The organism is Blautia sp. SC05B48 (genome assembly GCF_005848555.1).
In the GTDB taxonomy this organism is placed as follows: domain Bacteria; phylum Bacillota; class Clostridia; order Lachnospirales; family Lachnospiraceae; genus Blautia_A.
Genome location: NZ_CP040518.1, coordinates 346,029 through 461,371, shown reverse-complemented (window position 1 = coordinate 461,371; position 115,343 = coordinate 346,029). Strand labels below are relative to the sequence as shown.

Annotated in this window: 106 protein-coding genes, 6 pseudogenes and 2 riboswitches (1 of these 114 only partly in view); of the genes and pseudogenes, 93 read left to right on the top strand and 19 right to left on the bottom strand. The window is 41.9% G+C overall.

Annotated features, from left to right (window positions below):
• Window positions 1-10: 10 nt before the first annotated feature.
• The 12 genes from EYS05_RS02050 to EYS05_RS01995 all read left to right on the top strand — a co-directional run bounded on the left by EYS05_RS02050 (window position 11) and on the right by EYS05_RS01995 (window position 11,943).
• The gene (locus tag EYS05_RS02050; protein ID WP_138276477.1) at window positions 11-1,273 is read left to right on the top strand and encodes an MFS transporter; all 1,263 of its coding nucleotides are present in this window, start codon (window positions 11-13) and stop codon (window positions 1,271-1,273) included.
• 118 nt (window positions 1,274-1,391) lie between these two features.
• The gene (locus EYS05_RS02045) at window positions 1,392-2,621 is read left to right on the top strand and encodes a PucR family transcriptional regulator (protein WP_243119185.1); all 1,230 of its coding nucleotides are present in this window, start codon (window positions 1,392-1,394) and stop codon (window positions 2,619-2,621) included.
• A gap of 228 nt (window positions 2,622-2,849) precedes the next feature.
• Window positions 2,850-3,722, top strand: a complete 873-nt coding sequence (locus EYS05_RS02040; RefSeq protein ID WP_138276476.1) for a transporter substrate-binding domain-containing protein — start codon at window positions 2,850-2,852, stop codon at window positions 3,720-3,722.
• Window positions 3,723-3,740: 18 nt separating this feature from the next.
• Window positions 3,741-4,505, top strand: a complete 765-nt coding sequence (locus EYS05_RS02035) for an amino acid ABC transporter permease (protein ID WP_243119184.1) — start codon at window positions 3,741-3,743, stop codon at window positions 4,503-4,505.
• Window positions 4,506-4,515: 10 nt separating this feature from the next.
• Window positions 4,516-5,259: an amino acid ABC transporter ATP-binding protein gene (locus tag EYS05_RS02030; protein ID WP_270484394.1), complete on the top strand. Its 744-nt coding sequence runs from the start codon at window positions 4,516-4,518 to the stop codon at window positions 5,257-5,259.
• A 12-nt stretch (window positions 5,260-5,271) separates the two neighbouring features.
• Window positions 5,272-5,952 carry a cytidylate kinase-like family protein gene (locus EYS05_RS02025; RefSeq protein WP_138276474.1) on the top strand — a complete coding sequence of 227 codons (681 nt, stop codon included), beginning with the start codon at window positions 5,272-5,274 and terminating at the stop codon, window positions 5,950-5,952.
• A complete protein-coding gene (locus tag EYS05_RS02020; RefSeq protein WP_138276473.1) occupies window positions 5,949-7,166 on the top strand; it encodes an aspartate aminotransferase family protein in 1,218 nt (405 codons plus the stop codon). The genes EYS05_RS02025 and EYS05_RS02020 overlap by 4 nt, the downstream gene beginning before the upstream one ends.
• A gap of 18 nt (window positions 7,167-7,184) precedes the next feature.
• A complete protein-coding gene (locus EYS05_RS02015) occupies window positions 7,185-8,333 on the top strand; it encodes an iron-containing alcohol dehydrogenase (protein WP_118624965.1) in 1,149 nt (382 codons plus the stop codon).
• Window positions 8,334-8,591: 258 nt separating this feature from the next.
• Entirely contained in the window at window positions 8,592-9,398 is an 807-nt protein-coding gene (locus tag EYS05_RS02010) for an ABC transporter ATP-binding protein (RefSeq protein ID WP_138276472.1), read from the top strand.
• A 33-nt stretch (window positions 9,399-9,431) separates the two neighbouring features.
• Window positions 9,432-10,220: an ABC transporter permease gene (locus EYS05_RS02005; RefSeq protein ID WP_138276471.1), complete on the top strand. Its 789-nt coding sequence runs from the start codon at window positions 9,432-9,434 to the stop codon at window positions 10,218-10,220.
• 50 nt (window positions 10,221-10,270) lie between these two features.
• Complete coding sequence (locus tag EYS05_RS02000) at window positions 10,271-11,023, top strand: ABC transporter permease (protein WP_158293294.1); 753 nt, start codon at window positions 10,271-10,273, stop codon at window positions 11,021-11,023.
• A 26-nt stretch (window positions 11,024-11,049) separates the two neighbouring features.
• Window positions 11,050-11,943: an AraC family transcriptional regulator gene (locus tag EYS05_RS01995; RefSeq protein WP_118512806.1), complete on the top strand. Its 894-nt coding sequence runs from the start codon at window positions 11,050-11,052 to the stop codon at window positions 11,941-11,943.
• A gap of 11 nt (window positions 11,944-11,954) precedes the next feature.
• Here the strand turns inward: EYS05_RS01995 and EYS05_RS01990 are convergent, their stop codons facing one another.
• Both EYS05_RS01990 and EYS05_RS01985 read right to left on the bottom strand, forming a co-directional pair.
• Entirely contained in the window at window positions 11,955-13,121 is a 1,167-nt protein-coding gene (locus EYS05_RS01990; RefSeq protein ID WP_138276469.1) for a sensor histidine kinase, read from the bottom strand.
• Window positions 13,118-13,795 (bottom strand): response regulator transcription factor, encoded by a 678-nt coding sequence (locus tag EYS05_RS01985; protein ID WP_118512804.1) that lies wholly within the window; start codon window positions 13,793-13,795, stop codon window positions 13,118-13,120. Before EYS05_RS01985 ends, EYS05_RS01990 begins: the two co-directional genes overlap by 4 nt.
• A 205-nt stretch (window positions 13,796-14,000) precedes the next feature.
• On the opposite strand from EYS05_RS01985, the gene EYS05_RS01980 reads away from it, so the two are divergent.
• Genes EYS05_RS01980 through EYS05_RS01970 form a run of 3 tightly spaced genes read left to right on the top strand, consistent with a single transcriptional unit; the run spans window position 14,001 to window position 16,185 of the window.
• Window positions 14,001-15,149, top strand: coding sequence for a TlpA family protein disulfide reductase (locus EYS05_RS01980; protein ID WP_138276468.1), 1,149 nt, complete (start codon window positions 14,001-14,003; stop codon window positions 15,147-15,149).
• Window positions 15,150-15,176: 27 nt separating this feature from the next.
• Window positions 15,177-15,329: a CD1871A family CXXC motif-containing protein gene (locus tag EYS05_RS01975; protein ID WP_118753020.1), complete on the top strand. Its 153-nt coding sequence runs from the start codon at window positions 15,177-15,179 to the stop codon at window positions 15,327-15,329.
• Window positions 15,330-15,336: 7 nt separating this feature from the next.
• Window positions 15,337-16,185, top strand: coding sequence for a 4Fe-4S binding protein (locus tag EYS05_RS01970; protein WP_138276467.1), 849 nt, complete (start codon window positions 15,337-15,339; stop codon window positions 16,183-16,185).
• 66 nt (window positions 16,186-16,251) lie between these two features.
• Here the strand turns inward: EYS05_RS01970 and EYS05_RS01965 are convergent, their stop codons facing one another.
• The gene (locus EYS05_RS01965) at window positions 16,252-16,980 is read right to left on the bottom strand and encodes a helix-turn-helix domain-containing protein (protein WP_138276466.1); all 729 of its coding nucleotides are present in this window, start codon (window positions 16,978-16,980) and stop codon (window positions 16,252-16,254) included.
• 221 nt (window positions 16,981-17,201) lie between these two features.
• Here EYS05_RS01965 and EYS05_RS01960 point away from each other — a divergent pair, with 221 nt between their 5' ends.
• The 10 genes and pseudogenes from EYS05_RS01960 to EYS05_RS01910 all read left to right on the top strand — a co-directional run bounded on the left by EYS05_RS01960 (window position 17,202) and on the right by EYS05_RS01910 (window position 26,041).
• Window positions 17,202-18,602 (top strand): sodium-dependent transporter, encoded by a 1,401-nt coding sequence (locus EYS05_RS01960; RefSeq protein WP_138276465.1) that lies wholly within the window; start codon window positions 17,202-17,204, stop codon window positions 18,600-18,602.
• A 241-nt stretch (window positions 18,603-18,843) separates the two neighbouring features.
• A riboswitch (ZMP/ZTP riboswitch) is annotated at window positions 18,844-18,925 on the top strand.
• Window positions 18,926-18,998: 73 nt separating this feature from the next.
• Window positions 18,999-20,684, top strand: coding sequence for a formate--tetrahydrofolate ligase (locus EYS05_RS01955; RefSeq protein WP_138276464.1), 1,686 nt, complete (start codon window positions 18,999-19,001; stop codon window positions 20,682-20,684).
• A 275-nt stretch (window positions 20,685-20,959) separates the two neighbouring features.
• Entirely contained in the window at window positions 20,960-21,133 is a 174-nt protein-coding gene (locus EYS05_RS18145) for a BrnT family toxin (protein WP_442858067.1), read from the top strand.
• Window positions 21,111-21,290, top strand: coding sequence for a hypothetical protein (locus tag EYS05_RS01945; protein WP_118512798.1), 180 nt, complete (start codon window positions 21,111-21,113; stop codon window positions 21,288-21,290). The genes EYS05_RS18145 and EYS05_RS01945 overlap by 23 nt, the downstream gene beginning before the upstream one ends.
• A gap of 433 nt (window positions 21,291-21,723) precedes the next feature.
• Window positions 21,724-22,257, top strand: coding sequence for a methylated-DNA--[protein]-cysteine S-methyltransferase (locus tag EYS05_RS01935; protein WP_138276463.1), 534 nt, complete (start codon window positions 21,724-21,726; stop codon window positions 22,255-22,257).
• Window positions 22,258-22,364: 107 nt separating this feature from the next.
• Complete coding sequence (locus EYS05_RS01930; RefSeq protein WP_015527257.1) at window positions 22,365-22,673, top strand: MGMT family protein; 309 nt, start codon at window positions 22,365-22,367, stop codon at window positions 22,671-22,673.
• A gap of 145 nt (window positions 22,674-22,818) precedes the next feature.
• Window positions 22,819-23,088: a hypothetical protein gene (locus EYS05_RS01925; protein ID WP_138276462.1), complete on the top strand. Its 270-nt coding sequence runs from the start codon at window positions 22,819-22,821 to the stop codon at window positions 23,086-23,088.
• Window positions 23,089-23,237: 149 nt separating this feature from the next.
• Window positions 23,238-23,690 carry a MarR family winged helix-turn-helix transcriptional regulator gene (locus EYS05_RS01920; RefSeq protein WP_138276461.1) on the top strand — a complete coding sequence of 151 codons (453 nt, stop codon included), beginning with the start codon at window positions 23,238-23,240 and terminating at the stop codon, window positions 23,688-23,690.
• Window positions 23,680-25,031, top strand: a pseudogene (locus EYS05_RS01915) (MATE family efflux transporter). Before EYS05_RS01920 ends, EYS05_RS01915 begins: the two are co-directional and overlap by 11 nt.
• 122 nt (window positions 25,032-25,153) lie before the next feature.
• A complete protein-coding gene (locus EYS05_RS01910; protein WP_138276460.1) occupies window positions 25,154-26,041 on the top strand; it encodes a putative ABC transporter permease in 888 nt (295 codons plus the stop codon).
• Window positions 26,042-26,117: 76 nt separating this feature from the next.
• Here the strand turns inward: EYS05_RS01910 and EYS05_RS01905 are convergent, their stop codons facing one another.
• Together EYS05_RS01905 and bioB are read right to left on the bottom strand one after the other, a co-directional pair.
• Complete coding sequence (locus EYS05_RS01905) at window positions 26,118-26,663, bottom strand: biotin transporter BioY (protein ID WP_118512793.1); 546 nt, start codon at window positions 26,661-26,663, stop codon at window positions 26,118-26,120.
• A gap of 100 nt (window positions 26,664-26,763) precedes the next feature.
• Window positions 26,764-27,735, bottom strand: a complete 972-nt coding sequence (gene bioB / locus EYS05_RS01900) for a biotin synthase BioB (RefSeq protein ID WP_138276459.1) — start codon at window positions 27,733-27,735, stop codon at window positions 26,764-26,766.
• 306 nt (window positions 27,736-28,041) lie between these two features.
• Here bioB and EYS05_RS01895 point away from each other — a divergent pair, with 306 nt between their 5' ends.
• The 5 genes and pseudogenes from EYS05_RS01895 to EYS05_RS17960 all read left to right on the top strand — a co-directional run.
• On the top strand, window positions 28,042-29,379 hold the full coding sequence (locus EYS05_RS01895; RefSeq protein ID WP_138276458.1) for a TrkH family potassium uptake protein: 1,338 nt from the start codon (window positions 28,042-28,044) through the stop codon (window positions 29,377-29,379).
• A gap of 19 nt (window positions 29,380-29,398) precedes the next feature.
• Window positions 29,399-30,046 carry a potassium channel family protein gene (locus EYS05_RS01890; protein ID WP_118063961.1) on the top strand — a complete coding sequence of 216 codons (648 nt, stop codon included), beginning with the start codon at window positions 29,399-29,401 and terminating at the stop codon, window positions 30,044-30,046.
• 85 nt (window positions 30,047-30,131) lie between these two features.
• Window positions 30,132-31,715: an ATP-binding protein gene (locus EYS05_RS01885; RefSeq protein WP_118512790.1), complete on the top strand. Its 1,584-nt coding sequence runs from the start codon at window positions 30,132-30,134 to the stop codon at window positions 31,713-31,715.
• A complete protein-coding gene (locus EYS05_RS01880; protein WP_118063965.1) occupies window positions 31,708-32,439 on the top strand; it encodes a response regulator in 732 nt (243 codons plus the stop codon). The genes EYS05_RS01885 and EYS05_RS01880 overlap by 8 nt, the downstream gene beginning before the upstream one ends.
• Window positions 32,440-32,455: 16 nt before the next feature.
• Window positions 32,456-32,836 (top strand): annotated as a pseudogene (locus EYS05_RS17960) (MATE family efflux transporter); the annotation flags it as partial.
• 149 nt (window positions 32,837-32,985) lie between these two features.
• Here EYS05_RS17960 and EYS05_RS01870 read toward each other — a convergent pair.
• Together EYS05_RS01870 and EYS05_RS01865 are read right to left on the bottom strand one after the other, a co-directional pair.
• Window positions 32,986-34,083: an RNA-guided endonuclease TnpB family protein gene (locus EYS05_RS01870; RefSeq protein WP_138276457.1), complete on the bottom strand. Its 1,098-nt coding sequence runs from the start codon at window positions 34,081-34,083 to the stop codon at window positions 32,986-32,988.
• A gap of 8 nt (window positions 34,084-34,091) precedes the next feature.
• Window positions 34,092-34,166 (bottom strand): annotated as a pseudogene (locus EYS05_RS01865) (IS200/IS605 family transposase); the annotation flags it as partial.
• A 208-nt stretch (window positions 34,167-34,374) separates the two neighbouring features.
• On the opposite strand from EYS05_RS01865, the gene EYS05_RS01860 reads away from it, so the two are divergent.
• The 27 genes and pseudogenes from EYS05_RS01860 (at window position 34,375) to EYS05_RS01725 (ending at window position 68,041) form a co-directional block, all read left to right on the top strand.
• Window positions 34,375-34,551: a hypothetical protein gene (locus EYS05_RS01860; RefSeq protein WP_174235816.1), complete on the top strand. Its 177-nt coding sequence runs from the start codon at window positions 34,375-34,377 to the stop codon at window positions 34,549-34,551.
• 132 nt (window positions 34,552-34,683) lie between these two features.
• A riboswitch (cyclic di-GMP riboswitch) is annotated at window positions 34,684-34,759 on the top strand.
• Between the two features lie 100 nt (window positions 34,760-34,859).
• Complete coding sequence (locus tag EYS05_RS01855) at window positions 34,860-36,704, top strand: ABC transporter substrate-binding protein (protein WP_138276455.1); 1,845 nt, start codon at window positions 34,860-34,862, stop codon at window positions 36,702-36,704.
• A gap of 146 nt (window positions 36,705-36,850) precedes the next feature.
• A complete protein-coding gene (locus EYS05_RS01850; protein ID WP_138276454.1) occupies window positions 36,851-39,001 on the top strand; it encodes an ATP-binding protein in 2,151 nt (716 codons plus the stop codon).
• 110 nt (window positions 39,002-39,111) lie between these two features.
• On the top strand, window positions 39,112-41,940 hold the full coding sequence (locus EYS05_RS01845; RefSeq protein WP_138276453.1) for a transporter substrate-binding domain-containing protein: 2,829 nt from the start codon (window positions 39,112-39,114) through the stop codon (window positions 41,938-41,940).
• Window positions 41,941-42,257: 317 nt separating this feature from the next.
• Window positions 42,258-42,530, top strand: coding sequence for a hypothetical protein (locus EYS05_RS01840; RefSeq protein WP_118624939.1), 273 nt, complete (start codon window positions 42,258-42,260; stop codon window positions 42,528-42,530).
• Window positions 42,531-42,550: 20 nt separating this feature from the next.
• A complete protein-coding gene (locus tag EYS05_RS01835; RefSeq protein WP_138276452.1) occupies window positions 42,551-45,136 on the top strand; it encodes a PAS domain-containing hybrid sensor histidine kinase/response regulator in 2,586 nt (861 codons plus the stop codon).
• Between the two features lie 103 nt (window positions 45,137-45,239).
• Window positions 45,240-48,071, top strand: coding sequence for an ATP-binding protein (locus tag EYS05_RS01830; RefSeq protein ID WP_138276451.1), 2,832 nt, complete (start codon window positions 45,240-45,242; stop codon window positions 48,069-48,071).
• A 318-nt stretch (window positions 48,072-48,389) separates the two neighbouring features.
• Window positions 48,390-51,443 (top strand): VaFE repeat-containing surface-anchored protein, encoded by a 3,054-nt coding sequence (locus tag EYS05_RS01825; protein ID WP_138276450.1) that lies wholly within the window; start codon window positions 48,390-48,392, stop codon window positions 51,441-51,443.
• Between the two features lie 177 nt (window positions 51,444-51,620).
• The gene (locus EYS05_RS01820; protein ID WP_008704175.1) at window positions 51,621-51,944 is read left to right on the top strand and encodes a YdcP family protein; all 324 of its coding nucleotides are present in this window, start codon (window positions 51,621-51,623) and stop codon (window positions 51,942-51,944) included.
• Between the two features lie 15 nt (window positions 51,945-51,959).
• The gene (locus EYS05_RS01815; protein WP_138276449.1) at window positions 51,960-52,343 is read left to right on the top strand and encodes a YdcP family protein; all 384 of its coding nucleotides are present in this window, start codon (window positions 51,960-51,962) and stop codon (window positions 52,341-52,343) included.
• Window positions 52,344-52,463: 120 nt separating this feature from the next.
• Window positions 52,464-52,844, top strand: coding sequence for a DUF4825 domain-containing protein (locus EYS05_RS01810; protein ID WP_138276448.1), 381 nt, complete (start codon window positions 52,464-52,466; stop codon window positions 52,842-52,844).
• 65 nt (window positions 52,845-52,909) lie between these two features.
• Window positions 52,910-53,227 carry a hypothetical protein gene (locus tag EYS05_RS01805; protein WP_138276447.1) on the top strand — a complete coding sequence of 106 codons (318 nt, stop codon included), beginning with the start codon at window positions 52,910-52,912 and terminating at the stop codon, window positions 53,225-53,227.
• A gap of 66 nt (window positions 53,228-53,293) precedes the next feature.
• Complete coding sequence (locus EYS05_RS17430; RefSeq protein WP_055200578.1) at window positions 53,294-53,689, top strand: DUF6483 family protein; 396 nt, start codon at window positions 53,294-53,296, stop codon at window positions 53,687-53,689.
• Between the two features lie 103 nt (window positions 53,690-53,792).
• Window positions 53,793-55,190 carry an FtsK/SpoIIIE domain-containing protein gene (locus EYS05_RS01795; protein WP_138276446.1) on the top strand — a complete coding sequence of 466 codons (1,398 nt, stop codon included), beginning with the start codon at window positions 53,793-53,795 and terminating at the stop codon, window positions 55,188-55,190.
• A gap of 158 nt (window positions 55,191-55,348) precedes the next feature.
• Complete coding sequence (gene mobT, locus EYS05_RS01790; protein WP_138276445.1) at window positions 55,349-56,581, top strand: MobT family relaxase; 1,233 nt, start codon at window positions 55,349-55,351, stop codon at window positions 56,579-56,581.
• A gap of 3 nt (window positions 56,582-56,584) precedes the next feature.
• Complete coding sequence (locus tag EYS05_RS01785) at window positions 56,585-56,719, top strand: DUF3789 domain-containing protein (protein ID WP_005611092.1); 135 nt, start codon at window positions 56,585-56,587, stop codon at window positions 56,717-56,719.
• Window positions 56,716-56,937, top strand: a complete 222-nt coding sequence (locus EYS05_RS01780) for a hypothetical protein (protein ID WP_004844214.1) — start codon at window positions 56,716-56,718, stop codon at window positions 56,935-56,937. The genes EYS05_RS01785 and EYS05_RS01780 overlap by 4 nt, the downstream gene beginning before the upstream one ends.
• A 5-nt stretch (window positions 56,938-56,942) precedes the next feature.
• Window positions 56,943-57,434 carry an antirestriction protein ArdA gene (locus EYS05_RS01775; RefSeq protein ID WP_138276444.1) on the top strand — a complete coding sequence of 164 codons (492 nt, stop codon included), beginning with the start codon at window positions 56,943-56,945 and terminating at the stop codon, window positions 57,432-57,434.
• A gap of 15 nt (window positions 57,435-57,449) precedes the next feature.
• On the top strand, window positions 57,450-57,845 hold the full coding sequence (locus tag EYS05_RS01770) for a hypothetical protein (RefSeq protein ID WP_055200585.1): 396 nt from the start codon (window positions 57,450-57,452) through the stop codon (window positions 57,843-57,845).
• A 16-nt stretch (window positions 57,846-57,861) separates the two neighbouring features.
• Window positions 57,862-58,365: an antirestriction protein ArdA gene (locus EYS05_RS01765; RefSeq protein WP_021414682.1), complete on the top strand. Its 504-nt coding sequence runs from the start codon at window positions 57,862-57,864 to the stop codon at window positions 58,363-58,365.
• Between the two features lie 113 nt (window positions 58,366-58,478).
• A complete protein-coding gene (locus EYS05_RS01755; RefSeq protein WP_005611098.1) occupies window positions 58,479-58,868 on the top strand; it encodes a conjugal transfer protein in 390 nt (129 codons plus the stop codon).
• Window positions 58,855-60,357, top strand: a pseudogene (locus EYS05_RS01750) (ATP-binding protein); the annotation flags it as partial. The gene EYS05_RS01755 and the pseudogene EYS05_RS01750, both read left to right, overlap by 14 nt.
• Window positions 60,358-61,101: 744 nt before the next feature.
• A complete protein-coding gene (gene ltrA, locus EYS05_RS01745) occupies window positions 61,102-62,928 on the top strand; it encodes a group II intron reverse transcriptase/maturase (protein ID WP_002298631.1) in 1,827 nt (608 codons plus the stop codon).
• Between the two features lie 112 nt (window positions 62,929-63,040).
• A pseudogene (locus tag EYS05_RS01740) lies at window positions 63,041-63,988 on the top strand (ATP-binding protein); the annotation flags it as partial.
• Window positions 63,985-66,120, top strand: a complete 2,136-nt coding sequence (locus EYS05_RS01735) for a CD3337/EF1877 family mobilome membrane protein (protein WP_138276443.1) — start codon at window positions 63,985-63,987, stop codon at window positions 66,118-66,120. The pseudogene EYS05_RS01740 and the gene EYS05_RS01735, both read left to right, overlap by 4 nt.
• The gene (locus EYS05_RS01730) at window positions 66,117-67,124 is read left to right on the top strand and encodes a bifunctional lytic transglycosylase/C40 family peptidase (RefSeq protein ID WP_138276442.1); all 1,008 of its coding nucleotides are present in this window, start codon (window positions 66,117-66,119) and stop codon (window positions 67,122-67,124) included. The genes EYS05_RS01735 and EYS05_RS01730 overlap by 4 nt, the downstream gene beginning before the upstream one ends.
• 14 nt (window positions 67,125-67,138) lie before the next feature.
• Window positions 67,139-68,041, top strand: coding sequence for a conjugal transfer protein (locus tag EYS05_RS01725; RefSeq protein ID WP_138276441.1), 903 nt, complete (start codon window positions 67,139-67,141; stop codon window positions 68,039-68,041).
• 75 nt (window positions 68,042-68,116) lie between these two features.
• Here the strand turns inward: EYS05_RS01725 and EYS05_RS01720 are convergent, their stop codons facing one another.
• A complete protein-coding gene (locus tag EYS05_RS01720; RefSeq protein WP_055158612.1) occupies window positions 68,117-68,647 on the bottom strand; it encodes a PadR family transcriptional regulator in 531 nt (176 codons plus the stop codon).
• Window positions 68,648-68,775: 128 nt separating this feature from the next.
• On the opposite strand from EYS05_RS01720, the gene EYS05_RS01715 reads away from it, so the two are divergent.
• The 7 genes from EYS05_RS01715 to EYS05_RS01685 all read left to right on the top strand — a co-directional run bounded on the left by EYS05_RS01715 (window position 68,776) and on the right by EYS05_RS01685 (window position 72,122).
• Window positions 68,776-69,243, top strand: a complete 468-nt coding sequence (locus tag EYS05_RS01715) for a hypothetical protein (RefSeq protein WP_055158613.1) — start codon at window positions 68,776-68,778, stop codon at window positions 69,241-69,243.
• A 105-nt stretch (window positions 69,244-69,348) separates the two neighbouring features.
• Complete coding sequence (locus tag EYS05_RS01710) at window positions 69,349-69,573, top strand: hypothetical protein (protein WP_055158614.1); 225 nt, start codon at window positions 69,349-69,351, stop codon at window positions 69,571-69,573.
• Window positions 69,574-69,690: 117 nt separating this feature from the next.
• A complete protein-coding gene (locus tag EYS05_RS01705; protein ID WP_158293293.1) occupies window positions 69,691-70,140 on the top strand; it encodes a LytTR family DNA-binding domain-containing protein in 450 nt (149 codons plus the stop codon).
• Window positions 70,133-70,546, top strand: a complete 414-nt coding sequence (locus EYS05_RS01700) for a hypothetical protein (protein WP_138276440.1) — start codon at window positions 70,133-70,135, stop codon at window positions 70,544-70,546. The genes EYS05_RS01705 and EYS05_RS01700 overlap by 8 nt, the downstream gene beginning before the upstream one ends.
• 5 nt (window positions 70,547-70,551) lie before the next feature.
• Window positions 70,552-71,163, top strand: coding sequence for a methyltransferase family protein (locus tag EYS05_RS01695; RefSeq protein WP_055158668.1), 612 nt, complete (start codon window positions 70,552-70,554; stop codon window positions 71,161-71,163).
• Between the two features lie 115 nt (window positions 71,164-71,278).
• Window positions 71,279-71,464 carry a cysteine-rich KTR domain-containing protein gene (locus EYS05_RS01690; protein WP_081021270.1) on the top strand — a complete coding sequence of 62 codons (186 nt, stop codon included), beginning with the start codon at window positions 71,279-71,281 and terminating at the stop codon, window positions 71,462-71,464.
• A gap of 178 nt (window positions 71,465-71,642) precedes the next feature.
• Window positions 71,643-72,122 (top strand): MGMT family protein, encoded by a 480-nt coding sequence (locus EYS05_RS01685; RefSeq protein ID WP_055158669.1) that lies wholly within the window; start codon window positions 71,643-71,645, stop codon window positions 72,120-72,122.
• A gap of 71 nt (window positions 72,123-72,193) precedes the next feature.
• On the opposite strand, the gene EYS05_RS01680 is transcribed toward EYS05_RS01685, so the two are convergent.
• On the bottom strand, window positions 72,194-72,553 hold the full coding sequence (locus EYS05_RS01680; RefSeq protein WP_055158670.1) for a helix-turn-helix transcriptional regulator: 360 nt from the start codon (window positions 72,551-72,553) through the stop codon (window positions 72,194-72,196).
• A gap of 498 nt (window positions 72,554-73,051) precedes the next feature.
• On the opposite strand from EYS05_RS01680, the gene EYS05_RS01675 reads away from it, so the two are divergent.
• The 12 genes from EYS05_RS01675 (at window position 73,052) to EYS05_RS01610 (ending at window position 82,826) form a co-directional block, all read left to right on the top strand.
• Complete coding sequence (locus EYS05_RS01675) at window positions 73,052-73,483, top strand: RNA polymerase sigma factor (RefSeq protein ID WP_044925118.1); 432 nt, start codon at window positions 73,052-73,054, stop codon at window positions 73,481-73,483.
• Window positions 73,473-73,712: a helix-turn-helix domain-containing protein gene (locus tag EYS05_RS01670; RefSeq protein ID WP_005423216.1), complete on the top strand. Its 240-nt coding sequence runs from the start codon at window positions 73,473-73,475 to the stop codon at window positions 73,710-73,712. Before EYS05_RS01675 ends, EYS05_RS01670 begins: the two co-directional genes overlap by 11 nt.
• Before the next feature lie 457 nt (window positions 73,713-74,169).
• The gene (locus EYS05_RS01660; protein ID WP_005423220.1) at window positions 74,170-74,364 is read left to right on the top strand and encodes a hypothetical protein; all 195 of its coding nucleotides are present in this window, start codon (window positions 74,170-74,172) and stop codon (window positions 74,362-74,364) included.
• 105 nt (window positions 74,365-74,469) lie between these two features.
• Entirely contained in the window at window positions 74,470-75,687 is a 1,218-nt protein-coding gene (locus tag EYS05_RS01655) for a tyrosine-type recombinase/integrase (RefSeq protein ID WP_138276439.1), read from the top strand.
• A 363-nt stretch (window positions 75,688-76,050) separates the two neighbouring features.
• On the top strand, window positions 76,051-76,404 hold the full coding sequence (locus EYS05_RS01650; protein WP_118624929.1) for a TnpV protein: 354 nt from the start codon (window positions 76,051-76,053) through the stop codon (window positions 76,402-76,404).
• 157 nt (window positions 76,405-76,561) lie between these two features.
• Entirely contained in the window at window positions 76,562-77,611 is a 1,050-nt protein-coding gene (locus EYS05_RS01645) for a PDDEXK nuclease domain-containing protein (protein ID WP_118041621.1), read from the top strand.
• A 93-nt stretch (window positions 77,612-77,704) separates the two neighbouring features.
• Complete coding sequence (locus EYS05_RS01640; protein ID WP_118624927.1) at window positions 77,705-78,019, top strand: helix-turn-helix domain-containing protein; 315 nt, start codon at window positions 77,705-77,707, stop codon at window positions 78,017-78,019.
• A 251-nt stretch (window positions 78,020-78,270) separates the two neighbouring features.
• On the top strand, window positions 78,271-79,260 hold the full coding sequence (locus EYS05_RS01635; protein WP_173754485.1) for a ParM/StbA family protein: 990 nt from the start codon (window positions 78,271-78,273) through the stop codon (window positions 79,258-79,260).
• Window positions 79,257-79,709 carry a hypothetical protein gene (locus EYS05_RS01630; protein WP_118041625.1) on the top strand — a complete coding sequence of 151 codons (453 nt, stop codon included), beginning with the start codon at window positions 79,257-79,259 and terminating at the stop codon, window positions 79,707-79,709. Before EYS05_RS01635 ends, EYS05_RS01630 begins: the two co-directional genes overlap by 4 nt.
• Before the next feature lie 873 nt (window positions 79,710-80,582).
• Window positions 80,583-80,963 (top strand): plasmid mobilization protein, encoded by a 381-nt coding sequence (locus tag EYS05_RS01620; protein ID WP_173703208.1) that lies wholly within the window; start codon window positions 80,583-80,585, stop codon window positions 80,961-80,963.
• Window positions 80,912-82,153, top strand: a complete 1,242-nt coding sequence (locus EYS05_RS01615) for a relaxase/mobilization nuclease domain-containing protein (protein ID WP_174235823.1) — start codon at window positions 80,912-80,914, stop codon at window positions 82,151-82,153. The genes EYS05_RS01620 and EYS05_RS01615 overlap by 52 nt, the downstream gene beginning before the upstream one ends.
• Window positions 82,086-82,826, top strand: coding sequence for a DUF6040 family protein (locus tag EYS05_RS01610; RefSeq protein ID WP_227752363.1), 741 nt, complete (start codon window positions 82,086-82,088; stop codon window positions 82,824-82,826). Before EYS05_RS01615 ends, EYS05_RS01610 begins: the two co-directional genes overlap by 68 nt.
• A gap of 42 nt (window positions 82,827-82,868) precedes the next feature.
• Here EYS05_RS01610 and EYS05_RS17550 read toward each other — a convergent pair.
• From EYS05_RS17550 to EYS05_RS01580, 5 genes and pseudogenes are all read right to left on the bottom strand, one after another.
• Window positions 82,869-83,042 (bottom strand): annotated as a pseudogene (locus EYS05_RS17550) (cysteine-rich KTR domain-containing protein).
• A 35-nt stretch (window positions 83,043-83,077) separates the two neighbouring features.
• Window positions 83,078-83,704 (bottom strand): ABC-2 transporter permease, encoded by a 627-nt coding sequence (locus EYS05_RS01595; RefSeq protein WP_118041629.1) that lies wholly within the window; start codon window positions 83,702-83,704, stop codon window positions 83,078-83,080.
• Window positions 83,701-84,558: an ABC transporter ATP-binding protein gene (locus EYS05_RS01590; protein WP_022381160.1), complete on the bottom strand. Its 858-nt coding sequence runs from the start codon at window positions 84,556-84,558 to the stop codon at window positions 83,701-83,703. Before EYS05_RS01590 ends, EYS05_RS01595 begins: the two co-directional genes overlap by 4 nt.
• Window positions 84,559-84,569: 11 nt before the next feature.
• Window positions 84,570-84,941 carry a GntR family transcriptional regulator gene (locus tag EYS05_RS01585; protein WP_008706402.1) on the bottom strand — a complete coding sequence of 124 codons (372 nt, stop codon included), beginning with the start codon at window positions 84,939-84,941 and terminating at the stop codon, window positions 84,570-84,572.
• A gap of 624 nt (window positions 84,942-85,565) precedes the next feature.
• Window positions 85,566-86,111: a helix-turn-helix domain-containing protein gene (locus EYS05_RS01580; protein ID WP_118041631.1), complete on the bottom strand. Its 546-nt coding sequence runs from the start codon at window positions 86,109-86,111 to the stop codon at window positions 85,566-85,568.
• Window positions 86,112-86,677: 566 nt separating this feature from the next.
• Between EYS05_RS01580 and EYS05_RS01575 the strand changes: the two genes are divergently transcribed.
• Together EYS05_RS01575 and EYS05_RS01570 are read left to right on the top strand one after the other, a co-directional pair.
• The gene (locus tag EYS05_RS01575; protein ID WP_118041633.1) at window positions 86,678-86,872 is read left to right on the top strand and encodes a hypothetical protein; all 195 of its coding nucleotides are present in this window, start codon (window positions 86,678-86,680) and stop codon (window positions 86,870-86,872) included.
• Window positions 86,873-87,103: 231 nt separating this feature from the next.
• A complete protein-coding gene (locus EYS05_RS01570; RefSeq protein ID WP_118041639.1) occupies window positions 87,104-88,327 on the top strand; it encodes a tyrosine-type recombinase/integrase in 1,224 nt (407 codons plus the stop codon).
• A 385-nt stretch (window positions 88,328-88,712) separates the two neighbouring features.
• Here the strand turns inward: EYS05_RS01570 and EYS05_RS01565 are convergent, their stop codons facing one another.
• Complete coding sequence (locus tag EYS05_RS01565) at window positions 88,713-90,035, bottom strand: IS30 family transposase (RefSeq protein ID WP_138276438.1); 1,323 nt, start codon at window positions 90,033-90,035, stop codon at window positions 88,713-88,715.
• A 318-nt stretch (window positions 90,036-90,353) separates the two neighbouring features.
• On the opposite strand from EYS05_RS01565, the gene clpB reads away from it, so the two are divergent.
• From clpB to EYS05_RS01505, 12 genes are all read left to right on the top strand, one after another.
• Window positions 90,354-92,936 carry an ATP-dependent chaperone ClpB gene (clpB, locus tag EYS05_RS01560; protein ID WP_138276437.1) on the top strand — a complete coding sequence of 861 codons (2,583 nt, stop codon included), beginning with the start codon at window positions 90,354-90,356 and terminating at the stop codon, window positions 92,934-92,936.
• A 284-nt stretch (window positions 92,937-93,220) separates the two neighbouring features.
• Window positions 93,221-93,394: a DUF4250 domain-containing protein gene (locus EYS05_RS01555; protein WP_118514365.1), complete on the top strand. Its 174-nt coding sequence runs from the start codon at window positions 93,221-93,223 to the stop codon at window positions 93,392-93,394.
• A 298-nt stretch (window positions 93,395-93,692) separates the two neighbouring features.
• Window positions 93,693-94,211, top strand: a complete 519-nt coding sequence (locus EYS05_RS01550) for a MarR family winged helix-turn-helix transcriptional regulator (protein ID WP_227588606.1) — start codon at window positions 93,693-93,695, stop codon at window positions 94,209-94,211.
• Window positions 94,204-96,366 carry an ABC transporter ATP-binding protein gene (locus EYS05_RS01545; protein WP_138276436.1) on the top strand — a complete coding sequence of 721 codons (2,163 nt, stop codon included), beginning with the start codon at window positions 94,204-94,206 and terminating at the stop codon, window positions 96,364-96,366. Before EYS05_RS01550 ends, EYS05_RS01545 begins: the two co-directional genes overlap by 8 nt.
• The gene (locus tag EYS05_RS01540) at window positions 96,363-98,201 is read left to right on the top strand and encodes an ABC transporter ATP-binding protein (protein ID WP_138276435.1); all 1,839 of its coding nucleotides are present in this window, start codon (window positions 96,363-96,365) and stop codon (window positions 98,199-98,201) included. The genes EYS05_RS01545 and EYS05_RS01540 overlap by 4 nt, the downstream gene beginning before the upstream one ends.
• 322 nt (window positions 98,202-98,523) lie before the next feature.
• Window positions 98,524-99,891, top strand: a complete 1,368-nt coding sequence (locus EYS05_RS01535; protein ID WP_138276434.1) for a hypothetical protein — start codon at window positions 98,524-98,526, stop codon at window positions 99,889-99,891.
• A 4-nt stretch (window positions 99,892-99,895) separates the two neighbouring features.
• Entirely contained in the window at window positions 99,896-101,047 is a 1,152-nt protein-coding gene (locus tag EYS05_RS01530; RefSeq protein WP_138276433.1) for an aminotransferase class V-fold PLP-dependent enzyme, read from the top strand.
• Window positions 101,048-101,171: 124 nt separating this feature from the next.
• Window positions 101,172-101,465: a hypothetical protein gene (locus EYS05_RS01525; RefSeq protein ID WP_110103239.1), complete on the top strand. Its 294-nt coding sequence runs from the start codon at window positions 101,172-101,174 to the stop codon at window positions 101,463-101,465.
• A 104-nt stretch (window positions 101,466-101,569) separates the two neighbouring features.
• The gene (locus tag EYS05_RS01520; protein WP_092068404.1) at window positions 101,570-102,439 is read left to right on the top strand and encodes an AraC family transcriptional regulator; all 870 of its coding nucleotides are present in this window, start codon (window positions 101,570-101,572) and stop codon (window positions 102,437-102,439) included.
• 172 nt (window positions 102,440-102,611) lie between these two features.
• On the top strand, window positions 102,612-104,981 hold the full coding sequence (locus EYS05_RS01515) for a glycoside hydrolase family 31 protein (RefSeq protein ID WP_138276432.1): 2,370 nt from the start codon (window positions 102,612-102,614) through the stop codon (window positions 104,979-104,981).
• Window positions 104,982-105,137: 156 nt separating this feature from the next.
• On the top strand, window positions 105,138-105,458 hold the full coding sequence (locus EYS05_RS01510) for a putative heavy metal-binding protein (protein WP_015527228.1): 321 nt from the start codon (window positions 105,138-105,140) through the stop codon (window positions 105,456-105,458).
• A gap of 5 nt (window positions 105,459-105,463) precedes the next feature.
• Window positions 105,464-107,566, top strand: coding sequence for a HelD family protein (locus EYS05_RS01505; RefSeq protein ID WP_118514259.1), 2,103 nt, complete (start codon window positions 105,464-105,466; stop codon window positions 107,564-107,566).
• 98 nt (window positions 107,567-107,664) lie between these two features.
• Here the strand turns inward: EYS05_RS01505 and EYS05_RS01500 are convergent, their stop codons facing one another.
• Together EYS05_RS01500 and EYS05_RS01495 are read right to left on the bottom strand one after the other, a co-directional pair.
• Entirely contained in the window at window positions 107,665-108,432 is a 768-nt protein-coding gene (locus tag EYS05_RS01500; RefSeq protein WP_118368961.1) for a response regulator transcription factor, read from the bottom strand.
• Window positions 108,433-108,436: 4 nt separating this feature from the next.
• Complete coding sequence (locus EYS05_RS01495) at window positions 108,437-110,239, bottom strand: sensor histidine kinase (RefSeq protein WP_138276431.1); 1,803 nt, start codon at window positions 110,237-110,239, stop codon at window positions 108,437-108,439.
• 284 nt (window positions 110,240-110,523) lie between these two features.
• Here EYS05_RS01495 and EYS05_RS01490 point away from each other — a divergent pair, with 284 nt between their 5' ends.
• The 3 genes from EYS05_RS01490 (at window position 110,524) to EYS05_RS01480 (ending at window position 113,636) form a co-directional block, all read left to right on the top strand.
• Window positions 110,524-111,849 carry an ABC transporter substrate-binding protein gene (locus EYS05_RS01490; RefSeq protein WP_138276430.1) on the top strand — a complete coding sequence of 442 codons (1,326 nt, stop codon included), beginning with the start codon at window positions 110,524-110,526 and terminating at the stop codon, window positions 111,847-111,849.
• Window positions 111,850-111,933: 84 nt separating this feature from the next.
• Entirely contained in the window at window positions 111,934-112,815 is an 882-nt protein-coding gene (locus EYS05_RS01485; RefSeq protein WP_226843038.1) for a carbohydrate ABC transporter permease, read from the top strand.
• The gene (locus tag EYS05_RS01480) at window positions 112,815-113,636 is read left to right on the top strand and encodes a carbohydrate ABC transporter permease (protein ID WP_138276429.1); all 822 of its coding nucleotides are present in this window, start codon (window positions 112,815-112,817) and stop codon (window positions 113,634-113,636) included. The genes EYS05_RS01485 and EYS05_RS01480 overlap by 1 nt, the downstream gene beginning before the upstream one ends.
• 90 nt (window positions 113,637-113,726) lie before the next feature.
• Here the strand turns inward: EYS05_RS01480 and EYS05_RS01475 are convergent, their stop codons facing one another.
• Both EYS05_RS01475 and EYS05_RS01470 read right to left on the bottom strand, forming a co-directional pair.
• On the bottom strand, window positions 113,727-114,857 hold the full coding sequence (locus EYS05_RS01475; RefSeq protein ID WP_138276428.1) for a pyridoxal-phosphate-dependent aminotransferase family protein: 1,131 nt from the start codon (window positions 114,855-114,857) through the stop codon (window positions 113,727-113,729).
• 36 nt (window positions 114,858-114,893) lie between these two features.
• A protein-coding gene (locus tag EYS05_RS01470) for an ECF transporter S component (RefSeq protein WP_138276427.1) crosses the window boundary here: on the bottom strand, window positions 114,894-115,343 show its 3' portion. 114 nt of this gene lie beyond the right edge of the window; only the last 450 of its 564 coding nucleotides appear in the window; its start codon lies beyond the right edge, outside the window; it ends in the stop codon at window positions 114,894-114,896.

The window sequence follows — 115,343 nt, the reverse complement described above, 5'->3', positions numbered from 1 at the left end:
GGAGGAAATTATGACAGGAATACAGAAAAAACAGCGTTTGCTGACTATGATATTCGGAGCTTTCGCGATCTTTTTTACCGGATATCCCCATGTATGGTCTATTTACCAGCCCTATGTGATGGAGCAGGCAGGCTGGAGTCAGGGACAGGCATCCATGTGCTTTTATCTGGCACTGAGCACCTTTGTATTCGGAAATATCGTAGGCGGAAGGATGCAGAACCGCTTTAAGGAAAAGACGATCGTATGGATCGGAGGCGGGATCTTTGCGGCAGGAATCCTGGCATCCGCATTTCTGATCGTTCCCACACCGCTTCCTATGTATCTCTCTTATGGAGTGATGCAGGGATTCGGACAGGGAATGATCTACACGGTGATCCTGGCAACCGTGCAGAGATGGTTCCCGGACCGTACCGGATTTGCTTCCGGCGTTGTGGTAACTGCCAACGGACTTTGTGGATTTTTCCTGGCGCCGCTGAGTCGAAAGCTGCTGGAGGCAGAGGGCGTGCAGAAAACCTTTTTGATCATTGGGGTAGCCATCGCAGTTTCCTGGATCCTGTGCGGCATCTTTTTTCAGGCACCCGTTAAGAGTCTGGTGAACGCAGGTGGCTCTGCGGCAAAGTCCGGGACACCGGAGATGAAGCAGTATACATCCGGAGAGATGATGCGGACAAGAAATTTTTATCTTCTTCTTGCAACCATGTTCTTTGGACTGATTTCTTATTTTATGGTTTCACCGGTATCCCAGACTTACCAGATCGACCTTGGAATCCCGTCTGCAGTGGCAGTCAGCGCCGTTATGCTTGGATCCATTGTCAATGCGGGAGCAAGACTGGTACTTCCAACACTGGCAGATAAAGCAGGCAGGATCGTCTGCATCAAAGGAGTGCTGATCGTGGCGGTGATCGCTATGGGAGTTCTCGCTGTATCAAGCTCCCTGGCAGTAACGGTTGCCATTGTTCTGATGTACGGCTGCTACGGAGGTATCATGGGAAGCTTCCCGTCTCTGACAAGCTCTGTTTTCGGAATGAAGCACACCGGAGAAAATTACGGATTCGTCATGTTCGGCATCGTATTTGCAACCTTTGGCGCACCGGCGATCTCCGGTCTGGTGAGCAGCAAATGCTATGAGATGAATGTGGTATTTGGAATCGGAGCTGTTTTTGCAGGGATTGCATTTGTATGCCTGACTCTGCTTGGACGGAATCTTGCGCAGGAAAGAAAAAAGACGGACATATCTGAGAAAGAAAAATGTGAGCCGTCTCTGGAAAACTGAATATTTTTAGTGCTGAAAGCTCCGGAATTGTGAGTTGCAGGGATCAGATATTTCTGCTAGGATAACTGAAGGATGAGAAAATCAGGTATTGTTTTTGCCTGTTTATGGAAGAGAGTGTGTGAAATACTGCAATAATAAGGAGTTGATGTATATGATCACCTGCCAGGATATATTGGAGCTGCAGCTGGACGGAGTGGAGCTGATTGCTGGGGAAAAAGGTCTCACAAGACCTGTCACATGGACCTATATGGTGCAGACCCGGCCTTTTGAGGAACATATGAACCAGGGGAATTTTGCCCTTTGTGTGGTAGACTATGTCCGGTTTGACCTGGAAGAAGCACAGAAAGCCATGGAAGAACTGTATGGGCTTGGAATTTCCGGCTTTGGGATTTCTATCACCGATGACAAAGAACCCGTTCCGAAGGAGATGATCGACAAAGCCAATGCGCTTCAGCTCCCGCTGTTTTACATCCGGTGGAAGGGAGCTTCTTTTGTGGATATTGCCCAGAGTGTGGGAAAGATCATCCTGGAATATGAAATGCAGAACAGGCGGATGGGAGATTATCTTTATAATCTTTTGTTTGGCTATGATGTTAATGACCGTTATATCGAAAAAATCTCCCAGCAGTTCGGGATCAACTTTACAACACCCTGCAGAGTAGGGATCATTGTGGCTGACCGGAAATACGGCATCAATCTGGAGCAGGATGAGCATATCTACGAGTATTATGCCAATTATCTGAACCAGGAAGTCATGGCAATGGAAGGAAAGCCCATGTTCCTTCGGTTTCTCAACAAATTTGTCCTTCTTTTTGAGGCAAAAAAAGACAAAAGCATTGAACATGAGCTGGAGAAGGTTCTGCAGAAGATCGATGCCAGTCCGCAGTTTCACGGAACAATCCGAAGCACCTGTATCCTGGGCGGTATCTACACCAATCCGGCAGACTTCGGCACCAGCTATCAGGAGGCAAAGCGTCTGATCCCCAAAAAAGACATACTTCCAAATCCCAAGCACAAGAAAGTTTTAAGTGCAACAGCCATGGGAATTTATCAGTATCTGTTCAACAACGACAACCATGATGAGATCCTGAATTATTGCAATGAACGGCTGGGAAAGCTGGAGGAATATGATCATGCCAACGGAACGTTTCTCCTGGATACCCTGCTTGCCTATTACATGAACGGGTTCAGCGTCGGAAAAACGGCGAAGGAACTTTTTATTCACAGAAATTCTCTGCAGTACCGGCTGAATAAGATCCAGGAGCTGATAGATTTTGAACTGGATGACTATATGGAATATCTGGATATGATAAACTGTATCCTGATCAAACAGCTGATGTTTTCCTAAAAAACAGGTTCATATAAATACAACACTGTGCAAAATGAACAGTTAATTTGTGCAAAATAAAAGTTGACGAAAAGATTCTCCTGAGTATAATGAAGTCTATCAAACAACAAAGGCGTTGAAGGAAATGAAAAATTTCTTTCAGCGCCCTTTTTGTTTACAGGCGAAAACGTTCAGGTCGACCAGCTAAATATGTTTTGTGCCAGCTATGTAGAAGAGGAGGAAACAAATATGAAAAAAAATCTTTTAGGCAAAATGGTGATCACAGGTATTATTTCCGCAGCAATGTTAGCATCTACAGCAGCTTCCACATGGGCAGCAGACAAATCAGATAAGGATGTGTTAAGGGTTGGCATGGAATGTGCCTATGCACCATTCAACTGGACCCAGGATACAGATACAACTCCGGACGGAAGCAAGGCAGAACCTATTTACGGCAGTGATTATTACGCATATGGCTACGATGTGGCAGTAGCTCAGAAGCTTGCAGATCAGCTTGGAATGAAGCTGGAGATCCATAAGGTTGAGTGGTCCTCCATTGGAATCTCCATGGATGCCGGCGATTATGACTGTATCATCGCTGGCATGGGAAAAACGGCAGAAAGAGAAAAATCATATGCATTTACAGAACCATATTATTACAGAGATAACTGTATCGTGGTAAAGGCAGGAGGCAAATATGACGATGTCAAAGGTCTTTCCGATCTTGCAGGAACAGGCTGCAAGGTTACCACACAGCTTGGAACCGGATGGGTACCGCTTCTGGATCAGATCGACGGTGCAGAGCAGTCCGGAAACTATGAGACAACATCAGAGTGCTTTATGGCAATCTCCAACGGAGTTGCAGATGTCTGCGTTGTAGATGTTCCTACAGCAGAATCAGCAGCACTGACAAACAAGGATCTGAAGATCATCAACCTGGATGAGAAGGACACCTTTAAAAATGATGATGAAATGGTCAATGTCTGCATCGCAACAAGAAAAGATGATACAGAGCTGAGAGATAAGCTGCAGGGTGCCATGGATGACATCGGCTGGAACGATAAAGAGAAAATGGATGAGCTGATGGATACTGTTCTGACACAGCAGCCGGCAGCGAACTAGTCCAAGTGAGGTGGAGATATGTTAGGCTTTTCAATTACAGATCCGTCTAATTCCCTGGAATGGATGATCTTTCTGGCAAAAAAATATTCCGGCATGTTTCTGGAAGGAACCTGGCTGACTCTCTATATAGCTGTAGCAGGAACCATTCTTGGTTTCCTGCTGGGCTATATCATCGGTATCATCCAGGATATCCGTATCAATGAAGGCGACAGCATTCTGAAAAAAGGAATTTTTAAAATTTTAAAGGCAATCTGCAGGATCTATGTGGAGGTTTTCAGAGATACGCCTATGATCGTTCAGGCGATGGTCCTGTATTATGGTATCCGTCAGGCAAATGTGAATATTACACCATTGTTTGCAGGTGTTATGGTAACGGTACTGAACACCGGAGCCTACATGGCAGAAACTGTCAGAGCCGGCATCGGTTCCATTGATATGGGGCAGAGGGAAGGCGCCTGGGCCATGGGAATGTCACCTATGAAGACCATGATCTACGTGGTACTTCCGCAGGCTTTCAAAAATATCATCCCGGAGATGGCAAATACATTTCTTACAAATCTGAAAATGACTTCCGTTCTGAATGTTATTGCAGTCCAGGAGCTGTTTATGGCAGCAAAGACAGTAGGCGGAAATTATTATAAATATTTTGAATCCTATCTTGTGATCGCAGTGATCTATTTTGTACTCTGTTTTGTATTCAACCGTCTGTTTACTTTCCTTGAGAAGAAAATGAAAAAAACAGAGAACTATGCACTTGCAGTGGAATATATGGACAATCCGTAAGGAGGGAGAAATTATGGGTGATGCAATCATATCCGTTGAAGAATTAAGTAAATCTTTTGGACAGCATGAGGTACTTCGGAAAATTGATTTCAATGTGGAGCCTGGAGAGATCATCTGTATCGTAGGTTCCTCCGGTTCCGGAAAATCCACGCTGCTCCGCTGCATCAACAAACTGGAAACCCAGACCAGCGGAAAGATCCGATACCACGGAAAAGAGATCGGGGCAGTACAGAAGGAGATCAATGATTACCGGTCAAAGGTGGGCATGGTTTTTCAGTCTTTTAATCTTTTTAATAACATGACAGTTCTTCAGAACTGTATGCTCTGTACAAGAAAGGTTCTCCATCTGTCAAAAGAGGAAGCTTTTGACCGGGCGATCACACATCTCAAACAGGTGGGAATGGCACCGTTTATCAATGCGAACCCCACACAGCTTTCCGGTGGACAGAAGCAGAGGGTTGCCATTGCAAGATCTCTCTGCATGAACCCGGAGGTCCTGCTTTTTGACGAACCGACCTCAGCCCTTGATCCGGAGATGGTAGGAGAAGTCTTAAATGTTATGAAAGAACTGGCAACCACAGGACTTACCATGATCATTGTAACCCATGAGATGGCGTTTGCCAGAGATGTTTCTACCAGAACGATTTTTATGGATCAGGGTTACATTGTGGAAGACGCACCTCCGGCAGAGCTGTTCAAAAATCCGAAAAACGCCCGTACCAGAGAGTTTTTAAGCAGATATCTGGCAGGATAGGAGGCAGGAAAAATGGAAAATTTTATTGTAACTTTTGCAAGAGGTTTCGGAACAGGCGGAAAAGAGATCGCTTCCATGCTGGCAAAAGATCTGGGGATCCACTGTTATGAAAACCGTATACTGACGCTGGCGAGCCAAATGAGCGGACTGGAGGAAAAGCTGTTTCTGGATATCAATGAGCGGATCCGAAACAATGGAGGTTTTACCGGATTTCTTAAGGGTCTGCCCAGATCCAGACAGTATATTGCGAGAAATGAGAAGTTTGTTTCGGATGACCGTCTGTTTGAGTATCAGTCACAGATTATCCGGAACCTGGCAGATCAGGAATCCTGTGTGATCGTTGGAAAATGTGCGGACTATGTTCTGAAGGGCAGAAAAAATGTGGTCAGCATCTATATCGAAGCTCCACGTGCCTTCTGTCTGGCCCGTACCATGCAGCGGATGAAAGTATCTGCGGATGTGGCAGCAGCCACCATTGAGAATACAGATAAGTACAGGGCGGACTATTATAAATATTATACAAAAGGAAATTACTGGACTAATCCCGTCAATTACGATATGACGTTGAACAGTGAAAAAGTCGGAATTGCAGGATGCGTAAAGATGATTGAAGAATATCTGGTGATGAAGGGTCTGATCACGCGGGAACAGATCTTATCAGAACAGATCACAAAAGGGGAGGAAAAGAAATGAAGCTGGAAGAAACAGGACTGACATTTGAGGATATCAAGGAAAAAGTAAACAAATACATGATCGAGACCTATGAGAGAATGGATTTTCTGGCAGAAAGTGCAAAAGACCAGTATATCTACAATGAGAAGGGCGAAAAATATCTGGATTTTTATGCAGGTATCGCAGTAAACTCCGCAGGAAGCTGTAATGAGAAGGTAGTAAAAGCGGTTGTAGACCAGGCACAGACATTGATGCATACCTTCAACTATCCGTATACCATTCCTCAGGCTCTTCTTGCTGAAAAGGTCTGCACAACCATCGGAATGGATAAGATCTTTTTCCAGAACTCCGGTACAGAGGCAAATGAGGCTATGATCAAAATGGCAAGAAAATACGGAATCGAAAAATATGGTCCGAACCGTTATCATATCGTAACTGCAAAAATGGGATTCCATGGAAGAACCTTTGGTGCCATGTCCGCCACCGGACAGCCGGGAAACGGATGCCAGGTTGGCTTCGGTCCTATGACCTACGGATTTTCCTATGCACCGTACAATGATCTTGAGGCTTTCAAGGATGCCTGCACGGAAAATACCATTGCCATTATGATAGAGCCTGTACAGGGCGAGGGTGGTGTCCATCCGGCAACCATGGAATTTATGAAGGGACTTCGGGAATTTTGTGATGAGAACGATATGCTCCTTCTTATTGATGAGGTTCAGACAGGCTGGTGCAGAACCGGTAAGGTGATGAGCTATATGCATTACGGGATCAAACCGGATATCGTGTCCATGGCAAAGGCCCTTGGAGGAGGTATGCCGATCGGCGCGATCTGCGCTACAGAGGAAGTGGCAAAAGCATTCACACCTGGTTCCCACGGAACAACCTTCGGCGGACATCCGGTTTCCTGTGCTGCGGCACTTGCAGAGGTTGGTGAACTTCTCGACAGAGATCTGGCTGGCAATGCGGAAAAAATGGGTACTTATTTTATGGAAAAACTTGCAAAGATCCCTCATGTAAAAGAAGTCCGCGGGCAGGGCCTTCTGGTAGGCGTGGAATTTGATGATGCTATTTACGGTGTGGATGTAAAGCATGGCTGTCTGGACAGCCATCTTCTGATCACTGCAATCGGAGTACATACCATCCGTATGGTACCGCCGCTGATCATTACAGAGGAGAACTGTGATCAGGCGGCTGCCATCATTGAAGAGACAGTAAAAGCACTTTCAGAATAAGCGGAGGAGATGGACAGCATGAAAAGATTTACATTTTCTGTACCGCAGAATATTCTTTTTGGTGAAGGTGTATTAAAGGAGCTTCCCGGGGCAGCCGGGAAGCTTGGAGGAAAACATGGCTTTATCATTTCCGGCCCCACACTGAACAGACTTGGCGTAGTGGGGCAGTGTGAAGAAATCCTTACACAGGCCGGCATTGCAGTCAGCACCTTCTGTGATACAGAAGGAAATCCATCCGTGGAGACTGTGGAACGTGCAGCAGAAGCGTTCCGGGCAAGCGGAGCGGATTTTATTGTCGCTCTTGGTGGGGGTTCCCCTATGGATGTGGCAAAAGCTGTCGGTGTTGTGGCAAAATACGGCGGCAGCATCACAGAATATGAAGGTGCAGACAAGGTTCCTGGGGAGATCGTCCCGCTGATCGCCATTCCTACAACAGCAGGAACCGGTTCAGAGGTTACGGCTTTTTCTGTTATTACCGATCACAGACGAAATTACAAGCTTACAGTATTTTCCTATAAGCTGATCCCGGCTTATGCACTTCTGGATCCGCTGCTTCTCACCTCCGCACCGGCTTCGGTGGCAGCTGCCTGCGGGATCGATGCACTGATCCATGCAGAGGAATCTTACGTTTCTCTGGACGCATCCCCATTTTCCGAGGCCATGAGCGAAAAAGCAATGGAGCTGATCGGGCGGAGCATCCGCACCTACGTGGCAGACCGTAGCAATCTGGAAGCAGCTTCCGATATGCTGGCAGGCTCTCTGTTTGCCGGGATTGCTTTTTCATGGGCAAGACTTGGAAATATCCATGCCATGAGCCATCCGGTCAGTGCTTTTTTCAATGTGCCGCACGGTGTTGCAAACGGAATCTTGTTTCCGTATATCGTGAAATATAACGAAGAGGCAGCCTTCGGAAAATATCGGAAGATCTATAATTATATTTCCGCGGAAAAGAAATGTGAGTCTGAGTTTTCAAAAGGAATGCTGGAACAGGCAGTCCGTGAACTGAATACACAGGTTGGAATCCCTGCAAAATTATCCCACGCAGGGGTTACGGATGAGTATTTTGCGCAGATGACAGAGGATGCCATGAAAAGCGGAAACATTGCGGTGAATCCTCAGAAAACCGTTCGGGAGGATATCCTGGCACTGTATAAAGAGGCATTGTAAAGATAGTATCAGGTAAGTATGTGACACCTCTGTATAAATAAAATCTGTCATCAGAGTACTTGCGTAAATAAAAAAGATATTGGCTTCCCGAAATCAGTAAAAAGCTGTTTTCCGGGGAGCTTTTTTTGCAGTGAAAATTATATTATAAACATAAAGATTTATACAATGAACATGTACGGATAAAATATACGATGCTATTGTATAGACAGTAACCAAGTTTACCGCAACAGAGCAAAATACAGAGAAAGAAGAATGTATATGGATAGCATAGAGGTTAAAAATCTGTACAAAAAATATAAGATTTCACAGCGGCAGGAAGGTTTTATCGGAATGGTGAAATACTTATTCCATCCCCAATATAAAGAGAAGGAAGCTGTAAAAGGAATTTCTTTTTCCATACAGCAGGGTGAATGTGTAGCTTTCCTTGGTGCAAACGGGGCAGGAAAATCAACGACCATTAAAATGCTTACAGGGATCATGAAACCGACAGACGGAAAGATTTCCGTTATGGGAAATGATCCATTCAGGGAACGGATCAGAAATGGCGGGAAGATAGGCGTTGTGTTTGGTCAGAAGACACAGTTGTGGTGGGATATTTCGGTAAAAGATTCTTTTGAACTGCTGCATAGTATTTATGAAATCCCGGACAATGTTTATGGAGAAAATCTGGATCTGTTTAAGAAAATCCTGGAACTGGAAGAATTTATGGACCAGCCGGCAAGAAAGCTGTCCCTGGGACAGCGAGTAAGGGCAGATATAGCAGCAGCTCTTTTACATGATCCGCCGGTTTTATTTCTGGATGAACCAACAATAGGGCTGGATGTGGCAGTCAAACAGAAAGTATATCAGTTTTTACAATACATAAATAAAGAAAAAAAGACCACGATTTTGCTGACAAGCCATGATCTGAAAGATATGGAATGGCTGTGCCGGAGACTTATCATTCTGGAAAAAGGAGAAATTTTATTTGATGATGAAATAACAAAAATATTTGATGATTATCCGGAAGCAGAAACACTGGAAGAAATTGTTATTGAACTGTTCAATGGAAATACGAAGAATTAACCGTCTGATTTTGTTTTTCTGAGGAGAGCAAATATGAGAAAATATCTGGCACTGATAAAAGGGGGATTTTTGGAAGGAATTGCTTATAAAGAAAATTTCCTGACCGGTTTGCTTGCAAATTTTATTCAGGTTGTAGTTTTTTACTATGTATGGAAAAGTATTTTTTTATATCATACGGAGATTAATGGATATACATGGAAAATTATGAAAAAATATGTGATCGTTTCTTTTTTGTGCAATAGTACATTTTCTTTTGGATTTGAAATGCAGACAGCCAACAGTATTATCAGTGGAAATATAATCACAGATTTGTTGAAACCGCTGAGTTACCGAAGTTTGACTTTTTTTAAAGCTGTTGGAACAGCAGGAATGGAATTTCTGATCACATTTTTATGGTGCGGTATTTTCCTGGTAATGTGTAACGGAATGCAGAATATAGAGATGTGGCGAGTTCTTCTGCTGCTTTTTTCCATACTTTTGGGAATGGGAATCAAATTTAACATCCAACATATATTTTCCATGCTCTGTTTTTATACAGATAATGCATATGGTGTTGTAAAAGGGAGAGAAGTTTTGACAAATTTCTGTTCTGGAGCTTTGGTTCCGCTGGCATTGTTTCCTGGATTTTTGCAGAAAATTGTTATGATTATGCCCTTTTCAGGGATTGTATATATTCCATGCTGCATATTTGACGGAATATTTTGCTGGCAGAAATGCTGGGAAGCACTTTTGTTCCAGAGCGTGTGGAATGTAATATTATTTGCATTTGGAAGCATCTTATGGAAAAAAGCCTCTTCCGTTATCGCATTATATGGAGGTTAAAGAGGGGCAGATACAGGAAATATTTCAAAATATACCGGAAGATGCAGGAAATGAATATAAAATCCCTGATGTATTATCGGGCAGATTTTCTGATGATGACATTTTTTACATTGCTGTCCCAGGTATCAAATCTGGCTGTTGTTGGAATTATCTATACAAATATTCCCACAGTTGGCGGCTGGTCTGTATGGGAAATTTTATTGCTAGATGGATATCTGTTATTTTCAGAAGGATGGGTGAACTTTTTCTTTCAGGGATCCTGGAAAATTGCACAGATGGTAAATAAATCAGAAATCGACCGGTTTCTCGTAAGACCGCTTCCGGCAGGAATGCAGATGGCAGCTTCCAGGATTGATTTTGACGGATTAAATAAAATGATCATAGCACTGGGAATATTGTCAGTTGGAATAAAAAACTGTAAAATAAACTGGACGATCATAAAAATCCTGTATTTTGTGGTATCTCTGCTTACAGTATCTATGATCCGTTTTTGCATGATCTGGCTGGCAAGCTGTATGTCCTTCTGGATGCAGGGACCGAAAAATTCGTTAAATTATCTGGTTCTTTCTGTAGGAGAGATGGCGAAATATCCACTTATCATATACCCGGGATTACTGAAAGGAATCTTTGGATATATCATACCTTACGCATATATCAGCTATTATCCGGCGGACTTTCTGTTAGGAAAAAAGGACATGCTGCCAGGATGTCTGTTACTGTTTCCTGTTTGCATAGGGATGCTGTGGTTATCGGCAGTGTGCCTGAAACGTGGACTGGGAAGATATGAAAGTGCCGGGAATTAAAGATCGTTTACGGGGGAGGTGAGTCCATGCTTGGAAGTAAAGATATTTTTCTGGATCGGGCAAAGCGGGAATTGTCGGTTATGCAGATGAACCACTGCGGTATCCAGGAATGTGAAAAAGGACATATGTGGCAGTTTCAGGCCAGACCTTATCATCTGCTGCATTTTGTACTGCAGGGAGAAGGAAGCTTGAAAATCTCAGGCAGAATGCTGAATGTACATGCCGGACAGGCATTTTTTATACCAGCAGGAATAGAAGGAAAATACATAGCTTCCCTGCAGAACCCCTGGAAATATGCCTGGATCGGATTTTATGCAGACAACGGAAATAAATTTATTGATCTTCTATTTGGAAAAAACGAGATCCTGGATCTGGCGCTTTCGGCTAAAGAACTGGAAAAAGAAATCTTGTCGATTTTGTCAGTTATGGATAAAAGACTTCAGGATGTGGCCATTTATCAGGAAGAAGATTTTCCGGGAGAGCAGTTTTTCTCCATACGGAATTTTTCCGCATCCCTGGAGGCAAACAGCAGAATGCTGCATCTTTTTGCCAGGCTCCTTGAAACACAGGGCGATATAAAAAAGCTGACAAAAGAAGAAAAAAATCTGGCCAAGGATGCCAAAAACTATATGGACCGCATGTACAGCCGGGATATCCGGATCCAGGATGTGGCAGGAATCCTCCATGTACATCCAAACTATCTCAGCACATTGTTCCGCAGGGAATACGACCAGTCACCACGGGAATATCTCCGTAAAGTAAGGATGAATCAGGCAAAAATCCTGCTGGCCACTACAGAATATTCCATATCGGATATTTCCTCAGATGTGGGATATACAAATCCGTTTCAGTTTTCGAAGGTATTCAAAAGCTGCTATGGGATTTCACCTACAGAGTATCGAAATATGAGACAAGTGTAATACAAACATGTTCAGACTGGCAGCATGATTGCGATCACGCTGCCTTTTTTGCTGCTTTCCAGTACTTTTACCTGTCCGTTATGCTGTCTGACAATTTCACTGACAAGTGCAAGTCCCAGGCCGGCACCTCCCATAGCACGGCTTCTTGATTTGTCCACACGGAAAAACGGGGTGAAGATTTTTTCCTGATATTCGGGAGGAATGCCGATTCCGGTATCAGAGACTTCAAGAAAGACGTAATTGACAGATGCGGATGTATCTGTTATTTCTTCGGAAAGATGGATATTTACGGTTACTTTTCCACCGGAGTGATTGTATTTGATCGCATTTTCCACAAGATTGTACACAGCGCGATACAGCAGCAGATAGCTTCCGGTAATGATGCAGTCTCCCTCCTGCTGGATCAGTTCAACATCCTTCTGTTCCGCTACGGAAGCCAGGTCGCAGAAAACCTCATCAGTCAGTGCTGCCAGAGAGATCCTTTCGGAACGTTCAACAGTCTGTACACCGGTCATATCTAGGAGGATTTCAGCCAGATGGGAAAGTCGCCCGGTCTGTTCCTGGAGCATGGCAAAAATCTCCTGATAATCTTTTAAAGCAGGTGTTTCCCTGCGGGCAAAGACCTCCAGATTTGTCTGGATAACAGCAAGAGGAGTCCTCAGCTCATGGGCTGCATTGGCAGAAAACTGCTTCTGGGCAGTAAAAGCTTCATCCAGGCGTGCGAGCATTTTGTTAAATGAAATTGTCAGGCGGGAAATCTCGTCATTGGTAGCAGGAACTTCAAGAGTCTTCGAAAGGTTCTGGGCCTCTATTTTGTTCACCTCCTGGCTGAGCCTGCGAAGAGGAAGTAATGCCTGACGGCTGATAAAATATGTGCAGATACTGCTGAGAAGGATGATGATTCCTGTTACCATGAGTCCTTTGGTGAGAAAAAGCTTTTTTGTTAGCTGCAGCTGATTGGAAAGCTCCGGAAATAAGACGGAGGGATTCATATTAAAGGTGATGGGAGCAGAATCAGTGTTATCGATCCGTATCATGTAATCTCCCAGATCCTCCATTCCGGCAACTGCGGACTGGCTGATAAAAAAATACATCAGAATGCAGGTGACTGTCATAAGCAGCGCAGTGATCAGTGTCAGACGCCATTGAAGAGAAAGCTTTCCGGTTATTTTTTTCATTGTATATCCTCCGTTAAAATGTAACCCTGGCCGATCTTATTCTGTATTGGATCAAAGCCGAGAGCAGTGCGCAGTTTTTTTCGAAGAGAAGAAATGTGGACACGAATGGAATTGCTGAGACTGTTGACGCTTCCGTCCCAGATATGCTCGATCATTTCTTCCGGGCTTATGATACGGTTCTGATGAAGAAGGAAATATTCCAGAAGAGAACTTTCCTTTCGGGTCAGAGAAAGGGGGAGTCCATCGATACTGGCCTTTCTTGTACGGGTATCAAAGCTGATACGTCCGCATTGCAGACACACATCCTGCTGGATGAATTTTCTTCGTGTCAGACTTCGGATCCGTGCCTCCAGTTCTTCAAAATGAAAAGGTTTTGTGAGATAGTCATTGGCACCGAGATCAAGCCCTTCAACCTTATCCTGGATCTGTCCTCTGGCAGAGAGGATCAAAACAGGAGTGGAAGTATCGGATTCCCGAAACTGGCGCAGGATTTCCAGACCATCAACGCCTGGAAGATTCAGATCAAGAAGGATGAGATCATAATTTTCCACAAGACATAATTCCAGTCCTTCATCCCCGTCAAAACATGTGTCCGCTTCATAGCCATCCATACGAAGTCCCTCCGCAATAGACTGGCAGAGCTGCTGTTCATCTTCGATTATCAATATATGCATAATAAATCCTCCAAAAAAACAGTTGATTTTGCTTTGTTATCTATAATATCATGTATAGCATAAAATTCCTGTAAATTTTTTTGTTTCTTAACAGAGATTTTATACAGGGGATGATATAGTAAGGCTACAGAGAACAAAATTTATATATAAAATATATGCTGGTTCCGGATATGGGCCGGTGATATCAGAAGGGAGAATAGAAACAATGAAATTAAGAACACAGAAAATAACAGCACTTATGGCAGCTGCGGTATTAGGAATATCTGCATTTGGAAGCGTGCCGGTAACAGCGGCGGAAAGCACGGAAACAGCAGATCCCGGAGCGGCAATGATGATGGATGGAGAGGCAGTTTCATCAGATCTGGTAGCAGGTACATTTAAGCCTTCCGACGTAACCTGCAAGGCACAGGATTCTTATGAATATCCGTTTCTGGGACTGAAGCTTTCACTTTCGAAGGAGCTGTTAAAGCAGATCAAGGACCAGAGCATTGCAATGCTTACCACGGAAGATTTTGAGAATCAGACCAATGCAGTGACATATGCCTACGTAAGCTGGAGCAAAATGACAGAGGAACAGAAAAATGCCGAAATACAGAAGATGGGAACAGGATATGACGACTGGGTGGCAGGTCTGGACAGAATCGGTACAATTGGCGTTTATGACGAAGCTTCACAGAAAAAGCTGGATGAGATCACCGGCTGTACAGAGCATAAAGAGCTTGGAAGCAGCAGTGACGGGAAATACAAATATTATCTGAGCACCAACAAAGATGCAGATGAAAAGCTGACAAAGGAGCTGGAAAAGATCAAAACCGATATTACGGAAATGACACCGTATCAGAATATTTCCGTGTTTGACCAGCCACAGGATACCAGCAGCAACCCGGAGGACGTAAAATCTGTAGGAAAATTTGAAACAACAGGAATAGATGGAAAAACATATACAGAAAAAGTGTTCAGTGACTATGACCTGACACTGGTAAATGTTTTTACAACCTGGTGCTCACCATGTGTAAAAGAGATTCCGGAACTTCAGGAGCTCTATAAAGAAATGAAAGATAAAGGCGTTGGAGTAGCAGGCGTAGTGCTTGATACTACAGATGAAAAGGGAAATCAGGACGAGGAAGCTGTAAAGAAAGCAGGCATTCTTCAGGAAAAAACAAAAGCAGAATATCCGTTCCTGACACCGGATGCAACTATGATGAACGGTCGTCTGCAGGGGATTTCTGCATTTCCTGAAACATTTTTTGTCGACAAAGATGGAAACATTGTAGGCGACACCTATACAGGAAGCCATACACTGGACGAATGGAAGGAAATCGTGGAAAAAGAGCTTAAAAACGTTTCAAAGTAAAACATGATCATTATGGAGAGTGGAAAAATGATTCGGAAAATAACAGAATCCAGGTGGATCGGACCAGCTCTGGCGTTTTTTGGAATTTTACTGATGATACTGGGAATCTGCAGGGGCGAGGTATCTGTAGTTTTTACAAAAGCGATCAACATCTGTATGGAGTGTATAGGCATTGGATAATAAGAAGATGAAAATAAATGAATGGCCGCGGCATGGGATCCAGGCATTGTGGGCGGCCCTTACAAACAGTCACATATCAGGGTTTATAACTGGCAAGATCTATACCGGAAAACTGAAAAATGTATGTGTTCCGGGGCTAAACTGCTATTCCTGCCCCGGGGCAAGAGGGGCCTGCCCCATTGGTTCTCTTCAGGCTGTGATCGGAAGCTGGAACTTCAAAATGGCATATTATGTAGCTGGATTTCTGATCTTTGTGGGAGCGTTGCTTGGAAGACTGGTGTGCGGATTTCTCTGCCCCTTTGGACTGATCCAGGATCTGTTGAACAAGATTCCTTTTCCAAAGAAGATTCGGACATTTCGGGGAGATAAGCTTCTGCGAAAACTGAAATATGTGATCTTTCTTGTATTTGTGATCATACTCCCTATGTTTGTAGTAGATATCATGGGGCAGGGAGCACCATATTTCTGCAAGCTGATCTGCCCGGCAGGAACGCTGGAGGGAGGTATCCCGCTGGTGCTGCTGAACAAATCCATGCGAAGTGCAGTAGGCTGGCTGTACATGTGGAAAAATACGATCCTGGTGATCACCATTATCTTATCAATTATGATATACCGGCCATTCTGTAAGTATATCTGTCCGCTGGGAGCTTTTTATTCGGTATTTAATAAAGTTTCCGTTTTTCGTTACAGAGTAGATAAAGAAAAATGTGTTCACTGCGGAAAATGCAGAAATATCTGCCAGATGGAAGTCGATCCGACAGAGAATCCCAACAGTACAGAGTGCATCCGATGTGGAAGATGTAAAAAGATATGTCCGACACAGGCGATCCGGTGTGGGTTTGCAGGAAAATCCTGATACAGAAAAATACGAAAACGGTACAGCTTATAAAATATAAGATGTACCGTTTTTTGAGACAGTAAACTACTTTTCCATATTATCTATCAGTAACATATTCAGCTGTTCCCAGCGCTTCAGATCTTTTTTTGTAAAAAGAAGCTGGTGGCGGAAAGCTTCGGTAAGCTCCTGCGGTTTTAAAGTGATCACACATTTGAATGCGCAGGGCATCAGATCCGCACTGGAAATCCCACACAAAAGTCCTGTTGTAAAATCTCGAAGCTCCAGAGGATTAAAAATGTACAGGAGATCTTCTTCCAGTGGGTTATACTGATTTACAAAGGAAAAACGGATCAGCATATCACTGTAAAGAACTTTTCCGGTGTAAAAAATCTCACTGCTTCTTCCGTTGGCAGAAACAGAACAGATCGTTAAGGTTGCTTCATATTTTCCGGATTCGCCCTTTTTTTCATAAATATCGATGATGCCATCCTTTGTACGCTGATATCGTCCATCGTAAAAGTAAAAATATAGCCTCTGGGCCTGAAAAAATGGGCTTTTTTGTCCTTTTCCCGGTGCATTGGACGGTTCACTGGCTGTTTCAGGAAGACCAGTGGTAAGCTGGGACATAGATACCTGGAGAATCTGGCTGATCTCATATAAAGTTTCGATATCAACGGAGATATCTCCGTTTTCATATTTGCATATGGTAGCTCGGCTTTTATGGATGGCATCTGCCAGATCCTGCAGAGTCATCTTTCCGGCTTTTCGGTATTTTCTTATTTGTTCACCTACATAACAGGTAAAATCACTCATTTTGTTTCCTCATACTATCTATTTTTCTTATTAATTTTCATTGCATACGATTATATCGGAAAAACAGGTGATTTGTAAAGTGGTAAGAAACTTTTTTGGAATAAAATTTCGTAAAAAGAAACTTCTGCCATTTGCACTTATCTTTATTTAGGGTAAGATATAGCTGTTAGGCTGAAGGTTTCAGCCTATATCAAATATATACTTGAAGAGGGGAAATTGAAATGAAAGAAAAAGGAAGCAGCTTTTCCGGCTCAATAGGTTTTGTCCTGGCGGCAGCCGGAAGTGCAGTAGGAGTTGGAAATATCTGGAGATTTCCATATCTCTGTGCCAAAGATGGAGGAGGACTTTTCCTGCTGGTTTATCTGATACTGGTACTGACTTTTGGATTTGTACTGTTGACAACGGATGTAGCACTTGGGAGAAAGACAAAGAAAAATGCATTGAGGGCTTTTGAAGCTCTTAATCCAAAGTGGAAATTTTTAGGACATTTAACGTTTCTGGTTCCGGCATTGATCATGACCTATTATTCTGTTATCGGTGGATGGATTGCAAAATATTTTTTTACTTATATTATTTCTGATGGGAAAGATGCGGCTTCAGATGGATACTTTACATCATTTATTACATCAGATATTGCACCCGTTGTATTTATGCTGATTTTTCTGGCCCTGACTGCCTGGATCGTATTTCGTGGTGTGGAAAAGGGAATCGAAAAGTTTTCCAGGATCATTATGCCGGGGCTGATTCTTCTGATCGTGATCATTGCCATTTTTTCACTGACACTGTCCCATACTGATACGGATGGAACTGTCCGCACTGGTGTGCAGGGGCTGGCTGTTTACCTCAAACCGGATTTTCATGGACTGACGGTAAAACGCTTCCTGGAGATCCTTCTGGATGCGATGAGCCAGTTATTCTTTTCCTTAAGTGTATCTATGGGAATCATGATCACTTATGGTTCTTATGTGAAAAATGAAGTTAATTTAAATAAAGCAACAAATCAGATTGAGATCTTTGATACCGGCGTTGCGTTTCTTGCAGGAATGATGATCATACCGGCTGTTTTTGTATTTCTCGGAAAGGATGGAATGGCTTCCGGCCCAAGCCTGATATTTATCTCACTGCCAAAGGTTTTTGATGCCATGGGAGTATTTGGCCGTCCGGTGGCAATTGCATTTTTCCTGATGATGGGATTTGCGGCACTGACTTCCTGCGTATCTGTCATGGAGACACTGGTTGCAAACTGCATGGAACTTTATCATAAACCACGTAAGAAAATGTGTGGTGCTGTCGGAATCTATTCGCTTGTTACAGCAGTACTGATCTGCCTTGGTTATAACAAACTGTATTTTGAACTTAAGCTGCCAAATGGTTCCGTTGGACAGCTTCTGGATGTGATGGATTATATCAGCAACAGTTTTCTGATGCCGTTTATCTCGCTCTTGACAAGTATTCTGATCGGATGGGTGATCGGCCCTGACTGGATCATAGGAGAAGTGGAACGAAATGGGGAACATTTCAAACGGGCAGGGTTATATCGCTTTATGATCCGTTATGTAGTGCCGGTTGTAATGCTGATATTATTCCTGGTATCTACAGGATTTGCAGATTTGATTTCATAAGTGTGGTAATATGTTTATAGCGTCTGGACAGTCGCATTAACGGATGACCAGTACAAGATACGATTAAACAACAGAGGATTTGATGAAAAAAGATATGTACGAATGTTGGAGAGAAAACTAATACATAGAACGGAAATGATTCAGAAAATTAGACTTAGCTCACTTTAAAAGTGAAAAAAATAATTTGATAATTTATTGACAACCATTAATAAATATGTTAGTATTCAATCATCAAATTAATAAAGTCTTCGGTGACTGACGGAATTGTGGGATAACCACGAGGGAGCCGGAGATTCGATGAGTCGACCGTCTGGGCAGTATTTGAAAAACTTCAGATACTGCTCTTTTTTATGGGATAAAAGATGCAGACGGTTGCAGCGGAGAAAGGAGAACATTATGGGATTCAAAAGTGACATCGAAATCGCACAGGAGTGCACAATGGAGCCAATTACCAAGATTGCGGAGAAAGCAGGTATTGATGACAAGTATCTGGAGCAGTATGGTAAATATAAAGCAAAGATCGACTATAATCTTCTGAAAGAAACAGACAAAAAAGACGGAAAGCTGATCCTTGTGACAGCCATCAACCCGACACCGGCAGGTGAGGGAAAAACTACGACAACCGTAGGTCTTGCAGATGGAATGCAGAGACTTGGAAAAAATGTTATGGTAGCTCTTCGTGAGCCATCTCTGGGACCGGTATTCGGTGTCAAGGGTGGTGCTGCAGGCGGCGGCTATGCACAGGTAGTTCCGATGGAGGATATCAACCTTCATTTTACCGGTGATTTCCATGCGATCGGTGCGGCAAACAACCTTCTTGCAGCAATGATCGACAACCATATCTTCCAGGGTAATGAGCTGAATATCGACCCGAGAAAGATCACCTGGAGACGCTGCGTGGATATGAACGACCGTCAGCTTCGTAATGTAGTAGACGGACTTGGCGGAAGAACAAACGGTATGCCACGTGAGGACGGATATGACATTACCGTAGCATCTGAGATCATGGCAGTTCTCTGTCTGGCAAGTGATATCAAAGATCTGAAGGAGAGACTTTCCAGAATCATCATCGGATACACTTATGGCAAGGTTGCTGAGCAGAAACCGGTAACAGCAGGAGACCTTCATGCAGAGGGGGCTATGACAGCACTTCTGAAGGATGCCCTGAAACCGAACCTTGTACAGACACTGGAGCATGTTCCGGCGATCGTTCATGGCGGACCATTCGCAAATATCGCTCACGGATGTAACTCCGTAACCGCTACAAAGATGGCTATGAAGCTTGCTGATTACGCGATCACAGAGGCTGGCTTCGGTGCTGACCTTGGAGCTGAGAAATTCCTGGATATCAAGTGCCGTATGGCAGGTCTTACACCAAGTGCAGTTGTTATCGTAGCAACCGTACGTGCCCTGAAATACAACGGTGGCGTTGCAAAGGCTGATCTGAACAATGAAAACCTTGAGGCTCTTGAAAAAGGTATCCCGAACCTTCTGAAGCATGTAAGCAATATCAAGAATGTATATAAACTCCCATGTGTGGTAGCTATTAACGCATTCCCGACCGATACCAAGGCAGAGCTTGATTTTGTGGAAGCAAAATGCAAGGAGCTTGGCGTAAACGTAGCACTTTCCGAGGTATGGGCAAAAGGTGGCGAAGGCGGAATCAAGCTTGCTGAGGAAGTAATCCGTCTTGTTGAAGAGCCGAATGATTTCACATATGCTTATGAACTGGAAGGCTCCATCGAGGACAAACTGAACCAGATCGTACAGAAGGTTTATGGTGGAAAGAAAGTGGTTCTTACAGCAAATGCTCAGAAGCAGGCGAAACAGCTGGAGGCACTTGGATTTGGCAACTGTCCGATCTGTGTAGCTAAGACCCAGTACAGCTTAACAGACGACCAGACAAAGCTTGGTGCTCCGACAGATTTCGAGGTAACAGTAAGAAATCTTAAGATTTCCGCAGGTGCAGGATTTGTTGTTGCACTGACAGGTGAGATCATGACCATGCCAGGTCTCCCGAAAGTACCGGCAGCAACTAAGATCGACGTAGACGAGAGCGGTAAGATCACAGGACTGTTCTGATATAACGTATAGAGAGTTTTTGAGGGGAATTCAGATAAAAAGCGGTAGAACCTGCAGAAATAGAGGTTCTGCCGCTTTTTCTTATACTATTATAATATTGTTTATATTTATTTTACTAGTCTGAAAATTCCATGTATGATATACTTAGAAAAAAGTAGGAGAGTGATTAATTGAAATTTGAGTGGGATCAGGAAAAGAATCTGATCAATCAGAAAAAACATAAGATATCATTCGAAACTGCAGCATATGTATTTTAAGATAAGAATTACATAGAAATGTATGATTTTGAGCACAGTACAGAAGAAGACAGATATATTGCTATAGGATGTGTTGGTGAAGTTTTATTTGTGGTGTTTACCGAAAGAAAAGAAAACATTCGGTTGATTTCAGCTAGGTTGGCAACGGAATCGGAGAGGAGGCTCTATTATGATCAAAACATTTACTATTAATAAAGGGCAGAAGCCGACAAAAGAGCAAATACAGGAAGTTATGAATGCAAAAAAATCACCAATTGTACCAGATGAAGATGCACCAGAATTGTCACCAGCAATGTATAAAGCTTTTAAAAGCAGTGTGATACAGCGAAATCGAAAGAAAAACGCATAAAATGGAAAAAACTCCTCCGGCAGTAAAACCGGAGGAGTTTTTTTGCATAAAAAGAGAAAAAAATCTATAATCGAACACATTTTCTGATATAATAAGAAAAGAAAAAATTTCCGGAGGTGTGTCCATGGATAAAAAAGAAGAACATATCTATATAGCTATTGATCTGAAATCATTCTATGCTTCCGTGGAATGTCAATAGCGGGGCTTAACGGCTATGAAGATGTAATCCGGGAAATGGCCAGACTTACTGATGTCTGGGTACAGTTATCCGAAGATAAAAAACGGGAATTGGATGAAAAACTGCAGGAGCTGATATTGGAAAAAGGCAGACAAGATAAGAAAATTCTATATGTATAAGCGAAAAGTGTTTTTTAAGATGATACAGAAAGTGAATTAGAAAAAAATGTAGAGATAAATGAATGTGGGGAAAAATATGGTATACACATGCAAATATAAAGCGCTAATCGGAGATATTTTACTTGCTGCAGATGAAATCGGACTTACCGGTCTGTGGTTTGAAGGACAGAAATATTTTGCAAATACACTTCCGGAAGATTATGTTCCACAGGAAACGAAAATTCTCACAAAAGCAAAAAAATGGCTGGATGTATATTTCTCCGGTGAAGAACCGAAATTTACTCCGCCACTTCATCCCACTGGTTCAGTATTCAGACAGGAAGTGTGGAAGATTTTATTACAGATCCCTTACGGACAGACGATCACATATGGAGAAATTGCGCGCAGAATGGCAGTGATGAAAAATACTTCTCATATGTCGGCCCAGGCAGTAGGCGGTGCGGTTGGTCATAATGAAATTTCCATTATCATTCCCTGCCATCGGGTCGTAGGAACAAATGGAAGTCTGACAGGATACGCCGGAGGAATTGACAAAAAAATTTTACTTCTTAAGCTGGAGCGTACAGATATGAGCCGTTTATTTGTTCCAAAGAAAGGAACTGCACTGTAAAACTCCGGCTGAGAGGACGGTCTGGTGCAGACATCCAAGAAAAGACAGATATTTTATTTATGAAAGCATGCTATGAAAATTGCCAGCAGGATTGCGGAGGAAAGATCATGGGAAAAATACTGGATGAGGATCTGATTTACGAGATACTGTCCGTAGTGGAAGAAATACCGGAAGGAAAAGTGGCCTCCTACGGACAGATCGCACGTCTGATTGGCCGGGATAAAAATTCACGTCTTGTAGGAAAAGTCTTAGGTATGGCAGAATTTTACGGGAAGTATCCCTGCCACAGAGTTGTGAACCATGCAGGGCGTACTGCACCAGGCTGGAGAGAGCAGAAGATGCTTCTGGAAGACGAGGGTGTGGAGTTTAAGGCAAATGGATGTGTAGATATGAAGCAGTATCAGTGGGAGGAGTAGTGTTTTATGAATTGTAGAAATATGATGCAGATCCCGGAGCTTACAGAAGTTCTGAAGCTGAAAGCAGGGGAAAACGGTCTGGAGTAGTCTGTACGATGGGGCTATTTTGCAGACTGCCTGCCGTGCATCAAAAGTGAATACAGGATTGAATAACTATATCCATGGAGGAGAATTCGTAGTTCTGACAAATCCCAGTGTCACCAACGACAGCCGGAAACTCGTGCTGGAGGAAAAGGACAGAAACGCCGCAGAGCAGCTGTCTTCCTCTATTCTGGATGCAGAACATTTAAGCCGAGAGCGTGTGATGGCACAGGCCAGATATCTGAACCTTGCACCGCTTACCATGACCGATGAGCAGATGGAGAAAGGACTTGAGATCTTTGAAGCTTCTCTGAAAGAGGCATTAGAAGCATAGATTAATAGAAAGTTACTCTGTAATAGAAAGCTACTCTGTAATAGAAAGCTACTTTGTAACAGAAAAATAAAACATGCTTGACAAACCATAAATTCCTCGTATAATTATCAATGGTAATTAACTAAGATAATTATATGAGGAGCTTTTTTATGACAAATGAAAAGATCAAGCGGATGTTTGATGCGTTTTATCAGGCAAAGCGGATCCGGGATATGCTTCCGCCACTGCCACAGGGAGTAATGCCATCCTACATACAGTATCTGGATGTGATCCATTCTCTGCAGAGAGAAAAAAAGGATATCCGGCTCTCTGATATCAGTGATGCCATGAACCTGCCGCGTCCGGGTGTTACCAGAACAGTGAAAGAAATGGAGGCAAAGGGATATCTTCAGAAGCTTACGTCTCCGGATGACGGGCGCGTTACTTACATCTCCATAACAGAAAAAGGAGAGAGGCTTTCCAGGAAGTATGATCAGGATTATTTCAGCAGTCTGGCGCCCTATCTTTCAGAGATTTCCGAAGAAGAAGCAGACAGTATGATCCGGACCGTCGGGAAATTTTATCAGATTATGTGTGACAGGAGAGAAGATTATGACAAATGATAAGGCAGATTTTACCCAGGGAAATATCCTGAAGAAGCTGGTCGCATTTATGATGCCGGTACTCGGCGCACTGATCCTGCAGGCAGCCTATGGTGCGGTCGACCTTCTTGTGGTGGGAAGATTTGGTTCCACATCCGGATTGTCAGCGGTTTCCACCGGAAGTCAGGTACTGAATCTGGTTACCTTTGTAGTGATTCAGTTTGCTATGGGTATCACAGTTCTGATCGCGCGTTATCTTGGAGAAAAAAGACCGGAGCAGATCGGCTCCGTCATCGGTGGGGCTGCGATCGTCTTTACCATGATATCGATCGTGCTGTTTATTGTTATGGTAGGTTTTGCACATCCGATCTCCGTGCTGATGCAGGCACCGGAAGAAGCGGTAGCGCTGACTGCATCTTATGTACGGATCTGTGGAAGCGGAATTTTCTTTATTGTTGCGTATAACCTGCTGTCTGCTATTTTCCGTGGCCTTGGTGACAGTAAATCTCCGCTGCTGTTTGTGCTGGTGGCATGTATTGTAAATGTGATCGGAGACCTGGTACTGGTAGCCGGCTTACATATGGATGCAGCAGGGGCAGCTATTGCTACGGTTTCTGCTCAGGCCTTAAGTGTTGTATTTGCAGTAGTTCTGCTGATAAAGAAGAAGCTTCCGTTTACCATTACAAAAAAAGATTTCCGGCTGAATCCTCAGTGCAGACGTTTTCTTAAGATCGGACTGCCGCTGGCACTTCAGGAATTCCTGACCCAGATTTCATTCCTTGCTTTGTGTGCATTTGTCAATCGCCTGGGTCTGGAAGCATCCTCCGGTTACGGAGTTGCATGTAAGATCGTAAACTTTGCCATGCTGGTTCCAAGCTCTCTGATGCAGTCCATGGCTTCCTTTGTTTCACAGAACGTAGGAGCCGGAAAGCCAAAACGTGCGAAAAAATCTATGCTTACGGGAATTGGAGTTGGTCTGTCTGTGGGATGCCTGGTATTTATCCTGATCCTTCTGAAGGGGATGTACTGGCAGGATTCTTTTCAACAGATGCCGGTGTTATCCAAAAAGGCTTTGATTATCTGAAGGGCTTTGCACCGGAGACACTGGTTACAGCTGTTCTGTTCAGTATGATAGGCTATTTCAACGGAAACAACCAGACCATCTGGGTTATGGTCCAGGGTCTGGTCCAGACGCTTCTGGTACGACTTCCAATGGCGTACTTCATGAGTATCCAGCCGGATGCCAGCCTGACAAAGATCGGACTTGCAGCACCGGTATCTACCACAGTGGGAATCATTCTGAACATCGGATTCTTTCTGTACTTCACTCGTGCGAAAAAAGAAATTGTTTCGGAAGAATGACCGGATAAAGGGATGTAAATGAGGGGGTGATATGATATAATCAAAATCACCCCGGCAGAGGTGATGGCACTGACCCTGAAATAGCTGCCGGAATCTTGACAGCTGTAAAGGAGGAGGACTGGATGATTTGCGGGATGACGTATTTTCAGATATGTCTGTATTTTTTGTTTTATTCTTTTGGAGGATGGGTCGTTGAAGTTATCTTCCATGCAGTAACATTAGGAAAGGTTATAAACCGGGGATTTCTCAACGGTCCGGTATGCCCGGTGTACGGATTTGGTGTACTTTCCGTGTTTGCGTTGCTTAATACGCTTCAGAGCGGCGGACATCAGATGAGTGAGGGAATGATCTTTCTGTTTGGAATCGTTCTTGCAACTGCGGTAGAGCTGGTTGCCGGATGGCTTCTGGATGTATGCTTCCATGCAAGATGGTGGGATTATTCCAATAAGCCACTGAATTTTCACGGCTATATCTGTCTTGAGTTTTCCCTGATATGGGGACTTGCCATTGTGATGGTTGTAAAGGTTTTTCAGAAGTATGTGGAGCGTCAGGCTTCTCATACACCTTCCACACTGGAATGGGTTGTTATGGCAATTCTGTATGCGGTGTATCTGGTAGATTTTATTGTAACAGTGGCGGTGATCCACGGACTGAATAAGAAGCTTACCCGACTGGATAAGGTACGTGCAGATCTGAGGATCGTGAGCGATAAGCTCAGTGATACTCTGGCAACAACTACCATTGACACAGCACAGAAGGTGGGAGAGGGAAAGGTTCAGGTTGCTCTTGCTAAGGCAGAGCTCAGAGATGCGACTGTGGCTCAGAGAGAAAAATCTGCTGAAATGCTTCGGATGAAGAAAGCGGAGCTTCAGGCACAGTTTGATGAGCTGTCAAACTCTATTACAAATCATACGGTATTCGGCCAGGGAAGAATCATTAAGGCTTTCCCGGAGATGAAGCACAGAGATTATTTTGAACTGATCCAGGAGCTGAAGAAAAAACTCAGATAAGAAAAAAGAAATGCGATAAAGAGGCAGCAGGAAATGTTGAAATTTCCTGCTGCCTCTTTTAGTACAGAGTTTCAGCCTATCGAATTCTTTTCTTTATCATTGGTCCGATGATCATGGCGATGATCATTTTTATGAGATCTGCCGGAATAAACGGAATTACACAGATTCCAAGAGCCGCTTTGAAAGTGGAATCTGCAACGATGCAGAACCATACAGTTCCGAAAAGATAGCATACAATTGTTCCTGCGATCATACCAACGAGCTGGATCAGAGGCTTATGGCAGTTGTCAATTACCAGTCCGGCAATAACAGCCATAACGATAAAGCCGATGATGTATCCTCCTGTAGGACCGGCCAGCTTTGCAGGACCGCCGGTAAATCCGGAAAATACCGGAAGACCTACAAGGCCAAGCAGCAGATAGATCAGATAGCTGATGGTTCCTTTTTTCCATCCGAGAAGATAAAGGGACAGGTAGATGGCAAGATTGGTAAATGAGATCGGAACCGGACCGATTGGAATGGACAGCGGTGCAAGAATACAGGTGACAGCTGCCATAAGAGCGGTCATGGTGATCTCGTAGGTTTTTGTATGTGGTGCAGAGACAGTATTTGTCTGGTTCATATTAAAAGAGCCTCCTTTGAAAAAGGTAATGTATTTACTGGTTTGGGTAAGCAATGAAATGCTGTAAGTGTGTATGAAAGATCATATGCCATAAGGATGCTTACGCAGATTCGATCTCATAGGTGAATCCTGCATCCGTGATGGTTTTGAGAGTGTCTTCGATTCCCTGACCACCTTCTGTAAGATAACCGGAAGCGAAAATAGAGTCTACAACACTGAGCAGTTTTTTTTCTTCGCCCTTGAAATAAACTTCTCTTCCGGCAGCACATCGGATATCTGCTTTAGGTACAAGAAGTCTTGCCAGGCAGAGGACTTTCATGCAGTATTCTGTTGTCAGCTGGGAAATATCTGCATTTCCGAGAGGAGTTCCCTTGATCGGAAGAAGAAAGTTGATCGGCAGTGCTTCCGGCTGGATCTCACGTAATTCCAGAAGCATGTCAACAACGTCCGCCTTGCTTTCACCCATGCCAATGATACCGCCGCTGCAGATCTCGAAACCAAGTCCCTGAAGCATATGGATATTCTGGACACGCTGGTCAAAGGTATGTGTACTGCAGATATTATGATAAAAGGAACGGCTGCTGTTCAGGTTATGGTTGATCCGGTCAAGACCAGCCTCTTTGAGCATTTTTGCCTGGTGCTCTGTGAGAAAGCCTATGGAGCAGCAGAGATGGGTTCCGTGTTCTTTCATTTTGCGGATCCTGCGGGCCAGCTCCTCGATCTCTTTATCTGTAAACTTCATACCACTCAGGCCGATACAGTGTCTGGATAAATGATACTCATTTACGAAATCATTGTCCTGATATAATTTGTCTTCATCTACCCATTTGTATTTATCAATATCGGCAGTGGAACGACATGACTGGGCACAGTATGCACAATCCTGGGAACAGTTTCCGCTGCGGGCATTGGTAAGGATGTGGATGCTTACCCGGTTTCCCTTATATTTGTAACGTAAACTGCTGGCACGGTCGATCAGTGCCTCGAGTTCTTCGTCCGGAGTATCTAAAATTGCAATGGCTTCATCTCTGGAAAGCGATGGAGCTTCTTTTTCGCATGATGCAGTGTTCATGTCAATACCTTCCTTTTGAGTTTTTTGTACGGGTATCACTTTATCACATAGAAATATTAATTGTCAACTGAAAATTCAAAATAGGTTTACAGTTAAAAACTGTAGTATTAAGGTATTGCTTAGCCTTATCGAAGCAGGGAATTTTCTTGATTCGGTTAAAATAATTCTCAAGTGAATATCATATCTTTATAAAATCTTAATACAGAAGCAGAGACTTTTATACTATCTTTGAAAGCAATTATATATAATAAAATGCGTTACGAAGATAGCACTGTTAAAAGTATTGATAAGGAGTTTTGATCATTTATGCCGGAAAAATCATATAAGAAAAAACATATGACATCTTTTCAGCTGATCATTCTGGGTTTTGCAGGAGTGATTTTGGTGGGAACCGTTCTGCTGATGCTTCCATTTTCTTCTGCGGAGAAAGTGATCACACCATTTCATGAGGCACTTTTTACAGCCACTTCGGCGGTATGTGTTACAGGTCTTGTGGTAAAGGACACTGGAAGCTACTGGTCCCTGGCAGGCCAGACGATCATTCTTGCACTCATACAAACAGGTGGGCTTGGAGTAGTGACTGTGGCTGCGTCTGTTTCCCTTCTTTCCGGAAAGAAAATATCACTCATGCAAAGAAGCACCATGCAGAATGCTATTTCAGCACCTAAAGTTGGAGGGATCGTCAGACTGACAAGGTTTATCTTAAAGGGAACATTTTTGATCGAAGCAGCGGGGGCGTTGCTGCTTCTGCCGGTTTTTCTGGTGGATTTTGGGAAAAAGGGAATCTGGATGTCAATTTTTCATTCAATCTCTGCTTTTTGTAATGCCGGCTTTGATATTCTGGGGACAGCTTCCAGTATCTTTCCATCGCTGACTGGGTATTCCGGAAATATACTTATAAATCTGGTAATTATGCTGTTGATCATTACAGGAGGAATCGGTTTTCTCACATGGGATGATATTTATACAAATAAACTGAACTTTAAACGCTACCGCATGCAAAGCAAGATCATTCTCATGACTACCGCATGTCTGATCTTATTTCCGGCAGTCTTTTTCTATATCTGTGACCTGACAAATTTACCCATGGGAAAACGCCTGTTAGCAGCAGCGTTTCAATCGGTAACGACAAGAACTGCCGGATTTAATACTATAAACATTTCAGAGATGAGTGAGGCATCAAAAGCAGTTATGATATTGTTAATGCTAATTGGTGGTTCACCGGGATCTACAGCAGGTGGAATGAAAACAACAACTTTTTCAGTACTTATTTTAAATGCAATTGCGACATTTCGAAGTCAGGAAAATGCAGGAGCTTTTGGGAGAAGACTTGAATATCATGTGATAAAAAATGCAGCGACAATCGCCATGTTATATTTTGCCTTGTTCTTTGGCGGCGGAATAGCGATCAGTGTGTACGAAGGCCTTCCGCTTTTAGATTGTCTGTACGAAGCTGCTTCAGCTGTTGGTACGGTAGGTCTGACTCTGGGAATCACACCGGAACTTCATGTTTTTTCACAAGTCGTGTTGATCATACTGATGTATCTGGGACGTGTAGGTGGCCTGACCCTGATCTATGCGGTATTTTCCGGAAGAAATAAGGGAAATGCAAAGCTTCCTCTGGAAAAAATCACAGTTGGATAAGAAGGAGAAAAATAATATTATGAAAAATGTATTGATTATTGGACTTGGAAGGTTTGGAATACATATTGCCATGCAGCTCAATCAGCTGGGACATGAAGTTATGGCAGTTGACTGGAAGGAAGAAAGAGTGGACAAAGTACTGTCGTTTGTGACGAATGCTCAGATTGGTGACAGTACCAATGCTGAATTTTTACAGTCCCTTGGAATTGGAAACTACGACATTTGTTTTGTGACCATTGGAGACAGCTTTCAAAATTCTCTTGAAACAACATCCCTTCTAAAAGAACTGGGCGCAAAATTGGTGATATCCAGAGCTGAACGTGATGTTCAGGAAAAATTTCTTTTACGCAATGGTGCCGATAAGGTAGTTTATCCGGAAAAGCAGGTGGCAAAATGGGCATCCATCCGTTATACAGATGATCATATCCTGGATTATATGGAGGTGGACGCTTCCCATGCAATTTTTGAAGTGGAAGTGCCGGAAGAATGGGTTGGAAAAACAGTGGGTGGACTTGACATCAGAAAACGCTACAATATTAATATCCTGGCAGTAAAAAATGAAGAGGAATTCAGTATTGCAATTTCACCGGAAACGTATTTTGCAGAGAATGATAAATTACTGGTATTAGGAGAGTACAGAGCTCTTCAGAAGTGCTTCCGCATATAGCTCATTGCCATGAAGAAAAAATTTTGACCACAGAACAGCTGCGTGATATAATTCCAGAAAACAGTAGCAGAAGGAGAATGACAGAATGAGCTTGAAAATGGAGGATACAGTAAAAAACAGAACCTATCCGAAACGGCCATTTGCATGGTATGTGGAAAAACCGTCCGCAAAAGATTACTTGCTGACGGTTTTTATATTTGCAGTATGCACTTTGATTGGCCTGTTGTTTCAGAAACTGGATCTTACAGATACAAATATTGTAACGATATACATTCTGGGCGTATTGATAACTTCGATCGTGACAGATGGTTATCTTTGCAGTGTAGCCGGATCCTTTTTAAGTGTATTCTTATTTTGCTTTTTCCTGACGGAGCCAAGGATGTCTTTTGAGACATATGCGGTGGGATATCCGGTGACATTTTTCATAATGCTTATTTTGTCCGTACTTACAGGAACCCTTGCGGCAAAGCTGAAAATGCATGCAAAGCTGTCTTCACAGCTTGCCTTTCGTGCACAGGTTCTGTTTGATACGGATCGTTTGCTGCAAAAGGCAAAAAGTGAGACAGAAATCCTCGGAGTTACCTGTACACAACTGATACGTCTGTTAAACCGCAGCATCACGGCATATGTTGTGGAAAATGGAACTTTATCAGAAGGAAAGCTTTTTTCCGGGGAAAAAGAAAGCACAGAGGATTTTCTGACACAGGAAGAACAACAGGCGGCCAGATGGACTTATGAAAACAGACAGCGTGCCGGCGCATCCACGCAGCATTTTTCACAGGCAAAATGCTTATATCTGGCAATCCGAAGCGGAAATAATGTTTATGGCGTAATTGGGATCCCTCTGCAAAAAGAAACACTGGACTCTTTTGAATACAGCATCCTGCTGTCTGTAATAAATGAATGTGCACTTGCAATGGAGAATGTACAAAATGCCATAGAAAAAGAGAGAAATGCGGTTTTAGCAAAAAATGAGCAGCTGCGTGGCGATCTTCTTCGGGCAATCTCCCATGATCTGCGTACGCCGCTTTGTTCCATTTCAGGAAATGCAGATATGCTTCTCAGTAACAGTGACCGTCTGGATGAAGCTACAAAGTATCAGATCTACACGGACATTCATGATGATGCAGAGTGGCTGATCGGAGTTGTGGAAAACCTGCTTTCAATCACCAGGATCAATGATGGAAGATTGAAGTTTAAATTTACGGATCAGCTTTTGGATGAGGTAATAGCAGAGTCACTCCGACATATCAGCCGGAAACATGATGAGTATAAGATCGTGGCGGACTGTGAAGAACTTGTTCTTACACGTATGGACGTGCATCTTATTATACAGGTTCTGGTAAATTTGATCGATAATGCGATAAAATATACGCCGTCAGGCTCTGTCATCAGCATTCGGGGGGTTAAAAAAGCCGGGAAAGCACAGATAAGCGTGGAAGATAACGGCCCCGGAATTCCGGATGAAATGAAGCCGCATATTTTTGAGATGTTTTATACAGGGAAAACAACCGTTGCAGACAGCCAACGGAGTCTGGGGCTTGGCCTGGCACTTTGCCGCTCTATCATAGAAGCTCACGATGGAACCCTGGTTCTTTCGGATCATGCTCCGCATGGATGTAATTTTACTTTTACTTTACCATTAAGCGAGGTGACATTAAATGAATAAGACATTAATTCTGGTGGTTGAGGATGACAGACCCATACGGAACCTGATCGTTACCACATTAAAAACACATGACTATAAATATCTGGCTGCAGAAAATGGGGCTTCAGCCATTTTGGAGGCTTCATCACACAATCCGGATATCGTTCTTCTGGATCTTGGTCTTCCTGATATGGAAGGAGTAGAGGTAATAAAAAAAATCCGTACCTGGTCGAATATGCCTATTATCGTGATCAGTGCCAGAAGTGAAGATATGGACAAAATAGAGGCACTGGATGCGGGTGCAGATGATTATATCACAAAACCATTTTCAGTAGAAGAATTACTTGCGCGTATCCGTGTCAGTCAAAGGCGGCTTGCCATAACGCAGGCAGGAAAACAGCCGGAAACCTCTGTTTTTGAAAATGGTGGATTAAAGATAGATTACACGGCTGGCTGCACATTCCTGAAGGATAGAGAACTGCATCTGACGCCCATTGAGTATAAGCTGCTCTGCCTTTTATCCCGTAATATTGGAAAAGTATTGACACATACATATATTACTCAGCAGATATGGGGACGCTGCTCGGAAAACGATGTTGCTTCTCTCAGGGTCTTTATGGCAACACTGCGGAAAAAACTGGAGCCTGAAAAAAACGGTGTACAATATATCCAGACACACATAGGAATCGGATATCGCATGCTCAGAATCGAGAAACCTGAGCAGGAAACGAACTCTTCTTTATGAAGTCGGAGGGGCTGACGGAAGCAGTCTGTTTCTGGGAGTGATCATTTATGCGGTTTGCTTATTGTTTGGTATCTTTGGGGTGAAAGCATATATTTCATCGCAGACAGTAGATACAGAAGTACTTGAGATGGGGGTCAGCTATCTGAGGATATGTTGCGTAATTTCTTTTGGTATTATTTTCTTTTCTCTATTTGAAAAGTTACTCCAGGCAACAGGCTGTTCTCTTTATTCCACAATTGGTCAGGTGGTTGGAGCGGTTGTAAATATCATCCTTGATCCGATCATGATCTACGGTATTGGACCTTGCCCGGAAATGGGAGTGAAAGGCGCAGCCTACGCAACTGTAATTGGACAGGTAGCATCAGCAGTATTACTGCTCATTTTTCATATCAAAGTGACATGCTCCCACCACTTAAATCTTACGATTTTGAAGTGGGGGCTTCCTGCTCGATTGCCCTTTAGGGCAAAGCTAAAACAGGCTATCCCCGCGTGTCCCGCGGTTTTGTTTTTTATGTTTATCCGGTTACGGAATTTTTTCTTGTGCCGTCAGGCACATTCTTTATAGATTCTTTTTCCTTCTTCACGGATGTTGACTGCTGCATTCACATCCCGGTCCATCCTATTTCCACATTCACAAACATACATTCTATCCGACAATGCCAGTTCCTTTTTCTTATGTCCGCACACACTGCAGATCTTGCTGGATGCAAAATAACGGTCTACTTTTATAAGATGTTTTCCACATTCTTCCAGCTTGTATCCCAGCATGAACAGAAACTGCCCATACCCGTTATCCTGCACACCTTTCCCAAGGTGCAGCCCTCCGGACATTCCCTTCATATTCAGATCTTCCACACATACTGCATCATATCTTTCCGCAAGCTCCCTACTGAGCTTATGCTGGAAATCTTTTCTCTGGTTCTTTATCTTTTCATGACATAAAGCTACCCTTTTTTTCTGTTTCTGATAGTTCCGGCTTTCTTTTTCACAGTGGGAGAGCTTTCTCTGTTCTCTTGCAAGTTTTTTCTCTGCTTTTCTGTAAAACATAGGGTACCCGGCTCTTTCTCCTGTAGAAAATACACACATTCCCTGCACGGCAAAATCGATCCCAAGAAATCTCTCTGCCGGTCTTTTTTCCACTGTTTGGTCCTCACAGCAGAACAAAAGGCTGGCAAAATATTTCCCGGATGGCTCACGGCTCACAGTTACAGACTTCAGTTTCCAGTCTGATGGAATCTGACGGTGAAGTTTTATCCTTATGACGGACATCTTTGGAAGTTTCAGATGGGTATCCTGCAAAAGGATATTTCCGTTTAGTGCATTGGTCGTATATGAATTTCTTGCATGCTTCTTTGATTTATAACGTGGAAATCCGCAGGCTGGTTCCCGAAAAAACTTCCGGAACGCACTTTCCAGATGCAGCTGCGCATTCGCCAGGGCAAGGGAATCCACCTCTTTCAGCCATGGATATTCCTTTTTATATCCGGCCGGTGTGTTCCGGAGCATCTTTTTTTCTTTCTGGTAATAGCTGATCTTGTCCGCGAGCATCTGGTTATAGATAAAGCGGCTGCAGCCGATTGTTTTCTCTATCTGAACTCTCTGCTCTTTATTTGGATAGATCCTTATTTTTACGGCGCGGTTCATTCTTCTCACCTTCTGTATTTTATAACCATCACCAGGTGATAGTATAGTAGAAATACTGAATGGGAATTATTGTCTAATTCCATTATATTTATCATTCATTTTCTTTTATCGACTGATATGTATTTATGAACTAATTGTTCTTTTTTAGTATACTACATCAGGGGGTGGAGAACAAGTGTTTCTTTTGTACTATAGGGATTTTTTGAGCAGATATGCCCAGATGTGCAATTCATCTCACCACCTGAAGAGGTGGGAGAATTCTTGCTACATTTGTTAAAAATGCAGAATGAAATGAAATTGACAGATGAAAGTTGGAACAGTTATCAGCAAGGAAAAGGTAATGAAGAGTATCAGAAGTATATGGAAGATCTGACAGAAGAGCGGGAGGAAGTTTTAAGGATATGGAACAATCTGAATACAAATGAGCAGGAAACAGTAATGTCAATGCTTCATGGATTTCGAAAGTAGGAGAACAGTTCGAGTATATGTATCGGCTGTTCTTTTTTGTTTTTCGGGTGCTAAAACGGTAAATTTTTCTTGTGTATAATTGAACGTTAAAGTATAATAAAATCAATTTTGGGCATAAGATTAAAGCTATAATAAGGAAATCGGCAAACCAGATGAAAGTCTGGGACGCAAAGCTACAGGGCCTGTAAAATGGCAGCCAGTTGCATGAAATGGGGTGCACTGTCTGTCTGACAGTGCTTTTTTAACGATGTTATTTCATAGACGTAACAATAATGATTTTATCAGGAAAGAATAAGGAAAATAAAAGTATGAAAAAGGTAAAAAGTTGTCTGACAGCAGTGGTGTCAGGTGTACTTGTAGCAACTGCTGTCTTGTCTGGATGTGGACAGTCAAAGAAAGAAGTATCTAAAAATGATGATCATCTTACCGTTTATCTGTGGGAAAATCGTTTGATGAAAAATATTGCACCCTATATCCATGAACAGTTCCCAGATCAGGATATTGAATTTATTATTGGGAACAATGATACCGATTTATACAGTTATTTTAAAGAACATGATGAATTACCGGATATCATAACAGTACGGCGATTTTCTGGAACAGATGCACAGGACTTACAGCCTTATCTTATGGATTTTGCTTCTTATGATGTTGTTTCCAAGTATTATTCCTATGCGGTGCAATATTATAAGAATGCGGAGGATGAAATCCAGTGGCTGCCAATCTGTGGTATTCCGCAGACGATCATTGCCAACAAAACACTGTTTGATCAGTATGGCGTAAATATTCCAGAAAATTATGAGGAATATGTACAGGCCTGTCAGCAGTTTTATGATAATGGCATAAAACCGTATTCCATGGATCTTGGTGAAGACTGGTCTAATAATGAAATCATCCAGGCAGCGGCAATCGGTGAGTTTACAAGCCTGGATGGTATTGAATGGCGAAACGGTGCAGAGACTGCAGCGGATGAAGTAAAGTTTGATGATACATTATGGAAACGTATTTTTTCAGAAACCAGTCAGTTTCTTAAGGACTCGCACTTTGGTAAAGAAGATATCAATATTGACGTCGATACAGGAATCCAGATGTTTGTCGAGGGAAAATCAGCAATGTTTCATGGACATCCGACGGTTATGCAGCAGCTGCAGAAACAGATGGATGCGGATCTGATCCGTATTCCTTACTTTTCACAGACATCGGATGAATCCTATGTGTACATGACTCCGTCCTTAAACATTGCATTTAACAAAAACCTGGAAAAAGACCGGGAGAAACTGGATACTGCACTGGATGTGCTGGATTGTATGATTTCAGAAGAGGGGCAAAAGCTGATTGCGGATGGAAGCGGTGTTATTTCATTGAATACAGATGTTCCAACCATGATGCAGGATGTGCCTGGACTGGAAGAGGAAATTAATAATAATGCTGTTTATATCCGGTATTCCGCTCAAAAATCATTTGATGCAAGTCTTGAGGCTGTTCACGGATTACTGTCAGGGGAAATGGATGAAACACAGGCTTATGATACTTTTTGTAGTGCAATGAATCGTAAAGATCCAGAAGAAAAAGCAACGGTGAATTTTGAAAATGAATATTCCATTTCACTGAACGATAGAAATGGCCGTGATGCAGCATCTTCCATTTTAACTACGATTAGAGAAGAAAATGATGCACAGCTGGCTCTGGCACCATATTATTATTTCACGTCTTCTATGTACAAAGGAGAATGCACCAGTAGACGGGTTGGCATGATGACAGCGAAGAGTTCAGATACAGCATTATATGTTGCGAAAATTAATGGTAAACAGGTTTGTGAACTCGTGGAAAATTATCTCGCCGATGCTGATGAGAATTTTTATGTAACCAATAAATACGAATTACCAATTGCATCCGGTATGAAAATTATCGTCAATCAAGAGGAAAGTGGATTTTCATTAAAGGACTTGACAGTTAATGATAAGAAAATAGACAAAGAAAAGGAATACTCGATTCTTCTTACAGACACCACAATGTCTGTTTTGAAAAAAATAAATCCGAAATGTGAGATTGAGCAGCTTAAAGATACAACATTATCAAGTGCATGGATCGAAGCAATGTCAAAAGGACAGCAGCCGTCAGCACCGGAAGATTATATAGAGGTTGAACAGTAAAAGTGGAGATAGAACAAACGGTAAATAAAGGAAAAAAAATAACAAGGCTGTTGCTTATACTACTTATTATTCTTTTAAGCTTAGGTTGTATCAAGTATCTGATAAGTAAGTCTAGCAAGTATATCAGCGAAAATGGAAAAAGCAGTATGGGAGCTGTTGTTGAACAGATACAGCAGACCTATGATCTTCAAGTGAGTGGGTACTACAGCCAGCTGCAGTTGGTTGAGGAATTTTTACTTCATGAGAGGGAGCTGTCTCTTGAAACGGATGTGAACAAAAGTTTCTTTGAAGCATGGGAAAAAGAATCGGAAAGTACACTTATATTCCTTCAGGAAAATGGTCAGGCAATATCAGCAGGTGGAACAAAAATGCGGATTGATATGCCAAGTAAACTTCTGCTGGACTTAAAGAATGGATACAATATTGGAAAACTGGTGCGTCTTGATTATGATCAGAAGAAAAAAGACGGTTATCTGGTTGCGATTCCATGTCAGGAATATACGATCGATGGGGAAACTTATACGGCAATTGGAACCGTGTATGATCATTCGAAACTGGATTCCATGTTAAAACTGAAAGGTTATGATGGGAAAGCATATTTGTTCATGCTGGATAATGACGGAAATATTACGTATACGAACCAGAGTGGTGATAAATACCTGCGTAATTATTCTTTGTTAAAACATTTAAAAGGAGAACAGGCTATTACAGAAGAAGAGGCTGATTTGCTCAAAAAGAAGTTTGATAACAGGGAATCCGGAGTTGCACTTTTGGGGAAACAGAACCCCTATTATCTGGGGTATTGCCCGATAGAAAGCAACAACACCATTTTGGTATGCATTGTGGCAAGGGGAGTTGTTGACAATGTGCTGAGGGATTACCAGAAAACGGTGTTGTTTACAACAATACTCATGGCAGGTTCTATACTTTTACTTTTTGCCGGATTATTCTACAGTATTTCCAGACTTAGTCTTGCAGATCAAAAAGCAGAATATGAAAAAAGAAATAATGAACTTCATTTACAAACAATGAAGGAAATGGAAGTAGTCAATCAAAAACTGAAAAAGGCAAAGAACGTTGCAACAGAGGCTTTACAGACAGCTGAAAATGCAAATAAGGCGAAAACGGATTTCCTGTCTAATATGTCACATGATATTCGCACACCTATGAATGCGATCATTGGTATTACATCTTTGATCAGACATGATGCAGGTAATAAAGCAAAAGTTATAGAGTATGCAGATAAAATAGATATTTCATCACAGCATCTGTTAGGAATTATCAATGACGTTCTGGATATGAGCAAGATTGAGGCAGGAAAAACGGTTTTTAAGTACTCTGATTTTTCAATTTTGGAATTTATGCAGGAACTTGACACTATATTTCATTCTCAAATATATGAAAAGCAGCAGACTTTTACAGTCATAAAAGAAAATATTCACCATGAGTGGGTGAATGGGGATCAGGTTCATTTGATGCAGATTTTCAGTAATCTGCTGTCTAATGCCATAAAATATACGCAGGAGGGTGGAAAAATTCAGCTTCTGGTAGAAGAATGTGAGACAAAGTCATCTGTCTATGCAAAGTACCGCTTTTTAGTCTGTGACAATGGTATGGGAATGTCGGCAGATTTCAAGGATACAATTTTTGATGCGTTTACCCGTGCGGAAAGTTCCCTTACAAACAAAATACAGGGAACCGGACTTGGAATGGCTATTACTAAGAACCTGGTTGAGGCAATGGGAGGTACCATCGATGTGGACAGTGAACTGGGACAGGGAAGCTGTTTTGAGATTCTCATGGATCTGAAAATTGCAGAGGATAGAACGGCCGCTCTGGCAGCACAAGAAGAAACAGATGAGCAGGATGGAAATATCCTTCAGGGAATGAGATTTCTGTGTGCAGAGGATAATGAGCTGAACGCAGAGATCCTGACAGAACTGTTAAAGATTGAAGGTGCGGAATGTACTATCTGTGAAAATGGCGAAGAGATTTTGAAAGCATTTGAACAGTCTACTCCAGGGGATTATGACATGATCTTGATGGATGTGCAGATGCCTGTTATGAATGGTTATGAGGCAACGAAAGCAATCCGCAGAAGTTCCCATAAACTGGCAAAGACGATTCCTATCATTGCCATGACTGCCAATGCATTTTCAGAGGACATTCAGCATTCTCTGGCAGCCGGTATGAATGCGCATGTTTCAAAACCGGTTGAGATGAAGGTGCTGGAAAAGACGATCAGAAGCATAAAATCTGGTGGGGGGGGTACCGAACCGCAGGTTATGGAACAGTGACAAATGGATTTGATGCGGCAGTGCAATTTTATTAAACCAGGAGGTTGACAAGGAGATGTATAGAGAAATATATTTGACAGACAGACAGACAGACAGACAGGAGATTTAATATGATTTCGAGAGCAAAGAAATATGTGGCAGTGTTCCTGGTTTTTGTATGCGTGTGTATGATATTTTCTCCCCAGACTGCATATGCAGCCGAAGACAGTTCGCAGCATGAAACTGTCAAAGTCGGTTTCTTTGCCATGGATGGTTATCATGTGATGGATGAAGAAGGCAACCGCAGTGGGTATGGCTATGATTTTCTTCGGCTGATGGCCCGTTATTGGGATGTAGATTACGAATATGTCGGATATGATAAGAGCTGGGATGATATGCAGCAGATGCTTGAAGATGGCGAGATTGATATGGTAACATCTGCCCGCAAAACATCGGAAAGAGAAGAAAAGTTTGATTTTTCACGTCCGATTGGAACCAATAATGGGATTCTGACCGTCCGCAGTGACAACAGCACGATTGTGGATGGCAATTACAGTACTTACAACGGTATGCGTGTGGCACTTTTGAACGGAAGCTCACGAGATAAAGAGTTTGCGGATTTTGCAGGCAATAAAGGATTTACATATGATCCATTTTATTTTGATACGACAGCAGAGATGGAGGAAGCTCTTCTGAGCGGAAATGTTGATGCTATTGCTGCCACTTCTCTGAGAAAAACAAACAATGAGCGTATCGTGGATAAATTTGACAGCAGCGATTTCTATGTCATTGTTAAAAAAGGTAATACAGAATTGCTGAATGAGATCAATTATGCAATTGACCAGATGAATGTAGTTGAGGGTAACTGGAAAACGACACTTTATAATAAAAATTATGAAAGCATAGAAACTAAGAATCTGGAATATACGGAGAAAGAAAAAAGTATTATTTCACAGTATTCCAAGGACAACCCGCTTCATGTTCTGTGTGATCCGACCCGTTATCCATATTCTTATAATGAAAATGGTGAGATGAAGGGTATTATCCCGGATTACTTCCGGAAAATTGCAGACTATGCCGGGATTTCCTATGAGTTTCTTACACCTGCCACCAGAGATGAGTATATTGCCTATCAGAAAAATAAGGAAACCACAGATATGAGCATCGATGCACGCCTGGAAACAGATAACTATGCTGAGACGAAAAAATGGGGGATTACTGCACCTTTCATTACGATGCAGCTGGCAAGGGTGACACGACGTGACTTTGATGGAAAAATTAATGTTGTTACTACTGTTGACCAGACAGCATCAAATTCAATTGAAGATGCAATGGCACCCGGTGCAGAAAAACTGATGTGCAGTACCCGACAGGAAATGATGGAAGCTGTCCGTGAGGGTAAAGCAGATGCTGCCTTCGTCTACTATTACATGGCACAGGCGTTTGTGAACAGTGACACTACGGGCACCATGACATATACTCTTCTGGAACAGCCTACATTTACCTACCGCATGGTAATTTCATCAACTGAGAACCATGCGCTGGCTGGTATTCTGACGAAAGCAATGTATGCTATGCCCCAAAATCTTGTTGAAGATCTTGCAGCACAGTATACCACATACAAAGCAACAGAGCTGACATTTGTTGACTGGATCCGTCTGCATCCTGTTGTTACTGTTTTGGTTCTTCTTATTTTTGGATGGCTACTGACTGCTATGTCTGTGACAATGGTGCATCTCAGTGCAAGAAAAAAAGCTCAGAAGGCGGCCCAGGAGAAAGCTGAGGAAATGGCGGAACTGGCAGAGCATGCACAGGCTGCAAACAAGGCAAAGACAGCATTTCTGTCACATATGTCCCATGATATGAGGACACCGATGAATGCAATCATAGGATTTACCGGTATTGCAATGAAAAACAATCCGTCAGACGAAGTGAAAAATTGTCTGGAAAAGATTGACGAAAGCTCAGAGCATTTACTGTCGCTGATCAATGATGTATTAGATCTGACCCGCATCGAAAGTGGAAAAGTGAAATACAATCCAGTGCCGGCGGATGTGAAAAACATTACAGATTCTTCATTGAATATTACAAAAGGTTTTCTTACGAACAGGGATATCAACTTTAAGATTCAGCGTGAAGAAGCAAAGATTCCAAATGTACTTGCGGATCCTGCACGCCTGCGTGATGTGCTGGTCAATATTATGAGCAATGCCGTGAAATTCACTCCGGATGGAGGGACGATTACATTTGAAGCTCGGTGTCAGGAAAAGTGCGGGGATGGATATATAAATATGCGTTACCGCATTTCGGATACTGGTATTGGCATGAGTGAGGAATTTACAAAAGAAGTTTTTGAGGAATTTGCACAGGAAGATTCCGGTGTGAGAACGCAGTACCATGGAGTTGGACTGGGGATGGCTATCGTAAAGAAGTATGTAGATATGATGGGTGGGACCATTTCCGTGCAGAGTAAAAAGCATGAGGGAACCACATTTACTGTGGATATTCCTTTGGAAATTACAGATAAGGAATGTAATAAGTCAGACACAGGTATTTCTGAAAAGGTGAATCTTACAGGTGTGAATGTTCTTCTTGCAGAGGATAATGAACTGAATGCAGAGATTGCTGCCGTGCAGTTGGAAGAATTCAGGATGAATGTAGAAAGAGCTGTGGATGGAAAGAATGCTGTTGAGATTTTCAGAAATCATCCGGAAGGCACATTTGATGTAATCCTGATGGATATCATGATGCCTGAAATGAATGGTTATGAAGCAGCAAAAGCAATCAGGGCAATGAATGACAGACCGGATGGAAAAAATATTCCTATTATAGCAATGACAGCTAATTCATTTGCAGAAGATGTTCAGGCATCACTGGATGCAGGAATGAACGCACATTTGTCAAAGCCGATTGTGATTGATGAAGTTATAAAAACGATTTTAAGGTATGTATATGGATGAAATTAAATATGCACCTAAGAGTATGGAAAAGAAATCGAAGAGTAAGAAAAAGTATTCAGTAAATAATAGACATAAAGCTCAAGAAATGCTGACAATTGTAGAGTGGTCTGCTATAATATTTTTATCATATTACGTTGCTTTTATGCAGTATAATAGTATAAATATGCGCCTTTCGCTGTTTTTGTAGAAAGATTTTTTTCGTATATAACGAACATAATATGTAATAGTAATGGTTACGCTATACCCTTTGTTATGTGGCGGTATTAGATCGCTATATCTGCACAAAAAATCAGGCTGAAGGATACTGGGGGAGGAATATGAAACAGTTAATAGTATCAGACAAAGTACAAAAAGAGCTACTTACAGATTTTATGATCATGGGGGAAACCAGGGGACTGATCGGTGGATATTGTGAGAACGAGTTTCCGGTTTACTATGCCAATGAAGAAATGGCACGAATGCTTGGTTACGATGCAGTGGAAGAAATGGTTGAAGCAATTGACGGAAAAGTTATTAATACGATTCATCCCGATGACAGAGAACAGGTCATAAAGGATATCGGGGGGGGGGTAAGTATTATGAGGGATTAACCTATGAGACCACATATCGTATGCCGCGAAAAGACGGATCCTGGTTTTGGACGGTTGATAAAGGAAAAGTCATACGGACAGAGGAGGGGAAACTGGCTATTATCAGTGCCTGCCAAGATATGACATCCTTCGTGGAAAGGCATAAGAAACTGGAAGAGCAAAATATACTGTCTCAGGCAACAATCGATAATATCCCTGGCGGCTATCACAGATGTTCCCTGGAGGAGGGGCATCCATTCATATATATCAGTGACAGGTTCCTTGCGATTCTTGGGTGGACCAGAGAAGAGATCAAAACAGAATTCCATAATAAGTTTGACAATATGCTTCATCCGGATGACCGGCATCTTTCTGCAAAATATACCGCCCGTATTCTTGATACATGCGGACATGGATTTACACAGGATCAGATTTACCGGCTGCTTGGAAAGGACGGCTATCATTGGGTCACAGATGCCACAACATTGGTGAAATCCGGTAATCAGATATTCTTCCAGGGAGATATCACAGATATTACGGATTTTGTTAAAGGCAAAGAAAAAAACGAGAAAGAACTGGAAGACAGCAACCAGATTCTGAACGAACGTAACCGGATATTATCAGCTTTATCCAGAGATTATACAACGGTACTTTTGTGTGATTTAAGGCAGGATACATTTGAAGTCGTAAAAGGGGATGCCTTTACGCACCATGACCCTGAAGAAAAGCAAAAGTTAGTTCGTGAAAGTAACTGCTATTCGGAGAGAGTCCGGTATTTTTTCGAAAATGTCCTTATCAAAGAATCTGCTCCGGAGTATCTGGAAAGACTTTTGCCGGAGTATCTTATGAACGAATTACAAGAAACAGACAGTATAGAGATTTATTATAAGACGATACCAAATGGGAGTGGCTTCAGACATTTTTTGGCAAACGCAGTACGTTTATCCAATGAGGAAGATCATTTTAAGATCATCCTCGGTTTCCGTTCTGTAGATGAAATCATTAAAAAAGAACAGGAGATAGAGCTTCAAAGAGAGATTATCGAAGGCCTTGGAAAAGAATATTTTTCTGTTCTGGCAGTAGAACTGGATAAAGATCGAGTATTTTCTTATCGCGAGTCTGAAGAAAATGGAAAGATTATTTCAGATTTCTGCAGAAAATGTGATAACAGATGGTCACAAATAATTCCTTCTTATGCCGAGACGATGGTATTTGATAACACCAACGGAGAATTTGAAAAGCAGTTGGGTCTGGAAACTCTGCGTTCACAGAAAGAGGATTATTCCATGACATACGAGTTTAAGTCGGGAACGGAGATCATTTATCATCAGGTAAGAGTGGCATACGTAAAGAAAAAAGACGGAGCAAGGGTGGCTGTAGTCGGAACAAGAAATATTGACAGTCTGATAAAAAAAGAGCGTATGCAGGAAGAAAAGCTGAAAAAAGCATATGCTGCCGCAGAAAATTCCAATAAAGCCAAAACGGAATTTCTGAATAATATGTCCCATGATATCCGTACGCCAATGAATGTGATACTGGGATATAATCAGCTGATGAAATCACAACTGACAGAGCCGAAGCAACTGGATTATCAGAAGAAAATCGAACAATCAGGGAAACTGTTATTGTCCATCATCAATAATGTACTTGATATGGCCCGGATTGAAAGTGGAAAGATAAAAGTAGATGAGAATTATGAAAGTGCTGGTGAGGTAGTAGACGAAATCATAAGTACATTTGCATCTGAAGCAGAAGAAAGAGGAATCCATCTAAGCGGCAGCATGAAGGTCACACATAGAAATATCCTGTGTGATGGTACAAAAATCAGGGAAATCTATGTAAATCTTGTCAGTAATGCTATAAAATACACTCCCAGAGGTGGAAATGTAACGATCACTGTAGAAGAACTGCCATGTAAAAGAGAAGGATATATGAAGGTAAAATCCGAGATAAAAGATACCGGTATTGGCATGAGTAAAGAATATCTTCCAACATTATTTGAACCATTCAGTCGTGAACGGAATACAACCACTGGAAGAGTCAGAGGAACCGGTCTTGGAATGCCAATCGTAAAGAAAATGGTCGATCTGATGGGCGGCAGTCTTGAAGTGGAAAGTGAACTGGGAAAAGGAACCGTATTTACGTTTACACTGATGCATAAAATAGCGGACAAGAAATATTACAGCCAGAGGATAGAAAAAGTAAAAACATCTAGTATGAGAGAAAGTCTGAGTGGAAAGCATGTTCTGCTGGCGGAGGATAATGATCTGAATGCGGAAATTGCAGTGACGATTCTGGAAGAAGCCGGGCTTGTTATCGAGCGTGTGGAAGATGGAATTCAGTGCGTGAACAGGATAGAGCAGATGTCACCAGGAACTTATGATCTGATACTTATGGATATCCAGATGCCAAATATGGATGGCTATCAGGCAGCACAGTGTATCCGGCATTTAAATGATAAAAAGAAGGCAGAGATCCCGATCATTGCCATGACAGCAAATGCCTTTGCAGAAGACAGGAAAAGGACGTTTGATGCCGGCATGAATGGACATATTGCAAAACCCATTGATATTGAAAAACTGGGAGCGGTCATTCTTTCTGTATTGAAAAAACAGGAAAGCTTATAGACTGGGAAGAACAACAGCATGAGCGCAAACAGACTGCGTTCATGAGCAAGAAGCGAAAGCGGATTGCGAATGTCCGCTTTACTGGATAATAAAGAGGAAATAAATGAACAGAAAGATAGAAAAACGGATAAGAAAAAAAGGCAAGAAAAAAAGATTATGTTTGAGCATTTTAGTACTTATCATGTTGCTTTTTGTACCGCTTTCTGCTTATGCATCGGAAATAAAAAGTGATGGAAAAACAACTCAGGCATTGGAAGAAGAAAATAAAACCGTGAGAGTTGGCTATTTTCCATATGCCAATTTTCAGGAAGGCGGCTATGGGGAACACAAGCAGGGAGCAGGATATGAGTATCTTCAGAAGATTTCTTATATAACCGGCTGGAAGTATGAATATGTCTATGGCTCATTTAAAGAGTGTCTGGATATGCTGGCAGATGGAGAAATAGATATACTTGGAAGTGTCAGTTATACACCGGAAAGAGCAGAATCTATCGATTTTTCGACCTATGCAGAGGGAACAGAACGATATTGGATCTATACCCGGGAAGATCATACGAATCTTACGAATGGTGATCCAAAGCAGATGAATGGCTGTCGTATCGGTGCAGCAGATGGAAGTTATCAGAAAGAACTTCTGGAAAAATGGCTGGACAGCAATCAGATCCAGGCAGAGGTGGTTGTCTGTAAAGGCTATGATGAAATGATAGAAAAACTGGATGCAGATGAACTGGATGCACTTGTGGTCCCGGCACTGTCTGTCAACAGCGATTTTATTGCAATCGCCAATATCGGTGCAAGTGACTGTTATTTCGGTGTATCAAAATCCCGACCGGATCTGTTAAAGGAATTAAATTCTGCCCTGGAAGAAATCAACAATACAGAAACGGACTACAGCAGCAAGCTGTATGCTCGTTATGAAGGAAAAGCGGTTATAAATTATGTGCTCAACAAGGAAGAAAAACAATGGCTGGATGCACATGAAAAAACAATCCGTGTGGGATACCTAAAGGACAATCTCCCTTTTTGTGGTGAAGAAAATGGGAAACTGGCAGGAATCCTTGGAACCGTTCTGGATACGGTTCAGGAAAAATATAAAATTACGATCAAGGCAGTTCCATGTTCCACGGGAGTAGAGATGAATGAGGCATTGCAATCTGGCAAAATAGATATTGCAGGTCCTATCATTCAGGATTTTTATACACAGGAACAGTTTCAGGTAGTTTTGACGGATGAAATCTTTGATATTACGCCGGTTGTTATTTACAAAGGAAATGAATATACTAACAGTCTCTCTACAATCGCAGCAACAGAGACCTCGCTGTATTCTAAATTGATGGTGTCCCGTCTTTTTCCAGATGCAGAAATCAAACTGTATGATACACAGGAAGAATGCCTGGAGGCAGTAGCAAATGGAAAAGTGGGAGCAACTGTTATTCCATCTTCAAAGATCAATCTTCTTAATGAAAGTTCACTGACCAAAAGTCTGTCATTTGCAGAAATGGCAAAACGGCAGGAATTAGCGATGTTCACGACGAGAGAAAACAGAAGAGCAGCTACCATTATCAATAAAGCGATTGAGCAGTCCTCCAATATTTTAAATGGCGTGGTCCTTGCACAGAATTCTGTTTCAGAAAAGAAAATGACCTTGCAGGATGTCCTTGCGGAGTATGCAGGCTTAGCTATCGTGGTTTCATTTGTGATTATTTTTGTACTGCTTCTTCTGGTTTATTCCCTTTCAGTAAGCAGAAAAAAACAGATGGAAGCCCTGAAAGAAGCACAGGATGCAAATGCGGCGAATATTGCAAAAACAACGTTCCTGAACCATATGTCTCATGACATCAGGACACCGATGAATGCAATTGTTGGATTTACAGATATTGCCATGAAGAGGAAACCGGACAAAGAAGTGGAGAACTGTCTGAAAAAGATCAGGCAGAGTTCAGAATATCTGATGACGCTTATGAATGATGTGCTGGATATCAGCCGTATTGAAAGTGGTAAACTGGAATATAAACCGATACCGGTAGATCTCAGGGATATGATAAATACTGTTTTGTCGATTGCAAGGGGATATATAGAAAACCGTGATCTTAACTTGTATGTTTCAAGAGAAGAACTAAAAACTCCTTATGCGATGGCGGATGAACTCAGAATCAGGGAAGTATTGCTCAACATCATCAGTAATGCAATCAAATTTACAAAAGACGGAGGTACCATTTCATTTGTTGCAGAAAACTGTCCGGGCAATGATGAACACCATGTGATTGTACGCTATCGTATATCGGATACCGGAATTGGTATGAGTGAGGAGTTCCTGGACAGGATATTTGATGAGTTCAGTCAGGAAAATGATGGAGCAAGAACCAGTTACAAGGGAACCGGACTGGGAATGGCGATCGCTAAGAAATATGTAGATCTTATGGGTGGAAAAATTGAGGTCAGCAGCAGACAGGGTGTTGGCTCAACATTTACGGTAGAAATCCCACTGCTTATAGCAGAACATGTAGAAACTGAAGAGAAAGAAAAATTAAAGAAAGATACGGATCTACATGGTTTGCATGCTCTTCTGGCAGAGGATAATGATTTAAACGCCGAGATAGCAGTATCTCTATTGGAAGAACAAGGGATGATTGTAACCAGAGCTGCCGATGGGAAAACAGCCCTGGCACAGTTTTGCAATACAGATCCGGGGACTTTTGATCTGATCTTGATGGATATTATGATGCCGGAAATGAATGGATATGAAACGACAAAAGCCATCAGAAATCTGCCGGACCGTCCGGATGGAAAGAAAATACCTATTATTGCAATGACGGCAAATGCATTTGCAGAGGATGTGCAGGCTGCTTTGAATGCCGGAATGGATGATCATGTGGCGAAGCCGGTTGACATGGAGATTTTAACATCTGTCATCACAAAATATATAGAACGATGACTCGTTTGTTCAAAAATGGAACGGGAAATTAGCACTCACCTCTTGTTATTGTGACGTTGGTTTTGTCTAGTTTCATATAGTCCCGTAACGCCCTATTTACAAGGGATTCACGGATTTTGAAAATTTGTAGCTGTTCATCAAAAATCGTCATTTTTCAGAAATTTGGGGTCAAAATTGGCGTCAGATAGCACACCAGAGAGAAAAATTAAATATTTTATAGACTACGGAACGTACACTTTTGGCGTTCCTTTTCTATTTCCAGTCGTTCAGAAGTGGACGGCTTTTTCATACCCAAAATCGAAAGGAGAAAGAGAAAATATGAATAAGCTAGTAAAGCGATTGCTGACAGGAACGCTTGCTTTTGCAACCATTCTCACGGCATTACCAGTGACGGCGGTTCATGCTTCCGGCAATCAATACTGGACAGAATCAGCAGAACGTGTCGGCTACATTGAACACGTTATGAATGATGGTTCTATCAAATCTACATTCAATGAGGGACACATGAAAGTTGAGGGCGAAACTGCCTACTGCGTGGACATCAACACCAATTTCAAGAATGGATATAAAACACGTTCTGACGCAAGCACCCGTATGAGTAGCGATCAGATTGCAGACGTTGCTCTTTCCTTAGAGTACGTCAAGCAATATACCGCTTCTCATACGAACTTGAATTACAAACAAGGTTATCTGTTGGAACAGTGTGTTGTCTGGCAGAGATTGAGTGAACAACTCGGCTGGCAGTGCGACAACGTTAGAGCTTCCTATAATGAAATCTCACAGGCAGTACAGAATGAAGTGTATGCTGGTGCGAAAGCATTTGTGAAAGCAAACAAAGGACGCTATGAATGTGGCGGTTACATTTATACTGGCGAAGGACAGGACATCGGACAGTTTTGGGCGAAGTTAAATGTGGGAAATGCAAAGGTTAAAAAGACTTCTTCCAATCCCACGGTCACAGATGGCAACGCCAACTATTCCTTTGAGGGTGCGACATTTGGTGTCTATTCTGATAAGAGCTGTAACAGCCAGCTTGCCACACTTACTGCCGATGGAAACGGCGATACCAAAGAAGTTGAGGTAAAAGCCGGAACAGTTTACATCAAAGAACTTTCTGCTCCAAAAGGATATAAGCTGGATTCTACTGTCCATGCTTTAAATGTGGAAGTTGGAAAAACAGCGACATTGACTGTTGCCGATACTCCAAAGGTCACAGAAACTTTGATTGATTTATTTAAAATCGACATGGAAACAGGAAAATCTACTCCACAGGGAAATGCTTCTTTAGAGGGTGCAGAGTTCACATGGAGCTATTATGACGGTTACTACAATGCAGACAATCTTCCTGCAAAGGCTACCCGTACATGGACAACGAAAACAGTTGCCGAAAAAGACAGTGACGGAACTATTCATTATGTATCCAGACTTGCCGACAGCTACAAAGTATCTGGCGACAGCTTCTATACACAGGACGGTAAAAATGTACTGCCACTTGGTACACTCACTGTCACAGAAACAAAAGCACCAAACGGCTACTTATTAGATGGTGCGTATATGCAGGCTGACGGAAGTTCCGAACAGATTAAGGGAACATACCTTACACAGATTTCCGAAGATGGCGAACTTGCCGTACTATCTGGAAGCAACCAGTATTCCGTATCTGACAAGGTTATCCGTGGCGGTGTGAAAATCCAGAAACGTGACCTTGAAACAAAGGATACCAAAGCACAGGGAAGTGCGACCTTACAGTACACAGAGTTTAACATCATTTCCTTAAATGACAGTCCTGTACTGGTAGAGGGAAAATTATACAGCAAGAATGAAACTGTCAAGAAGATTCAGACAGGCATTGACGGAATTGCTTCTACTTCTGTCGATTTACTCCCTTACGGAAATTACAGATTAGAAGAAAGCAAAGCACCAGAGGGCTACTTGACAGATGGTGCAAAGGCAATCGACTTTTCTATCACGGAAGATGGAAAAATCATGGACTTGACCGACAAATCCCACTCTGTCTACAACCAGATTAAACGTGGCGATATTGAGGGTGTAAAAATCGGTGCAGGTACACACAAACGACTTGCAGGTGTTCCATTCAGAATTACAAGCAAGACAACGGGAGAATCCCATATTGTAGTTACTGACAAAAACGGTCAGTTCTCCACTGCTTCAAGCTGGGCTTCCCACAAAGTCAATACCAATGCCGGAAAATCCAGTGAGGACGGTGTATGGTTTGGGACATCTGAACCAGACGACAGCAAAGGTGCATTACTCTATGATACCTATGTGATTAAGGAATTAAAGTGCGATTCCAACGCCGAATTTAAGCTGATTCCAGCTTTTGAGGTAGTCGTATCCAGAAATAAAGTGACCGTAGATTTAGGAACACTGACCGATGAATACGAAAAAGAAATCACAATCCACACCACAGCTACCGACAAGAAAACAGGCGAAAAAATGATTATTGCCGGAAAAGACATCAAGATCGTGGACAAAGTCACACTTGATGGCTTGGAAGTTGGAACAAAATATAAATTATCCGGCTGGCAGATGTTAAAGGAAGAAAACGCCGAACTTCTGATTGACGGGAAACGTGTAGACAGTGATTACACATTCACTGCTGACAGCGAAAAAATGACGGTTGAGATTACTTACAGTTTTGATGGTTCAGCTCTTGGCGGTCAGAACCTTGTTACCTTTGAGGAATTGTACGATATGAGCAATCCGAAAGAGCCTGTCAAGGTTGCCGAACATAAAGACATCAACGATGTTGGACAGACGGTTCTTATCACGGAACGTATCATCACAATCCATACTACTGCTACGGACAAGAACGGCAAGAAAGAAATCGAAGCCGGAAAAGATGTAACGATTGTAGATAAAGTCACATTAGATGGTCTGGAAGTTGGAACAAAATACAAACTTTCCGGCTGGCAGATGTTAAAAGAGGAAAATGCCGAACTTCTGATTGATGGGAAGAAAGTATCCAATGATTATGAGTTCACAGCCGACAGTGAAAAAATGACGGTAGAGATTGCCTTTACCTTTGATGGTTCTTCTCTTGGTGGCAAGAGCCTTGTCACATTTGAGGAATTATACGATATGAGCAATCCAGACGAAGCAAAGAAAGTGACAGAACATAAGGACATCACAGACGATGGACAGACTGTGACAATCAAGGAAGTGCCGGAAGTCCCAGACACACCAAAGGATACCGACACGCCGGATACACCATCTACGGTTACTAAGACAAGTGACAGTCCAAAAACAGGCGACAATACCAATATCTATGCTTACCTTGCCATGCTCGGTCTTTCCTGCGTAGGGCTTGGCGGTATGCTTTACTTCAAACGCCGTAGAAAGAAATCATAAGGCGGTAATGTAACGGTTGGTAGAGCGTTCAAGGTCGCCACCCTTTTTACAACTTCACGCTCCCGTGAAGCTCTGATTTACGGGAGCGTGAAGTCCACTAGGGGCGTGGGGAGTGTAGCTCCCCACAAAGTACAGCAGGAAAGAAAATAAAACAGAAAGAAAAGAGGTCAATCATTTATGGAATTAAGGTTTGTCGTACCAAACATGGAAAAGACATTCGGAAACTTGGAGTTTGCCGGAGAAAATACTACGGAACAGCAGAGAATCAACGGGCGTATGGCTGTCATTACCAGAAGCTACAACCTGTATTCCGATGTTCAGAGAGCCGATGATGTAGTTGTGACACTTCCTGCCAAAGCTGGCGAAAAACATTTCTCGCCGGAGCAGAAAGTAAAACTTATCAACCCACGAATCACTACCGATGGTTATAAAATCGGGGAACGTGGATTTGTCAATTACATCTTACTTGCAGACGATATGTTACCAGCAGAAAGTAAATAAGGGGGTATTCAGATTATGAGATTAGCAAATGGAATTGTCATTGATAAAGAAAAGACTTTCGGAGTGTTGAAGTTCTCCGCATTACGCCGTGAGGTTCATGTACAGAATGAAGATGGAACAGTCAGTGAGGAAATCAAGGAGCGTACCTACGATTTGAAGTGCAACACACAGGGACGCATGATACAGGTATCCGTTCCGGCGACTGTGCCGTTAAAAGACTATGACTACAACGCCGAAGTGGAACTTATCAACCCTGTTGCAGATACGGTAGCCAATGCGAATTACCGTGGTGCAGATGTGGACTGGTATGTAAAAGCAGACGATATTGTTTTGAAGAACAAAGGCACTCATGCCGGAAATTCACAGAACAATGCCTCACAGCAACCGCCGAAGAAATAAGTCTGTAACCTATGATTTTCATTGTACTGGTCAGATGTAATTGATATAATATATATAATCACATTGATGTGTCTAGTTGGTTGTTCATATTTAAACTTAGGCTTGGAAAGGAGAGGTTTTATGAAGAGAAAAATACTTGCAATTATTCCGATTGTCATGTTAATAATTTCACTGTCTGCATGTGGCAGAAAGGAAACATTGTATGAAATTCCTGATTTATCACAATATAAGACAGATTATGTGGGCGATTCTTCAAATGTTATAAATATTGTAAGTAAACAGGATTATCCAGAGGGCTACTCTTATGACAGCATAGAGATACAGTCTGAAACAAAACCTTATGGATTAACAGTTTTTCTAAAAACTGAACCATCTGCGTCTATGCTTGAAGATGAATTGCAGGTTAATGCAGATATGACATTTGATTTAATTGGTAATTTAGGAACACTTGATTATAAAACAGCAGATAGCAAAGAAATTATTGCATCGTATGAACGGTAGAGTGATTGTTCTTTGTAGAATTAAGAAAATCGGAAGTTGTGAACTTAGAATTAGAGGTATTGAAAATGAAAATAATAATTATATTTATTGATTTACTGATGGCAACTGTTCTCCTTTTTGTTGGAAGATTTTTTATCAAATCAAGGAATACAGAAAGAAGTGTGCTGTTTTTATCAGGAGATTATACTGGATTAAATACAGAGAAAATATGCAGAGTTACTGGAAAACGGATTAAGACATGGGCAATGCTCTTTTGTCTTGGCGGTATAATTGATTTTATCAAGCTGGGCGCAGGAATAATAATAGTTTCCGTTTTTTTTATTATCTTACTTGTATTTCATTTGGTTGATATGACTATAAATCGAGACAAGTACCGGGTATAAATTCCAGTTTTATAAGTTAGCTTATATGTCCCAAACAATTAAACCAACATTTAAGGAGATGGGAAAATGAATTTTACCGATGAAAAAGATTACATCATGCGAATGATAAAAGAAATGGTAAGAGTATTATTTTCATTAGCCTTTGGGAAAAAGTATGTTTCTGTTGAACTTGAAAAAGAAAACAAGTATGAAGTATCGGGAAAAAATTTGAAAAATTTTCTTAATATGATTGATTTAGGACAGATTAACGAAGCAGAGAACATACTTTTAGATAGCATTGACTATACAAACAAAAACGAAGTAATGGCGGTGGCTCTTTTTTATCAGTACCTTAGTGAAAAAGATAATCAGTTTTTGGAAAACAACAATTATACAAAAGAAGAAGTGCTTTCTGGTTTCAAACAATTACTTATGAAATCGGGATATAGCGATTTGCTTTATTTGCTCAAATATGATGAGTAATACAGAATTAAAAATTCAGCCTTTATAATTTTATATTTATATTCACAAAGCAGTTAGTCTACATGATTGACTGCTTTTCTTACGTCCAAAGAAAGGAGTTTATATGAAAGTATGGAAAAAATCTAAAGGTAACAGGATTCGTGCCAGTGACAAATCACTGGTCTATCATTTCTGTATCGGCTGGCTGTTGCTCCTGTTCGTTGCGGTATTCCTGCTACTGAATCTGCGACAGCTCCTTGTTACCGACTGGAAAGATTTTAACCTGCTCCATGCCGGAATTGCTTGGACTGCCTACAATTCCATTACGGTTCTGATAGCGATTGGTGTTTGTGCATTGGTCGCTTTCCTCTACTACCGTTACGGATATGACCGTATCAAGCGGTTGCTACACAGACAAAAGCTGGCTCGCATGGTGCTGGAAAATAAATGGTATGAAGCGGAGAACACCAAAGACAGCGTTTTTTTCACTGACCTGCAAAGCAGATCAAGAGAAAAAATCGTGTGGTTTCCGAAAATTTATTACCAGATGGAAAATGGATTGCTCCATATCCTGTGTGAAATCACAATGGGAAAATATCAAGAACAGCTTCTGTCCTTAGAGGACAAATTGGAATCGGGGCTGTACTGTGAGCTGACTGATAAGACACTACATGACGGCTATATCGAATACACCCTGCTCTATGATATGATAGCGAACCGTATTTCGATTGATGAAGTGATTGCCGAAAACGGCGGTCTGCGGTTAATGAAAAATCTGGTGTGGGAATATGATTCACTTCCCCATGCCCTTATCTGTGGTGGTACTGGCGGTGGAAAGACCTATTTTCTGTTGACCATCATTGAAGCCCTGCTTAGAACCAATGCGGATTTATACATTCTTGACCCGAAGAACGCTGACCTTGCAGATTTGGGAACAGTCATGGGAAATGTCTACCACACGAAAGACGATATGATTGACTGCGTCAATGCCTTTTATGAGGGCATGGTCACACGCTCAGAAGAAATGAAACTGCACCCGAACTACCGCACAGGAGAAAACTATGCTTATCTGGGGCTTGCTCCACAATTCCTTATCTTTGATGAATATGTGGCGTTTTTGGAAATGCTGACGACAAAGGAAAGCACTGCCCTGTTAAGCCAGCTAAAGAAAATCGTTATGCTCGGCAGACAGGCTGGATACTTTCTGATTGTGGCTTGCCAGCGTCCAGACGCAAAATATTTCGGAGATGGTATCAGAGATAATTTCAATTTCCGTGTGGGACTTGGTCGGCTGAGTGAACTTGGCTATGGTATGCTCTTTGGAAGTGATGTGAAAAAGCAGTTTTTCCAGAAGCAAATCAAAGGGCGTGGATACTGTGATGTAGGAACAAGTGTCATATCGGAATTTTATACTCCCCTTGTACCCAAAAGCTATGATTTCTTGGGTACGATTGGGAAACTTGCACACATAAGGCAGGACGGACAGGTGGCGTGCGGAGCGAAAGCCACAGGTACGGACTAGCCTTGCTGGTGTGGCGGTAGCCACGCCAGCATATATTAAGCCCCTCGGTATCTAACAGAGGGGCACAAATCACAAGGAAACATACACAAAAGTTACCGATTCTTGGCTGAAATCAAGCGTTTGGTAGCTTTTTTTACTGCTGTGACATCGGATAAAAAATGTCACAGTTTTTTCGTAAAGGGGGTATCGCACTGAATGATACAGAGTGGATACAGAATTTTGCAGACAGGCGTTTGCAGTACGGTGTATCCCAGACGAAACTTGCGGTCATGGCTGGAATCAGCCGTGAACATTTAAGCCGTATCGAATCCGGCAAGGTGGCGGTCACAGAAGAAATGAAAGTAAAACTTTTGGAAGCTCTGGAAAAATTCAATCCAGAAGCACCGCTTACCATGCTGTTTGATTATGTGAGGATACGGTTTCCGACACTGGATATTGGACACATCATCAAAGATATTTTACAGCTCAATATTCAGTACATGATACATGAGGACTTCGGGCATTACAGTTATACAGAACACTACTACATCGGAGATATTTTCGTATATACTTCTCCCGATGAAGAGAAAGGTGTCCTGCTGGAACTGAAAGGAAAAGGCTGTCGCCAGTTTGAAAGTTATCTGCTGGCACAGGAACGGAGCTGGTATGACTTCCTTATGGACGCTCTGGTGGACGGCGGTGTGATGAAACGTCTTGACCTTGCCATCAATGACCATACAGGAATGTTGGATATTCCAGAACTGACCGAAAAATGCCGGAATGAGGAATGTGTATCGGTGTTTCGTTCCTTTAAGTCCTATGCTTCCGGCGAACTGGTCAAGCATGAGGAACAGGACAAGGCTGGTATGGGCTATACGCTTTATATCGGCTCGCTAAAAAGTGAGGTGTACTTCTGTGTCTATGAAAAAAGCTATGAGCAGTACATCAAACTGGGGATTCCCATTGAGGAAGCACCCATAAAAAACAGATTTGAAATACGGTTGAAAAATGAACGTGCTTATTATGCTGTCCGTGACCTGCTGACTTACTATGACGCTGAACGGACGGCATTTTCTATTATCAACCGTTATGTACGCTTCGTGGATAAGGAAGCAGACAAGAAACGGAGCGACTGGAAATTATCTGTCCGCTGGGCGTGGTTCATCGGGGAAAACAGAGAGCCGTTAAAGCTCACGACCAAACCCGAACCCTACACACTGGACAGAACCCTACGCTGGATTCAACGGCAGGTTGACCCGACACTCAAAATGCTGGAAACAATCACAGCGAAAACAGGGATTGATTATTTGAAAGAAATCCGTAAATCCACGAAACTGACGGAAAAGCACTACAAGATAATCGAACAACAGACCACATCGACCGAAGATGTGATTTTAGAAAAGGAGAATTGAAAAATGCAACGATTATTATTTGACTTCCTGTTCTTCTCTTTAGGGGGAACAGTTGGCGTGATTGCCATGTGTATTTTACAGGCTGGCAGACAGTCTGACAGAAAAATGATGGAACTGAAAGGAGAAAAGAAAGCATGAATTTTGGACAGAACCTTTATAACTGGTTTTTAAGCAACGCACAGAGCCTTGTGCTGATGGCGATTGTTGTTATCGGAATCTACTTGGGATTCAAGCGTGAGTTTTCCAAACTTATCGGATTCTTGGTAGTTGCCTTAGTAGCCGTTGGTCTTGTATTCAATGCGTCCGGCGTAAAAGACGTATTGTTACAGTTATTCAATAAGATTATTGGAGCGTAAAGCCTATGGAAGAATGTAGCGTATTGATTGAAACGACCAAATCAGCAGAGGATAAAACCTCTCGCTGGTTTGATTTACCCATTGATTATGAGCTGTTCCGTGACCTGCTCGGCGTGGAAGCTGACAGTGACGATTATCAAATCACAGATATGAAGCTCCCCTTTGCTGGCGACATTGTAAGGACAACATCTGTCAGACGCTTAAATAAGCTGTACTTTGCTTACACGGATTTATCGCCAGAGGTTCAGCAGGCTTATAAAGAGTTGATTCCGTATTGTGGCGGTGTTGAGGATTTATTGCAGAAGTCGGAAGAATTTCTGTTTTATCCAGAATGCCACAACATCATGGACGTTGCCCGTTACCGCTTGGAGCATAACATTGAATTTTCTGCACTATCCGAAAAGGGAAAGAAATATTTTAATCTGGAAGCCTACGCCCATGAGTTGGAAGAAAAAGGACGTTATGCTCTCTGCAACAATGGTATGTTTAAACTTTGACAGGTGGTATTGCTTATGGCAGAAATGAAAGTATTTGTTATCAATCTTGATGAACAGGAAAAAGATACAGGCTGTGCATGGTTTACACTTCCCTGCAACATAGAAGCATTAAAACAATCCATTGGCTTACCGCCGGACAGTGACCGTTATCTTATCAGTGATTATGATTTCCCTTTTGAAATCCTGCAAGATACAGACCTTGACCTGTTAAACAATATCTGCCTTGCGATTTCGGAGAGTGAAATCCCACCCGAAGATATACCTGCAATTCAAAGAGAATGGTTTTCAAACCTGCAAGAGCTGGAAGCCGGACTTTGCAATATTACATACCATCGGAACTGTTCAGATATGGAAGAAACATCAGAACATTTCCTGTGTGTGCATGGCAGATTTTATGAATACAATGAGTGAAAGGAAGTGACCGTTTATGATTGATGATATGCAAGTCTATATAGCCAATCTTGGCAAGTACAATGAGGGAGAACTGGTCGGGGACTGGTTCTCTTTTCCGTTGGACGAAGAAGTGATAGCAGAACGTATCGGCTTAAATGCAGAGTACGAAGAATACGCAATCCATGATACGGACAACTTCCCGATGGAGATTAGCGAATACATTTCCATCGAAGAACTGAACCGTATCTATGAGCAGTTGGAAGAATTACCGGATTACCTGCTGGACGACTTGGACAGTTTTATATCCTGCTATGGAAGTCTGGAAGAACTGGTGGAACATAAGGACGACATCATTCTGTATTCCGGCTGTGAAACGATGACCGATTTAGCCTACTATCTGATTGATGAAGAACAGATACTCGGAGAAATCCCGTCCTCTTTACAGAACTATATCGACTATGAAGCCTACGGGCGTGACCTCGATATAGAGGGGACATTTATTGCAACAAACGCTGGTATCTGTGAGGTACTGCGTTAAGGGCTGGCAGATCAGCACCGCCACTGGTGCTACTGTCAGCTTTTCTCTTGGGGGCAGTCTGGAAAATCCGGCTGTCCCTGTTGTTAGGAAAATGAAGAAAGGAGCATTTACAAGTGAAGAAAATCCGAAGTTATACAAGTATCTGGAACGTGGAAAAGGTACTGTATGCCATCAATGATGTAAACCTGCCATTCCCTGTGACCTTTACCCAGATTACATGGTTCGTGCTGACGGAATTTATCATCATTCTGTTTGCAGATGTACCGCCACTTTCCATGATTGAGGGTGCGTTTTTGAAATATTTCGGGATTCCCGTTGCCCTTACATGGTTTATGTCACAGAAAACCTTTGACGGGAAAAAGCCATACAGTTACATCAAGACGATGGTGCTGTATGCTCTGCGTCCCAAAGTGACTTATGCCGGAAAAGCCGTGAACCTGCATAAGCAGAAATTTGAGGAAACTATCACGGCAGTAAGGAGTGTGACCTATGTTCCCGATTAAATATATCGACAATAACCTTGTCTGGAATAAGGACAATGAGGTGTTCGCCTACTATGAGCTGATACCGTACAATTATTCATTCTTATCCCCAGAACAGAAATACCTTGTGCATGACAGCTTCCGTCAGCTTATCGCACAGTCCCGTGAGGGAAAGATTCATGCGTTGCAGATTGCAACTGAAAGTTCAATCCGAAGCATACAGGAACAGTCTAAAAAGCTGGTAATGGGAAAATTAAAGGAAATCGCCTATCAGAAAATAGACGACCAGACCGAAGCCCTTGTATCCATGATAGGCGACAATCAAGTAGATTACCGTTTCTTTCTGGGATTCAAGCTCATGGTCACAGAGGACGAAGTCAATCTGAAGAACATCAAAAAATCGGTATTTCTGACATTCCGTGAGTTTTTGAATGAGGTAAGACACACGCTGATGAATGACTTTGTTTCCATGAACAATGATGAAATCAACCGTTATGTGAAGATGGAAAAACTGCTGGAAAACAAAATCTCCCGTAGGTTCAAAATCCGCCGACTGGAAGCCAAAGACTTTGCGTATCTGATGGAACACCTCTACGGCAGGGACGGGATAGCCTATGAAGATTATGTGTATCCTCTGCCAAAAAGAAAATTAAAAAGGGAAACACTGATTAAGTATTATGACCTTATCCGTCCTACCCGTTGCGTGGTGGAAGAAAGCCAGCGATATTTGTGTCTGGAACATGAGGACAGCGAAAGTTATGTGTCCTACTTTACGGTCAATGCCATTGTCGGGGAGCTGGACTTCCCATCATCGGAAATCTTTTATTTCCAGCAACAGCAGTTCACATTCCCTGTGGATACTTCCATGAATGTTGAGATTGTGGGAAATAAGAAAGCCTTAACCACTGTTCGTAACAAGAAAAAGGAATTAAAGGACTTGGATAATCACGCCTATCAAGCTGGAAATGAAACAAGTTCAAATGTAGTGGAAGCCTTAGACAGTGTCGATGAACTGGAAACAGATTTAGACCAGAGCAAGGAAAGTATGTATAAGTTAAGTTACGTCATACGGGTGTCTGCACCCGATCTTGACGAACTGAAACGCCGTTGTGATGAAGTCAAGGACTTTTACGATGATTTGAATGTGAAGCTGGTTCGCCCTGCCGGAGATATGATGGGACTGCATGGAGAGTTTCTTCCAGCCAGCAAGCGTTATATCAATGATTATATCCAGTATGTAAAATCTGACTTTTTAGCCGGACTTGGTTTTGGTGCTACCCAGATGTTGGGAGAAAACACAGGAATCTATATCGGCTATTCCGTGGATACAGGAAGAAATGTCTACCTGCAACCGTCCCTTGCCAGTCAAGGGGTAAAAGGTACGGTCACAAATGCGTTGGCTTCTGCCTTTGTAGGTTCGCTTGGTGGTGGAAAGTCATTCTGTAATAACCTGCTGGTGTATTATTCCGTCCTGTTCGGTGGACAGGCAGTTATCCTAGACCCGAAAAGTGGTGCGAAACGTTCCTACTTGAAAAGAGTAGGCACAGCACTTCATTAAATCAATATTTAATGTGTGTTGGAGAACTAAACACACGAATAGTCGAATGACGGGGTAACGCCCTGAAAGGCTACTTTAATACTCCGACTGGCAGAAACTTGAGTAAACAAGGCTCTGTCAGAAGCTCGGTGAAGTCGGCAGACAGACACCGTAACAGATAATGCTGACGAAAGATTCCCAGAGGTGGGCGTTGTGTCCTATATGCCGGAAGTCTATAAAATATCTATGGTTAGAATGTAGATGAGAGGTCTACTGACGAATCCTTGAATGTACAGGTCTATATCGGGGCTGGATAGAAATGTCCAGTGACACAAACAGTGTCGCTACTGTGGGTGAGTAAGACTCCGCATTTATGAAAATCCATATAACGTTAAAGGCGTTATCAAGGTAGCAGGCTTATAGAGGAAACCTAAGGATATATGTACAGATAGTGTGTTTGGAACGTTGAAAGCTGACAACATGGAGATTTTACTGTCTGTGAAGTGTTCACATCAGAAAGTTATTGTGAGATTAGCAATGATATAAGGTGTGTTAATGTCAGTGAGAGTGGTGGCACAGTACCTATGAAACCGTGATAACAAGCGGTGGAGGGATAGCCACTAGTCATATGAAGAATAGAATTACTAAGAAAAATGGTATGGGTTCGAGTAAGACTAAGAGATGTACTTGCTCCTGCAAACAAGGAGGGTACAGACCATGCTAAAGAAAAACAAGCTCCGCTATAACGAGTATTATGATATGCAACATATTTATGACGAGTTATACGCACAGAGCAAGAACGGTAATAACTTTTATAAGTTACTTGAAATTATTGGTTCGGAACAAAATATTTGTTTAGCTTACCGTAATCTGAAATCAAACAGTGGCAGTAAAACGGCTGGAACGGATGGAATGACGATAGACGATATAAAACAACTCAGCAATGCTGAGATTGTTGCTACCGTTCGGGAAAGCCTTAGCAACTACCGCCCCAAATCAGTCAGACGTGTTTTCATTCCAAAAGCTGGGAGCGATAAAATGCGTCCATTGGGGATTCCGTGTATCTGGGACAGGCTGGTACAACAATGTATCCTGCAAGTCCTAGAGCCGATATGCGAACCAAAGTTCCATAATCATTCCTATGGATTCCGTGCGAATCGAAGTGCCCACCATGCAGTCAGCAGAGTAACGACACTGATAAATTTATCAAAATATCATTACTGTGTTGACGTAGACATTAAAGGATTTTTCGATAATGTCAATCATGGAAAACTATTAAAACAAATCTGGACACTTGGTATTCGGGATAAAAGATTGATTTGCATTATCAGCAAAATGCTGAAAGCCGAAATTGACGGCGAGGGTGTCCCAGAAAAAGGAACGCCACAAGGCGGTCTGTTAAGTCCACTGCTCTCCCTCATAGTCCTTAATGAATTAGACTGGTGGGTAAGCAGTCAGTGGGAAACATTCCAGCCGAAGAACCGCAGTAAAAATGGGTGGCTTCAATACGCAAAGAAATATACCAAACTGAAAAGCGGTTTTATTGTACGTTACGCTGATGATTTTAAAATCATGTGTTCAACCTATGGAGAAGCACAAAGATTTTACCACAGTACCGTAGATTTTCTTAATAAAAGGCTGAAATTAGAAATCAGTCCAGAGAAATCAAAGGTAGTAAATCTGAAGAAAAATTCATCAGATTTTCTGGGGTTCAAAATCAAAGTCATTCCAAAAGGAAGAACGAAACACGGTTATGTTGCCAAAACAGATATGAACCAAAAAGCATTAAAGAAAGCGAAAACAAATCTAAAGTTAAAGGTAAAAGATATAGCCAGACATACGACTGGCTTCAATATCAGCAGATATAATCTGACAGTTATCGGTATGCAGAATTACTACTGCATAGCAACTAACGTATATAACAACCTGACAGAAGTAAGTTACGCTCTCTTACCGACCATACGAATCCGTTTAAGGAACATTGCAAAATCAGTTCCATTTGAAAGTACAAGTTCAGAATTTCAGAGCAGGACAAAAGGAATCAGACCAAAAACAAAAATAGTGATGATTGCGGATAATCCGCTATTGCCGATTCAAGGAGTACAACACAAAAATCCTATGAATTTCTCGCAAGATATTTGTAATTTTACAAAGCAAGGGAGAAACAAGGTGCATGAGGACGTTGTAGTTGTAACAAAAGAAGAAATCCGAGCGTTGTTGGAAAATGAAAACCCTGCCGATAGCGTAGAGTTTAACGACAATCGTATTTCGGCATATATCGCACAACAAGGCAACTGCTATGTAATGAATCGTCGAGGAACTCCGTCCACTCTGATATGTATTCACAAATCAGACAAAGGAGATAACCTTGATAGATATTCTAATCTGGCATTTGTGGAAATTCCCATTGCAAAGGCAATCCTAACAGAATCAGCAGACGAAGCAAAATCACTGTTAAAAGGTTATGTTCTTAATAGTCAGCAGAAGAAAAAACTGAACAGAATACGGACGAATTACGGATACCAGACAATAACTGGGAAATAACTTATAAATCTATTTGGATATGATGGAACGCCGTATGAAGCGAAAGTTTCATGTACGGTGTGAAGCGGGGGAAAACTTGGAGATAACATCAAAAAGTTACCTATCGCTATAGCGTGGAAACTGGAAAGAAACACTGCCGGAGATTGCAGAGGAAATCAATATTGTAAACATTACCAGTGATTCCAGCAATCAAGGGCTGTTAGACCCGTATGTGATTATGAAAGATGTCAAGGACGCTGAAAGTCTTGCCATTGACATTCTGACATTCCTTACAGGAATTTCTTCAAGGGACGGCGAAAAGTTTCCTGTCCTTAGAAAAGCTGTCCGCACGGTATCCCAGAATCAGAATCACGGGCTGTTGCAGGTCATTGAGGAACTGCGGAAAGAGGATACCGCCGTATCCCGTAACATTGCAGACCATATCGAAAGTTTTACTGACTATGATTTTGCACAGCTTTTGTTCTCGGACGGTTCAGTGGAAAATGCAATCAGTCTGGATAACCAGCTCAATATCATACAGGTTGCGGATTTGGTTCTGCCAGATAAGGATACTACCTTTGAGGAATACACGACCATTGAACTGTTGTCGGTATCCATCTTAATTGTTATCAGTACCTTTGCCCTTGACTTTATTCACAGTGACCGAAGCATTTTTAAAATCGTGGATTTGGACGAAGCATGGGCGTTCTTAAATGTGGCACAGGGCGAAACACTCTCAAATAAACTGGTGCGTGCTGGTAGAGCCATGAACGCCGGAGTCTATTTCGTGACACAATCCTCTGGGGACGTATCGAAAGAAAGTCTGAAAAATAACATCGGCTTAAAGTTTGCGTTCCGCTCCACAGATACCAATGAAATCAAGCAGACCTTAGAGTTTTTCGGGCTGGACAGTGAGGACGAAAATAACCAGAAACGGTTGAGGGATTTGGAGAACGGACAATGTTTAATGCAGGATTTATACGGGCGTGTCGGTGTGGTACAGATACACCCTGTCTTTGTAGAACTGCTCCACGCTTTTGATACCAGACCGCCGATAAAAAGTGAGGTGGATTTGGAATGATGAAATCTGTCACAAAAGAAAAGGTATTCCATGTGCTGAAAATGGTTCTGCTTGCCGTGACCGTCACGCTGGTACTGCTGTCCCTGCTTGGGACGGTAGCTCATGCGTCTGGACTGGTCGATGATACGGTCAATGCAGGCAACCTGTATTCAAAGTATCCGCTTTCCAATTATCAGCTTGATTTTTACGTGGACAATAGCTGGTCATGGCTTCCGTGGAACTGGCTGGACGGCATTGGAAAATCGGTGCAGTACGGGCTTTACTGTATCACAAACTTTGTCTGGACAATCAGCCTGTATCTTAGCAATGCCACAGGATATGTGGTGCAACAGGCGTATAAGCTGGACTTCATCAATGACATGGCAGACAGTATCGGGAAAAGTATCCAGACACTTGCCGGAGTGACCGAAAACGGATTTTCCAGCAGTGGATTCTATGTGGGATTCCTGCTCATTATCATTCTGATTGTAGGTGTTTACACCGCCTATACAGGGCTTCTCAAACGGGAAACAAGCAAAGCACTTCACGCTGTTATCAACTTTGTGGTGGTGTTCATCGTGTCTGCGTCCTTTATTGCTTATGCTCCCAATTATATCCAGAAAATCAATGATTTCAGTTCGGACATCAGCACCGCTTCTCTGGACTTGGGGACAAAAATCATGCTCCCAGATTCACAAAGCAAAGGCAAGGACAGCGTAGACCTTATCCGTGACAGCCTTTTTGCGATACAGGTAGAAAAACCGTGGCTGTTGTTGCAGTTCGGGAACAGCGATACCGAAGAAATCGGGACTGACCGTGTAGAAGCTCTGGTATCTGCCAGCCCGTCCGATGATGATGGGGAAACAAGGGAAAATATTGTGAAAACAGAGATTGAGGATAACGACAATGACAACCTTACCATTCCACAGGTCGTCAACCGTCTTGGCATGGTGTTCTTCCTGCTCATTTTCAATCTCGGTATCACAATCTTTATCTTCCTGCTTACCGGCATGATGTTATTTTCCCAGATACTTTTTATCATATATGCCATGTTTTTGCCTGTCAGCTTTTTACTGTCCATGATACCGACCTATGAGAACATGGCGAAACAGGCAGTTGTCCGTGTATTCAACGCCATTATGACAAGAGCTGGAATCACGCTGATTGTGACCGTGGCATTTTCGATTTCCAGTATGTTCTACAACATTTCCACAGATTATCCGTTCTTCATGGTGGCGTTTTTGCAGATAATCTGTTTTGCCGGAATCTACATGAAGCTCGGAGAGCTAATGAGTATGTTCAGCCTTAATGCCAATGACAGCCAGCAGATAGGTCGCCGGATTTTCCGTAGACCGATGGTGTTCATGCGACACAGGGCAAGACGTATGGAACGCCGAATTGCAAGAGCTGTCGGTGCTGGAAGTGTTGCAGGTACGGTGGCAGGTGCAAGTATTGCCAGAGCCGGAAAGCCAGCAACGAACCAACCGCCAAAGAAACGGGAAAATACCTCTGCCAGCATGGGAAGCCGTGTTGGTTCTGCTGTAGGTGCTGTGATGGATACGAAAAATAAAGTCCGTGACAGTGCTTCTTCTCTGAAAGAAAATGTGAAAGACCTGCCGACACAGGCTGGTTATGCCGTCCATTCTGCCAAACAGAAAGCAAAGGATAATGTATCGGACTTTAAGCGTGGCGTTGTGGAAGAACGGGAAAACCGACAGGAACAGCGTACACAGAAACGCAACCTGCACAGGGAAAATATCTCACAGAAAAAGCAGGAATTACAGAAAGCACAGGAAGCAAGGCAGACAGTTCATGCGAATGGATCAGCGACAGCCGGAGCTACCAGAAGCCATGAACGCCCTGTTGCCACACCTGTTCCAAAAACAGCACAGACCGATACGGTCATAAAGCCGGATATGAAGCGTCCTGCTACTTCTCCTGTGATAAAAAATGTAGAAGTCAAGGCTGGAAAAGAAACTGTCCGAACCAATATCAGACAAGAACAACAGGTCAAAGGTGTTACCAGAACGAACCAGCCAAATGTAGTGGAATCCAGAAGTAATCAAAAGAAAACAACCATACAGAAACAGGTCAACCAAAAACAAAATCGTAAGACTGTTACGAAGCAACCAGAGAAAGGACGGAAGAAATGAGATTAAAGCGTATCCTTATCATAGGTACGATATTTCCTGTCCTTTTCTCCATCGTCCTCTTTTTCGGGATACTGATTTCCGGCGAAGATGACGACAGTTCCAACAGTTATTCAACTGTCTACTCTGGCATGAACCTGTCAGCCGATGTCCTCAAACATCAGCCGATGGTAGAAAAATACGCCAGAGAAAACGGTATCACGGAGTATGTGAACGTCCTGCTTGCCATCATACAGGTGGAAAGTGGCGGTACGGCTACCGATGTCATGCAGTCCAGCGAAAGTCTTGGACTACCGCCAAACTCATTAAGTACAGAAGAATCCATTAAGCAGGGGTGTAAATATTTTGCGTCCCTGCTTTCTTCCTGTAAAGCCAAAGGCATGAATGACATTAACGTGGTCATACAGTCTTATAACTATGGTGGTGGCTATGCAGACTATGTGGCGAAGAACGGGAAAAAGCACAGCTTCAATCTTGCAGAGAATTTCGCAAAGAATAAATCCGGCGGTACAAAAGTGACCTATACGAACCCGATAGCGGTCAGTAAAAATGGTGGCTGGCGTTATAACTACGGAAATATGTTTTATGTGGAGCTGGTCAACCAATATCTGAACATAAAACAGTTCAGTAATGAAACGATACAGGCGGTTATGAATGAAGCGTTGAAATATCAAGGATGGAAGTATGTCTACGGTGGCAGTAACCCGAACACCTCTTTTGACTGTTCTGGTCTTACCCAGTGGTGCTACGGAAAAGCCGGAATCAGTCTGCCACGAACCGCACAGGCACAGTATGACGCAACCCAGCATATCCCATTGTCACAGGCACAGGCTGGCGATTTGGTCTTTTTCCATTCCACCTACAATACCAGTGACTATGTTACCCATGTAGGAATCTATGTAGGGAACAATCAGATGTATCATGCCGGAAATCCAATCGGCTATACCGATTTGACCTCTGCCTACTGGCAACAGCACATCATTTGTGCCGGAAGAATCAAACAATAGAAAGGACTTGAAATATGTTTAAGAAAAAAGAAAAAACAGAGAAAGCACCTAAGAATAAGAAAGTGCGTACCATGAAAGTCGGGACACATAAGAAATCTGTTCTGCTTTTGTGGGCGGTGCTTCTGGCAAGCACCAGCTTTGGTGTGTATAAGAACTTTACCGCCATTGACACCCACACGGTACATGAAAAAGAAATCATTCAGTTAAGATTGAACGATACCAACGGTATTGAGAATTTCGTCAAGAACTTTGCGAAAGCCTACTACTCATGGGATACCAGCAAGGAAGCCATTGAAGCAAGGACAACAGAAATCAGTAAATACCTTACCAAAGAATTACAGGACTTGAACGCTGATACCATCAGAACGGACATACCAACCAGTGCGACCGTTACAAATGTGCTGGTCTGGAATGTAGAGCAGTCTGGAACGAACGATTTTACCGTTGCCTACGAAGTAGATCAGCAGGTAAAAGAGGGAGAACAGACACAGGCAGTCACAGAAAACTACACCGTGACCGTTTATGTGGATAAGGACGGTGCAATGGTCATTACCCAGAATCCAACCCTTGCTCCGGCGGTACAGAAATCAAAGTATGAACCGAAAGTACAGGAAGCAGATGTCAGTGTCAGTTCCAACACAGTCAAGGACGCTACCGCTTTCTTGGAAACATTCTTTAAGCTTTATCCGACAGCTACGGAAAAAGAACTTGCCTATTACGTCAAAGACGGTGTGCTTGCTCCTGTTTCCGGCGACTATGTATTTTCGGAACTGGTAAACCCTGTCTTTACCAAAGACGGCGATAACCTCAAGGTCAGTGTGTCTGTGAAGTATCTGGATAACAAGTCGAAAATGACACAAATCTCACAGTATGAGCTGGTGCTTCATAAGGACGATAACTGGAAGATTGTAGAATAAGTTTGTAAAAAATGCTAAAAAAGGCTTGCGTCATACTCTATATAGTATGCTCCGCAAGCCTTATTTCCATATATTCTATTTTGTTGTAGCTTTAAAAAGTCGTTCTGTACCGCTAATTTCAGCTAAGACAATATCCGTCATACGTTGTAGATTGGCAACATGATATGGATTAACTTGTTTTTCCCATTCTTCTGTATGTTGTTTTTGAATACCAGCAAGATATTCTTGTAAAACGGTCATACGCTGTTCTAATAGCGTCTTTTGTTCTTTTTCTGGTAAACAATCAAGGAAAAATGCTGTGATAGAAAAAATATTCGTATCATAATCGAACTTCAAAAAAGAAGTTCGCAAAGTTTCCAAAAATACTGCTTTTCCTTGTTCCGTGATTGAATAAACAGTTTTATCGGGCATATTACCGTCCTTCTGTATTTCACCAACGAGATATTGCTTTTTCTCTAGAGTTTTAATTGTGGCATATACAGTAGACGTTCCAATATTGAACCAATACTTGATATTCATGTAGTCTAAAGTTTTAACAATTTCATAGGCATTAAGTGGTTGATGAGTAATAAGCCCTAAAAGCATAGTAGCTGATTTTGATAACATATATTTCACACTCCTTGACAAATACAATGATTTAAGCTACTCTATATATAGAGTAGTATTATATTATATTACTCTAGCTTGATTATAACACGAATATCTGGAAAATGAAAGAGAAAGGAGATGTGCTTATGCCACAATTAAATAAAGGCGGAAAATTCGTATTTGGACTATCTTTGATACATGATGATTTAACCGTTCAATTTCCAACGCAAGCACTTGAAGAATATCAAGTGCTAAATGATGATAAAATCATTATCTTTACAGGAAGTAAGGTTACGGGTGGGTTTTGCGTAACGACATATCCTCTATTATCTAAGTCAAAATTAAGTCATATTTTACATGAGTGTCCACAGTTAGAAAAACAGTCTATTCCACGAGGAACATTGGTTACATATAAAGGACGGAAATATGCGTGGCTTCCTCTAAAGGAAAATGGTAGTATTCAGTTTACATCACAGCTATTAAAACAGTTAAATCTTGATATAGGAAATGAATTGTTGTGTATTAGAAGTAGCGATATTGCATTTACAATGGGGGCGAAAGGTCCACTTCTTGAAAAAGCTCATAACTATAATGGAAATATTGAACGATATTAGCGGGAAGGGATTTACTTATGACAGATTATAAAAGTTATACAGTATCGAAAAATAAATCCAGTTATTTAGTGATGGCTAGAAAATAAGATTACATGGGGGTATTACATGATAGGACTAAAAAAAGGAGATATGAAAAAAATCTTAAAGGCTGGTGCAAAGGCAAGCGGTGTCTCTGTATCGGAATTAAGGGAAAATATACAGGTTACTATTGATGAAGCCATGAACAGTACAGACCCAGAGGTACAGGCGAATTTCAAAAAGCTGTTTGGAAATAAGCGTCCCACGCCAGAGGAATATATCTATAAAATTACAAAGGAAATAAAACTTTAATTGAATAAAGTGGAATGTGGGTATTTTACATACTGTTAAGGGTATTTGAACTTAAAGTGCTTGCGACTGTTTTGGAGAAATATTAAACTTCTATTAAAGTACATGGAGGAAAGCATATTGAAACTGCAACTATTGGAAAAAAAAGATTTGGCTGAACCGGAAATAGATATACGATATTCAAGTATGACCCAACCTTTAAATCGGATTGTTCAATATATCCGTCAACAAGAATATCTTATACAAGGAATTTTTGAAAAAAAGCTGTATCAGATACCATTAAATGAAGTCTTGTATTTTGAAACTGTTGATAAAAAAACATTTATGTACACTCAACAAAAAATATTTGAATGTAAAAAGACACTTTCTGCTATTGAACAAGATTTAATAAGGTCAAATGTTGTAAGGATAAGCAAAACAGCCTTATTGAATATTTCTTGTCTGGTCTGTGTTAAACCTTACCCTAACCACAGATTATTGGCAGAACTTAACAATGAAGAAAATCTAATTGTTTCAAGAAAATATATTCCTATTCTAAGAGATAAGATAAGGAGTGGCTATTATGAATAAATTTTTAAGGACATATCTTCCTGCATTTTCTATGGCATTTACATTTATTATTTTGTATGCAACGATAAGCAATATTATAGCAGGATATTCTAAAGACAGATTTTGTTTCTTTATTTTGCAGGTGTTTGTTTATCTTATGGTGTCAGTGATTGTCGATTGGCTTCTATCATTTATAGATTTTAGCAAATATATATATCACTTTATTGCTGAAATGATTATATTATATCCAATAACCATTGGTGTGGCATTTATAGGTAAATGGTTTGCGTTTAGTGCAATTAACATTACATGGTATTCATGTGTCTATATTTTAATTATGATAGCTATTCATTGCTATTTTTATCATATTTCCAAAAGACAAGCTGATGAAATAAACAAATTTTTAAAATTAAGGAATAAGAGGTAATAGTAATGGGCGATATGACAAAATTTAATAGTGCTATTGAATATTATATATTTAATGTGTTGCTAATGTGTTTACTTATTTCCGAAATATTTATTTTCTTTTATACACGTTCAAAGCAAAATAGAACTGAAAAAATTGACACTAGAGATTTAGGAACGAAATGGTTGTTATATTTAAATTTTGTATTTTGTTTGATAATTAGTTTTCTATGTATCAGTCAAAAAGCTCCATTTTGCATAAGAGAATTGACGTTGCCTGCTTACTTTGCAAAAATTGGTATGTTAATTATAGCAGTCGGGATTTGTATTCGTATAAAAGCTGTTTTAACTTTAAAAAAGGCATTTACATTAAATGTTCAGATTAGTAAAGAACAACAGCTAATAACAAATGGTATGTATAAATTTGTACGCCACCCTGCCTACACTGGAAGTATTCTGTCATTATTGGGCGTGAGTATTGCGTTAAAGAATATCCCTGCTATATTGATAGTTGCTATTTGTAGCTTTGTTTGCTATCAAATAAGAATAAATGTTGAAGAAGCAGTTTTACAAAAATATTTCAAAGAATATAACTTATATAAAGAAAAAACATATAAACTTTTTCCGTATATATATTAAAATTGCTGATGTCTTGGAGATAACTTTAGTAATGGTATTGACTAGTTATTTTTTATGAAAAAATAAAATTTGTAGAATAAATTTGTAAGATTAAGCGAATATGAGAGGAGCTTTTATGAGTAATCAATCATGGGTGTTTTGCCCTATTTGTAACAATAAGACACGAACCAAAATACGGAACGATACAGAATTGATAAATTTTCCGTTATTCTGTCCGAAGTGCAAACAAGAAACTATAATCAATATGAAACGTGGAAATATAATTATCAGAGAGCCAGACGCTAAGACGCAGAGCCGATAATTTGTAAGTTATTGTAACTTATAGATTGTCGGCTCATTTTTTAATTCCATGATTCTGTGTTTAGTTATGATATAGCATGAATTAAGAAATATACAAATCGAAAATCAACAAATTTTTCAAACAGTCTCATTGCATAGGAATGACAAACAGATTATTCTTAAAGCAGGAGGTGGCAGAAATGGCAAACGAAGATAAAAAAGATTTTAATGCTATGTTGCACGATAACAAGGATATGCCAAAATTTCAAATCATTACAGACCAGAAAAGCATTGAAAAATATGGTGGAAGTAAAATGTATTTTGCTCCGCCAATTGACTATGACAGAGTAATGAAAAAAGTCCCTTATGGTAAAGTGATTACTGTTGGGACAATACGAGAATACTTTGCGGAGTTGAGTGGTGCAGATTTTACAGAACCGATTACAGCAGGAATTTTTGTTTCTATTGTGGCATGGGCTAGTTATCAGCGTTCCGAAGATGAAACGCCTTATTGGAGAACATTAAAAGCGAACGGAGAACTGAATGCTAAATATCCAAATGGCATTGAGGCACAAAAAGAAAAATTAGAATCAGAGGGACACACTATTATTCAAAAAGGGCGAAAAAATATACGGTACTATGTAAAGGACTATGAAACTTTTCTCTTTGATTTGAAATAGGTAAGTTTTTCCTTTCATGTTCATAGGTGTTAAAGTACCTGTATAGAAAAACAGAGAAAATAAGAAGCAAATTACTTCTTATTCTCTCTGCTGTTCAAGATACCGTCAATCGTACCTTGAATAATTTTTAATTCGTTATCACTCAATAAATCAAGTGACGAATCTATCTGACGGCGGGTTGTGCTTTTTTCAATATTTTTTGCTGGATAGAAATACTCGTCAACAGATATATTGAACATGGTAACTAAATCATGGAACAACTGAAAGCTAGGGTGTTTCCCGATATTTTCAATATCTGCGATATGACGTTCTCCGTAAAAGACTTTATCGCCTAAATCATTTCTGGAAAGCCCTGCTTTCTCTCTGGCTTCTCTGATTGCCAGTCCTAAAGGACGAAAATCAAAGCTGTGTGTATCTTTCTTTTTTCTCATTTTTAATCACCTAGCATGAGTTTATACTTCATGTCATGTGATTAGAATGTGTTAAAAACTCATATTATATGCACTGTAAATTCAAACAAAAATATTACCTCGTTCGGTAAATAAAAAAAACCGTTCTGTGGGTAATCTGTTTTATAATGTCCAAAAATATTAGGACGGTTTTGGTATAACCAGAGCTGTCCTTTTTCTATTTTCACAGGCTTGCTCGGGTCAAGGAGCAATTTGTGATTCTAAGTAAAACAGGCAATCTATACCGACAACCGAATTTATTCCGTCTTTTTCTTAGTACATCATCAGTCCTTGAACATGAATTAAAAACTCATATATCAGATGTTTTAAAAACAGTCTATTTGTTATTGGTGCAAATAGGCTGTTTTCATATTTACAAAAATTTTTTTCAATCCTGCAACAAATCACACCTTGCCGTACAGATATGGTGCGGAAAGAGGGATACATACTTTTTACTTCATAGCGAAAGGGGGTGTGATTTTGAAACCATCAGACTTCCAAAAGACAATACAGTGTCAATTTGACTGTAAGCTCAAAAAGGTTGTGAAAGGCATTGTCCGTAATTACCGCAAGGAATTAGCCAGACGACAGGCAAAAGAAGTATCCTTTTGTGAGCTTCCAGAGATTGTTGTTGAGAAATTGATTGTATGGGACGATTACGAAAGTGAATATACAACATTCGATGTGTGCGGTACAGAAATCCGTGTACTTGATGAAGAACTTGCAGAAGCACTGAAACAGTTGCCGGAGCAAAGCCGGAACATTGTATTGATGTTTTTCTTCTTGGATATGAGCGATTCGGAGATAGGCGAAAAGCTGAATATCAACCGAAGCACATCATATAGGCACAGAAGAAATTCACTTGAAGAAATCAGAAAGCAGTTAAAGGAGAAGAAAACAAATGAAGAATAAGCAACACACACTTCCATCATTTTTTCTCATATCATCAGCCGTGGACGGTAACGAAAACGCCATAGAAAAGCTGTTGCTGTTCTATGAAGCCTACATATCAAAATGCTGTTTACGCCCGTTTTACGATGAATACGGCAACGTATACATTGTGGTTGATATGGAATTAAAGGGGCGTATCAGAGAAGCCCTTTTGAAAATGATATGTGAATTTGAAATAGACGAACATTAAATAATCTTTGAGCGGAGCATGATTTAATAAACTCCCCTCTTTCCTGTTCCGCTTTTTCTTATCATTCTGTATCAGTCCATTTGTAAAAATGAATTGATACAGGCTGACAAGAGCCTAACAGTTCTTTGACAAGTGAATAAAGCAGTCAGATACGTTTGTGCTTGCAGTGAGCCATCAGAGGTTGTACGCCGTGACTTTTCCAATCGGGAGATAGCGATTCATGCAATGATCTGGGAGCGACCGTTGGAAAAGTCGTTCTGCCATGACCTGCAACACAGGATAATGATACACCCGTATGACACGGTTCAGCCCACAGGAATGGGAATGGTTGAGATACCAGCGGAGCTTGCCGAAGCCGTCTGATTGCTTGTAAAAAGCATATGATAAAGGAGAGTGATACTTTTACTGGTGTGCAGAAAATGACGATAATACAGGTCGGTAAAAGGAGGGCTGACAGATGAACAAAACAAAAGAAAGACCAACCTCACAGCCGATAACGGTAAATATAGATAAATTGTCTGCAATGTTATCTTGTGGTCATGCTACTGCAAGAAAGATTGGAGAACAGGCAGGAGCAAAAATTGTGATTGGACGTAGGGTTCTTTATTCGGTAGAAAAAGTCAAAAATTACCTCTCATATCTGGAAGAATAACACCCTTTTTCATTTATGTTTCTTGTGATATATGGTATAATATTTATAGACATAACCACGTCATGAGAACAAAAAAGGGGGCTATTACAGAAAGGAATGTTTCTCATGGCAAATAGCAGAAAAGACCATAAAGGAAGAAAATTAAGAGAGGGCGAAAGCTGGCGTAAAGATGGTAGATACAGTTACCGTTATACAGATATAAGAAGCGGAAAACGTCTGACAGTATATGCAAAGGATTTACCGGAATTAAGGGAAAAGGAAAAGCAGATTGCAAAAGACTTGGAAGATAACATTTTAACTGATGGAGCAATCAAAAAACTTACTGTTAATAAATTGTTTGAAAGATATATGTCCACTAGGGAGCTGAAAGAATCTACTAGAGCAAATTATCTGAAAACATGGGAGAATCGTGTCAAAGACGAAATTGGAAACATCAAGGTTGTTCAGATTTTACCATCACACATCAAATCGTTTTACTCAAAACTTTCTAAAGCAGGATACGCATATTCTACAATAAAATTTATTAACAATATGATTTATCCGGCACTGGAAATGGCTGTTGATGATGATATTATCCGCAAGAATCCGGCAAAGTTTTCTATCAGTGATTATGGTAGACAGGCAGAAGAACGTATTGCCTTAACAGTTTTACAACAGGAAAAAATGCTGGAATTTGTGAAAAATAATCAAGTATACAACACCTACTATCCAATGCTCAGAATCATGTTAGGAACTGGTGTAAGGTGCGGAGAACTGATTGGATTGACTTGGGAAGATGTAGATGTCAGAACAAAAGCGGTAAGTATTGACCATCAGTTGATTTATAAAGATTTAGGAGATGGCTATAAATTCCATATTTCCACGCCAAAGACGGATTCTGGAATCCGAACTATCCCTATGACATCAGATGTACAAAGAGCATTTGAAGAACAAAAGAAATTAAACTTTATGCTTCAAAAAGGAAAAGATGTTGAGATAGACGGTTATAAAGGATTCATTTTCATGGCAAAGTCCGGCAGACCGCTCATGCCTAGTGCAATAAACAATATCTTATATAATATTGTAGACGCATATAACAAAAAAGAAGTTCAAATTGCAAAGACTGAACATAGAAATGCTGAATTGTTACCAACGGTATCCGCTCACATTATGCGACATACGGCTTGTACCAGAATGGCAGAAAAGAGGATAGACGTAAAAGTTCTTCAATATATTATGGGACACGCCCACATAGATGTAACAATGGACGTATATAACCATGTAAGTGAGATGTCCAGAATTGAGAGTGAAATCACAAGGCTGGAAAGCGTAGCAATTAGTTGACACCAAAAATAAAAAAATTGGTGTCAAAATGGTGTCAAATCAAGAAAAAGTGATGATTATAAGGAAAAAAAGTGTTGCAAACCCCGTAAAATCAAGGTTTGCAAAAAAAATCTCAAAAAATTAGCACTCAACTCTTGATAATGGAAGTTGATTTTTGTCCTGTCTTGTGTATCCTAGAAGTGCCTGTTTTACAGGCTTTCCGGGGCATCGGTCATTTTGTTTGGTATTGTAAAGCAGTGTCAGATTTGTCGTAAATGTCGTAAATTTGTGGTCAAAAAATGATGAGAAATGGAGAGTGCTAATAATATGAACGCAGGCTACGAAGTGACTGCGTTCATGAGCAAGTAGCGAAGCGGATTGCGAATGTCCACTGTTATAACGTATACAAATGTAAATGGATATCTGATTCCAAATCTCACCTATAAATCCGGTGAGCAGATGGAGCAACTTGGCAAGTATGGTTTTCTTCGTAGAGATTATCTGAAGAACTATCGAAATTCAACCTATCAGGTGATGCTTTTACAGGATACCATTGGAGAGCATCTTCTGGAAGTAGATAAGGCAGCCAGAGAACGGGAAGAAATGATTCTGAAACAGTTGGAAGAAAAAGAACCATTGCCAGATAAAGAAGCAGATCAGATTGCCTGGGTAAGAACTGCTAATCAGCACAGAGCGATTGCGGAAGAGATTATTCTCAAGGAATTGATTTATGTTTAAATGAAGGTGATGAGGTCGTGGAATGCGACCTCATTATTATATGTGACCATGAAAAAGCAGTAGGCAGAATGAGAAAAATAGGGTAATATAACAGTAAGCAGTTGGGACAGTTTTGAAATGCCAATTTGGCATTTCAAGTTATAGAAGGGAATCGATAATGAAAAAAGAGATATTAATAGCAGATAATATTGATAATATTTATGATGAAATAAATGCGTTAATCAGGGAAAAGAAAACTAATGTAAAAAAAGTTGTGAATGATGCCATTATTTCTCTTAATTGGGGAATTGGAAAAAGACTTAGTGTGGAGTTAACTGGAAATAACAAGCCTGAGTATGGAAAAAAGGTTGTTGCAGAAGTCAGTAAACGGCTGGAACAGGAGTATGGTTCGGGATTTGATAAAACATCAATTTCAAGAATGATTAAGTTTTATCAGGAATTTCCTGACTTCGAAAAAGTTGCGACATTGTCGCAACAATTGACCTGGTCGCATTTTGTAGAGATTCTGCCAATACAAGATGAGTTAAAAAGAGATTTTTATGCTGCAATGTGTATGCAGGAAAACTGGTCAGTGCGAACACTGCGTGAAAGAAAAAAATCCATGCTTTATGAACGAACTGCAATATCGAAGAAACCAGAAGAAACGATTAAAAATGAAATTGCGGAATTACGAGATGATGGAAAAATGAGTCTGGATCTTTTTTACAGAGATCCATATATGCTTGATTTTCTCGGTTTACGTGATACTTATAGTGAAAAAGATTTAGAAAATGCTATTCTTGCAGAATTAGAAAAATTTATTCTGGAAATGGGATCGGATTTTGCATTTTTAGCAAGACAGAAACATTTTGTACTGGATGGCAAGGACTACTATATGGATTTATTATTCTATCATAGAGGCTTGAGAAGGTTGGTTCTTGTTGAACTAAAGCTTGGGGAATTTGAACCGCAGGATAAAGGACAAGTCGAGCTGTATTTGCGATGGCTGGAAAAGAATGAAAGAGTGGAAGGTGAAGAAAGTCCTGTTGCACTTATATTATGTGCAGAAAAATCACAGGAAACTATAGAATTAATGCAATTGGATCATGGAAATATTCATGTGGGACAGTATATGACCCAAATGCCTCCAAAAGAACTTTTAGAACAGAAGCTATCCCTTGCTATTGCAAATGCGAGAGAATTGTTAGAACAAAGGAAAGAAGAATAGAAATTTTCAATTTAATAATGAAGTGCAGAGAAAGGCGTGAGTCATAGAAATGTGGCTTGCGTCTTTTTCTATCTGGAAAGGAAGTGAGATAGAATGGCACAGATTTTTCGTGTAGAGAGAACTAAGAATTTTACGGTAATGAGTAATCATCATTTCAAGAATAAGAATCTGACATTGAAAGCGAAAGGTCTATTATCGCTGATGTTAAGTTTGCCAGATGACTGGAATTACAATATGCAAGGACTGGCAACATTGAGCAGAGATGGGATTGATTCTGTTCGTTCTGCAATTAAGGAATTAGAGTATCATGGATATGTGGAACGTCATAGATTGCGTAATGAGTATGGCTTTTATGGCGATACCGAATATATTATCCGGGAAGTTCCATTAGGAGAAGAAAATGATTAAGTGGAGAAGAGAAGTGCCTAAGGGTGGATAGTCCAATTTTGGACAATCAGGTCATAGGAAATTTCTATCTCCGGACATCAGAAAATAGGAAAACCAGATATGGTAAATCCCATACTGGACAAACCGTTGCTATTAATAATCCATGTTATTAAATATGAATTATTAAAGAACCAGTAAATAAAATATCCATCTTATCAATTCACGTAAGTATTAATGGGATTGGATAAGAAAAGAAAGAATGAGGTATGATTATGAGAATGATGAAAAATAACAGAAATGAAACAGTTATGGTGATCGGGATTGATCATGGTTATGGAAACATGAAAACTGCCACCAGATGCTTTCCATCCGGTGTAGCCAGATATGACAAGGAGCCAATCTTTCAGAACAATCTTCTTGTTTACAATGGCATGTATTACCAGATCGGAGAGGAACACAAGGAGTTCTGTGCAGAGAAAACGCAGGACGAGGACTATTATGTGCTGACACTGGCGGCTATCGCAAGGGAACTGGATGGGAAAGGTATGAACCGGGCAAAGGTACACATTGCAGCCGGACTTCCACTTACCTGGCACTTTAGCGTGCAGGGAAAAGCTCCAGTGGAGCTTTTCATCGCAGTAGTTACACAGAAAGAAGATTTCCAGAAATATCTTCTCCAGAATGAAAGCGTGGATTTTATATTCCGCAATAAAGAGTATCATGTAGAGTTTGCAGGCGCTGATATTTACCCACAGGGATTTGCAGCAGCCTTTTACCGCTTACAGGATTTCAAAGGAATCAACATGCTTGTGGATATTGGAAACGGAACTATGAACATCATGTATATCAACAATTCCCGTCCATTAGAGAAGAAATGCTTTACAGAGAAATATGGAACGCATCAGTGTGTGCTTACTGTAAGGGAATCCCTGCTGAAAGAACTGGGAACAGTGGTGGACGATCTGGTGATTGAGCAGGTGATCCGTACCGGGACAGCAGATATTGGTGAGAAATATCTGACAGTCATTCGTAAAGCTGCCAGAGATTATACGAAAGAAATCTTCCATAAGCTGAGAGAACGGGAATATAATCCAGAACTGATGCGTTTGTATGTGGTCGGCGGTGGCGGTTGTATGATCCAGAATTTTGGAGAATATGACAAGAGTCGGGTAATGATTGTACGGGACATCTGTGCCACAGCGAAAGGCTATGAAGCAATGACCGTAAGGAAAATCCAGAGAAACGGAGGGATGCTTGTATGAGAAAAGAACGGAAAATCATCAACACAAATATCCGTTTGAATCTTTGTGATGAACAGGACAGGCAGGCATGGGAATATTTGCAGACGATGAACAGGGAAAAATATAAATCGTACACCAGAGCAGTTGTAGTTGCTTTAAACGATTATTTTTCCAGAGAGTACAGGAATGAAGCAGATCCGTATCTGGAAACCAGAGAAAAGGAAGATGCGTTTTTGGAAAGAGTGGAAACAGCTGTCAGGGATGGAGTGAAAGAATCCGTCCCGATGGCTATAGCGAAGAATCTGATGGAAATGCTTGTACCGTTTGTAAAAGAATCGGTAGGAGAAATTAATCTGCCTGACAGAACACTAACAATGGAGAAAACGGATGGAGAGATCGCAGAAGATAATCTGGACTGGGAGAAAGAAGCTGATATGGATGCAGCACTGGATTTTGCAGACAGTTTTTAGACGGTTATGAAATAGCAGTAACAGGAAAACAGACTGACAGTAAGGAATAGCTTTACAAAAACAGAATAGCAGAAAAAGACAATGGCAGTGATGACATTTCAGACATTATGAATTGGAAAAATGTTTATGACTGCTATTTTTATGTCTTTTAGCAGAAATGGAAAGAGATCCAGAAAAAGAAAGACAGAAATAACAGGAAAATATAACAGAAAAACGTTGGCAGATGGGTGGATTGAACAAGCAAGGCGAAGAAAAGAATAGAGTGCCGGATACGGCACATGATTGTCCGATACTTCGCATCGGAGTGATGCATGAACAGCCTGTTTCAGAAAGAGAAAATCTATCGAAATGGGAGCTTTTCTCTTTATGAAACAGTCTGTCCCTGCACCACAAAACCACCGTCATCTCCATTTTGATTTGATAACGTAGGGTGGAAAATATGGCTTGGTGGGTGTCGGTTCAGTGGTGGGGAGATGACAGGCAAGTTTCGCAAAGTGGCAAGCCACTCTGCACCGGAGCCAGCCTTTGGGCTGTTCCTAAACTTGCCAGAGGGCTCCGCCCCTGGAACCCCGGCACGTCAATAGCGTAAGTATCCCCGCGAAATGTCCACCGGACATTCCTGTGGAACACTTACTGATTGACTAGGACTTGTCTCCGCCGCCGCTCCGGTCGGTGCAAAGCTGACGTCCACTGGACGTCATGCACCCTGCACCCACCAAAGGAGCATTGTCTTCGCTCCACTTCGGTCGGTGCTAAACGGACATCCACTGGATGTCCAGCATCCTTATGGAATCCCTTTATTGGTTTATCAGTCAGAATATCGTATCAGTCAATAAAGAATGAAAATTAAGCAAAGAAAGGAGCCGAAAGCCTATGAGAAAACGAAATCATACAGTAACCATACGAATGAATAAAGCAGAATACGATCTGCTTCAGAGTAAGGTCAAAGAATCTGGAAGAACACAGCAGGAAGTTGTGATAAAAGCAATCGCAGATTTGAAAATAGTATCTGCAGAGGAAGTGGAAGAACTGAAAAGACTGAACCAGATGTTTGCAGACATCCTTTGTCAGCTCCGGGGAGCGACTACAAATATCAATCAGATTGCAAGAAAACTGCATACAGATGGAGAAATCCCAAACGACAGTATGTTATATTTCCTCAATAAAAATGTCCTCAAGTACCGGAAGGAGAGTGAAAGAATATGGCGGTTAATAAGACGATTAATAAGCGGACAAATACACATGGAGCAATGAGAAATTGTATCGAATATGTTTTACGACAAGACAAGACCGGCGAACTGCTTACCTATGTAACAGGCCCGTACTGCCATGATGAGATTAACTATGATCTGGTGTATAGAACCTTTTTAGAAGAAAAGAAGATGTGGAATAAAGATTCTGGGAGAATGTATGCCCACAACATTATTTCCTGGCATAAGGACGAGCAGATTATTCTGGAGCAGGCGTTTGAATTTGGAAAAGAGTTTGCAGAAAAATGGTTTAGTGGATTCCAGACGTTAGTGGCTGTGCATAAGGATAAAGAGCATATTCACTGCCATCTGGTTACCAATTCAGTGAGTTATGAAGATGGGAGAAAGCTGCATAATACCAGAAAAGATTTGGAACGTATGAAACAGCTTACCAACCAGATGTGCCGGGAACGTGGACTGACAGTTGCCGAGAAAGGAAAGCACTTTGATGGAAGCCAGATTGAAAAAGGGGAAGTCATTGCGTGGAGCAAAGATAAATATAACCTGTTCCGTCAACAGGTAAAGGACAGTTTTGTAGCGGACTGTGCAATGGCGGTATTAAAGGCACTGGAAAATTGTATCAGCAAAGAAAAGTTTATAGAAAAAATGAAACAGTTTGGATGGAACGTAAACTGGACAGAGAAACGTAAGCACATCACTTTTCAGAACCAGGATGGAAAGAAAGTGCGTGACAGCAATCTGTCTAAAACATTTCATCTGGATATCAGTAAGGAGGGATTGGAGAATGAATTTAATGGAAATAGGGAAAAATCCAGAGTTGCAGCCGACAGAGACAGCAGAGCAGCCGAAGAACTCAGAAACTATTACAGAGAGCTTGACGCAGCCATCACAGACACCAGAGGAATCACCGATCAAGCTCAAAGTGGAGAGGGATATTCTTGTACAGAGTTTCGAGAAAGCGAAAGAGTTCATGCGAACACAGAAAAAGCAGATACAGACACTGGAAGAAGAGAAACGGATGATCTTATTCGACAGGCAGAAATTGCGAGAAGAAGTTCGGAAATCAACCGTAGAAATTCAGCGTTTAACAACAGAACTGTCCGAAACGCAGAAGCTGAATCAATCGCTTCAGCAGAGCAACGACGATCTGAGGAACAGGAATGGTTTGAAGAGCAGGAAAGAGCAAGAACAGCTCGAAGAAGAAATAAAAGACGTTCGGGACCAGAACTCTAAACTGCAGATACAGGTGAATAAATCATCTGTTGAAGCAGTAGATGAAGCACAGAAGAAACAAAAAGAAGCAGAGAAAAAGATGGAACAGGCAGAAACAAAGGCCCGTAACGAAAAGAAACGGGCAGAGCTGGAAATCCGTAAAGCGAAAAAAGAAGTAAAAGCCAGAACCGAAAAAATGAGGGATACGGAATATTTTTGGGGAATGGGATACATTACGGTAATCCTGTTTGTAATTATGCAGAACGGTGCTTTTCAGAATGATTTCATAGATTTTTTCAGGACTCCATTCATGTGGTATTTTCAATTTTGTGAATGGTTGGCACATCCAACCTATGATAACGGATTTAACCAGAAAATAGCATATACATGTGGAGAAGCATGGGTTATCAGAATTCTGGCAATCGTAGCGGTCCTTCTCATAGTGGTAATTATAATGGCGATAATTATGGAAATAATAAAGATATACAAAAAAATGTGGGATAAAATTTCACAGATGTTTTTAATCGGAAGTCTTTCGGGGATAGCAGTGCTTGGAGATGTAATTAGAGAATATCTGCCAGTGAATTTGATTTTGACATTTGGATTTATCAATGTGGGAATCATGCTGCTTAAAATGTATTTTCAGAAGAAGTTTGAAGAAAAAAGCCTGTATGCTGATAATCACTATGATTAGGAAAATACAAAAGCCGATAACCATAGTTCAAAGAACTGTGTTTTATCGGCTCTGCGGCTGTGCGTCTGGCGTTTTAATAGCAGTCATATGGAATTGTGCAATGTTGATTAGGCATTTGCTTTTACACTTCGAACAAAAGAGTGGGAAAGTTTTTTAATAGACAGTATCTTCTCGGATTTTGTCACGTGTTTTATTTCCGCAGACAAGGCAACGCACCCACTCGACACTTACTTTTATTTGCACCTCTACTTTTATTTTTTCCTTGAGTATCCTATAACACTAACAAAATACGATGAAACTACTATACCCAAAGCAAAAATAGCAATCAACATAGGATTTTTAACCAAATTTTGAGTAACGTATTTCATATCTTTTGATATTTTGCTTACGAAAAAGATAACGAGAAGTGTGCAAATCATTCTCACATACTGAACTCTCATATAGCCAAACCACTGTGCTATTGCTAAACATATAGAACACCATAAAACAGGTAATGCTATTGCAATGGCGATAGAAAAACCAAACTGGCTAAGTGTAAAATTATGATAAACCACATAACGAATGATATAAATGATAACTGTACCCATTATACTAATCGGAACAAGAAGCAAGCTAGTCAAATACTTACTGAAAATGATTTGGTACTTACTCATCGGCAAGGTTAATTCATATTGTTTCCATGAAGTCAATCCATCATAGGTCATGGTCATCATTAAGTGCATACCGATAAAAAGTGAAAAAAAAGCCGATGACATAATTGAGTAAACTTCATTCTCTCCGAAGAATGAAATTGCTATTACAAAAAAATACATTACAAAAATGACTTTTTTATTCATTTTCTTCATAAGCAATAAATCCTTAAAAACCAATCCTTTCATTTGACACCTCCTTTGATATAGAACAGCATAATGTCCTCAATAGAAGCATTATCAATAATTAGATTTTTGTATCTTTTTTTTGCAGCTACTTTGTCATGTATTAAGCATTCCACGCTAAGATTTGTTTCTCGACAACATACATAGTCATCTGGCGAAACAGTATTAAATTCTGATTTTTTACAGCGTATAATTCCATAATTATAAATAAGGTCATCTTTCTTTTCCTCAAAAATAATTTTTCCATTATGAATCAGAATTACATAGTCAGCAACCTTTTGTATGTCAGAGGTTATATGTGTAGAGAACAAAATAGAGTGTTCTTCATCTTGAATAAATTCTAAAAAAATATCCAAAATTTCATCTCGTACAACAGGATCTAACCCTGTTGTTGCTTCGTCTAAAATCAGAATCTGGGGTCTATGCGATAGTGCACAAATAATTGACAATTTCATCTTCATACCTTTTGAAAGTTGCCCTATTGATTTATTTAATGGAACATCAAGGCGTTTCATATATTCTTCAAACAAATTCATATCCCATGTTTTATAAGATCCCGAAAGGATTTGGGCAATATCTTTTGCATTTAAGACGGAATGGAATTTACATTCGTCAAAAACAACACCAATGTTTTCTTTATGCAAATAAGAGTGATTTTGTTTACCCAATATTCTTATTTCACCCGCATCCAACTTTAACTGGTCTAAAATTAAATTGATAGTTGTACTTTTTCCAGCACCATTTTCTCCTATGAAACCCACAATACGTCCTGTAGGAACTGTAAATGAAATATGATCTAACATAAAATCATCAAATTTTTTAGTAACATTTTTTACAACAATACTGTTCTGTTCCATAATTCCACCTCTCATTCTTCAAAAAATAGTTTTAGAATATTAGCCATTTGCTCATAGCTGATACCATGAGTACGACCGATTATAGCAACCTTTTCTAAAAGTTCTTCTGCTATTCGTAGTTGTTCTTCTTGAATAAATTCTTTATTTGGTGATGCAACAAAACTACCTTTTCCCGATACGGTTTCGATAAACCCATCTCGAGTTAAATCTTCGTAAGCTCGTTGAACAGTAATAACACTTATATGCAGGTCTTTTGCCAGTGCACGCATGGAAGGCAGGGCTTCTCCGGCAGATAGGGTACCATTCATGATTAAACTCTTGATCTGCATAGCAATTTGTTCATAAATAGGCTTATCACTACTATTACTTATGATAATTTCCATTCTAACTTCCTCTCACCACCTTTTGATATATGCGTACTTATACGATATGTACAGTGTATATGATAGTGTCAGAAATGTCAATAAAGTAATCCTACAATTCATTCATTAAAATATACCATATAAAGTTTTCAAAAAATCAGCGTAATCCAACCTGTCAACCGGCATAATAAGGTTATTTCTTTGTGCAAATCAGCACGATAATGATAGGATGAGCGATGATGAATTAGAACTTCTGGCTCCATGGAACGAAATCGTCAAAGCTGAAATCGAACGTCGTGCAAACGAATCAAATTAATCATATGTGAATTGTCAAGGTGCTCCGGCTACTGAAAAGTAGTCGGGGATTTTTTCTATCGTATCTAAAAATTAAGCGGTTACCATATATTCAGATTGGCAGTGAAGTAGTTGTTAAAGAATATCCAGATAGACGGGAATATGCTGTTTGGGAAGAGGTACTTAATACTTGTTTGAAAGAAAAAGCGAAGCGATTTGTGTAATTACAAATGCTGGCTATAAAGTAGTTGAGTGATGAAAAATACATATAGCAGAAGAGCATTAGATTAAAAAAGAATAGTAACTCCCCATTATTGGAATATTTTCCAGTTTTGAGGAGCATTGTATTTGCTATATTCGCCATTTTTTCTTAGGTTCAAACTTTCCGCAACCATCACAGGTCTGTGGCCAGTTGATTTTCCATTCAAAATACTCATCTCTGGTAATCTCGCCGGATTTCAGTTCATCCATTCGAACTACCCATTCTTTCAGAAAATCATTCAGAACCCCATAATCAAACCACATACAGACAGGAGCATGGGCAGGCCAGTTATCATTGTCATGGTAGTAAACGGAAGTGTCTGCTACTTCATTGCATTTTTCACCAGGAAATTTCCGAGGAAGAAACAGATGCAGGGCAGATGGATTAAATTCATCCAGCCAGAAAAGCAGTTCCATCATTTCGGAAGCGTCACGTCCAGCGGTATCATAGAGGGTATAAGGATTGACATCCAGAGCATTAGCCATTTTATCAACCAGATCTTTTTTTGGAACACGAACGCCTTTTTCATATTGTACAATTCTATGCTGATCGGTCAGTCCGATCTTCTCTGACAGTTCTTTTTGTGTCATTTTCCGGAATGTCCGGATTTTTTTTAGTTTCAGATTAAAATTCATAAAGTCACCTCTGCATTAGTCCTGATAAACATCCATAGAAGATAGTAAAATCAAGAAATGAATAACTATTTGTCCATATTATAACACAAGATAGCAGAAAATCAATAAAAAAGAGTACAAAAAAGAACCTAAAACGCATGAAGTGCTATTGACATTAGCAGTAACTGGGGATATAATGGCATTAAATCGAAATAGGTACAAAAATGTATACCTACAAAAACTTTTGATTGTTGAACCTTGAAAATTAAATGAGCTGTATGGGTGCCTTTCGGGGCTTAAAGGTAACACAGGATTCCACCGCTGTATCAGAGAGTAGTATGTGGAAACCGAAGATACTCCGGCAACGGCTGGTATGCTTGAGAAGAAGCTGCCAGTATTCAGAAAGATTTCTGATAGAGGTCAATTGTAACGTTGACACCGCCATATACAAATGGAAGCCAACACGCCGAACAGAATGGAAAATCATCGTAAGAAGTCCAAACAAAAAGTATATGTACTGACAACGGGCATAACCGCTGTCTGGGAGGTGATGCAGAAGAATACGGAGGAAAGGAGGTATGTGCATCATGAGAAAAACAACAGAGTATAAGTCTGAGAATCGTCTGACGGTAGATATTGAAGGATTAATGGCAATGTTATCCTGCGGAGAAGTAACTGCAAAGAAAATTGCAGACCATGCAGAAGCAAGAGTGATTGTTGGAAGACGTGTTCTCTATAACGTGGATAAGATAAAAAAATATCTTGATGCAATGGCAGTGTAATGAAAGATAAAAGGATAAAATACAACAACTTTCCTTCGGAATGAAAAGTGAAAAGGGTAAAATATTCCTGAGAAACAGGCAAATAAAAATTAGCATTTTGCAGGAATTTACCCTTGGAAATCATAAAATATTATGTTAATCTGTGAGCAGATATCAGGCAGTAAATAACTGATACCGACAGGACAAAAATCATTCCGAATAACGAAAAATGAAGTGAAAGGAATGATTGATATGGCAAGAAAAGATAATAAAGGCAGAAATTTAAAAACAGGTGAATACCAGCGTCCGGATGGACGTTATGAGTATCGCTACAAGGATGAAATTACCGGAAAGCGTAATTCGGTTTATGCAGCTGATCTGGCGAGTCTGCGAGAAATGGAAAAGAAAATCAATAAGGATATGGATGATCTGCTTATTACAGATGCATCAGTCAAGAAGCTGACTGTAAATACGTTGTTTGAGCGATACGTGGCAACAAAGAATATCAAGGAAAGAACGAAAAAGAATTATATCCGTATGTGGGACTACCGTATACGAAATACTTTGGGAAATATTCGTGTTTTGGATTTTAAGACATCTCATGTAAGGACATTCTTTTCAGCATTGTCAGATGAAGGACTTGCACACAGTACGATCAAAGGTCTTTATGGCTTATTGAATCCCAGTTTTGAACTGGCAGTGGAAGACGGGATTATCCGTAAGAATCCGGTAACTGGAACACTTGGAGATTATGGGGCTCCGGCAAAAGAGAAAGAAGCACTGACACTGGAACAGCAGGAAAAACTTCTGGAGTTTGTTGAACAGAGTAATGTGTATAAGCTTCATCTTCCGATGATGCAGGTTATGTTTGGGGCTTGCCTGAGAGTGAGTGAGACTATCGGCTTAACCTGGTCAGATGTGGATATGAAGAACCGGGAGATTCATGTAGGTGGACAGCTTGTGTATTATGAAGGTGATGAAGGATATTGTTTCCATGATTCAGAAACCAAAACGGATGCAGGAATCAGAGATATTCCTATGACACAGATGGTATATGATGCGTTCCGTAAGCAGAGAGAACTGAATCTGATGCTTGGTTTGCAGAGTAATGTTGAGATCGGTGGACGTAGTGGATTCATCTTCAATACAAAACATGGGCGTCCGATCATGCCGGCGGGAGTGAACAGCTTTCTGAAAAATATTGTTAATGCCTATAATAAGAAAGAAAGCAAACTGGCAGAAGAAGAGAAGCGAGAGCCGGAGCTGATGCCTCCTATTTCATCGCATACCCTTCGGCATACGGGATGTACCAGACTGGGTGAGAACAATGTCAATCCCAAAGTTATGCAGTATGTGATGGGCCATTCAGATGCACAGATTACAATGAATGTCTACAATCATATTGCAGAAAAGTCTCATGTGGAGAATGAAATGTCTAAAATGAACCTGCCGGAAACCGTACCTGCTGTGGTATAAACCATAGATTGTTGTCGTAAAATGTGGTAAGAAAATCAGACGAATATATTTTCCAAAAGATTTGTCGTAAAAATGTGGTCAAATCAAGAAAATCGAGTGCGAAAGCAAGTGAAAAATCCCTGTGAAGCCCGTAAAATCAAGGTTCACAAAATCTTGGTTGAATGAAAAAGTAACTTCCACCATGTGCTAGTACTGATAAGTAAAGGGATTTCTGCAGAATTAATTTCTACAAGATATAGATATTTACACAAAACAAAACTATAATATAAGGAGAAAACACCGTGTTTTTACGGGATTGGAACATCACGAAAGGACCGCTGGCTGTTCTTTGCAAGGGTAACTTCCACCGGTCTGGAGAATACGATGCCGGAAATGAATGTGATATTTAGTGCTTTAACAGCGTGGGTTTTAATATCACCTGATCCGCGGGTATATCTTTAAGATCGCAAAGTTCCAATAGTTTTCTGTCTATCAGTAACTGAGCCAGTTTAAATGGGGTACAGCCGTTTAAACTGGCTCTTGCCACGCTATTGATATGGTTAGCTATCAGAGTTACCTTGCTCTGGTTCAGTTGTGCGAAGCCGATACCTTTGGGAAGGATATAACGGATAAATTCATGGTTTTTTTCCAACTTGCCTTTCTGCCAGGACGACATAGGATCACAGTAGAAAACCCGGGATAAACGAGCTGTATCTCCAGGACGTTCAAATATTTCAGGGTCTTTAAAAGAGGAGCCATTGTCTGTGAGGATGACAGGAAATAACTTGTGGTATAGATCAGCTCCAAGCTGTTCATACAGCCAAAGGAAAACTTCCCTGATATTTTTACGGTTATCGGCTTCAAGCAAAAAAATGAGCATAAGGTTACAGTTACGGAATAACATAGTCAGAAGGACTTTCTCAGATTTTCCACCAGCTCCTTCCACAACATCTAACTCTACAACATTTGTGTCTGGATATTCTTCAAGATATTTTTCAAAATGATGGTATGTCCTGTTTTCCCGGTAGCCGGTGTTTTCAGGGGCTTTTCTGGTCTTGCGACGCTTTTTATAGCGTACTTTGCGGGGGAGGTCCAAATTGATAGCAGTAAAATATCCATGATCAATGTAGTTATACAATGTACGGATGGAACAATCGATAAGATGTTGATTGGAAGCGTAAATATGAGATAATGGCTGCCCTTTAAGGAGAAAAGGCGAAACCAGTTGATCCAATTGTTCCAGCGATTCAGGAGTCTGATTGATACCGGAACGGGAAGAAACCTTGATCTCATTATAAAGGTCATGGGCATAATGGGCACGGTAAAAATAGAAGTCATGGGAACAGGTCCGGATCTGTTTACAGTTATTACAGACGTAAGGTGGTTTTTTAAGTCTGTCACAAAGTATAGGAGTAAAATCACGGCAGTACACGGCGCAGCGTTTGGAACGGCATTTAAAGCATAATGACTGGCAGGAAAGGCTGCCACATACATTTCTTTTTTCACAGAAATGAAAGAACTGGCATTCTGAGCGTTTCTTCTGTAGGTCGTCCTGATAATGAGGAACATGTATGAGATGCCGCCGTATCTCCTTTGAGATGGTAGAGGAATCCTTGTTTAACCTCTGAGCGATCTGTGTAAAGTTTTCGCCAATCTGTATACCATGTTCGATAGCAGCACGGTCAGCGAGAGTAAGGTGTTTGTGATTCCCAATATTATTAGTAGCCATAAGTAAATCCTCCTTTGTAATAAAAATGGATCATTTCCGGTGATCGGAGGATATGGGCCAGTGTACCCTGGCATTTGTTATAGGATAGCTTATTGCAGGACTAAGTTCCACCCCTAATTTCAGCAAAAGAACATAAAGGGCTGAGAGTGGAAATTAGTTTTTCATTTTAGGGTCACAAAATCTTCACAAAATAACTAGCACTCACCTCTTGACAGTGCTAACAAATCGTGTTATATTTCTCCTAGAACAAGAAAAAAGCTACAGCATTTCCGAAACGAAAGTGCCGGAAGTGCTTTTTCAGGAATAGGAGGAAAGCCTATGAATATCAGTAAATTTACACAGAAATCCGTACAGGCTGTCCAGGATCTTGAGAAGGTTGCTTATGAATATGGCAATCAGGAGATCGAAGAGGAACACCTTCTGTATACTTTACTTACACAGGAAGACAGCCTGATTCTCAAATTGATCGAGAAGATGGAGATTCAGAAGGAATATTTTGTTGACACTGTTAAGAAAGCTCTGAATGCGAAGGTTAAGGTTCAGGGCGGAGAACTTCGCTTTGGTCAGTATCTGAACAAGGCACTGGTCAGTGCGGAGGATGAAGCCAAGGCTATGGGAGATGAGTATGTTTCTGTAGAGCATCTGTTTCTTTCCATGCTGAGATACCAAAGCCCAAGCATGAAGAAGATCTTTGAGGAGTTTGGAATCACCAGAGAGCGTTTCCTTCAGGCATTATCTACAGTCAGAGGAAACCAGAGAGTTGTCAGTGACAACCCGGAGGCAACCTATGATACCTTGAATAAATACGGTGAGGATCTTGTGGATAAGGCGAAGAACCAGAAGCTTGATCCGGTGATCGGCCGTGATATGGAGATCCGGAATATTATCCGTATCCTTTCCCGTAAGACTAAGAACAACCCGGTTCTCATCGGTGAGCCTGGCGTTGGTAAAACAGCAGCCATTGAGGGACTGGCACAGCGTATTGTGGCAGGAGATGTACCGGAAGGTCTTAAGAATAAGAAGATTTTTGCCTTGGATATGGGTGCGCTGGTTGCAGGTGCCAAGTATCGTGGCGAGTTTGAGGAACGTCTGAAAGCAGTACTTGAGGAAGTGAAGAAGAGCGAAGGACAGATCATTCTGTTTATCGATGAGCTTCATCTGATTGTGGGTGCAGGTAAGACAGACGGCGCCATGGACGCAGGAAACATGCTGAAGCCTATGCTTGCCAGAGGTGAGCTGCACTGTATCGGTGCAACAACTCTGGATGAGTACCGACAGTACATTGAGAAGGATGCTGCACTTGCTCGTCGTTTCCAGCCGGTTATGGTAAATGAGCCGACAGTGGAAGATACCATTTCCATTCTCCGTGGCCTGAAGGAAAGATATGAGGTATTCCACGGTGTTAAGATCACAGACAGTGCCCTGGTTGCCGCTGCCACACTTTCACACAGATACATTACAGACCGTTTTCTTCCGGATAAAGCCATCGACCTTGTTGATGAGGCCTGTGCGCTGATCAAGACGGAACTGGATTCCATGCCGACAGAGCTGGATGAGCAGAGACGTAAGATCATGCAGCTGGAGATTGAGGAGTCTGCCCTGAAGAAAGAAACTGACAACTTAAGTAAAGAGCGTCTGGCTGATCTGCAGAAAGAACTTGCAGAGCTGAGAGATACTTTTAATACCCAGAAAGCTCAGTGGGATAATGAGAAGCATTCCGTAGAGAAGCTCCAGAAATTACGTGAGCAGATTGAGGATATCAATAAACAGATCCAGAAAGCAAAACAGAATTACGATCTGGAGAAAGCAGCTGAGCTGCAGTACGGCGAGCTGCCGAAGCTTCAGCAGCAGCTGGAGGTTGAGGAGAAGCAGGTTAAAGAGAGTGACAGAAGCCTGGTACATGAGGCTGTCACAGATGATGAGATTGCCCGTATCATTTCCAGATGGACCGGTATTCCGGTAACCAAGCTGACAGAAGGTGAGAGAACCAAGCTGCTGGGCCTTGAGGATGAGCTGCACAAACGTGTAGTAGGACAGGATGAGGGTGTTCGTCTTGTAACAGATGCAATCCTTCGTTCCAAAGCCGGAATCAAGGACCCCACAAAGCCGATCGGTTCCTTCCTGTTCCTCGGACCAACCGGTGTTGGTAAAACAGAGCTTGCAAAGACTCTGGCTGCCACACTGTTTGACGATGAACAGAATATGGTCCGTATCGATATGAGTGAGTACATGGAGAAATATTCCGTGTCCCGTCTGATCGGAGCGCCTCCAGGATATGTTGGATATGAGGAAGGCGGACAGCTGACAGAGGCCGTTCGAAGAAAACCGTACAGTGTTGTTCTTTTTGATGAGATCGAGAAGGCTCACCCGGATGTATTCAATGTACTTCTGCAGGTACTGGACGATGGACGTATCACGGATTCCCAGGGACGTACGGTTGATTTTAAGAACACGATCCTGATCATGACCTCCAACATTGGTTCTCCATACCTTCTTGACGGTATCGACGAGAAGGGAGATATCAAACCGGAAGCACAGGAACAGGTTATGAATGATCTTCGTGGTCACTTCCGTCCGGAATTTCTGAACCGTCTGGATGAGATCATCATGTTCAAGCCGCTGACCAAGGATAATGTAGGTAAGATCGTAGATCTTATGGTCAAAGAGCTCAGCGACCGTCTGGCTGACCAGGAGCTTTCTCTGGAGCTTACAGATGCTGCCAAACAGATGGTAGTGGATAACGGTTATGATCCGGTTTACGGCGCACGTCCTCTGAAGCGTTATCTCCAGAATTATGTTGAGACACTGACAGCCAAGAAGATCCTTTCCGGTGATGTACATGCCGGAGATACCATTGTGCTGGATGTGAAGGACGGAGAGTTTACTGTCAGCACGAAGTAAAAAATAACTCCATAAATTTATGATAGATTGACAAGGAAAAGGACTGTCGGTTCTGATGGAAATCCATTTCAGGATGAAGATCAGAACCAGGCAGTTTTTTTCTGGACAGGGAATGGGATATTTTTATCAGATACTGAAGAAATAAAAAATCCTGAAAAATCTGCTCTGGCTCTTGACAAAAAATAAAATTGGTAAGATAGTAAATCTGATATTTCAGATCAGGCAGCTCTCCAGCAGCATCTGGGATATTGGATAAATATCAGATAAAAGGATGGAAACAGATTATGATACCAAAGGACCCGGTAATGCTTTTAAGCTACGTAAATACACAGCTGCGGGATTTTTACAGATCCCTGGATGCCTTCTGCGAGGACAGAGGACTTAACCGGAAAGAACTGGAGGATAAGCTTGATATAATCGATTATGCTTATGATCCGGCTGTGAACCAGTTTGTATAAGAAAATCAGGAACAGAAAGAAGTACCCGTTTCGAATAAAAAAATTCCGAAGCGGGTATTTTTTATGCGGAAAAATAGCAGAAAATAAATTAGCTTGGCAAATTAATAAACAGATTATAAACAGGGATAAAAGAAACTGTAAATCTTAAAAAAGTGTAAAATACACAAAAAACAGTTGCATTTTTTGTGCAGATGTATATTATATATAGTTAGCCGACTAATTAAAAAGAAAATGGCCACTGCTTCGTATATCATTAACAGGGAGCAGGTGTCTGATCGGATGAGAGAGGAGTGACAGCGTGTTTTGTAAGGAGGAAGATGAGAAAGAAAGGCAGAGCAGTTTTTTATCTCTGTTTATGAAGGTAGACCGTCATTTTATGACGAAATGCTTTGGTCAGATGCAGGAGCTTGGGATTTATCCGGGACAGATCCCGGTTCTGGGGCTTGTGTCCGGACGGGATGGCCTGAGTCAGCGGGAAATTGCAAAGATCCTGCATATCAAGCCGCCTACGGTAAATGTATCGATACAGAGACTGGAGAAAGCAGGCTTTCTTTATAAGAAACCGGATGAAAAGGACCAGCGTGTGACCAGGATCTACATGACAGAAAAGGGAAAGGAAATCAAGGCAAAAGCACTGGAACGGATCCATAAAAATGAGGCTGTAATGATGGAAGGCTTCAGTGAGGCGGAACAGTGCCTGCTTCGGAGATTTCTGGAGCAGATCCTTGTAAATATCGAAAAGATCCAGCCGGAGGAAGCCATAGAAAAGCTTCATCCGGATGAAATGACAGAAAGGAAGGAACAGAAACGTGATTAAACTGATGAAATATCTGAAACGATCTGCAGGTTACATCGTACTCATCATTGCGCTTCTTTTTCTTCAGGCATACTGTGATCTGTCTCTGCCGAATTACACATCAAATATCATCAATGTGGGAATTCAGCAGAACGGTATTGAAGACAGTGTTCCTGAGAAGATCAGAAAGACGTCCATGGACAGTCTGAAGCTGTTTATGGAGGAGGATGATGCGAAAACTGTGGATGGATTTTATGAGGAAGAGGGAGATGATCTGGTATTAAAGGATAAAATCTCCAAAGAAGACAGAGAAGAACTCAACGATATCTTCGGCAAACCGATGGTGATCGTTTCTACTCTGACGTCCGACAGTGAGGAATCAAAGGCAGCTCTTGCAAAGATGGGAATCCCGGAAGGGACTGATCCACTGGCGGCTCTTTCTCAGATGCCGGCAGAGGCTCTGGCTGCTATGAAGGAGCAGGTCGGAGAAAAGATCGACAAGATGCAGGAATCCATCATCACACAGGCAGGCGTTTCCTACGTTCGTGCAGAATATGAAGCCATGGGTGAAGATGTGGATGCCATACAGATGGATTACATGAAAGCAACAGGTATCCGCATGGTGCTGATGGCACTGGTCACCATGATGGCTGCAGTATGTGTGGTATTTCTTTCATCCAGAGTTGCTGCATCTATGGGACATGATCTCCGTGGGCTGGTTTATAACAAAGTCATAGGTTTTTCCAGCAGAGAGTACCATAAGTTTTCAACAGCATCCCTGATTACACGATGCACGAACGATATCCAGCAGATCCAGCAGGTAATGGCTATGATGTTCCGTATCGTGCTTTACGCGCCGATCCTTGGAATCGGTGGTGTGATCCGCGTGCTTCAGAGAGATTCCTCCATGACATGGATCCTTGGGGTGGCCATTGTACTGATCATGGCATTTATGGCAATGCTGTTCAGGATCGCAATGCCGAAATTTACAGCCCTGCAGACCATGGTAGATAAGCTGAACCTGGTAACAAGAGAAATCCTTACCGGTATTCCGGTTATCCGTGCATTCAGCCGGGAGAAACACGAGGAGGAGCGTTTTGAGGATGCAAATATCACTCTGACGAAGACAAACCTCTTTGTAAACCGTTGTATGACATTTATGATGCCGGTGATGATGCTGATCATGAACGCAGTTTCCGTACTGACCATCTACAGCGGTTCTTATGCGGTAGACAGCGGAAGCATGCAGGTTGGTGATGTTATGGCATTTATCCAGTATGCAATGCAGATCATCATGTCATTTTTGATGATCACAGCAATGTCTATCATGCTGCCGAGAGCAAATGTATCTGCACGCCGTATCAACGAGGTGCTTGAGACAGAAGTCAGTGTCCAGGATCCGGAGGATCCGGTACAGCCTTCCCAGGATGTGAAGGGTACTGTAGAATTTGACCATGTAAGCTTCGCATATCCGGAGGCAGGAGAGAATGTTATCACAGACATTTCTTTCAAGGCAGAAAAAGGTGAGACAGTAGCGATCATCGGAAGTACAGGAAGCGGTAAGAGTACACTGATCAATCTGATCCCGCGTTTCTATGATGCAACAGAAGGATCTGTGAAAGTGGATGGCGTGGATGTCCGGAAAATGACACAGAAGGATGTCCGTGACAGGATCGGTTACGTTCCGCAGAAGGGTATACTTTTCTCAGGAACCATTGATTCCAATATCCGTTACGGAAAGACAGAGATTCCGGAGGATGCAGTGAAAAAAGCAGCAGAGGTTGCACAGGCTACGGAGTTTATCGACACCAAGCCGGAGCGATATAAGACTCCGATCGCACAGGGAGGAAGCAATGTTTCCGGTGGACAGAAACAGAGGCTTTCCATCGCCAGAGCTATCGCAAAGGATCCGGAGATCTTTATCTTTGACGACAGCTTTTCCGCACTGGATTTCAAAACAGACAGTACACTTCGAAAAGCTCTGAAAGAACATACAAAAGAAGCAACAACCATTATCGTGGCACAGCGTATCAGTACGATCTTAAATGCAGATAAGATCCTTGTACTGGACGATGGACATATGGCAGGGATCGGAAGCCATAAGGAGCTGATGAAATCCTGCGAGGTATATCGCCAGATTGCCATGAGTCAGTTATCAGAGGAGGAATTGGCATGAGTCAGCAGAGAAGAAGAGGCCCGATGGGCGGACACGGAATGCAGCCAACAGAGAAGGCCAAGGACTTCAAAGGCTCCATGAAAAAGCTCTTTGGCTATATGGGCAGATATAAATTCCGTTTTATCCTGATGTTTATCTTTGCAGTGGCAGGTACAGCGTTTAATATTGCAGGCCCGAAGATCCTTGGAAAAGCTACCACAGAGCTGTTCAATGGTCTGGTTGCCAAGGTAAACGGTACAGGCGGTATTGATTTCAGTAAGATTGGAATGATCCTTCTGTGGACTTTGGGACTGTATGTGGCAAGTGCATGCTTTTCCCTGATCCAGGGATTTGTCATGACGGGGATCTCCAATGATGTTACATACAATCTCCGAAAGGATATTTCAAAGAAGATCAACCGTCTGCCAATGAATTATTTCGAGAGCAGAACAAACGGTGAGATCCTTTCCAGGGTGACAAATGATGTGGATACCCTGCAGATGAGCATCAACCAGAGCATGACACAGCTGATCACATCCGTAACAACACTGATCGGTGTATTTATCATGATGCTTTCCATCAACGTGTGGATGACACTGGCAGCAGTGCTGATCCTGCCGGTTTCCATGCTTATCATTAATAAAGTAATGAAACACTCCCAGAAATATTTCCAGGCACAGCAGGAGTACCTGGGAAAAGTAAATGGTCAGGTTGAGGAAAATTTCGGCGGCCATGATGTGGTAAGAGTATTCAACAAAGAGCAGGATGCGCTGAAGGAATTTGAGCATGACAACCAGAAGCTTTATGAGTCTGCATGGAAGTCACAGTTCTTTTCCGGGATGATGATGCCGATCATGCAGTTTGTGGGAAATCTGGGATATGTGATGGTGGCACTTCTCGGAGGGCTTTTTGCCATCAAAGGAACTATCGAGGTTGGAGATATCCAGTCCTTCTTCCAGTATATTCGTAACTTTACACAGCCGATCCAGCAGATCGCCCAGGTTACAAACCTTCTGCAGTCTTCGGCGGCAGCTTCTGAGCGGGTATTTGAATTTCTTGAGGAGCCGGAGGAGGAGCTTCAGCCGGAGAACCCGGATTCCATTGAGGGACTGGAAGGAAATGTACAGTTTGAGCATGTGAGATTCGGTTATAATCCGGATAAGATCATTGTAAATGATTTTTCCGCAGATGTGCATGACGGTCAGAAGATCGCCATTGTAGGACCTACAGGTGCAGGAAAAACGACGATCGTAAAGCTGCTGATGCGTTTTTATGATGTAAATGGCGGAAGCATCAAGGTTGACGGACATGATATCCGGAACTTCAACCGCAGCAATCTCCGTGAGATGTTCGGAATGGTGCTGCAGGACACCTGGCTGTTTTCCGGAACCATTATGGAAAATATCCGCTACGGAAGACTGGACGCAACGGATGAAGAGGTGATCGCAGCAGCAAAAGCGGCCCATATCCACAACTTTATCATGCAGCAGCCCGGCGGCTACCAGATGGTCCTGGATGAGGAAACCAGCAATGTTTCTCAGGGGCAGAAACAGCTGCTTACCATTGCGAGAGCGATCCTGGCAGACAATAAGATCCTGATCCTGGATGAGGCCACATCTTCCGTTGATACAAGAACGGAAATGCAGATCCAGAAGGCTATGGATAACCTGATGAAGGGCAGAACAAGTTTTGTTATCGCTCACAGACTTTCTACCATTAAGGATGCAGATCTGATCCTGGTAATGAAGGACGGAGATATCATTGAGCAGGGAAATCATGAAGAGCTGCTGGCACGGAAGGGCTTCTATGCGGATCTGTATAACAGCCAGTTTGAGAAAAAAGAGGCACAGGCATAAGATAACCTGAGTATTGGGCAGGATTACAGCACCGGAAATGTACTTCCATCCGAAAAACGGATCGGCCACGTTTCCGGTGCTTTTTTTGCGGATTTTTTTCAGGTTAATGTGGTGAATAAATATTGTATAATTCATATAAAAATGATGGGAATAATAATATAAATTATATGAAAATAGCACAAAATCGTAAGAAAGTACAGTCTGTTCGGAAGAATAAAGAGGAATTCCATGATTCATACAGTATAATAGGATATATCGAGTGTGTGGAAAAACTACAAACTGGAAAATGCGGAATGTTAAAGAGAAGAGAGGTATTTTTATTATGAAACAGAAAGCAATGGATATGAAACTTGTAGTAAAACCGTTGGTTGGATGTCTGACACATACACATTTCTGGGAGGGACCATGTCGTGCCGGACATAAAGAGGATATGACTGTTGAAGCTGAGACAAAAGCAGCTGATGAGGCATTCAAAAATTCAGTTAAGGGATTACAAGGGGTTATTGATGAGGTAGAATTCACGGAGTCTGTGGATGTCCGCTATAATGAGTCTTTTGTTGTAGATAAAGACCTTTTTGCAAAAATCGGAGAGGATGTTGATGAGATCGATTGCTTCCTCTGCATGGGATGGAGAATTCCTAAGCTTGAGCGTTTCGGAAAGCCGGTCGTTATCTGGCAGAACGGAAACGAAGGAATTGATTTTGCAGCATACTGCCGTTCCATCGGAGTAGAGGCATATGTATGTATGGATCTTCAGGATGTGAATGAGATCATGCATATTCTCTGGGTAAGAAAAGCAGTTCGCAATACAAGGGCGCTTGTACTGACAGCAGGATCTCAGCCTACATTCGGAATTCAGAGTCTGATCCGCGATCCGGAGATCCTTCGTCAGCGTTACGGAGTTGAAGTGGTGAAGCTTCCATTTACATCCATTTTCAAATATATGGATGAGATCACAGATGAGGAAGCAAAGCCGATTGCAGATAAGATCATTGCTGGATCTACTGATACACAGGTAAACACAGACTGGTTTATCAATGACGTGAAATATTATCTGGCTGCCAAAAAGATGATGGATATTTATGACTGCAACGCTTTCTCAACCGCATGTCATGAGCTCTGTACAACAGAAATCCCGCAGAACCGTAAATTCACACCATGTATGTGTCATTCCATCATGAAAGACGAGGGAATTCCAAGCGGATGTGAGGAAGACCTTAACGCATTGATGGCCATGCTGATCATGCAGTATGCCGGAAAACGTCCGGCATTCATGGGTAACCCGAACCACGAGACAGACGAGCTTCTCCGCATCCACCATGCAGTACCGGCTCTTCAGATGAACGGTTATGGAACAAAACCGCTGGCATACAAACTCTGGGCATTCACAGGCCAGGGATTCGGTGGAAAACTGCAGGTTGACTTCACAGAGAACGATGATGATTATATCACACTTGGACGTTTCAATCCGGCAGGCGATACCATGTGCATCAAGAAAGGCAAGGTTATCCGTTCTGAATATGCAGATACATACTGCAGTCCGTTCTACTACATCCAGATGGACGATGCAAGAGAATTCATGCACAATCTTGCAGGATTCGGACATCATCAGGTGCTGATCTTCGGTGATTACACAAAGATGATCAAGAAGATTGCAAAAATTATGAACTTCAATATTCTGGAAGGATGATTGGATGATATATCTGAACAACGGGGCAACTTCCTGGCCGAAGCCCCCTGCTGTTTTGGAAGCTGTGCAGGCGTGCCTTAGCGGCACGCCTGCTTCGCAGTTCCGGGGCGGCAGCTCGATCATGAAAAAAGATGTGGAAGTACTTTGCCGGGAAAAACTGGGACAGCTCCTTGGAATCAGGGAAACAGAGAGAATATTTTTTACATCAGGGGCAACAGAAAGCATGAATACAGTCCTTGGGGGGCTGGACTACGGTGAAAAAGGCAGTAGCATCCTGGTAACGCAGACAGAGCATAACAGTGTGCTACGTCCGGTATATAATCTGGAACAGCTGAGAGAACATCCGGTGCTGGTAGTGAAGTGTACGATAAACGGGACAGTGACGGAAGAAGCCCTGGAAACAGCAGTACGACCGGACAGCCGTGTGCTGATCGTGAACCACTGTTCCAACGTGACAGGCTGTGTGCAGGATATGGAGATGATCCGGGAATTTGTAAAGAGACATGGACTGATCCTGATCGTGGATGTGTCGCAGAGTGCTGGCTGTATCCCTGTTGATGCAGATAAATGGGAAGCAGATGCGCTTATTTTTACAGGCCACAAAAGTCTGATGGGAATTCAGGGAATCGGCGGATTTTATGTCGGGAGCGGAATTGAGCTGAAGCCTCTGAAATATGGGGGAACCGGAAGAAACAGCGCACAGCTTACCTACGAGAACAAAGATTATGAGTATGAGGTAGGAACTCAGAACATGCCGGGAATCACAGGACTTCTGGCTGGGGCGGAGTTTATTGAGCAGACAGGACTTGCGGCAATTATGGAAAAAGAAGCTCGTCTGATGGAAATGCTTTATTGTGGTCTGGAACAGATAGAGGGTGTAAGGAGCTACGGAAACCATGACGTATGCAGAGGACCTGTGATGAGCCTGAATTTTCAGGGACTGAAAGCTTCGGATGCCGCGTATATTCTGGAAAGCGGATATGGGATCATTGTCCGTTCAGGGCTTCACTGTTCGCCATTGATCCATAAGGCAATGGGAACAGAAGAGGGCGGAACTGTGAGAGTAAGTGTTTCGTGGTTTACGGAGGAGAAGGATATAAAGGAATTTTTAGGAGCTGCGAAGGAAATAGCAGCATCTGTGGCACGGAATATTTAGCAGGCAAGTTACAGAGCAAATTTATACGGATGTATTACGAAGAACGATCACAGGAATCAGTCATATAGGGCAGACAGCAGATCCACGGGAAATCTGCCTGTAAAGGAAAGGGGAATACACGATTATGAAAATAATAGGAAAACAGCCTTCCAGGGAAAAATGTGCAGAATCCGGCTGGTTTGCCTGGGATTATCTTCTGGATGAACCGGTAGAGCGGGAATTCATTCTGAAGCTGAGACCATTGGGTGGATTCACATATCTTGATATGCTGAAACAGCCGTTTTTTAAGATTGACAGCGATTACTATATGATAAAAGGAATTCAGGGTAATGATTATTTCCGCATTGCTGTCCATGGGAAGCACGAAGATCAGCTGGAAGAGTTAGAACGAACTATCACAGATTGCATGGAAAAATAATATCTGCTATAATATTGTGAGCGTAAGAAGACACTGGAAAGGCTGCCGGTCCTGCCGGAAACAGCTGATGCGATGACAGTGTCTGCGTTTACAGGAGGCAGAATTTGCGATTAGAGAGAGACAACATACCCCTTGACAAAGAATTTCCTTTTCAGATTTCAGAGGTGGAACTGACACCGGAGAACAGTCGGCCTGGAAGTTATCACTGGCACAGCTATTTCGAGATCACCTGTGTGTTGGGGGGCAAGGGAAATTATTTTGTAAACGGGCAGGAATATACAATGGAAGAAGATGACATCATCATCTTCAATAATGTGGAGCCTCATGGATGGAAGCTGATCGGTGGAGACATGAAGCTTCTTGTGATGATCTTTTCACCGGAATTCGTGGCCGAAAAGCTGAGTATTTTTGATACGGAATATCTGAAGCCTTTTGTTGAGAGAGGAAGTAATTTTAAGAACCGTATCGGCAGGGAAGAAGAGGTAAGCGGAGAGATCCGTTCCAGTATCTGGGAGATCTATCACGAATGGCAGCAGAAAAAAGAAGGCTATCCGCTGATGATCAAGGCGAATGTACTTCGCATCCTTACCATGCTGATCCGGGCTTATCAGGATGAGAGCAAGTCAGGGGAAATGCTCCGTGAGAAGAAAAATGCAATGAAGCGTCTTGAGCAGGCTTTTAATTACATAGATGATCATTACTGTGAGAAGATCACTCTGGAAGAAGTTGCTTCTTCCGTATATATGAGTTCCAACTATTTTTCTTCTTATTTCCGTAAGGTGACAAATATCAGTTTCAGCGATTATGTCACAAGGATGAGGATCAACCATGCGCGTGAGCTTCTTCGGGAAACAGATAAAAATGTTACGGAAATCGCCATGGAATGCGGATTTAATAATATTTCCAATTTTTACAGACTTTACAAAAAACACGTGGGGAAACCGCCGAAAGATGAGAAGCAGAAGAAACAGTAAAAATAGTTAAAATTCATGAGCGGATAAGTCATAGACGGAAATCAGGCTTCGATGTTAGGATAAAAGTAAGAAATTTTGTCCTGATATCGGAGCTTTTTTATTAGAAAGGCTCCGATATCAGAAACGGAATATTAATGTCTGATTTACCGGACAGATAAGGAGAAGGGAAATTATGGTTAAAACAGATAGCTATGTACAGTTTGAAGCTGGAAAGCTGACATACCGGGTGGTTCCGGTGACAGAGGAGATCATCCGCATGATCGTTTCCGGAAAAGAGATCAAAGAGGCACAGGACTCCCTGATCATTGAGAAAAAAGAATATCCTGAGGTTGATTTTTCAGCAGAGGAAAATGCAGGAAGTATCATTGTGAAAACTGTGAAAGTTTGTGCAGAGATCAACACTGCATCCGGTGATATCATCTGGAAGCATGCAGACGGAAGCAAGTGGCTTTCCCAGAAGAAACCGGAACTGACTGAAACAGATGTGATCCACTATAATACAGGCGATGAGGAGCCGATCATCAACCGTGTAAAGACAGTTGACGGTGAGAGGAATTTTATCCAGAATCTGAAAGCTGAGAAAGTAAGAACAGCATATCGTGGAAAACTGTTCTTCACATGGAAAGAGGATGAGGAAATCCATGGGCTTGGCCAGGCAGAGGAAGGTATTTACAATTACAGAGGTCACTGCCAGTACTTATATCAGCATAACATGCGTATCCCGATGCCGGTTTTGGTTTCCACAGAAGGATATGGAATTCTTGTTGACTGCTGTTCACTTATGACTTTTAATGATGATCTGAAAGATTCCTATCTGTTTCTGGATACTGTAGATCAGATCGATTATTATTTTATGGGCGGTCATACTATGGATGAGATCATCCATGATTACCGTTATCTTACAGGCAAGGCGCAGATGCTGCCGAAATGGGCTTATGGCTATGTACAGTCCAAAGAGCAGTATTACACGGCAAAAGAGCTTCTTGAGATTGTTCGCCACTACCGTAAGATCGGGGTTCCGCTTGACTGTGTGGTACAGGACTGGAATACCTGGGATCCTGGAAACTGGGGCGAGAAGATCCTGGATCAGAAGCGTTACGGAGATATGAAAGAATGTGCGGAGGAAATCCACAAACTGAATGCCCATACCATGGTTTCCGTATGGCCGAATATGAATGCAGGCGGCAAGAACCATACAGAGTTTTTTAAGACTGGTCATCTTCTTTATGATTATGCGACTTATGATGCTTTTAATGAAGAAGCGAGAGAAATGTACTGGAAACAGGCACAGGAAGGACTTTTTGACCAGGGCTTTGATTCCTGGTGGTGCGATTCCACAGAACCGTTTTCCGGTCCTGACTGGAGTGGTGCAGCAAAAAGAGAGCCATGGGAAAGATATGAGCTTGTCGGCGGTGAGCACAAGAAATATCTGGATCCTGCTGTTGCCAATGCTTTTGCACTGATGCATGCAAAGGGAATTTATGAGAATCAGAGAAAAACTACAGAAGAGAAACGAGTTCTTAACCTGACACGTTCCGGCTATGCTTCCGGCCAGAAATATTCTGCAATGCTGTGGTCAGGCGATACCTGTGCATCCTGGGATAATCTTAAGACACAGATCGTGGAAGGCCTGAATATGGGACTGAGTGGATATCCATACTGGACACTGGATATCGGCGCTTTCTTTACAGTTGCTGATAAGTGGCAGAACCGTGGATGCGGCTGCAACACAGATCCGGAGCCGAAATGGTTCTGGCAGGGCAAATATAACGAAGGTGTGAAGGATAAAGGATACTGTGAGCTGTATACAAGATGGCTGGAGATGGGAACCTTCCTTCCGATGTTCCGTTCCCATGGAACTGATACACCAAGAGAAATCTGGAACTTTGGTGAAAAAGGAACCATGTTCTATGATGCCATCGAGAAGTTTATCAAGCTCCGTTATCATCTGATGCCGTATATTTATTCCCTTGCAGGTGCTGTACATTTTAATGATTATACGATTATGAGAAGCCTTCTCTTTGACTTCCCGGAGGATAAAGAAGCACGCAAGGTTGAGAATGAGTTTATGTTCGGACCGTCCCTTCTGATCTGTGCTGTTACAGAGCCGATGTATTACGGACCGGAGAGTACTGAGCTCCATAGAGAGAAAACATGGAAATGCTATCTCCCGGCAGGTACGAAATGGTACGATTACTGGACAAGCAAGGAGTATGAAGGCGGCCAGTACGTAACCGTAGATGCTCCGATCGACCGGATGCCGATCTTTGTAAAAGCAGGAAGTATCCTTCCTGTTGCAGAGGGACTTGTATATGCTTCCCAGAAACCTGAGGAGTCGGTGAAACTTATGGTATATCCAGGTGAAGACTGCAAGTTCACTATTTATGAGGATGAGGGAAATAACTACAATTTTGAAAACGGTGCTTATGCAACAACAGAGCTTACCTGGGATGATAAAACAGGAACTCTGACTGTTGGCGGGCGTCAGGGAAGTTATCCGGGAATGGAAGAAGTTTCCTATGTGACTGAAGTTGTAAAATAAATAAGCGATAATAAGGAAAGACTGTCTGAAAAGGTGCCTGGCATCTCTTTGGGCAGCCTTTTTTTACTCTATACATCGTGACGGCTTTCGGGTATAATTCTGTAATAAGGCATTTTTATGCCTGAGAAAAAACAACAGAAACGGGAGGATTTTACCATGATCATAACAACAACGCCATCTGTAGAGGGAAGAGCAATCCGTGAATATAAAGGAATCGCATTCGGAGAAGTGATCACAGGAGTAAATTTCATGAAAGATCTTGGAGCAGGTCTTCGGAATTTCTTTGGCGGCAGAAGCGCCGGTTATGAGGAAGAACTTCAGAAAGCCAGAGGAGAAGCCCTGGCAGAGCTGGAGCAGCGTGCAGGTGCAATGGGAGCTAATGCAGTGATCGGTGTGGATATTGACTACGAAGTGCTTGGTGCAGATAATGGAATGCTGATGGTAACAGCAAGTGGAACTGCTGTAGTGGTGGATTAAGGCTTATGGCAGCGGTAAAAAACGGACGTGAATACCTTTCACATGTGACAGAGACATTGAAGCACAGGATCGCACAGCTGGATGAATCCATAGAGGTCGGGCAGAAAGAAATCGAAGGTATGCATGAGTACTACTGGGAAAACTATACAGAGATGGACCAGTACGGATATGAGAATTTTGATAACCAGCAGGCACTTCTCCATGAGATCAATGCCAGCAATGAGAAGATCGAACTGCGTCGGAGATTCAGGAAGATGATGGATTCACCGTTTTTCGGAAGGGTGGATTTCTGCTATGAAGGAGAAGATGAGCCGGAGATATTTTATATCGGAATTGCGAACCTGGCTGAGGAGAACGGCGGACTTCCGTTGATCTATGACTGGAGAGCACCTGTGTCCGGACTGTTTTATGATTTTGACAAGGGACCGGCTTCCTACCAGGCTCCGCTTGGCGAGATCCACGGGGATATTGCTGCCAAGTGGCAGTACAAGATCCGCGGTGGAAAAATGATCTATGAGTTTGAGAGTGATGTGAAGATTGACGATGAGATCCTGAAGGCAGAGCTTGGAAGCAACGGTGATGTACAGCTGAAGAATATTATCCGCACGATCCAGAAGGAGCAGAATGCGATCATCCGAAACACTTCGGATCGTATCATGGTGATCCAGGGAGCAGCAGGAAGCGGAAAGACTTCCATTGCCCTTCACAGGATCGCTTATCTCCTGTATCATGACAGGAAAAATCTGAAATCTTCTTCTGTGCTGGTGCTTTCACCGAATGGGGTGTTCTCGGACTATATTTCCCATATCCTGCCGGAGCTTGGCGAGGAGAATATCCGGGAGATGAGCTTTGACCTTTTTGCATACAAGAGACTGAAAAATGTTGTTTCTGACTGTGAAGACAGATATGATCTGATCGAGCGTCAGATTGCAGGATTATGCGATGAAAAGCTTCTGAAAGAGAAACTGTCACGGGATTTTCTGGATCGTATGGAAGGATATCTGGTGGAGCTTGAGGACAGCCTTATGAACTTCCGTGATGTGGAACACAGAGGCGTGGTCAAAAAAGAGCAGGAGATCATAGAGCTTTTTTACTTTAAATTCATGGATATCCCGCTGCTTTCCAGAATGGATGCAGTAGCAGAATATTTCATTGATGAGGTGGAGACTCTTAAGGGATTCGATCTTCCGGATGAGGAAAGGGAGGCTGTGAAGAACCGTTTCTACAGGATGTATGAGACAAGAGATCTCTATGTGCTGTACAACCGTTTCCTGAGACAGGAGGGTTTTCCTTCTCTTCCACAGGTTCAGTATGAAAAAAGAAAGCTGCGCTATGAGGATGTGTATCCGGTTTTGTATCTGAAATATCGGCTGGAAACTCAGCAGGAGGATTCCGGTGTGCGCCATCTGATCGTGGATGAGATGCAGGATTATTCCATGATCCAGTATCTGATCATTCAGAGACTCTTTAAATGCAGGATGACTATTCTTGGGGACAGAGAACAGACTATGGACGGCGAGCAACAGGATGTGCTGACATTTCTGCCTAAGATCTTTGGAAAAGATATACGCAGGATCGTGATGAACAAGAGCTACCGTAATACTGTTGAGATTGCGTCTTATGCCAATAAACTGGCGGGAATTACGGAAGTGGAGCTTTTTGAACGTCATGGAAAACCTGTTGTGGAAAAAGAATTTCCGGGGCTTGAGGAGGCACTGGAGAGCGTAGTGAGAGAGCTGCGGCTTGAGAAGCAGGCAGTCATAGCTGAGAATGCAGATGAAGGTGTTGAAGATATTATTTCATATGAAACAGCAGCAGTGATCGCAAGAACTGCAGATGAAGCAAGGGAAACTTACTACATTCTGAAGGAGAAGCTGGAAGCAGAAGGCTTTGATACCAAGGAGCGTTTGTCCCTTCTTCACAGAGACAGCACAAACTTCCAAAAAGGCCTGACTGTCACAACATTCTACATGGCAAAGGGTCTGGAGTTTGATCAGGTATTTTCTGTATTTCCTGGGGAAGACCGAAGTCCGATCGTGGAGCGGGCGAGATATATTGCGGCGACGAGAGCTCTTCATGAATTGTATATGTATGAAGTTGTGAAATAAAATATAAAAAGTCATTTCAGAAGCCGGATGCTTTGGGAACAGAGCATAACCGGACGTCGTGAAATGACTTTTTTGTTTATATATACCTGGAAAATTTATTAACTGATCTGCTGGCTCTCTCCCTCATCTTTATATTCCAGAGGGCTTTTCCCTGTATGTTTCTTAAAGATCCTGCTGAAATATCCCTGGTCGTGATAGCCGCACATTTCACCGATCTGTTTTACAGAAAGGGAAGGCTCATGGATCAGCAGTTTCTGTGCATGGCTCATCCGGAGATTGATCAGATATTTGGTAGGGGTGCAGTCATAGACCTGACAGAAGATTTTGGTCAGGTAGCTGGGACTGTAGTTCATGGTTCCTGCAATCAGGTTCAGGTTGATATCCTCTGCATAATTCTGTACCATGAAGTTCTTGAGAAGCTCTGCAATCTGTCCCGGTGACATGCAGGAAGCACCTGGGGCGAATACGGTTTCGTAGTCATCACGTTTGATCTGAAGTTCCTGTTTGATCTTAAGGAGAACATTTTGGAGTTCGTCCGGATCTACAGGCTTCAGAAGGTAATCAGAAACCTTCAGCGTGATGGCTTTTTTTGCATATTTAAAATCAGAAAATCCGCTGGTGATCACAAATTTCGTAAAGGGAAACTGATCACGGATCCTGGTGAGCAGGGTGATTCCGTCCATGACGGGCATCTTGATATCCGTAAATACCACATCCGGGCTCATCTGTTCCACCAGCGAGAGGGCCTGTGCACCTGTCTGTGCTGTGCCGATCACCTGAAAATCAGGATCTGCTTTTTCAATCTTATGTACCAGATTATTCAGAAGAAGTTCTTCATCTTCTGCCACAATAACAGTATAGTTCATAGTATTATTCCTCCGCATCTGTCTGAAAATACCGTCCAATAGAAACAATTCCGTGGCCGTCCGCTGTATTTCCATACCTGAAAATTATGTCATCTTTGCAGAAGAGTTTCCAGCGGAGAAATACATTGACAGTGCCAAGACCGTTGATCTTCAAAGCAGGCATGCCGGGATTTCGAATGGCATTCATGATATCTGAATTTATTTTTTTCTTGGCTTTTTCAGTGAATCCCGGTCCGGTGTCTGTAACATCGATCTGCCAGCTGTTTTGGTTTATTGTACTGCTGATTGTGATAGTCCATGGCGGTTCGCAGTCAGAACCATATTTGATAGCGTTTTCCACAATAGGCTGGATGATCAGCTTCGGAACCGGCTGATCCAGAAGAGATTCATCTACATCAATGGAATAATTCAGACTGGACTGGTAGCGGACCTTCATGCAGTAGAGATATTTCTGGACATAATCAAGCTCTTCGCGGAGTGTTACAGTTGTTTCAGCAGTATTGGTAATATAACGCATGATCCTGGAAAGATTGCGGCACATTTTTTCCACGGTATCCGTATCTCCGTTTTCTGCAAGCACCATAATGCTGGAAAGAGAGTTGTAATAAAAATGAGGATTAATCTGACTCTGCAAAGCCATGCTGCGTGCTTTCATTTCCTGCTCCTTGGCTTCGTTAAGCTGAGTCATGGAATCTTTTAGGTTATCGCTCATCAGCTGGAATGCCTGATACAGTTCTTCCAGTTCATTGACGGAAACTGGATAGGAAGTGACTTTTTCCTGGCCGAGAGTGTCCAGTTCCATACGCTGGATAATGTGCTTCAGGTGTTTCACCGGTTTTACTACAGAGCGGGAAAGCCTGTAGGAAACGATTACTGCTGCGGCAAGAAAAGTAGCAACAACAGCCAGAAGGATCTTCAGCATTTTGTATGCAGGGGCAAGGATCACAGATTCCGGTTGGATAGTCAGATAAGTGTAGCCTGTATATGCGGAATTCAGTCTGGAGACGTATTCTTTCTGATCTGTGACGGGACTCTGTATGGTAAGGGTATCCTGGTCAGAATCAGTAAGTTTGTAATATTTTGAAATATCATTGGTATCGTCGGCTGTGATATCATAAGGATAGATAAGATCGCCGGACTCATTGAAAACATAGACACTGGCAGCATTTCCGTGATTTTTTTTCTCATAGGAAATGATGCTCTTAAAGATGGATTTACATTGTTTGGCGGTTTCGATCACGCCGACACCACGGCCGTACTGGTTGGTGAAGGAGCGGTACAGGGAGATGAACCACTGGGGATAGCGGGCAGATTTTGAATAGACGTAAGTGCTGTAAGGAGCTGTCAGGACTTTTTTTCCGTTGGCTTCACGGGCTTTCTGGATCCATTCATTATGAGAGTCGTTGCTTTTTTTGACCATGGTGGAAAGGCCGGCCTGGAGCACATATCCGGAGAAATCATAAAGATTTACCTGATCTGCTTTCAATTCAGTGCCGCTTAAGGAGATAAAAAGATCGGACATGGCAGAAAGCATTTCATCGGAAATATTAAGGTCAAATTTCTGGTCGAGAACGGATTTCGACATGTTGCTGTAATTGATGTTTACAGATACAGTGTCAAGATTCTGGATTGCAGAGTCTACCTGGGACTGAAATGTGGAATTTAAGGTGCTCATGGCACTGATCTGGCTTTTCTTCAGCTGCCCGGATGAAAAAACATAAAAGAATATGGCAAAAGAAAAAAGGATCAGGCAGGCCATGCCAAGATAGGCGATAAAAAGTTTGGACTGCAGACTGCGTGTTTTCATATTGGTAAGCCCCCTGTGTGTGAAATGGTCGTGCAAAACATTGGCTAAAAGTATAGCACATTTGTAAAAAAAGTACAAACCGTAAAAATGTAATTCTGAAATAGTGCTTGAAAATGTCAATAGAAACTTGTGTATAGTTACGGAAAATATGAAAAAAGTATAATAAACTGTGAAAAAAGTACAAATACAGGGCAGGAATATCCATGGCTTTTAAAATGATCAGATGATAAACTAATATCATCAAGAGAGAACGAAAAATCAGTTCAAAAAAGGAGGAAACATTAATGAAAAGAAAGAGATTTCTGGCAGTAGCCTGTGCAGCAGCAATGATCGCTTCCATGACGACAGGACTTGCAGTGAACGTATCTGCAGCGGATGAGAAGAGCGATTTCGCAGGCGAGGAGCTCAGCATCCTGGTTTCAGCAGGATGGATGGACAATCGTTACGATGAGACAATTAAACGTTTTGAGGATACCTACGATGTTACCGTAGACCTTCAGACAATTCCGGCTGATCAGTATTCAGATCTTCTTCAGTCCAAACTTGCTACAGATTCCTGTGCAGATATCTTCTGGATCCAGTCCAACCCGTTTGCAATCGAATCTACCATCGTTGATCCTGAGAAATACTGCATCGACTTTACAGGAGCTTCCTGGGAGAATGTTATGCCGGAGACAAGAAAAGAGTCCTGCGTATACAATGACAAACTGTACGGACTTCAGATCTGGAACGCATCTCCGGAGTATGTAATGGTTTACAACAAGACACTGTTCGAAGAGAACGGCTGGGAAGTACCGACAACATATGATGAGCTGAAAGAACTCTGCGGTAAGATCCAGGATGCAGGAATCACACCTTGGTTCATGCCTGGTGCAGATGGATGGCAGCATCAGCTGGCATTTTTCCAGATCGGCGGCGTTTATGAAGAAGCAACACCCGGTCTTTATGACGAATTAAATGAAAACAAAGCAACATTTGCAGATAACGAGAAGATGCTTGAAGTTCTGAATGAGTTCAAAGAACTCTCTGATGCAGGATACTTCGGAGAAGACTGGATCGGAACAGACAGTACAAACATGTCCAACGAATTTGGTGACAGAAACTGTGCAATGGCACTTGCAAATTCCAGTTTCATCAAACAGATCCAGGAAGACACAGGCACATCTGATGAGTTTGGAATGTTCCTTGAGCCACTTGGCGACAATACCTGGTATCCAAGCAGCAACTCCGGCCCGACAATGTTTGGTTACAAGGGAACAGAGCATGAGGATCTTGTAAAAGAGTTCTTCAACTTCGTTACAACAACAGAGAGCCTTCAGGAAATTCTTGATAACTCTCCGGCATACACAAACCTTGACGTTAACGATGACAAGCTTGAGCAGCACTGGCTGCCGGAGGAGCAGGAGTTCCTTAAAACAGTTTCGGATGACAAGAAGGCTGTTGTAACACTTCAGACAGGTACAAAATATACAAACGATTACTGGACACAGTTTGGTCAGGATATGGTTGCATTCTGCCAGGGCGAGATGGAAGCAAATGATGTTCTTAAGAACATGGATACCAACCGTGCTGAGGCAGCAAAAACTGTAGGCGACGAGAACTGGAAATAAATAACAGAACTTAAAACTAGTTGACCCGAAGGCAGAGCCGGTATTTGCCGGCTCTGTTTTAACTTAAAACAGGAGGTGCTTTCTGTGAATAAGAAGAGAATCTATCCACAGTGGTTTCTGATACTGCCGTTGGCATTATATATCATTTTTTTCCTGCTTCCCAGTGTAATGGGTGTTGGTTACTCCTTTACAGACTGGAACTCCAGAAGTGTTCTTAATGGTACTCATTTTGTGGGACTGCAGAATTTTGCTGAGATTTTTACATCAGATAAGTCTTATCTGAGCGGTATTGGCAATACATTGAAGTTTACTATCATTTCCAACATCGTTAAGCTTATCCCGGCTCTTCTGATCGCGATTATGCTTCAGGAGGGACTTAAAGGCAAAGGGCTTTACAGAACATTGCTCTACCTGCCGTCTATTCTGCCTTTTGTAATCATTGGTCTTGTATTTAAATCCATCCTGAATTATAATAACGGACTTTTAAACACACTTCTTGATGCATTCCATCTTGGAATCTTCAAACAGAAATGGCTGTCTGATCTGGCTATTGTATGGAAATCCATTTATGGTGTAGATGCGTGGAGAGGCATTGGTTATGTCATGACTATCTTCCTTGCAGGTCTGAATACGATTCCGAAATCTTATTATGAGGCTGCGCAGATCGATGGTGCAAACTTCTGGCAGAGACTTCGGTATGTAACACTTCCGATGCTGAGTGGTGCTATCATGATCAACCTTGTATTTGGTATTACATATGGTCTGAAAGTATTCGATATTGTTTATGTACTTACAAACGGTGGCCCTGGACATGCAACAGAGGTTCTTACAACTTATGCATTCCAGCTCTATTCCAGAGGCCAGTATGGAATGTCTTCTGCATTGAATACCGTTCTTCTTGTAATTACAGCAATCATAGGTGTATTTATTGTTAAGACATTAAGTAAACAGGAGGTACAGCAGTAATGGCAAAAAAAAGAATTCAGAATATATTAAAACATGTTGTATGTATCCTGCTTTGTTTATGTGTCGTGCTTCCATTTTATATGGTATTGATCAACTCTTTTAAGACAAAAGCAGAAGCAGCCAGAATGAGTCTGGCACTTCCTACAGAATGGGTATTTTCCAACTACTCTGAGGTTATTGAAAAAGGAAGCCTGATCCAGGGATTCCTGAACAGTTTTGCATATGCGCTGATCGCTACAACACTTGGCGTTGTACTTTGCTCCATGGCTGCATTTGTTATGTGCCGTAAGAGAACAAAATTGAATGTATTCCTGTATTACTTTGTACTTTGCGGACTGTTCTTCCCGGTCAACTATGTAACATTGGTACGTGTACTCAGTACACTTCACCTGAATGATACAAGAACTGGCATTATTATGGTGTTCACCAGCGCGATGATTCCGTTTTGTGTATTTACCATCCGTAACTTCGTAATCTCTGTTCCGGTTGAGCTGGATGAGGCTGCAGTTATTGACGGCGCAGGCCCGTTAAGCCTGTTCTTTAAGATCATTATGCCGCTTCTGAAACCAACCATGGTAACATGTTTTATCCTTCAGTTCATGACAGTATGGAGTGATTTCCTTACACCTTTGTACCTGTCAAGCAAGAGCCGTCTCTTCCCGATGACAATGGCTGTATATCAGTTCTTCGGAAAGAACAAGAGTTACTGGAACTACATTTTTGCTGATATCGTACTTACCTGTATCCCGGTTATCATTGTTTACATGATCGGTCAGAAATATATTGTAGGTGGTATGACATCCGGCGCAGTAAAAGAATAAAGAAAAATATTATAAGAATTATAAAAAAGCACTGCGAGATGAAAAATTGAATTCATCTTACAGTGCTTTTTACTATTGAAATATTAAAAATTACTGCATGTTTTCACAGAAGATCTCCTCCATGGAAGCCTTAAGCGGAACGCCAAGCCTGCGTAAAGTTCCGTCCAGGGCAGCAAAAACTTCTCTTACATTATAGAATGTAGCGTTGTTTCCCATATGTCCGATGCGGATCACTTTGCCAGCCAGGACATCGAAGGAACCTGCCAGCATAATGTTGTAGTCTTTTTTTACTCCCTCAAGGATCGCTTCGGCTGTTGTGCCCTCCGGTACTTCAAAAACAGTAACTGTATTGGAATATCCGCTGTGCAGGTAAAGGTTCAGGCCTGCGCCTGTGATGGCTTTTCTGGAGGCACTGGCGATCTTTGCGTGGCGGGAGAGGATGGCAGGGTCTGCTGCGATGTTGTCAATGGCAGTGCGGAGTCCGTAGATATCGCTGATCGGCATTGTATATGGAAACCATTTCTCTTCGTAATAATGTGCAAAAGTTGTAAGATTGGCATAGAAAGAAGCAATTGGTGTCTTACGGTCTGCCATGGATTTCTTTGCATCGTCGCTGACTACAACAAAGGTAAGTCCCGGAGGTGCAGATACCACCTTCTGTGATCCGCCGCACATGATATCGATCTGGCATGCATCAATGTTCAGAGGCTCGCCGAAGGAAGCGGAGACAGAATCTACAACGGTAAGGATCCCGTATTTTTTAAGAAGCGGGCAGATGGCAGCTACATCGTTAAGCATGCCACTTGGAGTATCACCGTGTACTACGGTTGCATATTTGTAGTCATGATTATCCGCAAGGAAGGCTTCCAGTTCCTTTACATCGAGGGTGTTCTGATAATCTCTGGTATAAAGCTCCGGTCTGCCTCCGTACATGGAAACAAAATCGGCAAAGCCTTTTCCGTAGATACCATTGTCCAGAACAAGAACCTTATCTCCGGGCTCAGTCATGGAAGCAATGGCAGCCTCCAGTCCAAGGATACCCTCACCGCTTAAGATGAGAGTTTCGTTGGAGGTGTGGAGAAGAGAGCTGATCTTCTCGCAGGTTTCTTTATAAAATTCGACAAAATCTTCGTCCAGATCCGGATTTGTGCATTCCATGCTTCTTGCCAGACGGACATTTTCTGCGACCTGTGTAGGTCCCGGTGTCATGATCTTATACATAAGCTCACCTCTTGATCTTTATAGTATTTCCGTAAATTACGGCTGCTTTTTTAATCCGGTTTTTCTTGCTGCAAGGTTTAAGGGGGTGATCACTATGAGAACGATGACAGCTGCAACACCGATCTGGACCAGGTTTCCCGGGATGGAAGATACCGGTGCCAGTGGATTTCCATAGATGATAACCTCTGCAATGTAGTATCCTACTACTTTGATCACGCAGGCTGCGGCAATGGCGATCACATACCATTTCATGTTCTGGTGCCGGTGATCTTCTGTGAGCTTACCTACTGTGAAGCCCATGATCCCTACAATAATAAGAGTAAATGGTGCCCACAGGGTCCAGCCGGAGAGAAGGTCAAAGAGCCCCATTCCGATACCACCGGCAATGGCTCCGGTTTTCTTTCCAAATAAAATGGCACCGATGAATAACGGCACATTTCCAAGGTGGATCAGTCCGCCGTTGGCTGCGATCGGAAGCTTAACATT

What these genes read in the sequence shown, in the direction of transcription:
- EYS05_RS01475 (WP_138276428.1), bottom strand. Translation starts at nt 114,857, where the DNA reads ATGTATAAGATCATGACACCGGGACCTACACAGGTCGCAGAAAATGTC.
- EYS05_RS17430 (WP_055200578.1), top strand. Translation starts at nt 53,294, where the DNA reads ATGAATTTTACCGATGAAAAAGATTACATCATGCGAATGATAAAAGAA.
- EYS05_RS01975 (WP_118753020.1), top strand. Translation starts at nt 15,177, where the DNA reads ATGATTCGGAAAATAACAGAATCCAGGTGGATCGGACCAGCTCTGGCG.
- EYS05_RS01630 (WP_118041625.1), top strand. Translation starts at nt 79,257, where the DNA reads ATGAGAAAAGAACGGAAAATCATCAACACAAATATCCGTTTGAATCTT.
- EYS05_RS01540 (WP_138276435.1), top strand. Translation starts at nt 96,363, where the DNA reads ATGAGTCAGCAGAGAAGAAGAGGCCCGATGGGCGGACACGGAATGCAG.
- EYS05_RS01680 (WP_055158670.1), bottom strand. Translation starts at nt 72,553, where the DNA reads ATGAGAAAAAAGAAAGATACACACAGCTTTGATTTTCGTCCTTTAGGA.
- EYS05_RS01795 (WP_138276446.1), top strand. Translation starts at nt 53,793, where the DNA reads ATGAAAGTATGGAAAAAATCTAAAGGTAACAGGATTCGTGCCAGTGAC.
- EYS05_RS01945 (WP_118512798.1), top strand. Translation starts at nt 21,111, where the DNA reads ATGATCAAAACATTTACTATTAATAAAGGGCAGAAGCCGACAAAAGAG.
- EYS05_RS01935 (WP_138276463.1), top strand. Translation starts at nt 21,724, where the DNA reads ATGGTATACACATGCAAATATAAAGCGCTAATCGGAGATATTTTACTT.
- EYS05_RS01920 (WP_138276461.1), top strand. Translation starts at nt 23,238, where the DNA reads ATGACAAATGAAAAGATCAAGCGGATGTTTGATGCGTTTTATCAGGCA.
- EYS05_RS01825 (WP_138276450.1), top strand. Translation starts at nt 48,390, where the DNA reads ATGAATAAGCTAGTAAAGCGATTGCTGACAGGAACGCTTGCTTTTGCA.
- EYS05_RS01685 (WP_055158669.1), top strand. Translation starts at nt 71,643, where the DNA reads ATGGCAAACGAAGATAAAAAAGATTTTAATGCTATGTTGCACGATAAC.
- EYS05_RS01895 (WP_138276458.1), top strand. Translation starts at nt 28,042, where the DNA reads ATGCCGGAAAAATCATATAAGAAAAAACATATGACATCTTTTCAGCTG.
- EYS05_RS01640 (WP_118624927.1), top strand. Translation starts at nt 77,705, where the DNA reads ATGGCACAGATTTTTCGTGTAGAGAGAACTAAGAATTTTACGGTAATG.
- mobT (WP_138276445.1), top strand. Translation starts at nt 55,349, where the DNA reads ATGTCACAGTTTTTTCGTAAAGGGGGTATCGCACTGAATGATACAGAG.
- EYS05_RS01775 (WP_138276444.1), top strand. Translation starts at nt 56,943, where the DNA reads ATGGAAGAATGTAGCGTATTGATTGAAACGACCAAATCAGCAGAGGAT.
- EYS05_RS01720 (WP_055158612.1), bottom strand. Translation starts at nt 68,647, where the DNA reads ATGTTATCAAAATCAGCTACTATGCTTTTAGGGCTTATTACTCATCAA.
- EYS05_RS01615 (WP_174235823.1), top strand. Translation starts at nt 80,912, where the DNA reads ATGGCGGTTAATAAGACGATTAATAAGCGGACAAATACACATGGAGCA.
- EYS05_RS02035 (WP_243119184.1), top strand. Translation starts at nt 3,741, where the DNA reads ATGTTAGGCTTTTCAATTACAGATCCGTCTAATTCCCTGGAATGGATG.
- EYS05_RS01480 (WP_138276429.1), top strand. Translation starts at nt 112,815, where the DNA reads ATGGCAAAAAAAAGAATTCAGAATATATTAAAACATGTTGTATGTATC.
- EYS05_RS01970 (WP_138276467.1), top strand. Translation starts at nt 15,337, where the DNA reads ATGAAAATAAATGAATGGCCGCGGCATGGGATCCAGGCATTGTGGGCG.
- EYS05_RS01555 (WP_118514365.1), top strand. Translation starts at nt 93,221, where the DNA reads ATGATACCAAAGGACCCGGTAATGCTTTTAAGCTACGTAAATACACAG.
- EYS05_RS01565 (WP_138276438.1), bottom strand. Translation starts at nt 90,035, where the DNA reads ATGGCTACTAATAATATTGGGAATCACAAACACCTTACTCTCGCTGAC.
- EYS05_RS02005 (WP_138276471.1), top strand. Translation starts at nt 9,432, where the DNA reads ATGAGAAAATATCTGGCACTGATAAAAGGGGGATTTTTGGAAGGAATT.
- EYS05_RS01725 (WP_138276441.1), top strand. Translation starts at nt 67,139, where the DNA reads ATGTTTAAGAAAAAAGAAAAAACAGAGAAAGCACCTAAGAATAAGAAA.
- EYS05_RS01510 (WP_015527228.1), top strand. Translation starts at nt 105,138, where the DNA reads ATGATCATAACAACAACGCCATCTGTAGAGGGAAGAGCAATCCGTGAA.
- EYS05_RS01830 (WP_138276451.1), top strand. Translation starts at nt 45,240, where the DNA reads ATGAACAGAAAGATAGAAAAACGGATAAGAAAAAAAGGCAAGAAAAAA.
- EYS05_RS01855 (WP_138276455.1), top strand. Translation starts at nt 34,860, where the DNA reads ATGAAAAAGGTAAAAAGTTGTCTGACAGCAGTGGTGTCAGGTGTACTT.
- clpB (WP_138276437.1), top strand. Translation starts at nt 90,354, where the DNA reads ATGAATATCAGTAAATTTACACAGAAATCCGTACAGGCTGTCCAGGAT.
- EYS05_RS01670 (WP_005423216.1), top strand. Translation starts at nt 73,473, where the DNA reads ATGAAGAATAAGCAACACACACTTCCATCATTTTTTCTCATATCATCA.
- EYS05_RS01960 (WP_138276465.1), top strand. Translation starts at nt 17,202, where the DNA reads ATGAAAGAAAAAGGAAGCAGCTTTTCCGGCTCAATAGGTTTTGTCCTG.
- EYS05_RS01590 (WP_022381160.1), bottom strand. Translation starts at nt 84,558, where the DNA reads ATGGAACAGAACAGTATTGTTGTAAAAAATGTTACTAAAAAATTTGAT.
- EYS05_RS01695 (WP_055158668.1), top strand. Translation starts at nt 70,552, where the DNA reads ATGGGCGATATGACAAAATTTAATAGTGCTATTGAATATTATATATTT.
- EYS05_RS01890 (WP_118063961.1), top strand. Translation starts at nt 29,399, where the DNA reads ATGAAAAATGTATTGATTATTGGACTTGGAAGGTTTGGAATACATATT.
- EYS05_RS01845 (WP_138276453.1), top strand. Translation starts at nt 39,112, where the DNA reads ATGATTTCGAGAGCAAAGAAATATGTGGCAGTGTTCCTGGTTTTTGTA.
- EYS05_RS01570 (WP_118041639.1), top strand. Translation starts at nt 87,104, where the DNA reads ATGGCAAGAAAAGATAATAAAGGCAGAAATTTAAAAACAGGTGAATAC.
- EYS05_RS02015 (WP_118624965.1), top strand. Translation starts at nt 7,185, where the DNA reads ATGAAAAGATTTACATTTTCTGTACCGCAGAATATTCTTTTTGGTGAA.
- EYS05_RS01700 (WP_138276440.1), top strand. Translation starts at nt 70,133, where the DNA reads ATGAATAAATTTTTAAGGACATATCTTCCTGCATTTTCTATGGCATTT.
- EYS05_RS01660 (WP_005423220.1), top strand. Translation starts at nt 74,170, where the DNA reads ATGAACAAAACAAAAGAAAGACCAACCTCACAGCCGATAACGGTAAAT.
- EYS05_RS01715 (WP_055158613.1), top strand. Translation starts at nt 68,776, where the DNA reads ATGCCACAATTAAATAAAGGCGGAAAATTCGTATTTGGACTATCTTTG.
- EYS05_RS01905 (WP_118512793.1), bottom strand. Translation starts at nt 26,663, where the DNA reads ATGAACCAGACAAATACTGTCTCTGCACCACATACAAAAACCTACGAG.
- EYS05_RS01820 (WP_008704175.1), top strand. Translation starts at nt 51,621, where the DNA reads ATGGAATTAAGGTTTGTCGTACCAAACATGGAAAAGACATTCGGAAAC.
- EYS05_RS18145 (WP_442858067.1), top strand. Translation starts at nt 20,960, where the DNA reads ATGTATGATTTTGAGCACAGTACAGAAGAAGACAGATATATTGCTATA.
- EYS05_RS01490 (WP_138276430.1), top strand. Translation starts at nt 110,524, where the DNA reads ATGAAAAGAAAGAGATTTCTGGCAGTAGCCTGTGCAGCAGCAATGATC.
- bioB (WP_138276459.1), bottom strand. Translation starts at nt 27,735, where the DNA reads ATGAACACTGCATCATGCGAAAAAGAAGCTCCATCGCTTTCCAGAGAT.
- EYS05_RS01770 (WP_055200585.1), top strand. Translation starts at nt 57,450, where the DNA reads ATGGCAGAAATGAAAGTATTTGTTATCAATCTTGATGAACAGGAAAAA.
- EYS05_RS01575 (WP_118041633.1), top strand. Translation starts at nt 86,678, where the DNA reads ATGAGAAAAACAACAGAGTATAAGTCTGAGAATCGTCTGACGGTAGAT.
- EYS05_RS01620 (WP_173703208.1), top strand. Translation starts at nt 80,583, where the DNA reads ATGAGAAAACGAAATCATACAGTAACCATACGAATGAATAAAGCAGAA.
- EYS05_RS01780 (WP_004844214.1), top strand. Translation starts at nt 56,716, where the DNA reads ATGAATTTTGGACAGAACCTTTATAACTGGTTTTTAAGCAACGCACAG.
- EYS05_RS01860 (WP_174235816.1), top strand. Translation starts at nt 34,375, where the DNA reads ATGAAATTGACAGATGAAAGTTGGAACAGTTATCAGCAAGGAAAAGGT.
- EYS05_RS01530 (WP_138276433.1), top strand. Translation starts at nt 99,896, where the DNA reads ATGATATATCTGAACAACGGGGCAACTTCCTGGCCGAAGCCCCCTGCT.
- EYS05_RS01495 (WP_138276431.1), bottom strand. Translation starts at nt 110,239, where the DNA reads ATGAAAACACGCAGTCTGCAGTCCAAACTTTTTATCGCCTATCTTGGC.
- EYS05_RS01655 (WP_138276439.1), top strand. Translation starts at nt 74,470, where the DNA reads ATGGCAAATAGCAGAAAAGACCATAAAGGAAGAAAATTAAGAGAGGGC.
- ltrA (WP_002298631.1), top strand. Translation starts at nt 61,102, where the DNA reads ATGCTAAAGAAAAACAAGCTCCGCTATAACGAGTATTATGATATGCAA.
- EYS05_RS01500 (WP_118368961.1), bottom strand. Translation starts at nt 108,432, where the DNA reads ATGAACTATACTGTTATTGTGGCAGAAGATGAAGAACTTCTTCTGAAT.
- EYS05_RS01990 (WP_138276469.1), bottom strand. Translation starts at nt 13,121, where the DNA reads ATGAAAAAAATAACCGGAAAGCTTTCTCTTCAATGGCGTCTGACACTG.
- EYS05_RS01735 (WP_138276443.1), top strand. Translation starts at nt 63,985, where the DNA reads ATGATGAAATCTGTCACAAAAGAAAAGGTATTCCATGTGCTGAAAATG.
- EYS05_RS01645 (WP_118041621.1), top strand. Translation starts at nt 76,562, where the DNA reads ATGAAAAAAGAGATATTAATAGCAGATAATATTGATAATATTTATGAT.
- EYS05_RS01930 (WP_015527257.1), top strand. Translation starts at nt 22,365, where the DNA reads ATGGGAAAAATACTGGATGAGGATCTGATTTACGAGATACTGTCCGTA.
- EYS05_RS01690 (WP_081021270.1), top strand. Translation starts at nt 71,279, where the DNA reads ATGAGTAATCAATCATGGGTGTTTTGCCCTATTTGTAACAATAAGACA.
- EYS05_RS02050 (WP_138276477.1), top strand. Translation starts at nt 11, where the DNA reads ATGACAGGAATACAGAAAAAACAGCGTTTGCTGACTATGATATTCGGA.
- EYS05_RS01650 (WP_118624929.1), top strand. Translation starts at nt 76,051, where the DNA reads ATGTCCACTGTTATAACGTATACAAATGTAAATGGATATCTGATTCCA.
- EYS05_RS01995 (WP_118512806.1), top strand. Translation starts at nt 11,050, where the DNA reads ATGCTTGGAAGTAAAGATATTTTTCTGGATCGGGCAAAGCGGGAATTG.
- EYS05_RS01880 (WP_118063965.1), top strand. Translation starts at nt 31,708, where the DNA reads ATGAATAAGACATTAATTCTGGTGGTTGAGGATGACAGACCCATACGG.
- EYS05_RS02040 (WP_138276476.1), top strand. Translation starts at nt 2,850, where the DNA reads ATGAAAAAAAATCTTTTAGGCAAAATGGTGATCACAGGTATTATTTCC.
- EYS05_RS01850 (WP_138276454.1), top strand. Translation starts at nt 36,851, where the DNA reads ATGGGAGCTGTTGTTGAACAGATACAGCAGACCTATGATCTTCAAGTG.
- EYS05_RS01910 (WP_138276460.1), top strand. Translation starts at nt 25,154, where the DNA reads ATGATTTGCGGGATGACGTATTTTCAGATATGTCTGTATTTTTTGTTT.
- EYS05_RS01580 (WP_118041631.1), bottom strand. Translation starts at nt 86,111, where the DNA reads ATGAATTTTAATCTGAAACTAAAAAAAATCCGGACATTCCGGAAAATG.
- EYS05_RS01525 (WP_110103239.1), top strand. Translation starts at nt 101,172, where the DNA reads ATGAAAATAATAGGAAAACAGCCTTCCAGGGAAAAATGTGCAGAATCC.
- EYS05_RS01810 (WP_138276448.1), top strand. Translation starts at nt 52,464, where the DNA reads ATGAAGAGAAAAATACTTGCAATTATTCCGATTGTCATGTTAATAATT.
- EYS05_RS01985 (WP_118512804.1), bottom strand. Translation starts at nt 13,795, where the DNA reads ATGCATATATTGATAATCGAAGATGAACAGCAGCTCTGCCAGTCTATT.
- EYS05_RS01965 (WP_138276466.1), bottom strand. Translation starts at nt 16,980, where the DNA reads ATGAGTGATTTTACCTGTTATGTAGGTGAACAAATAAGAAAATACCGA.
- EYS05_RS01710 (WP_055158614.1), top strand. Translation starts at nt 69,349, where the DNA reads ATGATAGGACTAAAAAAAGGAGATATGAAAAAAATCTTAAAGGCTGGT.
- EYS05_RS01595 (WP_118041629.1), bottom strand. Translation starts at nt 83,704, where the DNA reads ATGAAAGGATTGGTTTTTAAGGATTTATTGCTTATGAAGAAAATGAAT.
- EYS05_RS02000 (WP_158293294.1), top strand. Translation starts at nt 10,271, where the DNA reads ATGAATATAAAATCCCTGATGTATTATCGGGCAGATTTTCTGATGATG.
- EYS05_RS01870 (WP_138276457.1), bottom strand. Translation starts at nt 34,083, where the DNA reads ATGAACCGCGCCGTAAAAATAAGGATCTATCCAAATAAAGAGCAGAGA.
- EYS05_RS01815 (WP_138276449.1), top strand. Translation starts at nt 51,960, where the DNA reads ATGAGATTAGCAAATGGAATTGTCATTGATAAAGAAAAGACTTTCGGA.
- EYS05_RS01535 (WP_138276434.1), top strand. Translation starts at nt 98,524, where the DNA reads ATGAAACAGAAAGCAATGGATATGAAACTTGTAGTAAAACCGTTGGTT.
- EYS05_RS01505 (WP_118514259.1), top strand. Translation starts at nt 105,464, where the DNA reads ATGGCAGCGGTAAAAAACGGACGTGAATACCTTTCACATGTGACAGAG.
- EYS05_RS01955 (WP_138276464.1), top strand. Translation starts at nt 18,999, where the DNA reads ATGGGATTCAAAAGTGACATCGAAATCGCACAGGAGTGCACAATGGAG.
- EYS05_RS01515 (WP_138276432.1), top strand. Translation starts at nt 102,612, where the DNA reads ATGGTTAAAACAGATAGCTATGTACAGTTTGAAGCTGGAAAGCTGACA.
- EYS05_RS01835 (WP_138276452.1), top strand. Translation starts at nt 42,551, where the DNA reads ATGCCGCGAAAAGACGGATCCTGGTTTTGGACGGTTGATAAAGGAAAA.
- EYS05_RS01885 (WP_118512790.1), top strand. Translation starts at nt 30,132, where the DNA reads ATGAGCTTGAAAATGGAGGATACAGTAAAAAACAGAACCTATCCGAAA.
- EYS05_RS01635 (WP_173754485.1), top strand. Translation starts at nt 78,271, where the DNA reads ATGAGAATGATGAAAAATAACAGAAATGAAACAGTTATGGTGATCGGG.
- EYS05_RS01585 (WP_008706402.1), bottom strand. Translation starts at nt 84,941, where the DNA reads ATGGAAATTATCATAAGTAATAGTAGTGATAAGCCTATTTATGAACAA.
- EYS05_RS01805 (WP_138276447.1), top strand. Translation starts at nt 52,910, where the DNA reads ATGAAAATAATAATTATATTTATTGATTTACTGATGGCAACTGTTCTC.
- EYS05_RS01765 (WP_021414682.1), top strand. Translation starts at nt 57,862, where the DNA reads ATGATTGATGATATGCAAGTCTATATAGCCAATCTTGGCAAGTACAAT.
- EYS05_RS01980 (WP_138276468.1), top strand. Translation starts at nt 14,001, where the DNA reads ATGAAATTAAGAACACAGAAAATAACAGCACTTATGGCAGCTGCGGTA.
- EYS05_RS02020 (WP_138276473.1), top strand. Translation starts at nt 5,949, where the DNA reads ATGAAGCTGGAAGAAACAGGACTGACATTTGAGGATATCAAGGAAAAA.
- EYS05_RS01785 (WP_005611092.1), top strand. Translation starts at nt 56,585, where the DNA reads ATGCAACGATTATTATTTGACTTCCTGTTCTTCTCTTTAGGGGGAACA.
- EYS05_RS02025 (WP_138276474.1), top strand. Translation starts at nt 5,272, where the DNA reads ATGGAAAATTTTATTGTAACTTTTGCAAGAGGTTTCGGAACAGGCGGA.
- EYS05_RS01840 (WP_118624939.1), top strand. Translation starts at nt 42,258, where the DNA reads ATGAAACAGTTAATAGTATCAGACAAAGTACAAAAAGAGCTACTTACA.
- EYS05_RS02010 (WP_138276472.1), top strand. Translation starts at nt 8,592, where the DNA reads ATGGATAGCATAGAGGTTAAAAATCTGTACAAAAAATATAAGATTTCA.
- EYS05_RS01730 (WP_138276442.1), top strand. Translation starts at nt 66,117, where the DNA reads ATGAGATTAAAGCGTATCCTTATCATAGGTACGATATTTCCTGTCCTT.